The organism is Dendrosporobacter quercicolus (genome assembly GCF_900104455.1).
GTDB classification, from domain to species: domain Bacteria; phylum Bacillota; class Negativicutes; order DSM-1736; family Dendrosporobacteraceae; genus Dendrosporobacter; species Dendrosporobacter quercicolus.
This window is the reverse complement of the sequence record NZ_FNHB01000006.1, coordinates 158,322-244,536: the sequence shown is the minus strand read 5'-3', so window position 1 is coordinate 244,536 and position 86,215 is coordinate 158,322. Positions and strand designations below refer to the sequence as shown.

General features: G+C 49.6%; 95 protein-coding genes and 7 tRNA genes. 7 read left to right on the top strand and 95 right to left on the bottom strand.

Features of this window, described 5'->3' with window-relative positions; translation table 11 throughout:
• The 5 genes from BLR06_RS13130 to BLR06_RS13110 form a co-directional block, all read right to left on the bottom strand.
• Positions 1-584, bottom strand: a 584-nt coding sequence (locus tag BLR06_RS13130) for a sodium ion-translocating decarboxylase subunit beta (RefSeq protein ID WP_139164493.1), incomplete at its 3' end; no start/stop codon positions are given.
• 116 nt (positions 585-700) lie between these two features.
• Positions 701-967: an OadG family protein gene (locus BLR06_RS13125; protein ID WP_092073930.1), complete on the bottom strand. Its 267-nt coding sequence runs from the start codon at positions 965-967 to the stop codon at positions 701-703.
• A 473-nt stretch (positions 968-1,440) separates the two neighbouring features.
• Complete coding sequence (locus BLR06_RS13120) at positions 1,441-2,133, bottom strand: RraA family protein (RefSeq protein WP_092073928.1); 693 nt, start codon at positions 2,131-2,133, stop codon at positions 1,441-1,443.
• An 82-nt stretch (positions 2,134-2,215) separates the two neighbouring features.
• Positions 2,216-3,097 (bottom strand): NAD(P)-dependent oxidoreductase, encoded by an 882-nt coding sequence (locus tag BLR06_RS13115; RefSeq protein WP_092073926.1) that lies wholly within the window; start codon positions 3,095-3,097, stop codon positions 2,216-2,218.
• Between the two features lie 21 nt (positions 3,098-3,118).
• A complete protein-coding gene (locus tag BLR06_RS13110; protein WP_092073924.1) occupies positions 3,119-4,477 on the bottom strand; it encodes a CitMHS family transporter in 1,359 nt (452 codons plus the stop codon).
• 353 nt (positions 4,478-4,830) lie between these two features.
• Between BLR06_RS13110 and BLR06_RS13105 the strand changes: the two genes are divergently transcribed.
• On the top strand, positions 4,831-6,702 hold the full coding sequence (locus BLR06_RS13105) for a sigma 54-interacting transcriptional regulator (RefSeq protein WP_173812726.1): 1,872 nt from the start codon (positions 4,831-4,833) through the stop codon (positions 6,700-6,702).
• A 44-nt stretch (positions 6,703-6,746) separates the two neighbouring features.
• On the opposite strand, the gene BLR06_RS13100 is transcribed toward BLR06_RS13105, so the two are convergent.
• From BLR06_RS13100 to BLR06_RS13090, 3 genes are all read right to left on the bottom strand, one after another.
• Positions 6,747-7,454: a response regulator gene (locus BLR06_RS13100; protein ID WP_092073920.1), complete on the bottom strand. Its 708-nt coding sequence runs from the start codon at positions 7,452-7,454 to the stop codon at positions 6,747-6,749.
• The gene (dcuS, locus tag BLR06_RS13095; protein ID WP_092073918.1) at positions 7,451-9,064 is read right to left on the bottom strand and encodes a DcuS/MalK family sensor histidine kinase; all 1,614 of its coding nucleotides are present in this window, start codon (positions 9,062-9,064) and stop codon (positions 7,451-7,453) included. Before dcuS ends, BLR06_RS13100 begins: the two co-directional genes overlap by 4 nt.
• Positions 9,065-9,212: 148 nt before the next feature.
• Positions 9,213-9,542 (bottom strand): MGMT family protein, encoded by a 330-nt coding sequence (locus tag BLR06_RS13090; RefSeq protein WP_092073916.1) that lies wholly within the window; start codon positions 9,540-9,542, stop codon positions 9,213-9,215.
• A 205-nt stretch (positions 9,543-9,747) separates the two neighbouring features.
• Here BLR06_RS13090 and BLR06_RS13085 point away from each other — a divergent pair, with 205 nt between their 5' ends.
• Both BLR06_RS13085 and BLR06_RS13080 read left to right on the top strand, forming a co-directional pair.
• Complete coding sequence (locus tag BLR06_RS13085) at positions 9,748-10,347, top strand: collagen-like protein (protein WP_173812728.1); 600 nt, start codon at positions 9,748-9,750, stop codon at positions 10,345-10,347.
• A gap of 367 nt (positions 10,348-10,714) precedes the next feature.
• Positions 10,715-12,763 carry an OPT family oligopeptide transporter gene (locus tag BLR06_RS13080; RefSeq protein ID WP_092073914.1) on the top strand — a complete coding sequence of 683 codons (2,049 nt, stop codon included), beginning with the start codon at positions 10,715-10,717 and terminating at the stop codon, positions 12,761-12,763.
• Between the two features lie 125 nt (positions 12,764-12,888).
• Here BLR06_RS13080 and glmS read toward each other — a convergent pair whose 3' ends face one another.
• The 18 genes from glmS to BLR06_RS12985 form a co-directional block, all read right to left on the bottom strand.
• Positions 12,889-14,718, bottom strand: coding sequence for a glutamine--fructose-6-phosphate transaminase (isomerizing) (gene glmS / locus BLR06_RS13075; RefSeq protein WP_092073912.1), 1,830 nt, complete (start codon positions 14,716-14,718; stop codon positions 12,889-12,891).
• Between the two features lie 395 nt (positions 14,719-15,113).
• Positions 15,114-16,457, bottom strand: a complete 1,344-nt coding sequence (gene glmM, locus BLR06_RS13070; RefSeq protein ID WP_092073910.1) for a phosphoglucosamine mutase — start codon at positions 16,455-16,457, stop codon at positions 15,114-15,116.
• Between the two features lie 37 nt (positions 16,458-16,494).
• Positions 16,495-18,087 (bottom strand): NAD(P)/FAD-dependent oxidoreductase, encoded by a 1,593-nt coding sequence (locus tag BLR06_RS13065; RefSeq protein ID WP_092073908.1) that lies wholly within the window; start codon positions 18,085-18,087, stop codon positions 16,495-16,497.
• An 11-nt stretch (positions 18,088-18,098) separates the two neighbouring features.
• Positions 18,099-19,025 carry a CdaR family protein gene (locus tag BLR06_RS13060; protein WP_092073906.1) on the bottom strand — a complete coding sequence of 309 codons (927 nt, stop codon included), beginning with the start codon at positions 19,023-19,025 and terminating at the stop codon, positions 18,099-18,101.
• Positions 19,026-19,029: 4 nt separating this feature from the next.
• Positions 19,030-19,845 carry a diadenylate cyclase CdaA gene (gene cdaA / locus BLR06_RS13055; protein WP_092073904.1) on the bottom strand — a complete coding sequence of 272 codons (816 nt, stop codon included), beginning with the start codon at positions 19,843-19,845 and terminating at the stop codon, positions 19,030-19,032.
• A gap of 494 nt (positions 19,846-20,339) precedes the next feature.
• Positions 20,340-20,984 (bottom strand): energy transducer TonB, encoded by a 645-nt coding sequence (locus BLR06_RS13050; protein WP_173812730.1) that lies wholly within the window; start codon positions 20,982-20,984, stop codon positions 20,340-20,342.
• 159 nt (positions 20,985-21,143) lie between these two features.
• Positions 21,144-23,258, bottom strand: coding sequence for a TonB-dependent receptor (locus tag BLR06_RS13045; protein ID WP_092073900.1), 2,115 nt, complete (start codon positions 23,256-23,258; stop codon positions 21,144-21,146).
• Positions 23,259-23,405: 147 nt separating this feature from the next.
• Positions 23,406-24,497 carry an ABC transporter substrate-binding protein gene (locus tag BLR06_RS13040; RefSeq protein ID WP_092073898.1) on the bottom strand — a complete coding sequence of 364 codons (1,092 nt, stop codon included), beginning with the start codon at positions 24,495-24,497 and terminating at the stop codon, positions 23,406-23,408.
• A 313-nt stretch (positions 24,498-24,810) separates the two neighbouring features.
• Positions 24,811-25,884, bottom strand: a complete 1,074-nt coding sequence (locus BLR06_RS13030) for a branched-chain amino acid aminotransferase (protein ID WP_092073960.1) — start codon at positions 25,882-25,884, stop codon at positions 24,811-24,813.
• A 99-nt stretch (positions 25,885-25,983) separates the two neighbouring features.
• Positions 25,984-27,399, bottom strand: a complete 1,416-nt coding sequence (gene argH, locus BLR06_RS13025) for an argininosuccinate lyase (RefSeq protein ID WP_092073894.1) — start codon at positions 27,397-27,399, stop codon at positions 25,984-25,986.
• A complete protein-coding gene (locus BLR06_RS13020; RefSeq protein WP_092073892.1) occupies positions 27,392-28,615 on the bottom strand; it encodes an argininosuccinate synthase in 1,224 nt (407 codons plus the stop codon). Before BLR06_RS13020 ends, argH begins: the two co-directional genes overlap by 8 nt.
• On the bottom strand, positions 28,612-29,565 hold the full coding sequence (gene argF, locus BLR06_RS13015) for an ornithine carbamoyltransferase (RefSeq protein ID WP_092073890.1): 954 nt from the start codon (positions 29,563-29,565) through the stop codon (positions 28,612-28,614). Before argF ends, BLR06_RS13020 begins: the two co-directional genes overlap by 4 nt.
• A 114-nt stretch (positions 29,566-29,679) precedes the next feature.
• A complete protein-coding gene (locus tag BLR06_RS13010; protein WP_092073888.1) occupies positions 29,680-30,870 on the bottom strand; it encodes an acetylornithine transaminase in 1,191 nt (396 codons plus the stop codon).
• Positions 30,871-30,881: 11 nt separating this feature from the next.
• Positions 30,882-31,769, bottom strand: a complete 888-nt coding sequence (gene argB, locus BLR06_RS13005) for an acetylglutamate kinase (protein ID WP_422699858.1) — start codon at positions 31,767-31,769, stop codon at positions 30,882-30,884.
• A gap of 86 nt (positions 31,770-31,855) precedes the next feature.
• Positions 31,856-33,058 (bottom strand): bifunctional glutamate N-acetyltransferase/amino-acid acetyltransferase ArgJ, encoded by a 1,203-nt coding sequence (gene argJ / locus BLR06_RS13000; protein WP_092073886.1) that lies wholly within the window; start codon positions 33,056-33,058, stop codon positions 31,856-31,858.
• Between the two features lie 68 nt (positions 33,059-33,126).
• Entirely contained in the window at positions 33,127-34,161 is a 1,035-nt protein-coding gene (gene argC / locus BLR06_RS12995) for an N-acetyl-gamma-glutamyl-phosphate reductase (protein ID WP_092073884.1), read from the bottom strand.
• 199 nt (positions 34,162-34,360) lie between these two features.
• On the bottom strand, positions 34,361-35,179 hold the full coding sequence (locus BLR06_RS12990) for a class III extradiol dioxygenase subunit B-like domain-containing protein (RefSeq protein WP_245698141.1): 819 nt from the start codon (positions 35,177-35,179) through the stop codon (positions 34,361-34,363).
• 30 nt (positions 35,180-35,209) lie between these two features.
• On the bottom strand, positions 35,210-35,926 hold the full coding sequence (locus BLR06_RS12985) for an N-acetylmuramoyl-L-alanine amidase (RefSeq protein WP_092073882.1): 717 nt from the start codon (positions 35,924-35,926) through the stop codon (positions 35,210-35,212).
• A 150-nt stretch (positions 35,927-36,076) separates the two neighbouring features.
• Here BLR06_RS12985 and BLR06_RS12980 point away from each other — a divergent pair, with 150 nt between their 5' ends.
• Positions 36,077-36,850, top strand: coding sequence for a transglycosylase domain-containing protein (locus BLR06_RS12980; RefSeq protein ID WP_092073880.1), 774 nt, complete (start codon positions 36,077-36,079; stop codon positions 36,848-36,850).
• Between the two features lie 61 nt (positions 36,851-36,911).
• On the opposite strand, the gene BLR06_RS12975 is transcribed toward BLR06_RS12980, so the two are convergent.
• Together BLR06_RS12975 and BLR06_RS12970 are read right to left on the bottom strand one after the other, a co-directional pair.
• On the bottom strand, positions 36,912-37,556 hold the full coding sequence (locus BLR06_RS12975) for a hypothetical protein (RefSeq protein WP_092073954.1): 645 nt from the start codon (positions 37,554-37,556) through the stop codon (positions 36,912-36,914).
• A 136-nt stretch (positions 37,557-37,692) separates the two neighbouring features.
• Positions 37,693-38,094, bottom strand: coding sequence for a helix-turn-helix domain-containing protein (locus tag BLR06_RS12970; RefSeq protein ID WP_092073878.1), 402 nt, complete (start codon positions 38,092-38,094; stop codon positions 37,693-37,695).
• Positions 38,095-38,252: 158 nt separating this feature from the next.
• On the opposite strand from BLR06_RS12970, the gene BLR06_RS12965 reads away from it, so the two are divergent.
• A complete protein-coding gene (locus tag BLR06_RS12965; protein WP_092073876.1) occupies positions 38,253-38,537 on the top strand; it encodes a hypothetical protein in 285 nt (94 codons plus the stop codon).
• 93 nt (positions 38,538-38,630) lie between these two features.
• Positions 38,631-39,755 carry a DUF362 domain-containing protein gene (locus BLR06_RS12960; protein WP_092073874.1) on the top strand — a complete coding sequence of 375 codons (1,125 nt, stop codon included), beginning with the start codon at positions 38,631-38,633 and terminating at the stop codon, positions 39,753-39,755.
• A gap of 94 nt (positions 39,756-39,849) precedes the next feature.
• Here the strand turns inward: BLR06_RS12960 and BLR06_RS12955 are convergent, their stop codons facing one another.
• Positions 39,850-40,560 (bottom strand): glutamine amidotransferase, encoded by a 711-nt coding sequence (locus BLR06_RS12955; protein ID WP_092073952.1) that lies wholly within the window; start codon positions 40,558-40,560, stop codon positions 39,850-39,852.
• Between the two features lie 259 nt (positions 40,561-40,819).
• Complete coding sequence (locus BLR06_RS12950; RefSeq protein WP_092073872.1) at positions 40,820-41,314, bottom strand: hypothetical protein; 495 nt, start codon at positions 41,312-41,314, stop codon at positions 40,820-40,822.
• A gap of 242 nt (positions 41,315-41,556) precedes the next feature.
• Between BLR06_RS12950 and BLR06_RS20385 the strand changes: the two genes are divergently transcribed.
• The gene (locus BLR06_RS20385; protein ID WP_423069636.1) at positions 41,557-41,637 is read left to right on the top strand and encodes a putative holin-like toxin; all 81 of its coding nucleotides are present in this window, start codon (positions 41,557-41,559) and stop codon (positions 41,635-41,637) included.
• A gap of 449 nt (positions 41,638-42,086) precedes the next feature.
• On the opposite strand, the gene rpsI is transcribed toward BLR06_RS20385, so the two are convergent.
• The 65 genes from rpsI to rlmB all read right to left on the bottom strand — a co-directional run bounded on the left by rpsI (position 42,087) and on the right by rlmB (position 85,972).
• Complete coding sequence (gene rpsI / locus BLR06_RS12945; protein WP_092073870.1) at positions 42,087-42,479, bottom strand: 30S ribosomal protein S9; 393 nt, start codon at positions 42,477-42,479, stop codon at positions 42,087-42,089.
• A 20-nt stretch (positions 42,480-42,499) separates the two neighbouring features.
• Positions 42,500-42,940 (bottom strand): 50S ribosomal protein L13, encoded by a 441-nt coding sequence (rplM, locus tag BLR06_RS12940; protein WP_092073868.1) that lies wholly within the window; start codon positions 42,938-42,940, stop codon positions 42,500-42,502.
• A 176-nt stretch (positions 42,941-43,116) separates the two neighbouring features.
• Positions 43,117-43,896 (bottom strand): tRNA pseudouridine(38-40) synthase TruA, encoded by a 780-nt coding sequence (gene truA, locus BLR06_RS12935; protein WP_245698147.1) that lies wholly within the window; start codon positions 43,894-43,896, stop codon positions 43,117-43,119.
• 8 nt (positions 43,897-43,904) lie between these two features.
• The gene (locus BLR06_RS12930; protein ID WP_092073866.1) at positions 43,905-44,711 is read right to left on the bottom strand and encodes an energy-coupling factor transporter transmembrane component T family protein; all 807 of its coding nucleotides are present in this window, start codon (positions 44,709-44,711) and stop codon (positions 43,905-43,907) included.
• A gap of 1 nt (position 44,712) precedes the next feature.
• Positions 44,713-45,567 (bottom strand): energy-coupling factor transporter ATPase, encoded by an 855-nt coding sequence (locus tag BLR06_RS12925; protein WP_092073864.1) that lies wholly within the window; start codon positions 45,565-45,567, stop codon positions 44,713-44,715.
• Complete coding sequence (locus tag BLR06_RS12920; RefSeq protein WP_092073862.1) at positions 45,558-46,391, bottom strand: energy-coupling factor transporter ATPase; 834 nt, start codon at positions 46,389-46,391, stop codon at positions 45,558-45,560. The genes BLR06_RS12925 and BLR06_RS12920 overlap by 10 nt, the downstream gene beginning before the upstream one ends.
• Positions 46,392-46,599: 208 nt before the next feature.
• Positions 46,600-46,938, bottom strand: a complete 339-nt coding sequence (gene rplQ, locus BLR06_RS12915) for a 50S ribosomal protein L17 (RefSeq protein ID WP_092073860.1) — start codon at positions 46,936-46,938, stop codon at positions 46,600-46,602.
• A gap of 14 nt (positions 46,939-46,952) precedes the next feature.
• Positions 46,953-47,912, bottom strand: a complete 960-nt coding sequence (locus BLR06_RS12910; RefSeq protein ID WP_092073858.1) for a DNA-directed RNA polymerase subunit alpha — start codon at positions 47,910-47,912, stop codon at positions 46,953-46,955.
• Positions 47,913-47,976: 64 nt separating this feature from the next.
• Complete coding sequence (gene rpsD, locus BLR06_RS12905; RefSeq protein WP_092073856.1) at positions 47,977-48,609, bottom strand: 30S ribosomal protein S4; 633 nt, start codon at positions 48,607-48,609, stop codon at positions 47,977-47,979.
• A gap of 25 nt (positions 48,610-48,634) precedes the next feature.
• Positions 48,635-49,027: a 30S ribosomal protein S11 gene (gene rpsK / locus BLR06_RS12900; protein WP_092073854.1), complete on the bottom strand. Its 393-nt coding sequence runs from the start codon at positions 49,025-49,027 to the stop codon at positions 48,635-48,637.
• Between the two features lie 14 nt (positions 49,028-49,041).
• Entirely contained in the window at positions 49,042-49,413 is a 372-nt protein-coding gene (gene rpsM, locus BLR06_RS12895; RefSeq protein WP_092073852.1) for a 30S ribosomal protein S13, read from the bottom strand.
• A 14-nt stretch (positions 49,414-49,427) separates the two neighbouring features.
• Positions 49,428-49,541, bottom strand: a complete 114-nt coding sequence (gene rpmJ / locus BLR06_RS12890; protein WP_054259363.1) for a 50S ribosomal protein L36 — start codon at positions 49,539-49,541, stop codon at positions 49,428-49,430.
• 75 nt (positions 49,542-49,616) lie between these two features.
• A complete protein-coding gene (gene infA / locus BLR06_RS12885; RefSeq protein ID WP_092073850.1) occupies positions 49,617-49,835 on the bottom strand; it encodes a translation initiation factor IF-1 in 219 nt (72 codons plus the stop codon).
• Between the two features lie 32 nt (positions 49,836-49,867).
• Positions 49,868-50,140: a KOW domain-containing RNA-binding protein gene (locus BLR06_RS12880; protein ID WP_092073848.1), complete on the bottom strand. Its 273-nt coding sequence runs from the start codon at positions 50,138-50,140 to the stop codon at positions 49,868-49,870.
• Positions 50,141-50,153: 13 nt separating this feature from the next.
• Positions 50,154-50,900: a type I methionyl aminopeptidase gene (gene map / locus BLR06_RS12875; protein WP_092073846.1), complete on the bottom strand. Its 747-nt coding sequence runs from the start codon at positions 50,898-50,900 to the stop codon at positions 50,154-50,156.
• Between the two features lies 1 nt (position 50,901).
• Entirely contained in the window at positions 50,902-51,549 is a 648-nt protein-coding gene (locus BLR06_RS12870; protein WP_092073844.1) for an adenylate kinase, read from the bottom strand.
• Between the two features lie 14 nt (positions 51,550-51,563).
• A complete protein-coding gene (secY, locus tag BLR06_RS12865) occupies positions 51,564-52,820 on the bottom strand; it encodes a preprotein translocase subunit SecY (protein WP_092073842.1) in 1,257 nt (418 codons plus the stop codon).
• Position 52,821: 1 nt separating this feature from the next.
• The gene (gene rplO / locus BLR06_RS12860) at positions 52,822-53,262 is read right to left on the bottom strand and encodes a 50S ribosomal protein L15 (protein WP_092073840.1); all 441 of its coding nucleotides are present in this window, start codon (positions 53,260-53,262) and stop codon (positions 52,822-52,824) included.
• A gap of 18 nt (positions 53,263-53,280) precedes the next feature.
• Entirely contained in the window at positions 53,281-53,466 is a 186-nt protein-coding gene (gene rpmD, locus BLR06_RS12855; protein ID WP_092073838.1) for a 50S ribosomal protein L30, read from the bottom strand.
• Between the two features lie 12 nt (positions 53,467-53,478).
• Positions 53,479-53,979, bottom strand: coding sequence for a 30S ribosomal protein S5 (rpsE, locus tag BLR06_RS12850; protein WP_092073836.1), 501 nt, complete (start codon positions 53,977-53,979; stop codon positions 53,479-53,481).
• Positions 53,980-54,003: 24 nt separating this feature from the next.
• The gene (gene rplR / locus BLR06_RS12845) at positions 54,004-54,372 is read right to left on the bottom strand and encodes a 50S ribosomal protein L18 (RefSeq protein ID WP_092073834.1); all 369 of its coding nucleotides are present in this window, start codon (positions 54,370-54,372) and stop codon (positions 54,004-54,006) included.
• 26 nt (positions 54,373-54,398) lie between these two features.
• Positions 54,399-54,947 (bottom strand): 50S ribosomal protein L6, encoded by a 549-nt coding sequence (rplF, locus tag BLR06_RS12840; RefSeq protein WP_092073832.1) that lies wholly within the window; start codon positions 54,945-54,947, stop codon positions 54,399-54,401.
• 30 nt (positions 54,948-54,977) lie between these two features.
• The gene (gene rpsH, locus BLR06_RS12835; RefSeq protein WP_092073830.1) at positions 54,978-55,376 is read right to left on the bottom strand and encodes a 30S ribosomal protein S8; all 399 of its coding nucleotides are present in this window, start codon (positions 55,374-55,376) and stop codon (positions 54,978-54,980) included.
• 26 nt (positions 55,377-55,402) lie between these two features.
• The gene (locus BLR06_RS12830) at positions 55,403-55,588 is read right to left on the bottom strand and encodes a type Z 30S ribosomal protein S14 (RefSeq protein ID WP_092073828.1); all 186 of its coding nucleotides are present in this window, start codon (positions 55,586-55,588) and stop codon (positions 55,403-55,405) included.
• A 13-nt stretch (positions 55,589-55,601) separates the two neighbouring features.
• Positions 55,602-56,141, bottom strand: a complete 540-nt coding sequence (rplE, locus tag BLR06_RS12825) for a 50S ribosomal protein L5 (RefSeq protein ID WP_092073826.1) — start codon at positions 56,139-56,141, stop codon at positions 55,602-55,604.
• A 23-nt stretch (positions 56,142-56,164) separates the two neighbouring features.
• Positions 56,165-56,500, bottom strand: a complete 336-nt coding sequence (gene rplX, locus BLR06_RS12820; protein ID WP_092073823.1) for a 50S ribosomal protein L24 — start codon at positions 56,498-56,500, stop codon at positions 56,165-56,167.
• A gap of 17 nt (positions 56,501-56,517) precedes the next feature.
• On the bottom strand, positions 56,518-56,886 hold the full coding sequence (gene rplN / locus BLR06_RS12815) for a 50S ribosomal protein L14 (protein ID WP_092073821.1): 369 nt from the start codon (positions 56,884-56,886) through the stop codon (positions 56,518-56,520).
• A 63-nt stretch (positions 56,887-56,949) separates the two neighbouring features.
• Positions 56,950-57,207: a 30S ribosomal protein S17 gene (gene rpsQ, locus BLR06_RS12810; protein WP_092073819.1), complete on the bottom strand. Its 258-nt coding sequence runs from the start codon at positions 57,205-57,207 to the stop codon at positions 56,950-56,952.
• 56 nt (positions 57,208-57,263) lie between these two features.
• A complete protein-coding gene (rpmC, locus tag BLR06_RS12805; RefSeq protein ID WP_092073817.1) occupies positions 57,264-57,467 on the bottom strand; it encodes a 50S ribosomal protein L29 in 204 nt (67 codons plus the stop codon).
• Positions 57,457-57,924: a 50S ribosomal protein L16 gene (gene rplP, locus BLR06_RS12800; RefSeq protein ID WP_092073815.1), complete on the bottom strand. Its 468-nt coding sequence runs from the start codon at positions 57,922-57,924 to the stop codon at positions 57,457-57,459. Before rplP ends, rpmC begins: the two co-directional genes overlap by 11 nt.
• Positions 57,924-58,592 carry a 30S ribosomal protein S3 gene (gene rpsC, locus BLR06_RS12795; RefSeq protein WP_092073813.1) on the bottom strand — a complete coding sequence of 223 codons (669 nt, stop codon included), beginning with the start codon at positions 58,590-58,592 and terminating at the stop codon, positions 57,924-57,926. The genes rplP and rpsC overlap by 1 nt, the downstream gene beginning before the upstream one ends.
• Positions 58,593-58,612: 20 nt before the next feature.
• Positions 58,613-58,945, bottom strand: a complete 333-nt coding sequence (gene rplV / locus BLR06_RS12790) for a 50S ribosomal protein L22 (protein WP_092073811.1) — start codon at positions 58,943-58,945, stop codon at positions 58,613-58,615.
• A 22-nt stretch (positions 58,946-58,967) separates the two neighbouring features.
• The gene (gene rpsS, locus BLR06_RS12785; RefSeq protein ID WP_092073809.1) at positions 58,968-59,249 is read right to left on the bottom strand and encodes a 30S ribosomal protein S19; all 282 of its coding nucleotides are present in this window, start codon (positions 59,247-59,249) and stop codon (positions 58,968-58,970) included.
• Positions 59,250-59,329: 80 nt separating this feature from the next.
• The gene (gene rplB, locus BLR06_RS12780) at positions 59,330-60,157 is read right to left on the bottom strand and encodes a 50S ribosomal protein L2 (RefSeq protein ID WP_092073807.1); all 828 of its coding nucleotides are present in this window, start codon (positions 60,155-60,157) and stop codon (positions 59,330-59,332) included.
• Between the two features lie 27 nt (positions 60,158-60,184).
• Complete coding sequence (gene rplW, locus BLR06_RS12775) at positions 60,185-60,472, bottom strand: 50S ribosomal protein L23 (RefSeq protein WP_092073805.1); 288 nt, start codon at positions 60,470-60,472, stop codon at positions 60,185-60,187.
• Positions 60,472-61,098, bottom strand: a complete 627-nt coding sequence (rplD, locus tag BLR06_RS12770; protein WP_092073803.1) for a 50S ribosomal protein L4 — start codon at positions 61,096-61,098, stop codon at positions 60,472-60,474. The genes rplW and rplD overlap by 1 nt, the downstream gene beginning before the upstream one ends.
• A gap of 39 nt (positions 61,099-61,137) precedes the next feature.
• The gene (gene rplC / locus BLR06_RS12765; RefSeq protein ID WP_092073801.1) at positions 61,138-61,779 is read right to left on the bottom strand and encodes a 50S ribosomal protein L3; all 642 of its coding nucleotides are present in this window, start codon (positions 61,777-61,779) and stop codon (positions 61,138-61,140) included.
• A gap of 15 nt (positions 61,780-61,794) precedes the next feature.
• Entirely contained in the window at positions 61,795-62,106 is a 312-nt protein-coding gene (gene rpsJ / locus BLR06_RS12760) for a 30S ribosomal protein S10 (RefSeq protein ID WP_092073799.1), read from the bottom strand.
• A gap of 156 nt (positions 62,107-62,262) precedes the next feature.
• Positions 62,263-63,450 carry an elongation factor Tu gene (tuf, locus tag BLR06_RS12755; RefSeq protein WP_092073797.1) on the bottom strand — a complete coding sequence of 396 codons (1,188 nt, stop codon included), beginning with the start codon at positions 63,448-63,450 and terminating at the stop codon, positions 62,263-62,265.
• 29 nt (positions 63,451-63,479) lie between these two features.
• Positions 63,480-65,558, bottom strand: a complete 2,079-nt coding sequence (gene fusA, locus BLR06_RS12750) for an elongation factor G (protein ID WP_092073795.1) — start codon at positions 65,556-65,558, stop codon at positions 63,480-63,482.
• 45 nt (positions 65,559-65,603) lie between these two features.
• Positions 65,604-66,074, bottom strand: coding sequence for a 30S ribosomal protein S7 (gene rpsG, locus BLR06_RS12745; RefSeq protein ID WP_092073793.1), 471 nt, complete (start codon positions 66,072-66,074; stop codon positions 65,604-65,606).
• Between the two features lie 36 nt (positions 66,075-66,110).
• Positions 66,111-66,488, bottom strand: a complete 378-nt coding sequence (gene rpsL / locus BLR06_RS12740) for a 30S ribosomal protein S12 (RefSeq protein ID WP_092073791.1) — start codon at positions 66,486-66,488, stop codon at positions 66,111-66,113.
• An 82-nt stretch (positions 66,489-66,570) separates the two neighbouring features.
• Entirely contained in the window at positions 66,571-66,822 is a 252-nt protein-coding gene (locus tag BLR06_RS12735; RefSeq protein ID WP_092073789.1) for a L7Ae/L30e/S12e/Gadd45 family ribosomal protein, read from the bottom strand.
• Positions 66,823-67,193: 371 nt separating this feature from the next.
• Positions 67,194-71,144: a DNA-directed RNA polymerase subunit beta' gene (gene rpoC, locus BLR06_RS12730; protein WP_092073787.1), complete on the bottom strand. Its 3,951-nt coding sequence runs from the start codon at positions 71,142-71,144 to the stop codon at positions 67,194-67,196.
• Positions 71,145-71,162: 18 nt separating this feature from the next.
• Positions 71,163-74,984: a DNA-directed RNA polymerase subunit beta gene (gene rpoB, locus BLR06_RS12725; RefSeq protein ID WP_092073785.1), complete on the bottom strand. Its 3,822-nt coding sequence runs from the start codon at positions 74,982-74,984 to the stop codon at positions 71,163-71,165.
• A 667-nt stretch (positions 74,985-75,651) separates the two neighbouring features.
• Complete coding sequence (gene rplL, locus BLR06_RS12720; RefSeq protein ID WP_092073783.1) at positions 75,652-76,026, bottom strand: 50S ribosomal protein L7/L12; 375 nt, start codon at positions 76,024-76,026, stop codon at positions 75,652-75,654.
• A 46-nt stretch (positions 76,027-76,072) separates the two neighbouring features.
• The gene (gene rplJ / locus BLR06_RS12715; RefSeq protein ID WP_092073781.1) at positions 76,073-76,603 is read right to left on the bottom strand and encodes a 50S ribosomal protein L10; all 531 of its coding nucleotides are present in this window, start codon (positions 76,601-76,603) and stop codon (positions 76,073-76,075) included.
• A gap of 206 nt (positions 76,604-76,809) precedes the next feature.
• Positions 76,810-77,511, bottom strand: coding sequence for a 50S ribosomal protein L1 (rplA, locus tag BLR06_RS12710; protein ID WP_092073779.1), 702 nt, complete (start codon positions 77,509-77,511; stop codon positions 76,810-76,812).
• 64 nt (positions 77,512-77,575) lie between these two features.
• Positions 77,576-78,001 carry a 50S ribosomal protein L11 gene (gene rplK / locus BLR06_RS12705; RefSeq protein ID WP_092073777.1) on the bottom strand — a complete coding sequence of 142 codons (426 nt, stop codon included), beginning with the start codon at positions 77,999-78,001 and terminating at the stop codon, positions 77,576-77,578.
• A 30-nt stretch (positions 78,002-78,031) separates the two neighbouring features.
• Positions 78,032-78,562, bottom strand: a complete 531-nt coding sequence (nusG, locus tag BLR06_RS12700) for a transcription termination/antitermination protein NusG (protein WP_092073775.1) — start codon at positions 78,560-78,562, stop codon at positions 78,032-78,034.
• Positions 78,563-78,607: 45 nt separating this feature from the next.
• Complete coding sequence (gene secE / locus BLR06_RS12695; RefSeq protein WP_092073773.1) at positions 78,608-78,823, bottom strand: preprotein translocase subunit SecE; 216 nt, start codon at positions 78,821-78,823, stop codon at positions 78,608-78,610.
• Positions 78,824-78,876: 53 nt separating this feature from the next.
• Positions 78,877-78,952, bottom strand: a tRNA-Trp gene (locus BLR06_RS12690).
• Positions 78,953-78,980: 28 nt separating this feature from the next.
• Complete coding sequence (rpmG, locus tag BLR06_RS12685; protein ID WP_092073771.1) at positions 78,981-79,130, bottom strand: 50S ribosomal protein L33; 150 nt, start codon at positions 79,128-79,130, stop codon at positions 78,981-78,983.
• 361 nt (positions 79,131-79,491) lie between these two features.
• Positions 79,492-79,568, bottom strand: a tRNA-Met gene (locus tag BLR06_RS12680).
• A 7-nt stretch (positions 79,569-79,575) separates the two neighbouring features.
• Positions 79,576-79,651: transfer RNA gene (locus tag BLR06_RS12675), tRNA-Thr, on the bottom strand.
• Between the two features lie 9 nt (positions 79,652-79,660).
• Positions 79,661-79,736 (bottom strand) — tRNA-Met (locus tag BLR06_RS12670).
• A 12-nt stretch (positions 79,737-79,748) separates the two neighbouring features.
• A tRNA-Tyr gene (locus BLR06_RS12665) sits at positions 79,749-79,833 on the bottom strand.
• Between the two features lie 3 nt (positions 79,834-79,836).
• Positions 79,837-79,912 (bottom strand) — tRNA-Thr (locus BLR06_RS12660).
• 76 nt (positions 79,913-79,988) lie between these two features.
• A tRNA-Met gene (locus BLR06_RS12655) sits at positions 79,989-80,064 on the bottom strand.
• 131 nt (positions 80,065-80,195) lie between these two features.
• Entirely contained in the window at positions 80,196-80,996 is an 801-nt protein-coding gene (locus BLR06_RS12650; protein WP_092073769.1) for an undecaprenyl-diphosphate phosphatase, read from the bottom strand.
• 130 nt (positions 80,997-81,126) lie between these two features.
• Positions 81,127-82,215 carry a 6-phosphofructokinase gene (locus BLR06_RS12645; protein ID WP_092073767.1) on the bottom strand — a complete coding sequence of 363 codons (1,089 nt, stop codon included), beginning with the start codon at positions 82,213-82,215 and terminating at the stop codon, positions 81,127-81,129.
• 177 nt (positions 82,216-82,392) lie between these two features.
• Entirely contained in the window at positions 82,393-83,130 is a 738-nt protein-coding gene (gene sigH, locus BLR06_RS12640) for an RNA polymerase sporulation sigma factor SigH (RefSeq protein WP_092073765.1), read from the bottom strand.
• 199 nt (positions 83,131-83,329) lie between these two features.
• The gene (locus tag BLR06_RS12635) at positions 83,330-83,857 is read right to left on the bottom strand and encodes an NYN domain-containing protein (RefSeq protein ID WP_092073763.1); all 528 of its coding nucleotides are present in this window, start codon (positions 83,855-83,857) and stop codon (positions 83,330-83,332) included.
• Between the two features lie 16 nt (positions 83,858-83,873).
• Positions 83,874-85,223, bottom strand: a complete 1,350-nt coding sequence (locus BLR06_RS12630; RefSeq protein ID WP_092073761.1) for a VanW family protein — start codon at positions 85,221-85,223, stop codon at positions 83,874-83,876.
• Positions 85,220-85,972 carry a 23S rRNA (guanosine(2251)-2'-O)-methyltransferase RlmB gene (gene rlmB / locus BLR06_RS12625; protein WP_092073759.1) on the bottom strand — a complete coding sequence of 251 codons (753 nt, stop codon included), beginning with the start codon at positions 85,970-85,972 and terminating at the stop codon, positions 85,220-85,222. The genes BLR06_RS12630 and rlmB overlap by 4 nt, the downstream gene beginning before the upstream one ends.
• Positions 85,973-86,215 lie beyond the last annotated feature (243 nt).

Sequence of the window (86,215 nt, the reverse complement as noted above, 5' to 3'; positions counted from 1 at the left end):
TCGGTCGTCAGCGCCCTGATGACCGGCGGCTGGATGACCGGCACCAGCGACATATACGAATACGCCGCCACCGACAGCGGGCCTAACAGGTCTTTGGCGAAACGGCTGGCGACATAAATGGTTGTCGGGCCGTCCGCCGCACCAATAATCCCGATGGACGCCGCATGCTCAAAGGAAAAGCCCACCAGCGTCGCCCCGATGGCGGTCGCAAAGATGCCGAATTGCGCCGCCGCCGCAAACAGCATGACCGAAGGGCGGCGGATCAGCGGCGTAAAGTCGCACATCGCCCCGATCGCGATAAATATAAGTACCGGGAAAAGTTCATTGGCAATACCGGCATTATACAGTACAACCAGGAAGCCCTGCTCGCCCGGTATATTTGATACTGCGGAAGAATGGGGGATATTGGCCAGAATTGAGCCAAACCCGATCGGCAATAACAGCGCCGGCTCATAATCATGCTTTACGGCAAGATAGATGAGGATAGCCCCAATCGCCCACATTACGACATGCTTCCAGGAAAGTCCGATGAACCCCATGAGAAGTTCGTCTAGCCACGGATACTGATGAAATATTGCTTCCATATTTGTTTACCTCCTGATCTGGATTTATTCACGCTTCTCAACTGCCAACCGCAAAAAAAGTCGAATCACCTAGCAGTATGTATAATAGCATTCCCAAAATGCTGCGTTTCATCAGCCTATATGACCTGGCGCCCATCCATAAGCTTTTGCCGCCCAGCAGCGGCCCACTGATTACCCGGCCGGGTAATCCTGACACTCAATACCGAATCGGCGCCCATCATGGCATAAATGGCTGCCCCAATAGCGGCAACCACCTCCGGGCTGATCCCCTGCGCGTCAATATTCATGGCCGTATTGGAGTCGGCTGCGGTTACAGCGGCAATTTTCTCAGCCTTTTTTTCAACCTTTTGGGACTTGCCGAACAATGAATCAAAAAAACCCATACTCACACCCCCTTTCGATTTTGAACACGTTTACGCAACCAGCAGCAGGCTGTACGGAATAATGCCAGCCGGTTGCTGCTAACGCTATACAGCCGGCATGATTGCGGCAATCCTCCGGGCCTTTATTGGAGGCTCAACTACCTGCCCCGCCCCGTTCGGCCGCTTTATACAGGGCAATACCTTCCTCTATCTTTACCCTGCTTTAATAAAACAATACCTGCTTTTAGGCAAACCTTCTACATTGCGTAATTTTTCAAAATATTTAGTAATTAAAGTTCTCGGCAGATAAAAACGAGAATCCTTAACGCCAGGCTTGATGAAAAACGCCGGCCGCTGTTCATCCGGACCGCTAAATTCTCCTGAATGCTCACAAAAGCAGGGCTGAAAAATCAGCTCTGCTTTTGATTCTACAACTATTTTAATTTAAATAAACTGCTGACTTATTTGCTCCGCGCAGCTTACGGCAGTTCCTGTTACTCATAATAATCATCAATAATCTCGCAGCCGCGTTTGATAAAAGCCTCGTCTGAATAGGCCGAACGGTCCAGTGTACCTTCTTCAATTGCCTTAAAGGTAACCTGCTCTTTGGCAAACTTGCCTTGGGCTTTGGCAGCAGTACCCGCGGCGTCTTTGGGATGAATGACCACAATGCCATCGCCGTCGCCGACCAGAATATCACCCGGTTGAACAACGACGCCGCCAATGCAAACGGGAACATTAATTTCCCCCGGACCGTCTTTATAAGGACCTTGCGGGGTTATACCCGCAGCATAAATTGCCAGATCCAGCTCCCGTAAAGCATCCGCATCGCGTACAGCGCCATCGATTACAACACCGGCAAGGCCTTTTTTCATTGCCTGCCGCATCATGATTTCCCCGGTCAGGGAATTAACCACATCGCCCCGCCCGTCAACCACAATAATATCGCCAGGCTGAGCCATATCCAGCGCTTTATGAAACATTAAATTATCGCCGATCCGGGCGCGCACAGTAAACGCGGTGCCCAAGAGCGGCTTTTTGCTCACCGGCTTAATCCGGGCGTCAACGCAGTTCACCCGGTTCATTTCATCAGCAATATTTGCCACCGGCAGCCCTCTGAACAATTCGACAACGTTCTTATCCGGTCTCTTAATTTTGGTGAAAATTCTAAACCCTACATTTGACATAGTATAACCCCCTGAATTTAGCGATCAATAAATGACTTGCAAACGACTGGCAGGTGTTGCCTGTTTCAGAAATAACCGGGGCTTAATCCCGCCGGTCGGTCACAGCAAAGATTTCGTGAAAATCCTTCGGCGGTACGCCCTTAAAATATTCCTTGAAGTTTAATTCGGTGCACCATCTTAGCTTTTCTTTCGTTGCTAAGGACATGGTGCTGTCAACCTGCAGGTTATTTAAAGTCTTAATAACCTCATCCATTTCATGCTCGCGCCGTTCGGAATGGATGACGCCCCTGGTCAGCATGCCATTAATGATCGGCAGAAGCGGACCGGCGGTCAGGGTTTCCTCAATCGACGCCAGCACATCATCTTCAATGCCATATTTATGTCCTGCCACCACTGTCTCTAATAATAAGACAACAAACCCCTTCATAAATATGCTGCGGAACATTTTTGAGGCGGAGGACTTGCCGGCCGGACCTGCCAATAAAGTCAGGTTCATCCCGTAAGGTTGCATTTTTTCCACAAATAAGGCGGCGCCGCCGCCTGATGCCAGCATCGGAACCTTATGGCCGTTGCCCGGTACCGTGCCCATGACCGCAACATCCACAAACAGCGCTTTCGCCGACACAATATCATTTGCAGCCGCTTTTGTGTCAGGGCCGGCTGAGTTTAGATCAACATAGATCTGGCCAGCGGTCAGATACGGCAAGCACTCTTCCGCCAGAGCAACTGCCAGGTTAGCGCTTACCGAAGAAAATATAATGTCCGATCTTTCCGCCAATTCCTTTAAGCTGCCAGTCAGAACAACACCGGCATCACTGGCCCTTTGCCCGATCAATTCAGCCTGCGGCGCTACATTCCAGAATTTATCAAAGGCGCTGATATGAGCTGCGCCCGCCCCGGCCAGCCCCTTAGCAATGTGATAAGCTGCTTCGCCAAATCCAATAAAACCAATTTTTAATGTCATTTGAGCACCTCCAAAATTTTGTTATACAGGTAAAACGCCGGTAAGCACAGCAGTAACAATAAAGATAAAAAACATCGGAATCGAATATTTGAAAAACTCTTTTTGATACTCCCCAAAACTCATCTCCGTCCGGTCCATCAGCAAAAAGAGCCAGGCAACCGTCGGGCTGGCATACCTGATCGCCTGCCCCATAAAAGACGCCATTCCGATCTCTGTCGGTGAAATGCCGAACTTATAGGCAATCGGCGCTACCACAGGCAGGATGCCGAAGTAGTAAGCGTCCACCGGTAGAGCATAGCAGGCTATCGAACCGATGAAGGCAAAAATTAAAGCAGTATGGCTTCCTAAGGACTCCGGGATCAGGCTGGCCAGATGCTGTGCAATCGCCGCCGACATTCCGCTGCCGTTCAAGATGCCCAGGAAACAGCCGGCCGCAATAATGATCGAAGTTACGGCAATCGCATCACCGCCGTTGGCCGTTATTCTATCGCGCTGTTCCTTATCGTTATAATTGGCAGCCAGAGCGATCGCTGTACCGACCAGAAAAACAATGGCTCCGCTGACAAGACCCATAATCAGCAGGACCAGCATGCCAATCGTTAAAACCAGATTGAAAATAAACCGGTTGGGCCGTTTAAGCTCCTTGTCATGATTGCGGATAACAGCCACCATTTCTTCGATCTGCTCCGCCGAAATCACCTCACTATGTCCGGCGACATAGCCCAGCCGTTTTCTTTCGCTTATTCCCATAAAATAAGCCAGAATAAAAATATAAATCATCGCCACAGCCAGGATCGGCAGTATCTGCACAAACAACTCATTTACCTCTAAATTAAGCACTGCCGCCGCTCTTGCCAGCGGTCCCCCCCAGGGCAGGCAATTGCCAATAGAGGTGGGCAGGATAATCAACATCGCCAGATATGATAACTTGATCCCCATTTGTTTAAATAAAGGGACAAAGGCCGATGTAATAATCAGGATTGTGGTGGTGCCGTCCCCGTCCAAAGTAACCACTGATGCGGTAAATACCGTTACCATCAGCACCTTCAGGGGATCGCCCTTGGCTTTTCTAATTAAATAGACACAGAGCGGATCGAATAATCCGACATTCATCATAATACTGAAATACAAAATAGCAAACAAAATCATAATTGTGGGATTGATTGTTCCCAGACTTACCTTGCCTTTGTCGTTGACCGTATAGAATAAGCCTTCTTTTATCCAATCAAGGACTTTTTCCAGTGGAATGCCATAAAAAAAACAGGCTGCCATTCCGCAAATCACTGATACAACAACCAATCCGGTAAAGGCGGAAGTCTTCTTTTTAATCACCAGAGCTAAAAATGCAATGATCAGAATGTACCCTAAAACAGTTAGCATCAGTACCCTCCTTTATTCACCTGTAATATCCTGCTGCACTTTCCGGCTTGCACCGGCTTAACCGGAGATAAATGCTTATCTTTTCCGCCCCCTTCGCTGTAACATGATTTCGGACTGTGAGTTCCCGTACACCGCGCCTTGTGCGTGGCGCTCCCTTTCCTGCAAGCCATCGGTTTAACATATTGCACAAACTATGCCAACTTACAACAAAAAGCAATTTTTTCTTAAAATTCAATAAATCCGCTGGGTTACCCGGCCTTATTTCGGAATAATTTGAATAAAGCAGTAACCTTTGGTATAATCATTGCAGAATTAAGTTGCAATATATTGCAATTAGTTGCGAGGTGATGCTAATGAGTAAGATCCTGTTTATTTTACCTGATGAGGAACTGCTGCAATATGCCCGAGAAACCTTAACCACCGTCTTTCCGGATGTTGAAGTCGTCACTGCCATCGCCGGAGAAGGCGCCGCGATTGTCCGTAAGCATCTGCGCCGGGGGCTGGAGGTAGTTGCGGCGCGGACAGTCACCGCCGCCGCCATCCGTCAGGCCGGACTCGATGTGGCTGTTGTGGAAATTCCCCGGACCAGCTTTGATATTCTCCGGGCGATTGACAAAGCAAACCTTAAGGGCAAACGCCTGGCTTTTATCTCCTATTCCGAGAAGATTTGGGGAATTGAGCTGTTTTCCGAAGCGCTGGGCGTAACTATCCAGCAATATACCGTCAGCTATAAGACCGATTATGAGGCGGAAATTCTGGCAGCCTGCGCCGCCGGCGCCGAAGTTATCCTTGGCGGCTTCACTGTTGTAAAAACGGCCGAACGTCACAATATCCCCAACGCCTTGATCAGGGTCGGCAAAGAAAGCCTGCTGCAAGCAGCCAGCGAAGCAAAACATATCCAGGAGACACTGGAATTCGAAGCTGCCAAGCGGGATATTTTTAACACCATATTAGACTACTCCTATGAAGGGATCATTACCATTGACCAGAATTACCAGATTACCACCTTTAATCCCCTGGCCCAGAAATATACCGGTATAGATAAGGCGGCAGCCATAGGCAGGCCTGTAAGCGCAATATTGCCGCAGCTTAACCTGGAAAAAGTTGTGGAAACGGGAGCCGACGACCTGCACAGCATCATCGAAGTGGGCAAAGTTAAGATTATGTGTAATAAAGTTCCCATCATTGTCAATAAAAAACCGTACGGCGCTGTGGCTACTTTACAGGAGACGGGGAAAATACAGGAGATGGAAGCAAAAATCCGCCGGCAAATATATGCCCGCGGTCACATCGCTAAATTTTATTTTAAGGATATTATCGGCCAAAGCCCCGTCATAGTAAAGGCCATTGAAATAGCCAGGGACTTCGCCGCAACAGATTACAGCCTTTTGGTCTTAGGGGAGACTGGAACAGGCAAAGAAGTTTTCGCGCAAAGTATTCATAACGCCAGCAAACGGGCCCAAGGCCCTTTTGTTGCCATCAACTGCGCGGCCTTGCCCGCCCAGCTGCTTGAAAGCGAACTGTTCGGTTATGTTGGCGGAGCGTTCACCGGGGCCAATAAAGAAGGCAAGCCCGGGCTGTTTGAAGTCGCCCATGGCGGCACCATCCTGCTGGATGAAATTGCCGAAATGGATTATGTTAACCAAGGCCGCCTGCTGCGCGTGCTGCAGGAAAAAACGGTGGTAAGATTGGGCAGCCATAAGGTTATTCCTATTGATGTGCGTGTCATTGCGGCTACGAATAAAGACCTGGAACTATTGATCCGGGAAAACAAATTCCGGGACGACTTGTATTACCGCTTGAATGTATTGAATTTAGAGCTGCCTCCGCTTCGTTCCCGCAAACCGGATATCAGGCTCTATGCCGAAGCCTTTTGCCGGGAAACTGCCGTCCATTCAGGCGTAACGCCTAAATTTTCCTCAGACGCCCTGCGCATCCTTGAACGGCATTCCTGGCCGGGAAATATAAGGGAGCTTAAAAATATCGTTGAAAGAACAATTGCCACGGCAAAAACCGTCACCATCACCAGTGATTTGCTGCAAAAAATATTCCCGCAGCAAAAGACCGCTCCTTTAGGCTTTTCCCCCAAAGAACAGCGCATGATCAGCGAGATCCGGGAGACTCTTAAAACTGCCCGCGGCAATTATACCGCAGCAGCCCGGCTGCTGGGCGTCAACCGCAGCACGCTCTGGCGAAGAATAAAAAAATACCGGATTGAGGGCTAGTCCGACAAGTCTAATGGCCGCCCTTTTGGTCTCCTGTCGCAAGTTCAGCCTAAATAACGCTGCATTAAATTATTGGTCAGGCTTGTGCAGCGGTAGCGGTAAACCGGCCGGCCGATGGTACCATAAGTAATCTCCAAATCCAAAACGCCGATATTTTTTAGAAAATCAAGATACTTTCGCATGGAAACCCTGGATATGCCGACATAGCTGGCCATTTCCTCGGTAGAAAACGCCGTTCGTTTTAAGCCGTTTATTTTTTCCCAGGTTTTCGTTAACGTATTTCGGTCAATGCCCTTCGGTAACTTGGCCGCAGCCGGCTGCTCCTTGTACAGAATGCAATTATCCAATTCCAGCTGGTTAATCCGGTTCGGCTCCTGCATGAGTTTTACCAAATCCCGGTAGGCTGACAAAGCGGCCTCCAGGCGTTCAAATTCAAAAGGCTTAATAATGTAATCAGTTGCCCCGAATCGCAAGGCTGTTTTTATGCTGTTGCTGTCACAGGCAGCCGAAACGATAATAACATCCACCCCTTTGCCGCTGGTTCTAATCCGGGATAGTAATTCCAAACCATTCATTCCCGGCATGAAAATATCCAGCAGCACCAGATCGACTTCCTGCTTATTTAATATTTCAAGCGCCTTATCCGCCGAATAAGCCACCGCAATCAACTCAAAGCCTTCCACTAATTCGAGATACCGCCTGTTAAATTCCGCTACCATCGGATCATCTTCTACAATGACAACTCTGATCATGAATTATCTCCCCTTTTTTTGTAGGGTAATACTATACAAAATTCCGTACCCTTGCCAGGTTCGGAAATAATTTCAATCTCGCCATCCAGCCGGTCAACGCTGTGTCTGAGCAAATACAAGCCAAGACCGCGGTTCAGACCTTTCGTCGAATAGCCTTTTTCAAATATTTGGCGTTTTAACTGCTCATCCATACCCGGTCCGGAGTCGGACACCCTGATGGTCAATATTCCTTCATCATAGCTGAAATTGACGCAAACCTGCTTGGTAGCCGAATTGTCCAGCGCTTCCATGGCATTGTCGATTAAATTGCCGACAATGGTGATGAGCTCATGAACCACTCTGGCTTCATCGGTCTCAGGCAAAAAACAGTCCTCCGCAATTTTCATTTCAATGCCCGCTTCCCGTGCTTTGCTCAATTTCCCCAGCAAAAACCCGGCCATCACGGGATCTTTAATTTTTTTAACAATAAATCCGATCTCCGCCTGGTAGCGGTGGGCAATCTGATTTACATACTCATTCAGCCGGTCGTAGCAGCCCATACGAATCATGCCAAGAATAACGTGCAGCTTATTCATAAACTCGTGCGTCTGAGACCGCAAGGCATCGGCATAGGTTCGCACCCCGCTCAGCTGTTCAGCCATCCGGCTTATTTCGGTCTTATCCCGGAACGTGGCGATTGCCCCGACAATGGTTCCGTCAACATTCACCGGCACCCGGTTGGCCAAAAGAGTAACCCCGTTTATCTCCTGATCCTGATCCAGCTCCGGCTTGCCCAGCTGCAGCACATTCTGCAGCCTGGTATTGGGCAGGTATTCTTCGATTTTCCGGCCAATGGGCTCGCCTGCAATGCCGGCGCGGCGAAATACCCGGAGCGCTTCTTTATTGACAATCGTAATGTTGGACTCCTGATCAACCGCGATAACCCCCTCGCGGACGGAATTCAGCATTGCATTGCGTTCTTCAAATAACTTGGCAATGGTAAACGGCTCCATGCCAAACATAATTTGTTTAATATATCTGGCCAGCAGCAAAGAGCCGATAATACCGATCAGTAAACCAAGACAAATGCCAAAAATGATATTCAGGCGGCTTTCATAAACAGCCTGGCTGATATTGTCAATGGTCATGCCGACAAGCACTACGCCGACCTGTCTGCCCTCAGCCGAAACCACCGGGGAAAAGGCCCTCAGGGATTGCCCCATCGAGCCGGTTTCAAAAGAGATGACCTCTTGCCCTTTAAACGCCGGATCAACATCCGAATTTTCATACTGCTTGCCGATGATATCGGTATTGGGATGAGACTTGCGCTCGCGGTTCATGTCCATTACCGTAATAAACTGCACGCCGCTGACTATTCTAATTTTTTCGACATAGGCCTGTATTGCCGGATCATCATCAAGCTGCTGCGTGGCAAGCGCATCAATAACAACCGGCGTACTGGCAACAATCCGGGAAATTTCAATGATCTCCTTTTCCAAGCTCTTTTTGGTGCTTTCCGCCACCCTGTCACTGATTAATATGTCTGTAATCAACAATGAAAATGTCACAACCAGGCAGACCAAAACCGTTATCATTGTCTGTAAACTAACGATATATTTCTGCTTATACATAGATTGATCCTTCCCCTGCGGTTAAACCGATTGAACCTCAAGCCTTGCCCGGTCTTTTGGGAATCGGAGCGGATTTACGTTCCGATTATTGCAATTTTCTTAATTTATTTACCTTCTACTTATCAGGGCTGCACTCCTGCTTTTAGGGCTAAGTTATAAAAATCCCAATCTCCGCTGTCTGCCACCGGTACCTGCCCATATCGACACGGCCGTCGTCAGTAAATTCAACACCCTCGGCCTCAAGCAGCTGCCTTTGCAACGCTTTGCCGCCCAGGCCAAAACCGGCCGTAAGGCTCCCGTCTTTAAAAACCACTCTGTGGCAGGGCACTTTATACTGATAAGGATTACGATGCAGCGCATATCCCACCGCCCTGGACGCCCGCCGGCTGCCGGCCAACGCGGCAACCTGCCCGTAGGAAGCGACCTTTCCTGCCGGAATCTGACGGACAATTGCATAAACCGTATCATTAAAATTCATAAGCTCACCCTGCTTTATCTGCTTTTTCTTCCATTATACCGGATGATCGGTGCTTTGAGGAGCTGCTTTGCTAGGTTAGTCTAAATAACACATCACCGGCCACCAGCCCTGTGGTAAGCCTGGAAATTGACATCTTCTTATGTCACATTCCTGAAGCCCCGGCGTATAATATATTATCCTACAGGTTAATAGAGGAGCGATGATGATGTCTGAAAAAAAAGATTTACCGGCAAGCATCTCCGGCAGCAAAACCAAGTCCGCGCCTGCGCCCGGAACAGCGGCTTCCGAAACGGCCTCCCCGGCCCCGGAGCAGCGCCATACCTGCCATAAATGTCACAAGAGCCATCCGTCCTGCCTGCCGTTCTGCCCCACCTGCGCCACCGGGACGGTCGGGTTAACGGCCTATGCTTATATTTATAATGTCGTCGCCGAGGTTGTACCGGTCGAGGGCGACATTACCTTCAGCAACAACGGCGTCATTGTGGGCAGCATTGCCCATACGCCGGGAACGGCGGCAATCGTGCTTGGCAACGCCGGCTACTATGCCGTATGGTTTATCGCGGCAGGCGCAGAGGCAAACCAGTTTACCCTGTTCCAAAACGGCGTTCCTGTTGCCGGCGGCACCTATGGTTCCGGGGCCGTAACCCAGCCAAATCCCGGTATGGCAATCGTCGCAGCGGCAGCCGGTACCGTATTGACCGTACGCAATCATACCAGCGCAGCCGCGGTTACCTTACAGGCTCTGGCCGGCGGAACGCAGTTAAACGCCAATGCCGCTATCCTGATTCAGCGAATAAGCGGTTAAAGCATCGCTGACTGCAAACAAGCCACAGTAAAAAAGGTTGTTCGGTTTATCGGACAGCCTTTTTCCTATTGTTCCGGGATTTCTCCCCTTTTAAGGGCTGGCTTGGAGCAGTAAAACTGCCGCTGTCAGTCTTTCAAGAATAATTGCCAAAGCGATTTCATATTATTTGTACTGGGAACAGGAAGTCAATGTCCTGCCGGGGTACAAGTGATTTCAGCGACATCTTTGTATCCCCCACTGTCCCATTGCAACTTAGTTAATTACTGCAATACTGAATGAAGCTTATCCGGTAAGGAAGGGAGGCGATGCAGAGTTCTGTAAAGGCTGCGTGGAAACAGGTTGTCAAAAAATAATGAGGAGTAAACTTATGAAACAAGTAGATTTTAAGAGTCATGAATTGAGCGTACCTGAGCTTACGCTCCGGGGCATGTTGCTGGGAATGCTGATAACCGCCATTTTTACGGCCTCTAATGTTTATTTGGGATTAAAGGTAGGCCTGACATTTTCCTCGTCGATTCCTGCTGCTGTTATCTCTATGGCGATTTTGAAGGTATACAGGGATTCCAATATCTTAGAAAATAATATGGTTCAGACACAGGCATCGGCGGCAGGCACTCTTTCGGCAGTTATATTTATTATTCCCGGCCTGCTGATGATTGGCTATTGGCAGGGATTTGTCTTTTGGCAGACCCTGATGATTTGCGCCTGCGGCGGCGGCCTCGGCGTGTTGTTCACGATTCCGCTGCGCCGGGCGATGATCGTCAATAGCGACTTGCCCTATCCGGAAGGCCTGGCGGCGGCCGAAATTCTGAAGGTAGGCAGCGGCAATCCTGCCGGGGTTCAGGAAAGCGGCGTAAAAAGCATTATGTCCGGCGGTATTGTTGCGGCTGTCATCACCCTGTGTTCGGGTGGCCTGCACCTTCTTTCATCGGCAGTGCATTATTGGTTTACGTTTGGTAAAATCACCTCGCAGCTGCCGCTTGGTTTTTCTTCCGCTTTGCTGGGGGCGGGCTATTTGATTGGAATTGCCAGCGGTATGGCAATATTAGCAGGCACGATTCTGGCCTGGGGTGTATTTGTGCCATACCTTACCGCAGTGCTGTCACCGGCGGCCGGGCAGAGCGCCAGTGCGTTCGCCTCAGCCATATGGGCCCAGAAAGTTCGGCTTATCGGTGCAGGAACGATTGGGATTGCTGCCATTTGGACGTTGCTTACGTTGTTAAAGCCCATTGTTGACGGAATGCGCCTTTCGATTCAGGCTATGAGCCGTGCGGGAACGGGAAAAAGGCTGCACCGCATGGATACGGATTTGTCGCCGCAAACGACAGCAATCGTATTTGGTATAATTGTCATCGGTTTAGTGGGAACCTTCTACTCTTTTATCGCCGAGGCCAATCTCTCCGCAGCCAGCACGGGGATTTTTGTTGTTGCCGGCGTTGCCGTTTCTGTCTTTATGGGATTCTTTGTAGCCGCAGCGTGTGGCTACATGGCCGGATTAATCGGTACATCGGCTAGTCCGATTTCAGGGATTGGCATATTGGGCATTATTATATCTTCGCTTGTGATATTGGGAATAGGTTCGGCGGTGGGTCTGTTCGCTACCGAAGCAGGCGGTAAATTCGCGATTGCCTTAGCTATTTTTACGACCAGCGTAATTGTCAGCATTGCTGCTATTTCAAACGATAACCTGCAGGATTTGAAAACCGGTTACATCGTTGGCGCTACGCCCTGGAAGCAGCAGGCAGCTCTATTTTTAGGCTGTATTGTCGGCGCCTTTGCTATTGCCCCGGTACTGAATTTATTGTACGAAGCCTACGGCTTTGTCGGCGCTATGCCGCGGGGCGGCATGGATGAAAGTCAGGTTTTGTCCGCACCGCAGGCAACCTTGATGACTACGCTGGCCCAAGGCATCTTCAGCCATAATTTGGATTGGAATTATATTATTTTCGGTGCGGGCGTCGGCGTGGCCATTATCGCGATTGATTTGCTATTGAAAAAGAACTCGGCCAAATACTGTCTGCCGCCGCTTGCGGTAGGCATGGGCATTTATTTGCCGCCTACCCTGGAAATACCGCTTGTCATAGGTGCGGTCATGAGTTATCTGGTGGGCCGGTACATAAGAAAACGGGCCAAACAGCGGAGCCCGCAGCAGATCGAAGCGGATGTGGAAGTTTGCAATCGCCACGGTGTGTTATTTGCGTCCGGGCTGATTGTCGGTGAAAGTCTGATGGGCGTTATCCTGGCTATCATCATTGTATTTTCAGTATCAAGCGGCGGCAGTGATTCGCCGCTGGCAATCACGGGCGGGGATTTCGGCCCTGCGGCTGATTGGCTTGGCCTGGGTGTATTTGTTGCCTTGATTGCCTTATTTGTCTATCGGGTTGTCAGTGTAAAATTCGAAAACAACGGCGGATGAATCCGATAGCGGCAAGGCTTCAGGATTTCTAAATCTTGCCGGTTTGCCGGTATAGGAAAACGGGGAGTGAAAGCACTCCCCGTTTTGCGTTGGATACCTCAATTGTCGGCCAAAGCAAGGAGCACTTACTCCACGGTAACGCTTTTGGCCAGGTTGCGCGGCTTATCAACATCGCAGCCGCGGGTTACGGCGGCGTAATAGGCCAGCAATTGCAGCGGAATGACCGCCAGGATGGGTGCAAGCAGTTGATCGGTGTCCGGAATATAGATGGTATGATCCACATACTTTTCGATTTGCTTGTCGCCTTTAAGGGCAAGGCCGATCACTACCGCATCACGTGCTTTTACTTCCTTTATATTGCTGAGTGTTTTTTCATAAACATCGCTTTGCGTCGCCAGGGCGATTACCGGTACTCCTTCAATAATGAGCGCCAGCGTACCGTGCTTAAGTTCTCCCGCCGCATAGGCTTCGGCATGAATATAGGATATTTCCTTAAGTTTCAGCGAGCCTTCCAGCGCCACAGCATAGTCTAGTGAGCGGCCAATAAAAAATACATCCTCGTTAAAACCATATCTTTGGGCAAAGGTTTTAATCGGTTCAACGTCTTCCAGAATTTCATGAAGCTGGCCCGGCAGGTTGCGCAAGGCTTTGATCAGTTCTTTACTGCGCTCCGGGGAGACCGTTGCTTTTAAATCCGCCATATAGACAGCCAGCATAAACATGGTGACCAGCTGGGTGGTATAAGCCTTGGTGGAAGCAACGGCAATTTCCGGACCGGCCCAGGTGTAAATCACATTGTCGGCTTCGCGGGCAATGGATGAACCAACCACATTGGTTACAGCCAAGGTTCTGGAACCAAGCCGTTTGGCTTCTTTTAAAGCCGCCAGCGTATCACTGGTTTCGCCCGACTGGCTGATAACTATGGTCAGGTTATTTTCATCCAGCAGCGGCGAACGGTAGCGGAACTCTGAGGCAATATCGACCTCGACCGGAATGCGGGCCAGTTTTTCAATATAGTATTTACCGACAACCCCGGCGTGGTAGGCAGTACCGCAGGCCACAATAAAAATCTTTTTAAAGGCTTTAAGGTCATGTTTATTCCATTTAAGCTCATCCAGCAGCACGCTGCTGTCATCTTTCGCCAACCGGGAGGACATTGTTTCACGGACAGCTTTGGGCTGTTCGTAAATTTCTTTAATCATAAAATGCTCGTAGCCGCCTTTTTCAGCCGCTTCAGCATCCCAGTTAACTTCAAATACTTTTTTCGTTACCGGCACGCCCTGGCGGTTCATCACCCAGACCGAATCTTTAGTCACAATGGCCAGCTCGCCGTCACTCAAAATATAGGTTTTGCGGGTACGGCTGATAATTGCCGGAATATCAGAGGCAATAAAATTTTCCCCCTCGCCCAGACCAATCACCAATGGATTATCCTGCTTGGTGCAGATAATCTTATCCGGCTCATCTTCCGACATAAAGACCAGCGAATAAGAGCCTTCAATCAGAGTGAGTATCTTTTTTACCGTTGATTCCAAATTTCCGTCGTAATGCTCCTCAAGCAAGTGGGCCACAACCTCGGTATCTGTTTCCGATGCAAAGGTGTGACCCTTGGTCAGCAATTCCTCTTTCAGATGCAGATAGTTTTCGATGATCCCGTTATGCACAACGACAAATTTCCCTGAACAATCGGTATGGGGATGGGAGTTGCAGTCAGACGGACGCCCATGGGTAGCCCAGCGGGTATGCCCAATACCAATATGTCCTTTCGGCTGATGGGTTTCAATTTTTTTCTCTAAAATTCCCAGGCGGCCGACACTTTTTTCAATCTTTATTCTATTGCCATCAAACACTGCAATACCGGCTGAATCATAGCCGCGATATTCCAGTTTGGTCAAACCTTCGATAAGAAAGGGCGTGGCCTCATTTGGGCCAATATAACCAACAATACCACACATGAGGGAATCCTCCAAATGATAAAAATATTTACTTTCACTGTTTTAACCGTTTTGCGCCGTAAGTCACCTTACGGATTTGTCGGCATTATAACGACCACAGCAGCCGAGAGGCATCCGCTGACTACTCGATAAACCTCTTCCTCGTCTACTTGCCGCAGCAAGTACCAGCGCTCTTATTTAGTGTTTCTTAAAATCAACTCAGCTATCCATCAATCACCACCTTATCTGCTTTGGCGCACGCCTGCGGCGAAACGGCGGGCAAAACGCCGGGACCGGCCCTTTATTCGGCATTTGACGCTTAACGCAAGCCGGCGCTTTACTATTATATACGCAAAGGAGCACCGTAGTGCTCCTGTACTTTCTTATTTTAATATAATATTCGGACTTGGTCAACGTTAACCTTGTTCACGCCTGATCACGTCGGCGATGCCATGAACAATGTCTTCCAGCTGCGGCAAGTCCGGTCCTTCAGCCATTACCCTGATCAGCGGTTCTGTCCCTGACGGCCTGACTAAAATCCGGCCGCTTTCGCCCAGCCTGTCTTGACCAGCCTCGATAGCCGCACTGATGGCCGGATTGTTCTGCCAGCCATCTTTGCTTTTCACCCGCACATTCACTAAAATCTGGGGAAATCTGGTCATGAGCGAACCCAGCTCCGATAGTTTTTTACCGCTTTTGCGGACTGCCCAGATCAATTGGAGGGCTGTAATCAGGCCATCGCCGGTAGTACTGTAATCATTAAAAATAATGTGGCCTGACTGCTCTCCGCCCAGTGAGTAGCCATACTCCCGCATCGTCTCTAATACATAGCGGTCGCCAACCGGTGTTATCTCCAGCCTGCCGCCGGCTCTTTTAACGGCCTGGTGCAAACCGATATTGCTCATTACGGTCGTAACCAGGGTATTGGCCTTCAGCTTATTCCGTTTTAGCAGTTCCAGCGCGCAAATGACCATAATTTGATCGCCGTCCACCAATACGCCCGTTTCATCCACCGCCAGACAGCGATCAGCGTCCCCGTCATGGGCGATTCCGATGTCGGCCTGGTATTTTACAACAGCCTGCTGCAAGCCTTCCATGTGGGTTGAACCGCAGTTGTCATTGATATTAATGCCATTGGGCCGGTCGTTGATGACAATGACCTCTGCGCCCAGCCGTTTCAGCACAGCCGGAGCTACCTCAAACGCCGCGCCGTTTGAACAGTCGACAACAATTTTACAGCCGTTAAACTGCTCGCCAACCGTGCTGACAGCATAATCAATATATTCGTTGATTAAATCATGCCGGTATTCAATTCGCCCCACGCCCTGGGCAGTTGGCCGGGCCAGCATATCTTCAGCAGCCAGTACCATAGCCTCCAGCCTTTCCTCAACTGCGTCAGGCAGCTTATAGCCTGTGCCGGCAAAAAATTTGATGCCGTTGTCAGGATAAGGATTATGTGAGGCGGATATAACCACTCCGGCCTGGGCGTTAAGTTTGCGGGTCAGATAAGCAACCGCCGGCGTTGGTACAACTCCGGCCAGCACGGCGGTTCCTCCGGCTGAACATATTCCAGCCGCCAGGGCCGCTTCAAGCATGTGACCGGATATTCTGGTGTCCCGGCCGATGATGACTACGGGCTGAGCCGTAGACTCTTCACCAAAAAAAGCGGTAGCCGCCCGGCCTAATCGAAAGGCCAGCTCCGGTGTGAGCTCTTTGTTCGCCACACCCCGAACTCCGTCTGTCCCAAAAAGTTTTCCCATAGGTTAAGCTTGCTCCCTTCAAGGTAAAATTACGCAATTATACTTTATACTGCTGGATCACCGCCCGGGCGGCGTTAAGACCGTCCAGCGCGGCGCTCATAATTCCTCCGGCATAGCCAGCGCCTTCGCCAATAGGGTAAAAGCCGCCGGTATTGAGGGAAACGAAATCTCCGGTCCGGACAATTCTTACCGGAGCCGATGTCCTGGTTTCCACCCCGGTCATTACCGCGCCGTTATCGTCAAATCCCCGGATTTTGCGGCCAAACTCCGGCAAGGCCTCCCTTAGGGTTGCCGTTACAAAATCCGGCAGGCACTGCCCGAGATCAGCGGCAGTAAAGCCCGGTTGGTAAGTAGGCTGGGTCAAAAAGGCACTGCCGCCCTGTTTTCCGCCCAGGAAGTCGCCAACCGTTTGTACTGGAGCAGAATAGTTGCAGCCGCCTGACTGATAAGCCAGAGCCTCATACCGGCGCTGAAATTCAATGCCGCCCAGAATTCCGCCGCCAAAGTCCTCCGGTACGACATTGACTACCAGCGCACTGTTGGCAATTTTGCTGGAACGACCATAATTGCTCATGCCGTTGGTCACTACCTGACCCGGCGCTGAAGCAGCCGCTACGACCAGCCCGCCCGGACACATACAGAACGAATAGGCGGTGCGACCGGTTTGCCTGGCGTGATGGACCAGGGCATAATCGGCGGCCGGCAACCGGGGGTGACCGGCGGCCGACCCATATTGGGCCTGATCGATCATTTGCTGCGGATGCTCGATCCGGACGCCAATGGCGAACGGTTTGGCTTCCATTGCCACGCCGCATTGGTTCAGCATGGCATACGTATCTCTCGCGCTATGTCCAATGCCGAACAGTGCCACAGTACAGGGAATGCGGCGGCCGTTGACGACCAGTTCTTGCAGTTGACGCTCTTTAATTACTAAACCCGTAACCTGGGCTTCAAATTCCACCTGTCCGCCCAAAGCAATAATCTGCTTACGAATATTCTTTACCACCTGCCGCAAATTATCGGTGCCAATATGCGGTTTATACGAATATTTTATTTCCGGCGGGGCTCCGGCCGCAACCAGTAAGTCCAGCACTTCGCCCATGCCGGGATGATTTACCCGGGTAGTCAGTTTACCGTCGGAGAAGGTTCCGGCTCCGCCTTCGCCAAATTGGACATTGGAAACCTCGTCCAGGCTGCCGGTCTGCCAAAAGCGGGCAATATCCCGAATCCGCCGGTCAACATCGCGGCCCCGTTCCAGCACCAGCGGCCGGTAACCATGCCGGGCCAGGGTAAACGCGGCCAAGAGGCCGGCCGGTCCAAGCCCGACAATGACGGGCTGATCTTCAAGCACCCGATTGCCCGGCGAAAGCGGCGGCGGAATATAGCCCTCGGTCCGGGCTACATCTTTATCCCCGCGCAGACGCGACAGTACCTGCCCCTCAGCCGCAGCTACCCTTACATCAAGAGTATAAACAAAATTTATGTTGGTCTTCCGTCTGGCATCAAGCGCTTTACGTACAAGGACCACCTCAAGCACAGCCTGAGGTGGCAGTTTTAGACGTTTAGCCGCTAACTTCGCCAATGCCGTATCGTTGTCCAGCGACACCCGTAGGTTAGCTATTCTTAACAAACAGTTCTCTCCTATTCCTGTGGTTTGTTTTCCACGCTGATATGCGCGGTTACCGTGTTCTGCGCGGCCGTAATGCCTGGCTGCAGCTGTAATTTTACATCCTTTTTTCCGTCTTTGCTAAACCCGTCCAGGCTGATAGGCTCGGTATAGACAAATTCCAGCTGCTCCAGCGTTTTAGGCTCACCATAGATCTCAATTTGATCCGGCTCGGTAATAATGCTTTTCAACGCCGTACCAGCCGGCAGTTCACCAGTCACCAGCGTCCTGATATCAACCAGCTTCCGGTTCGGTCCATTCAGCAGGGAAGTGGTTATTCCCACCTTCGCCGGCTTAATGGTGACGCCTTCAACGGTTTTTCCGGCCCGGTCTAGCGGCGTTACCTCTATCTCCGCGCTGAAATCACCGGATTTCCCCGTTAAGTCAATGGTGGCGACAATCCGCGCAACGGTATCGGTGATGGTTCGCGGTCCTTCGATGGTCACCTGACTGATCGCGGGAAAGGCTTTGCCGACATTGGCCCCATCGGCCGAAGTGCCGGAAAATGCCAGTTCAATTGGAATTTGCCGGGAAACAATTTTATCAATATACAACGTCACTTTATCCGGAAATATCTCCAGTACATCCAGGCCATTGGGCGCAACCGCATGAACTTTTACCGTCTGGCGGCCTTCAGCGACTCCGCCCAGATCGAGATAAGACTTGACGTCCTGGACGGTCGAACCGGCAATTACGCTGCGCGGTCCCCGTACTTTGATCCGGACAGTTTCGGCCACTTCCTGCACCACATAGCCGTCAGCGGCATTCCTTACTTCCAGTGGAATCTGAAAATTGGCATCAATGGGCGGGTTTTGTTCATTCATTACATACACCCATAAAGTTACGGCAAAGACAATCGCCAGCACCTTGGCAGTAAGATTTTTGCGCGGGAAATTATCCATAGTATTACGACTTCCTCCACTTAAAAAAGTCACTTAACGGCGAGGGCCTGTTGGTAAACAACGGCCGTAAAGTTTGAATCAGTTCATCGGTATCCAGATACCGGACCAGCCTGCCGCTCCGGGCGACCGATATGATTCCGGTCTCTTCACTCACCACCACCACTATAGCATCGGTTTGTTCCGTCAGGCCAATGGCGGCGCGATGCCTGGTTCCCAGCTCTTTATTTAAATTGCGGTCATCGGTAAGCGGCAGCAAACAGCCCGCCGCCAATACCCTGTTGCCCCGGATAATGGCAGCGCCGTCATGCAGGGGAGTATTGGGAATAAACATGTTGATGAGAAACTGCGAGGATACCAGGCCGTCAATCTGAATGCCCGAATCACTGTAATCGTTCAGACCGGTTTCACGTTCCAGCACAATCAGAGCGCCGATTTTATTTTTAGCCAGCGCCGCCGCTGCTGTGGCTATGTTGGTTAACAGGGATTCCGTTTCCTCCTGATTTAAAAACACACTTTTCCCAAACAGGGTGCCTCGCCCCAGATGTTCCAAAGCTCGCCGCAGTTCAGGCTGGAAAACCACCGGCAAGGCAACCAGCACTACCGTCATGGCCTTCTGCATCAGCCAGTAAATGACATTAAGTCCCAGCCATTTACTGACCCCGGTGATGACCAATAAAACGATAAGCCCTTTCAAGAGCGCCAAAGCCCTGGTATCCTTAATCATAAAATATAGCTTGTATAACACCAGAGCGACAATCACGATATCGGCAAAATCCAATAAATTGATGGTTGAAATTATTCCTCGAATCTGTGCCTGCATTAAAAAAACTCCTCAACTAGTCTTCATTATTTTATTCTCCCCAATATTAGGAAAAACCTTTATGTTTTTTGCAAATTTTTATAACTAAGTCTTAAGTCCTAGTACTGCGCCAATCTTGCAACTGCAAGTGAATGACGAGACGAATTTTCCTAAGACAATGCGGAGGAATGAGAAGGCGACGATAAAGAAAATACGGTTTTGCACCGAGCGCCGCCAAGGCAGAAACCCTTGTTGCCCGTTACGGCCAACGAAGCAGGGCAGAAAAAAGACCGCAGGCTAAGCCAAATGTTGGATGACGCACGGTACTAGTATATACAGAAAGGGCAGACGCAATAAATATAATTAAGGCAGCTTCTTTTACTAATACCAAAAGACAGGTTCCGGGGAACCTGTCTTGGTGTTAAAGCTGCTATAAATTTACGCAGGACGAACTAAACAAAACCGCGTGCCTGGTTATCGCGTGATGAGCTGCCGGTGCGTCCAGGGCCTGAATCTCATTTAGGACTGAAATAGAAATCCTTGATAAAGGTACATTTGATATTGGCTCCATACAAATAAATAGGGGCAAACCGCCATTGCCTTAAAGCCTCTCTCGTAGCTTCCTTGAAGCCTAAATCAGGCGTATTGTTGATAATTTCTATCGCTTCAACCTCTCCGTCCAGTCCTACGACAAACCGGGCGCTCACCACTACAGTTTTGCCATAGCTGACAGAGCGTGCTTCCGCCGGATAAACCGGCTCAATTTGTCTCAGTATTGTGTAATGAATGCCATTGGCGTTTAACGCCGTATAGCTGCCATCCGCATTGCGGCTGAAATTTCCGCCGGCAAAAGGCGATTCTCCGCCTTCGCTGCTCCCGCTTTGGCCGGATTTGCCTGACAGACCATTTTCCGCTTTTGTCCCCGCCCCGTCTAAGGAAGCTGCCTGGGCAGGTTCGATTTGGGTAGAAGCCACTGGCACCGGAGCCGGGCCGCTCCTATTGGTTCGTTGGTTTTCCCGGGCAGGCATCGGTTGTTCTATCGCCTTTGCCGGCCCGCTGTGTTTATGCGCTTGCGCCATTACGTTTCCCGCCGCCCAAGCGCCGCTTCCGGCTGCCGTCTGTTGTTCGTCCCGCACCAGTTCAACACTGGTAAGGACCAACTGAGAATACTCCGGGGTCCGTATTGCAAAAAATCCCACCAGCAAAAAAACCAGGCAATGTATGAACAAAGAACTCAAAAAAGAAACCTGAAAATTCCCCATCCTTCACCAACTCACTAAAAATAATACGGTATTTCTGACCAACAAGGAAGGCGCCTGTTAAAATTTGTACGAAGTCATTACATAATACATCCGTTCGTCGCCAGGCAGCAAGCTGTAATAGCCGCCTGAATTCTCGGTAAGATATGACGCGTATTTTTCATTAAATGCGTTCTTGACCCCGGTATAAAGCGTAACTTGTGGCGTAATCTTATAGGTCACGTCAAAATCCACAATTTTATGAGATCCGATCTGATTGCCTGCTGCATTTTCATCCTCAGTAAAATTATTATACCTGCCCACATATTTGTACTGCGCCGCCAAACTCACTTTCTCATTGGGGTCGTATTGCGCCTTCAGCACAAATTTGTGTTTGGGAACGGCTTTAAGGGACTGCCTGGTCCAGTTGGTCAGGTTCTTCTGGGCTTCATTCATAAATTGACGGCCGAATTCATTGTAATCGCTTTTACCTTTCAAATAAGAATAGCCTTCCGTAAACGTCCACTTATTGACCTTCTGGCGAATACTCAAATCAGCGCCATGCCGTTTGGTATCATACAGGTTCAGCGACCGGCGGATGAGACCGCCTCCTGGCGGCAAATGCAAAAAGCGGTCAATTTGGTTGTCCGTTTCGGAATAGAACACGGCGAGATTGACCGTGGAAATACCGATTTTATCACGCAGCCCGATTTCATATAGGTCGAATTTTTCATCAGTAACACTGGATGGCTTTATCTCGTCGCCAAAATCGTCCGCCATTTGAATACCGTCAGGATGCGTAAACCCTTTTTCATAACGGGCGTATACACTGCCAATATCGTTATATTGATAAGCAGCGGCCAGCTCAACCGCTGCGTCTTTGGTTTTGCGCGTGTCCTGGCCGGAACTGCTGGCGGCTTCTTTATCATACCCCCAGTCGGTAAATTCACGGCGTACTCCCTGTACAAAAGACCATTTTCCGTAGGTTAGTTTATTGGAGGTATAGAAAGCCCGGACTTTTTTATCATAAAAAAAGTGCAATGGATGTATGGTCAGCGGCTTTCCCCCATAACCGCCGGTATAATCGTCATAGGCAAGCTCGGCTTCTTGCGTGTAATAATCCAGGCCGAATAAGACAGAATGCTGCCTGTCCGGACCATAAGCATGATCCAGTTTTAATTTTACGCCCCGGGTAGAGTGATCCATGGTTTTATCACCCTGGCTGTTATTCTTAAAATAGCCGTCATTATAGAATACATCAGCTGACAAACGGGTATCCCGGGAGAAATTTCTGGCATAATTCAAACTGTACATGTCCATTTCCCGCTCGGCGTCTAAATAACCCGAAACCCACCGTCTGACCTTTTCGCCATTTTCTATTCCCACAGTTATCCACTTGCCTGACGGTACATAATCCTTGCCATACTTGTCAAAGTTTCTTTTTTGCAGGCTGGCGATAAACTGGCCTTCATCCTGTACGTGACTGTAGCGGAAAGACAGTCGCTGCGCCGGATCAATCTGATAAGCCAGCGCCCCGGCCCAGTATTCGCTGTTACGGTAGGTGTCAACGAAATACAAATCCTTGTCCGATTTTGTATACGACAATTGATAGCTTAATTTCTCGTTGACTTTGTCGCCCAAATTCAACGCGCCATTCTTTTCATTTTGCCCCCACATAAAGCTCGCTGAGTTTTCAGTCTTGTTTAACCGTTTCAGATTGGTTGTAATATTGATGATGCCTCCGGCAGCCCCGGAACCATACATCACGGAACCGCCGCCGGGAATAATTTCAATCTTTTCGATATTATCCACCGGGATATAGTTGTAATCGTTCATAAACGGATGGCTGGTCAACGTTGTAATCGGCGCGCCGTCCAACATCACCTGAATATTGCGCTGCGCTTGTTCCGAGCCCTGCCCCCGAATATCGATGTCGCCCCAGCCGGTTAACCCGACGGAGATGCCGGGAACGTCGTTCAGTATCTCGCCCATGTTCTTATATCCTTTGCCGGTAATCGTCTCCTTGGTTATCACGATAACTTCCTTGGTAGACTTTAAACGTTCCACCTCTACATAATCCGGCTGGATATGAGAGTCCTGCAGACGAATATCAGCAGCCGCCGCTGATGCTCCCATGCCTGTAATTAAGGATACAACCAGCAGCCGCAACATGCCGGGATAAGTTTTCTTATACATTGCTTACCTCCTGAAATGCTCAATACTTAGCAAAATAAAATTGTGGTCATGCGTTCTTATGTACTGCCGTAATTCACCTCCATCAGCAAGTTTCCCGGAAAAGCGGCTCCAGCACCAGGCCGAGTACACCGCCCGCACACTCTGCCCTCACATTCCGCCGGTTCCGTAAAGCAGTCCGTCCAGCACTGCCAGCGCTTCTCCTAGCTGTGGTCCCGGATTGACGGCAAATAAACGGTACGGCAATATATACACCCTGCCGGAACACATCTCTTCCAGCTGCCGCAGGACGGCACTCTCGGATACCGGTTTGTCGCCGCTTAAAATTGAGGTAACGAACTCCAACCGGTGCCGGATGACCAGAACGAGATCCGGCTGGAAATCCTCAACCGCCGCCAATCGAAACGGGGTATAGTTTGCCAGGTCTTCAATGGGCGCCGCCATATCGGCTACATTGACGCCGCCCAGACGTTTGACCAAATCACCGATAAAACTATTGGAACAAGCCGTATAAAGCCGTTCGTCGGCTTCCCACAAAATCAGTACTTTCGGTGAGGAGCTCCGCCAATGCCGCCGTACAAGCCCGCGCCGTTTCTCCTCAATGCTTTCAATTTCCCGACCAGCTTGTTCCGGATTGCCGCTCAATTCGCCATACAGCCTAAAGGTCTTTAATACATCGTCATAGCGTTCCAGAACCTGCAGCAGCACAGCAATACCGGCTTTCTCCAGGGAAATAACCAGCGAATGGTGCATCGGCGCATGGATCCCCAGCACTAAATCAGGCCTCATATCAATGATTTTTTCTCTATCCGGGCAGAAAGGAAAACCGACTGTGGGAATATTGCAGACTTGTTCAGCAATGTCAGGATCCAGCATGTTCGTGGCTACCCGGCCGACCACATGTCCCCCGGCGGCATAATAGAGGCTGATATTAGACGCATTCAGGGCAATCACCCGCTGCGGACGCTCCGGTATAGCCACCACCCGGCCGGCGCCGTCGGTGACCACCCGCACGGGCGCATTGCCGCCCGCCTTTTTCGGCAGACAAACGGAATCCGCCGCAATGTTCCCGCCGGGTTTTATCGACCGGCAGCCTTTAATGGACTGGACAGCCGCGCATTTTGGACATTTGATCTCAATGGCCTGGACAACCCCCCGGTACAGAAGGCGATTGCAATAATTGCAACGGATTGACGGCAGCGTTCCCTTCAATTCCTTTACATTCTCATAACCAGCCATCATGGTTTAACTCCTCCCCCTTTTCGAATTAGATCTTCAAACAACGTCCTGCAAAAAAAATAAACTCCGTGCATAGCTATGCAACGGAGTTCTGGACTCTCTTTCAATATGATATTCTATCCCAAAGTATAATGATAATGTTTATCATTGTCAACCTTTTTGTGTCTTTTTATGGTTTTTTTATGGTTTTCTCCTGTGATTTGTCTGCGCCGGCCGATGCTGTCCGCCTTCCCGTCCAGCAAAATGTAATTTTTAATGAAAAAAGTTGCCGCTGCAAGGTTGGAAAAACCTCTCAGCGGCAACTTGTCACAGTTGATCAGCTTTTGGCAACCTCTTCGACCCAGCCGAACTTATCGGCTACTGCCCCATATTGCAAACCAGTGACGTAATCATATAATTTTTGCGCTAATTCGCCGGTTTTATTATCGTTGATGATGATTTTATTGTTCTGCCACGATAACTCGCCTACCGGCGAAATAACTGCGGCCGTTCCCGAACCAAAGACCTCTTCCAGCTGGCCCTGGCTGTGAGCGGCGTATACCTCATCAATCGTTATCCGGCGTTCAGTGGCCTTTAAGCCCCAGTCGCGGGCAATTTCCAGCACGCTTTTGCGGGTGATGCCGCTCAGGATACTGCCGGTAAGGGCCGGTGTAATCAGTTCGCCGTTAATTTTGAAAAAGATATTCATGGCGCCCACTTCTTCAATATATTTCCGTTCAACGCCGTCCAGCCACAACGTCTGGGCATAACCAACCTTTTTGGCATCAACCGCAGCCCGGAGGCTTGCGGCATAATTAGCCAGCGTTTTCGCTTCGCCCAGTCCCCCCGGCACAGCCCGGACATATTTATCTTCCACTCTGATTTTCACAGGAGTAAAGCCGGTGGCGTAATAAGCGCCCACCGGGGACAGAATAATCGCCAGTTTATAATTTTCGGCCACTCTAAGCCCCAGGTAGGGATCGGTGGCAAAGATAAACGGCCGGATATAAAGGCTGGTACCCTGCTTGGCCGGCACCCACTTTTGGTCAAGCGCAATCAGCTTGTGCAGGGCATTGTGCACCACATCGACATCAAACTGCGGAATACACAAAATATCAGCCGACCTATTTAGTCGGCGGAGATGCTCCAGCGGCCGGAACAGGACAATGCGATCATCTTTCGTCCGGAAAGCTTTCATGCCCTCGAAGACCCCCTGGCCATAATGCAAAGTGGTATTGGCCGGATTTACACTAAAGTCATGATAAGGCACAATCCGGGGATTATGCCAGCCTGCCTGCGGATTGTAGTCCATTTCAAACATATGATCGGTAAAATGGGTGCCAAAGCCAAGTACATTTTCATCAGGCAAAGCACCCGGAGTTCCAGTTTTCGCAATCGTTACTTCTGACATCATTAATCTACTCCCCGCCCTTAAAAGTATTGTTTCCAAAACCCGCCGGCTTACCGCCCGGCAGGTTTTGGAAATACAGCCCGAACTCAATTAGATTCATTATAGCTTGGATTTTGTATACGTGTCAAGCACAGCTTGCTGTTTGCCCATAGTTTGCCGGGCAGTTTCCAGTGCCTGTCCAACCTGAGAGTACGATGTTCCGCCAAACGAATTACGGTTGGCTACACAGGTTTCCACTTGAATCGCTTCGAGAATATCATCCTCAAACAGCGGTGAAAACTGTTTGAACTCCGCCAGCGACAAATCCATCAGCCATTTATCCTGTTCAATGCAATAACGGACGCTTTTGCCCACAACCTCATGGGCCTGACGGAAAGGCAGCCCTTTTTTGACAAGATAATCGGCCATATCGGTGGCATTGGAAAAATCATTGCGCACTACCGACAACATACGCTCAGCATTGACCCGCATGGCCCGGATCATGGATGCGTACACGGTAAGGCTGAATTTGACCGTGTCAATGGTATCAAACAACCCTTCCTTGTCTTCCTGCAGATCTTTGTTATAAGCCAGAGGCAGGCCTTTGGCCACCGTAAGCATAGCCATCAAATGACCAAATACCCGGCCGGTTTTCCCTCTGACCAGCTCGGCGACATCAGGATTTTTCTTCTGCGGCATAATGCTGGACCCGGTGCAGTGGGCATCATCAAGTTCAATAAAAGCAAATTCCGACGAGCACCATAAGATAATTTCCTCGCTGATCCGGCTTAAATGCATCATCAAAATCGATGCAAAAGACAGAAACTCCAAAATGTAGTCGCGGTCGCTGACTGCATCCAGACTGTTGTGGTAAAGCTGACTGAAATTCAGTTGCTCCGCCACATAGTGCCGGTCAATAGGAAAGGTGGTGCCGGCCAGAGCGCCGGCGCCCAGCGGCAACAGGTCGGTACGTTCGTAAACGCCCTGCAGGCGGGAAAAATCCCGGGCCAGCATGAAAAAATAGGCCAGCAGATGATGGGAGAATAAAATGGGCTGAGCCCGCTGCAAATGCGTATAACCCGGCATAATGACCCCGGCGTTTTTTTGGGCGGTTTCCACAAAGGCCTGTTCAAGTTCAATAAGCAGCCGGGCAATTTCGGCCAGTTCTTTGCGCACATACAAATGGGTATCCAGCGCCACCTGGTCATTGCGGCTGCGGGCGGTATGCAGCTTGCCGCCCACCGGGCCGATCCGCTCGGTCAGCCGCTTTTCGATATTCATATGAATATCCTCCAGCCCGATTTCAAAACTAAAATCGCCGGCTTCAATATCGGCCAGTATCTCCTGCAGTCCGCCGATGATCGCCTCTGCTTCCCCGGATTCAATAATGCCGCATTTCGCCAGCATCCGGGCATGAGCAATACTGCCGGCAATATCTTCCCGGTACATCCGGCTGTCAAAGGCAATGGAGGAGGTAAACTCCTCCACCATAACATCGGTATTTTTGGCAAATCTGCCGCCCCACAGCTTACTCATTGGACTTCTTCGCCTCTTTCTGCATTAATGCTCTGACCTGCAGCGGCAGTCCGAACAAATTAATAAAGCCTTCGGCGTCAGCCTGATTATATACTTCGTCCTCGCCGAATGTTACAAAGCCTTCATGATAAAGTGAGTATGGCGATTTTGAACCGGCGCTCACAATATTGCCCTTATATAATTTTAACCGTACCAGGCCGGTTACGTTTTGCTGCGTGGCATCAACAAAAGCGTCCAGCGCTTCCCGCAGCGGCGAAAACCACATGCCGTCGTAAACCAGCTCAGCATAACGGATGGCCACTTGTTCTTTATAATGCAGCGTTGCGCGGTCCAGCGTCAAATATTCCAGTTCCCGGTGCGCATAATACAGGATTGACCCGCCCGGATTTTCATAAACGCCGCGGGATTTCATCCCCACCAGCCGGTTTTCCACAATATCGGCAATTCCGATACCATTGGCGGCGCCAAGCTGGTTTAATTTGGTCAGCAGGGCCACTGAATCCAGCTGCTGGCCGTCAACAGCCACCGGCACGCCCTGGGCAAATTCAATTTCCACATAGGTGGCTTGATCAGGCGCTTTTTCCGGTGTGGTGGTAACCATATACACATCATCCTGCGGCGCGTTCCAAGGGCTTTCCAGATCCGCGCCTTCATGGCTTAAATGCCAGATATTCCGGTCCATGCTGTAGGGGCGTTTTTTGGTGACAGGCACCGGAATGTCATGTTTTTCAGCATAATCAATCGCATCTTCGCGGGATCTGATATCCCATTGACGCCAGGGCGCAATAATTTTCAGGTGTGGCGCCAGCGCCTTGACCGTTAATTCAAATCTTACCTGGTCATTGCCTTTGCCGGTGGCGCCGTGCGCAATGGCATCAGCGCCTTCTTTTTCGGCGATTTCCACTAAAGCCTTCGCAATAATCGGCCGGGCAAAGGAGGTCCCCAGCAGGTATTTTCCTTCATATACAGCGCCGGCCTTTAACGTCGGCCAGATATACTCTTCAATAAACGGTTTCGTGAGATCTTCCACATAAATTTTGCTGGCTCCGGATTTAATGGCTTTTTCCCGGACGGTTTCCAGTTCATCGCCCTGGCCGAGATCGGCGCACATGGCAATGACTTCGCAGTTTTTATAGTTCTCTTTCAGCCAGGGAATGATCACGGAAGTATCAAGACCTCCGGAGTATGCCAACACTACTTTTTTAATATCGCTCATTTTTTCACAGCTCCTTTTTCATTGCCCATCACTAAAGCCATAATCGCTTTTTGTACATGCAGGCGGTTTTCAGCTTCTTCAAATATGACCGACTGAGCACTTTCCATTACCTCATCGGTAATTTCCTCACCCCGGTGGGCCGGCAGGCAGTGCAAAACAATGGCATCGCGCTTGGCGGCGTCCATCAGTGCGCGGTTCACCTGAAAGTCCTGAAAAATTTTCGCTCTGGCCGCCTGTTCCTGTTCCTGGCCCATACTGGCCCAGACATCCGTATAAATGACATCAGCGTCAGCTGCGGCCGCCAGCGGGTCATGACCCAATACAATCTTACTGCCGGAAATCCCGGCATCCGCCTGGGCCTCTGCAACAGCCCCGGCATGAGGACCATAGCCGGCCGGAGTTGCCACGGCAATGTCCATCCCCACTTTGGCGCAGGCATGCAGCAGTGCGTTTACCATATTGTTGCCGTCGCCAATATACGCCATTTTGAGCCCCTTAAGCCGGCCCTTGCATTCCAGCACGGTAAAAATATCGGTAAGAGCCTGGCAGGGATGCAGCAAATCGGTCAAACCATTGATCACCGGAATGTCGGCATACTTGGCCAGTTCTATCACTTCATCATGGGAAAACGTCCTGATCATAATGCCATCCACATAACGCGACAAAACCCTGGCCGTATCCTTAACCGGCTCGCCGCGGCCAATCTGCAGGTCGTTGGCTGACAAAAACAAGGCCATCCCGCCCAGTTGCCACATCCCGGCCTCAAAGGATACTCTGGTTCTGGTTGACGACTTTTGAAAAATCATCCCCAGCGTTTTGCCCTTTAGCAAATGATGCTCTTCACCGCGCTTCTGCTTGGCTTTAAGTTCCCGGGCCAAATGTAAAATCTGCTCAACTTCAGCCAGCGACAGATCATGAACCGATAGTAAATCCTTCCCCTTCATGCTCATTGCCTAAAACCCCCACATAAAAATAATTATAACATGAAAATTCCTCTCATTTTAAGGAAATTGTTATTTTCTATTCCCGGCAGTACCCCTGAACCCTGCAGGATGCAGGAGGTTCTAATCCCGCGCCAGGACTTTATCTAAAATAGCGATGACTTCGTCTACATGCGCCCCGGTAACATTCAGCGGCGGAACAAAGCGCAGCACATCCCCTGCTGTACAGTTGATAATAGCGCCGTGTTCCAGGCATTGATTGACAATATCCCGGCCCGGCCTGGTCAGCTTTACTCCCAGCATCAGACCCTGCCCCCGCACAGCGCTGATCAGGCGGGGATATTTTTGCCGAAGGCCTTCCAGCCCGGCCAGCATATACTGACCGATCCTCCCGGCATTGCCAACCAGATCTTCGGCGGCGATAATTTCCAGCACAGCGTTGGCGGCGGCGCAAGCCAGCGGATTGCCGCCAAAGGTAGAGCCGTGGTCGCCCGCTGCAAAAGCGGCCGCCACTTTATTGCTGGCGATAAAAGCACCGGCAGGCACTCCGCCGGCCAGTCCTTTGGCCAAAGTGACGATATCCGGTTTGATACCGGAGTGCTCGTAGGCGAACATTTTTCCCGTCCGTCCCATACCGGTTTGAATTTCATCAAAGATCAGCACAGCGCCGTATTGGTCACAAAGCTGCCGCACCCCGGCCAAATAACCGGCATCCGGAATATTAACGCCGCCTTCGCCCTGGATGGGTTCAAGCACGACTGCGCAAGTCTTGGCGGAAACCAGGGCCTTCAAGGCCGGCAAATCATTGTAAGGCGCATAGTGAAAGCCGCCGGGCAGAGGTTCGTACCCTTGCTGGTATTTAGGCTGGGCTGTGGCCGTCAAAGTCAGCAGCGTCCGGCCGTGAAAGCCGTCCCTGGCGGTAATGATATCCACTTTGTCCGCACCAAGAGTTTTCCCGTATTTGCGCGCCAGCTTAATGGCCCCTTCATTTGCTTCCGCACCGCTGTTGGCCAAAAATACTTTGTCCAGCCCGCTTAAGGCCGCCAGGGACTTGACCAGCTTAGCCTGAACCTCGGTATAATATAAATTGGAGCAATGGATAAGCGAACCGGCCTGACCGGCAATGGCCCTGACCAGCTTAGGATGGGCGTGCCCCAGAACATTCACGGCAATGCCGGCTAAAAAGTCAATATATTTTTTTCCGTCTATATCATAGACATAAGGCCCTTCACCCCGGGTGAGCACCAAAGGATAGCGGGAAAATACCGGCATATAGTGCTCTTGATCAATTTTAAAAATCTCTTCTTTTTCCATGAACAGCCCTCCTATTTTACCACTTCGGTACCAATTCCTTCGGCCGTAAATACTTCCAGCAGCAGCGAATGCGACTGACGGCCATCGATGATGTGCGTTTTATTGGCTCCGCCGGTTAAGGCCCGCACACAGGCCTCCACCTTGGGAATCATTCCGCCGTCGATATTGCCGGCCAAAATCATTTCGCGGGCCTCAGCCAGCGTCAGGGTGGAAATAAAGCTGTCTTTATCCTGATAATCCCGGTAAATCCCTTCAACATCGGTCAGCAGCAGCAGTTTTTCCGCCTCCAGCGCCCCGGCAATTTCCCCGGCTACATAGTCGGCGTTGATATTATAGCTTTCGTTATGATCGCCGACGCCGATCGGCGCAATGACCGGAATATAATCCTGGGCCAGCAGTGTTGTTAAGATGGCCGTATTAATTTTGACCACGTCACCGACAAAACCGATATCCACTTTGCGGATTTCACCCTGCTCGTAAACCTCCGCCAGGTGCTTCCGGGCTTTAATGAGATCGGCGTCTTTGCCGCTTAACCCAACCGCCTTGGCGCCCCGTCGATTCAGAAGAGCGACTATTTCCGAATTGATTTTTCCCACCAGCACCATTTCGGCTACGGCCACCGTTTCAGCGTCAGTCACCCGCAGCCCGCTGACAAACTCCGACTGCTTGCCGATCTGTTTTAAAAAGCCGGTAATTTCCGGTCCGCCGCCATGTACGACCACCGGCCGCATACCCACATATTTCATTAAAATGATATCCTGAATCACTTTATGTTTTAATTGATCATTAATCATGGCATTGCCGCCATACTTAATGACAATGGTTTTGCCATAGAAACTTTGGATGTACGGCAAAGCCTCAATCAGCACCGCCGCCTTTTGTTCCGGCATAAAGGTCATGTAATCCACCCTTTTCAATGTTTTCAGTCTTCCCGCTAACGGATGAACACAGGGGACAAGCCCCTGTGTCCGAGTGCCGCCGGCGGTCAGGTATGATATTCCCCGTTGATTTTGACATATTCATAAGAAAAATCGCAGCTCCACACGGTTGCTTCGGCCGTCCCTGCTCCTAAGTCCACAGTTACCGTAATATCGTGCTCAGCCATTACTGCTTTCAATGCCTGTTCATCGTAGCTTATGCCCATGCCTTGCTCGACGATGGGGATATTGCCAATGGCCATTGCCGTTTTCTCCGGCGCAGCCTGTGCACCGGAATAGCCGATTGCGCAGATAATCCGGCCCCAATTGGGGTCCTGGCCGAAAAAGGCGGTTTTAACCAGCGGCGATTTGGCGACTGTCATCGCCGCCTGCTTGGCCTCGGCAAAACTTGCCGCGCCCCGGACCGTGATTTCCAGGAATTTTGTCGCCCCTTCACCGTCTCTGGCGACCAGTTTCGCCAGTTCGGTGCAAACCTGTCGCAGGGCGGCGGCAAAAATTTGGTAGTTGCCGTCAGCCTGCGAAATCAGCGGATTGCCCGCAACTCCGTTGGCCAGCACCGCCACCATATCGTTGGTGCTGGTATCCCCGTCAACCGAAACCATATTGAAAGAAACATCAACAGCAGCGGTCAGCGCTTGTTTTAACAACGACGCGTCAATTGCGGCGTCGGTGGTAATAAAGCTAAGCATCGTGGCCATATTGGGATGAATCATGCCCGATCCTTTGGCAATTCCGGCAATTCTCACCGGTACGCCGCCCAGCGCAAACTCATACGCGCAGGATTTGGCAAATGTATCGGTGGTCAAAATGGCCTGACTGGCCTTAACGCCGCCCGCCTCCGCCAATTCGGCGACTGCCTTTTTAATTCCGCCGGCCAGTTTATCCATTGGTAAATTTACTCCAATGATGCCGGTTGAAGCCACAAAGACTTCCTCCGCCTGGATGCCCAGCAATCCGGCGGCAACCGCCGCCATCTCCCGGGCGTCGGCCAGCCCCTGCTGACCGTTGCAGGCATTGGCGCAGCCGGAATTGACGACAATAGCCGCCGCCCGGCCCAGTTCGGCAACCTGACGCGATACAATAACCGGCGCCGCCGCCATGGTATTCAGGGTAAACACGCCGGCCGCCGCCGCCGGGCTGGTGCTATAAATAACTGCTACATCTTCTTTGCCGCTTTTCTTTATTCCGGCTTTTACCCCTGCCGCTTTGAATCCTTTAGGGGCGGTTATCGTACCATTGATTTTTTTCAACTTAAATTCCCTCCAACTCGATTTAGCGCAAACAATCCATTTTTATGTTATCTTTCAGAAACCTTGCTTTAAGGATACAGCGGCGCCTGCAGCAGTCCGGTCCGCTCATCCAGGCCAAACATTACATTGAAATTCTGAACAGCCTGGCCAGCCGCTCCTTTTACCAGATTGTCAATTGCCGACAGCACAATAACCCGGCCGGTCCGCTCATCAATATGCCAGCCCAGATCACAGAAATTTGATCCCCGGGTCTGCTTGGTCGCCGGATAAGCGCCGCGTCCCAACAGGCGGACAAAATATTCGCCGCCATATAGCGCCTGAAATGCTTCGTCAACCGCTTCCGGCGTTACTCCCGCTTTTAAGGAAGCATAGCAGGTGCTGAGAATGCCGCGGGCCATCGGGATTAAATGCGGTGTAAAGCTAATTGTCAGCGGCTGCCCGGCAAAGTCCGTCAACGCCTGCTCAATTTCCGGCGTATGGCGATGGCCGCCCACATTATAGGCTTTCAGGTTTTCAAACATTTCGGTGAAATGACTATTGAGGCTTAAGCCCCGGCCGGCCCCTGAAACCCCTGATTTAGCGTCAATAATCACACTGTTTAGCTCAATCAGCCCCCGCTTAACCAAGGGCGCTAACGCCAAAATACTGGCGGTGGTATAACAACCGGGATTACCCACAATTGCCGCTGCTTTGACCTGCTCACGGTAGAGTTCGGTCAAACCATACACCGCCCCGGCGTCAGCATGGACATGGGGAACCTTATACCACTGTTCATAAACCTTGCTGTCGCGAAAACGATAATCGGCGCCTAAGTCGATCACCTTGACGCCGGCTTCAGCTAAAATTTTTCCAGCCGCCATGGCGTGACCATGCGGCAGTCCAATAAACACGGCATCGCTGGCGGCTGCAATCTTATCCAGATCCTGCAAACTATCCAGTGTGTGCTGATAAAAACTGTTCAAATGAGGGTAAATACCGGCAATTGCCGCACCCGTCCGGCTTTCCGAAGTAATATGTATGATTTCCGCCTGCGGGTGTCCGGCAAGGATACGCAGCAATTCCTCTCCGGTATAACCCGTTGCGCCGACTATGCTGACTTTCAAATGACATGCCTCCTTATTTTCCTAACGCTTGGTCTTTAAGCCGGTATTCTGCCCCGAAAGTTTTGCTCCCGCCGGGAAAACAGGCCCGGAATTAAGCGCTGTGCTTATTAATAATTATACAATATATATGTATAAACTTGCAATAAATTTGTATACAAAATTTTATGGCAGCCTTGCATCATTTTACCGGCCGGACGAATTATTCACCGGCAGTGATTCCTTTAGGCAAAAACAACGCCACCGCATGGCCGGTTCCCCGCACTTCTTCATAGGATAATATTTCGGCGGTAACTTCGATCCCGCCCAGCAGGCCAAGTAAAAAACAGACCGGTCGTAGTCCGTCTCCTCCGGCTTCGGCGATCAGCTCACGGTCCATTGAAAAAACGGCCTTGACACTTACTGCCTTTAGCGCCGCCAGCAATTGCCGGTCAAACTCTTTTGCCCGCAGGCAGTCTGCCGTTGACAAATCTCCGGAAGCAATGACAGCCACCCGCTTGTCCACGAAATTGACAGCCGCCTGAACGGCTTTGCCAAAGGTATACATTTCCTCGTAAGGCAGCTCGCCCATCGATAAATGCACCAGCTGGCCCTTAAATCCGGCTTTATGCAAATAATACAGCGGTATAATAGCCCCGTAGTCCAAGGTCAGCGGTACCCGCCGGGTTTTGGCGACTTCATCCGTAAACTCAAGCAAATAAATGCCCAAACGGTTGGCCTGCTTTAAAATATGACGGACCAACAGCCCGTCGGTCTCAAAGCCCAGGGAGATTTCCGGCGCGCCAAAATCGCCCAGATTGCCTTTTAACCGCGGATGCACACTGATACAGGCGGCATCTTCAACGACCGGGCCATGCGGAGTTATGACAATGATCGTTTGTGGATTATATTCTTTCATTATTTTTGCTGCTTGCAGGGCGGCATCAACAGTTGCCTGAACTTTGCTCAGTTCAGCCTTGCCGATTTCCGGGATCATGATTGGCGGATGAGGCATCAAAGCACAGCCGATAAATTTTCTCACAAGATCACTCCTTGGCAAATCAATCTGACGTTATCGTCCCACAGCTTGGCTGAAATGATACGCGAGCGCTTTGGCAATCTGCTCCGCCAGCTGCTGCTGATAATCCGGGTCAGCCAGCAAAGCCGCTTCACGTGGATTGGTTAAGTAGCCTGTTTCAATCAGTACTCCGGGAATGTTTACTGAATTCAATATTAAAATTTGCAAGTCCTGCTTGGCTTGGCGTTTATTGCCGGGGGGATATTCTCTGAGTCCCAGCTGCATGGCTTCGGCCAGCGGCTTATTGCGGTCGTCCTTGGGATTGTAAAATACCTGCGACCCGAACCATTGCGCGCCTTTGACGGCATTGCAATGCACACTGATAAACAGTTCGGCCCCGGAGGTTTCGATAATTTCCACCCGCCGCAGCAGGTCGTTTCTTTTACCGCCCTTGCCCTTGGTATAATAATCGGTATCGCCATCCCGGGTAAAGCTTACTTTGGCGCCATGGCTTTCTAAAACGTTCCTCAGCTTGCCGGCCACCGAAAGCGTGATATCCTTTTCCGTCAGGCCATGATGCTCGGCGCCGCTGTCAATGCCGCCATGCCCCGGATCAATCACAATACTGCGGCCGTTAAGCCTGGCCATATCGACCTGATCAAGTTCGCTTACAGCAAAAAATTCCAAAGCCAGGACATTTACCGCCACAGCCGCTATACCCAAAAACGCCAGTTTACGGAGCAGCTTACCACGAATTGACATTACCCGCATACAATCCCCTCCAGCACCAAATCCAGTACCTGATAAAGTACTAGTATACTCTATGCCGGAGTTTGTTTGGCTATGTCGTCATTCACCGTACTGGTCAAACCCCGCCGCCTGGAGTAGAATAAGGTTAAGCGTTTTTGCGAGGAGGTCTAAATGAATATACGTCATTTTCTGCTGTCATTGCTTATTTTGTTTGCCGCCAGTTTTTTATGGGCCGGCGGCGGAAACCTGATTAGCAGCTATCTTCCTGCAGCGGCGAAATCACAGGAATTCGCCGGTGCAGCCAGCACCCTGCTGGACAGGTCTTACCGGATCATCGCCCTGAAAAAAGCCGTGCAGGCCAAGCTGACCACCAAAAACTACATACCGTTAAAAGATATTCCCCTTACCGTCCAGCAGGCCGTCATTGCCGTTGAGGACAACCGCTTTTATCAGCATGCCGGCTTTGATATTGAAGGAATCCTGCGAGCAACGCTGGTCAATCTCCAAACAGGCCGCATTCAGGAAGGCGGCAGCACAATCACCCAGCAACTGATAAAGAATTTATTTCTAAGCTCCGAGCGGTCACTCAGCCGCAAAATAGAAGAATTCATTTTGGCTGTTGATATGGAATTGCGCTATTCTAAGGAAGAAATACTGGAAATGTACTTAAATTCCATCTATTTTGGCTCAGGAATGTATGGCATTGGTGAAGCTGCCGCCGGCTATTTTGCTAAAACGCCGGCTGAATTATCCCTGGCTGAAGCGGCGCTGCTGGCCGGCCTGCCGAACGCCCCGTCCTTAAACTCGCCTTATGTAAATTTCACTGCCGCCAAACAACGCCAGGCAGTTGTACTCACTGCGATGGTCAAAAAAAGCTATATCAGGCCGGCGCAGGCTGAAGCAGCCAATGCCGAACCCATCATTTTAGCCCAGCATCAACCGTAAACCTTCGACTCGCGCTGCCGGCGGACGTTATACAGGAGGCCTGCCGGCCTCCCTGTTACTGTTAAAAAAAGTTTTTTAGCGGCTCCCATTCACCTGAATCAAAAGCATCGTTAACCGTTGTCCGGTACGTTCTTTCAATGGTAAATTCCCGTATTTCGGTATTTTCATCGATAAAACGGCTGTCTTTGACCAACCGGCCTTCATCCTGAATATTAAAGGCCAGCAGCGTATAGTAGGACCCTTTAGTTCCTACCGGCATTTCTTTAACAACAACGCCCATCGTCAGCGGCGACTGCCGCTCCTGGAACTGGCTGGTGACCTGCTCATTGCTGACAAAAGCTTCAGCTTTCGCCGAGGTGATGAGACGGTAAACTTCAGGATAGTAAAGCTTAAAATCCTTTATTTTGACGGCGGCGTCAGGCGTAAACCGCTGCGCCTGCACCAAACCGTTATTGGCGAAACGGACTTCCATTTGCGTTCTTAAGCCTTCCCGCGCAAAGGAGTACATATAAGAGGCGGCTTTAGCCCGCTCTTTTCCCCGTGTCTCCCATTCGGCTGCGGCCCACAGCTGGTTATCGGTATCAATCACCAGCCGGTAATCGCCATAACTGGCCGCGATTGATTCTTTATCATCATCGAGGCCGGCAAACGCTGCCCCGCTGCTTAACAGCAGTACTGCCAGCGTTCCTGCAATTATTTTTTTCACTGTATAACCTCCATTATTTTTACTGTATTTAATTACACCAGCCCGGCAGTTTTCCTGCCGGCAGTTCCAAAATACTTTATGAAACGGCAGCAACCAGCCGCTTGAAACCGGCTGGTTGCTTTAGTTGTTGATCCTTCTATTCGGGCTTCTGCTCCTGACCATTGGCAGGCTTGAGCGATTGCGCAAGTTTTATATTTAACTCCAGCAGCTGGTAGACTGTATCGGGAGCCACGCCGTACCGATCGGCGGTTGCAATGATCTTCTGCCAGGTCTGCTCTGCTTTAATCTGATAATTGTCCGGATGCTCCTGAAACGTACTGTCGGTTTTTGCTCCTGATTGCGCTGGTTGATAGCCCACAAGCCAGTCAATGCTTACTTTAAAATGATCAGCAAGCCGCAGCAGCGTTGCAATATCCGGCTCACGACGGTTTACTTCCCATGAAGCCAGTGTCGAACGGTCAACCTGCAGGATCAGGGCTAATTCTTCCTGCGTTAATTGCCGGCGTAATTGTTTTAATTTATCTCCTAATGTTTCCATGCGCACACTCCTTACTATTACGATAGCGCGCCTGGAAAAACAGTGCAATTATTATGTCCATAAGACACTCACGTGGCAGGAATTTACAATATAACCGCCGAATAGTGTCATACAGACACACTTTAAATAACTGAATGCAAATTGTAAGGAGGATCTCAATGCGTATCATAATCCTTGCCCGGAGGATCGCAACTATGCCCAAAAACAACCAGGTATATCCATTTACCATGGAGCCGGCTATAAAGCCGGAGCCGTTAGACTGCGAAAATGATGATGCGCGTGAAATGCTAAGCTCAATTAGCGATCCGCTGACTGTCATTAAAGGGTATCTGCAGTTTTATAAAAAAAGCTCCGCCCAGCACGATCAGGCCTGGCTGGATGAAGTATTCCGGGAAATAGAAACACTGGAAGTTATGTTGAAAAATCACACACGCCACGGATAATAAACCGCAGCCCGCAATAAAACTTGACTTCGGCTTTACCTTTCGGTGTAAAATAGAAGAAGCAGGCTATTTTATGTGAAAGGCAGGAATCCTATGACTAAAGCAAAAGTCTATTTTACCAGCATGCGGGCAACCCCTAAGATGAATCTATTGCAAAAACTGGAACGGCTTGTACGAAAAGCCGGTATTGAACAAATTAATTTTAAAGCCCAGTACGCGGCCATCAAAATCCATTTTGGCGAACCGGGCAATTTGGCCTACCTGCGGCCCAATTATGCCAAAGTGATCGCCGACACCGTTAAAAATCTTGGCGGCAAAGTTTTTCTTACCGATTGCAATACGCTCTATGTCGGCCGTCGTAAAGATGCGCTTGAACATTTGGACGCCGCTTACGAAAACGGCTACAATCCTTTTACCACCGGCTGTCAGATCATTATCGGCGACGGCCTGAAAGGAACTGACGAACAGGTGGTTTCCGTCCCCTGCGGTCAACATGTAAAAGAGGCTAAAATTGGCCGGGCAATTATGGACGCCGATATCTTTATTAGTCTCAGTCATTTTAAAGGCCATGAGCTTACCGGCTTTGGCGGAGCCCTGAAAAATATTGGCATGGGCTGCGGCTCCCGCGCGGGCAAAATGGAAATGCACAGTGACGGAAAACCCCGGGTGCGCACCAAAGCCTGCGTTGGCTGCGGCGCCTGTGTAAAAATCTGCGCGCACGGCGCTCCGGTCATTACCGAAAAAAAAGCAACGATTGACCATGAAAAATGCGTCGGCTGCGGGCGCTGTATCAGCGCCTGCCATTTCAATGCAATTGCCGCGGCCTGGGACGAGTCCAACGATGTGCTCAATAAAAAAATAGCTGAGTATTCCTGGGCTGTATTACATGGCAGACCGCATTTTCATATCAGCCTGGTCATTGATGTTGCTCCGTTCTGCGACTGCCATGCCGAAAATGATGTGCCAATCATCCCTGATATCGGCATGTTTGCTTCCTTTGATCCGGTAGCGCTGGATATGGCCTGCGCCGATATGGCGAACAAGGCTGTCGCCCTGCCGGACAGCTATTTGGCGGAACAGCTTGAAAAACGCCATCATACCGCCGGTGAGCAGGATCATTTTCATATTACCCATCCGGAAACCAATTGGCTGTCCTGTGTTGAACATGCGGAAAAGCTTGGTCTGGGCAGCAGGCAATATGAACTGATTGAAATTTAACGCCATAGGCAACGAACAGAAAAGTCAGCCGGTTATACGGGCTGACTTTTCTGTTCGCCTTATGTCTATGAAACACCTGCACATCCCCACTGGCTCAACCAGCCGCCAGCCGCCAAAATTGCCGTAACAGATGTTTACCGTCAGCATGCTCTTGCACGGCGGACATCAGTTCATCAACATTTTTTCCGGCCTGCTGCAAGGTGTCGCGGTCATCTTCAAGATACATCCGGACAATTCCCGCATTAAATTCAGGATGAAATTGCACGCCCCAGATATGGTTGTCAATCACATAGGCATGATGGGGTTCAAAATTGTTTTTCGCCAGCAATTCCGCCCCGGGCGGTAACTTTACCACTGTCTGTGAATGACTGACATACCCCCGAAACACGGTTGGCAGTATGCCCAGCAATGCGTCCTGCCGCCCGGCGGGCGTCAACGAAATTTGCACAGTGCCTATTTCCTCGCCGCCGGGGTGATAATCAACTTTACCGCCAAAGGCCTCCGCCAGCAGCTGATGTCCATAACAAATGCCCAGCACTGGCATTGCCGACCCTCTCAACCGCCGCAGCCAGCCGGTAAGAGCCACACTCCAGTCCGGATAGTCGGTAACCATGGCATGGGAGCCGGTAATGATGATCCCGGCAATAGCTGTTAGATCATCCGGCAAAGCCAGGCCTGCGTCAGCCTGGACAACCGTCGCGGCCGCCAACGGCAGCAGGTTTATGATTTGCTCCTCAAAATCGCCATACCGTTGTTTAATCGCCGGCAAGGTACTGCCGGTTTTAATAATTAACAGCTTTTTCACATCTGCGGCCTCCTGGTTTTTAATGCTTAAATTATCATAAATAAGACCAAATTTCAAGGGGGGGTTAAAGCCCCCTGAAATGAAATTGCCCCTTGGCAGCTCTTAACCCCGGTTGCAGAGGAGGCGTCTTAATGCAGGTTGGGGAGTGAAAAGCGCCGGGATATAAAAAATTCCGGCCGGCAGTTTACACCGCCAACCGGAAATTTACAGCCTTGTGGTCACCCTTTAGCCAACCCCAGTCCGCAGCCGGACCGGCAGGCTAAAACTTAAAGGTTGCGCCGACTGCCAGTTCATCCTTATCCCTGCCGCGATCAGGCATAAAATTAGTATATGTAACATTGAGATCAACATTAGCGGCTAATCGATAACCGGCGCCCAGCTGCAATTCATTAAAATCATCGCCGGCGATAAAAGAAGCAAAACCATCAAGCTGCGGCGCTAACGGGGCCTGCAGGCCCAGGCCCAGATACAGGGCTGAATCGGTATAATCAAAATCACGATTGCCAATGATACCTCTGAGAGTGTTGGAAAACTGATACTGTCCGTAAATGTCCTTCATATCACCGTAGTAATCACGGTCAATGGACTGATACCCGAGCGTAAAGCGGTCGCCGAATTTATGCTCGATGTAAAACGCGTCACCGCTTAGGCCCACCGCCGTTTGTTCTTCCGCCAGGTTGTTGAGCGGAGCGGCAAAACTTGTACTTGTGCTCAACACAAGCAAAGCTCCCAACATAAGCAAACTTTTTTTCATTGTGAAACCTCCCTCACATGATCATAATTCACAAAAGTATCATGATGAAGCTTTTGCGTAAGGATGCACCTTCAGACTATAGCATGCAATTTTTAGATTTCCTTTAGAAATACCATTCCTTCTGTCCCCGGCAAGAAAATGCGAAGCAAAAGTAATCCCGGCAATATTGTTGGCACTGGCATTTACTGGTATAATAACCTTGGGTTGTTCAGGACGGTTAGCACTCCCGTTGACAGGGGGTGATGCTTATGACTACATATGAGGCGTTGTCTTTTGCTATCGCATTTGCCACGTTAATCGTACTGCTCATAAAGCAGAAATAGCCGCCCCTGACCAAGGTTTCGGCTATTTCGGAATAGTTTTCCTTCGGCTAACCGTTCGGTTAGGCAACCCGGGACTGGCATGTTTGCGCATGTCAGTCTCTTTATTTATATTATACCCGCTTTTAGAAAATATTCAAATGCTTTCATCTAATTTAAGACCATACCCTTGATTATCTGATTGTCCCGCTGCCGTTTATTTCAGCCACGCTGCGCCAATCCGGGCTGCCGCCCGCCGGCAAGCCTCCCCTGCCGGCATGTTGATGCCGCTCGTAAGCCTTGGGCACTCTTTACGATCAAGACTTTAGTGATTTGAACTTAATTGCTGAAAATTGATCTTTTAGCGAGTAACAACTGCTGCTTCTGTCAGTTTTGAAATATTGCTTTAATAACAAAATAACAACAAAAACCCTTGCGAACACAAACTTCGCAAGGGTTCCATTTTTGCAATACTAGCGTTTGGAGAACTGTGAGGCTTTGCGGGCTTTTTTGAGGCCGTATTTACGACGCTCTTTCTCGCGTGGATCACGAGTCAGAAAGCCTGCTTTTTTCAGGGCCGGACGGTATTCCAGGTCTACTCTCAAAAGAGCGCGGGCAATACCATGACGGATGGCGCCGGCCTGTCCGGAAGGACCGCCTCCCTCAACTTTTGCCAGCACATCATACTTACCAAGAGTTTCCGTCAGGTTAAGCGGCTGCTTAACAATCAGCTCAAGGGTTTTAAGACCGAAATAATCGTTGAGCGGACGATTATTAACGATGATATTTCCTTCACCCGGAACCAGACGAACTCTGGCAACCGAAGTTTTTCTGCGGCCTGTGCCGTAGTGGTTAACTAATGCCATGTAATGTTCCTCCTTTCCGGTTAGCGTACGTCAATTTCTAATACTTCAGGGGTCTGCGCAGCATGTGGATGCGCAGCGCCGCTGTAAACTTTTAGCTTGCGGTACATTTGGCGGCCGAGCGTATTCTTCGGCAGCATACCTTTAACAGCTAACTCAAGCACTCTCTCCGGCCTTGTTGACAACATTTTGCCAGCGGTGGTAAAGGTTGTTCCACCAGGATAACCTGAATGACGGAAATATGTTTTTTGAGTTAGTTTTTTACCAGTAAAGACAACTTTATCTGCATTGATGACAATCACATGGTCACCAGTATCAACATGCGGAGTGAAAGTCGGTTTATGTTTGCCGCGAAGAACTTTTGCCACTTCGGCGGCTAATCTACCTACAGTTTTACCTTCGGCATCTACTACGAACCATTTGCGTTCAACATTGGCCGCATTTGCCATGAAAGTTGTTTTCATTCAATATCCCTCCTTGTCCAAGCAATTCCAACATTGATTTAAATCCTGAATTCCGGGGCTAATGGAAGTCGTGACAAAATCTCATAAAATCATTGTAATAAATAGGCAACCTAATGTCAAGGACTTTACCTTGTTATTGACAAATTTTATTTTCTGATTTTCACTTTCGTTGCTTTTTAGCGCGAATAACGCACTTCTTTTAAATATAACCCCTGCGGCGGCGCTGTTATACCGGCTTGGGTACGGTCACGGCTAAGCAAAATACCGGCAAATTGTTCGGCAGTCAGGCGGCCCTGGCCCACCTGAATCAGCGTACCTACCAGATTGCGAACCATATGATACAGAAAGCCGTTGCCCCCAAAAGAAAACTCAATCAACTGCCCGAGGCTGCTGCAGGAGGCTTCAAAAATCGTTCTAACCGGCTTAACGGAGGACCCGCCGGCGGCCCGGAAAGCGGAAAAGTCGTGTGTGCCGATTATGTACTGCGCAGCTTGGTTCATTCCGGCGACATTGAGCGGTTGACTGATATGCCAGCTGTAATTGCGTCTAAAGGGGTCGGCCAGCGGTGACTGCAGCACGCGATAAATATATATTTTGCTTTGTGCCGACCGGCGGGCATGAAAAGCAAGGGGAACCTCCTCCCCGGCGGTGACGACTATATCAGGCGGCAGGAGTCCGCGTGCTGCCTTGGGAATATTGCCGGCAGGTATTGTGCTGCCGGAAGTAAGAAAATTTACCGTCTGCCCATAGGCGTGTACACCGGCGTCAGTACGCCCGGCGCCGGTAATCTTAAGCGGATGACCGAACAGCACGCTAAGTCTGGTTTCTAATATTTCCTGAATTGCCAAAGCATTGCTCTGGCGTTGAAAACCGTGATAGCAGGTTCCGTCATAGGCTATCGTCAGCTTGATATTGCGGTTAAAATCAGGCGTCTTATTGTTCATCGTTTTAACCATTGTCATACCTATTGGCCTGTGGTAACCCGCAAATAGATTAAACTGCCGACAAGTACCGCCATGATCCCATAAGCCGCCCAATCTCTGCCGCCATGCTGCAGTTCTTTCATGCGGGTCCTGTTTTCACCGCCGCGATAACACCGGGCCTCCATGGCTACCGCCAGCTCGTCGGCCCGGCGAAAGGCGCTGATAAACAGCGGTACCAGCAGCGGCACCATACTTCTTACCCGCCGGACCAGATTGCCTGAGGCAAAATCAGCGCCACGCGCCATTTGCGCTTTCATAATTTTATCCGTCTCTTCCAGCAGGGTGGGAATGAACCGGAGGGCAATGGTCATCATCATCGCCAGTTCATGGGCCGGCAGGCCTGCTTTGGCAAAGGGTTTCAGCAGCCTTTCAATTGCGTCGGTCAAAGCAATGGGAGAAGTGGTATAGGTCAGCAGCGAGGACATTACAATTAACAGCATCAGCCGGACCGCCATCAAAACGCCCTGCCGCACTCCCTCAAGGGTGATATCCAGCGGACCCCAGGAATAGATGACCTGGCCGGGCGTGGTTAGAATATGAATCGCCAGGGTAAGCGTAATGATGATCCAAAGCGGTTTAAGCGATTTTAAAATCATCACCGGCGGAATTGCCGAAACCATCAGAATGAATAAAACAAAACACAGCATTAAGGCATATGCGGTATAACTCTGGCCAATAAAAATACTGGAGATAAACAACAGGACGCAAATGATTTTCGTCCGGGGATCAAGCTGGTGGATAAAGGAACTTCCAGGAAAGTACTGGCCTAATGTGATATCGGTAAGCATGTTATCTTTCCCCCAGCGCCTGAATAATATTTGCAACCGCTTCGTCAACGGTCAGCAGCTGATCATTAATATTAAGACCGCGTGTTTTCAACTTGCCCAGAAGCGCAGTAACCGGCGGCACATCCACTCCGGCCGCCTTTAATTTGTCCGGTTCTCCGAAGACCGCCTGCGGCGTGCCGTCCAAACTGATCTGGCCGTCATTCATGACAATCAGCCGTGTTGCCAGCTTAGCCACATCCTCCATGTTATGGGATACTAAAATAACCGCGATCCCGGAGCGCTGATATAGCTTTGCTATTTCTTGAAATATTTCGTCACGCCCCCGCGGGTCCAGCCCGGCGGAAGGTTCATCCAAAATCAGATATTCCGGCTCAAGCGCAATCACTCCGGCTATGGCAACCCGGCGCATCTGACCGCCGCTTAGCTGAAAAGGCGACCGCTCGGCATAGGCGGAAAAGTCCAGGCCGGCAAAAGCCATTGCCCGCCGCACTCTGGCATCGACCTCTTCCGTTGATAAGCCCAGATTTTTCGGGCCAAAGGCAATATCGGCATAAATGGTCTCTTCAAATAATTGGTGTTCGGGATACTGAAATACCATGCCCACTTTACTGCGGACAGTTTTGGCCGCATCCTTTTTGCCGTGCAAATCAATTCCATCAATGGATACAGAGCCGGAAGTCGGCTTTAATATCCCGTTTAGATGCTGCACTAACGTTGATTTCCCCGACCCGGTATGGCCAATGATCGCTACAAATTCCCCTTTACAAATCTTAAGATTGATTTGCTTAATGGCGGTACGTTCGAACGGGGTTTTCGGCATATACGTATATGTGACATTTTTTAATTCTATGGACATAAGGCCACCGCCAAATCCTCATCGGTGATGATATGCGCAGGCAGTTGAATTTTCTCGCCCCGCAGGCGCTCGGCGACTTCCGCCGCCAGTGGAACATCCAGCCCCAGACTTTTCAGCAGCCTGACCTGACTGAAAACTTCCACAGGAGTGCCGCTGTACACAATACGCCCCTCACCCATAACGATAATTCTGTCAGCAGCCGCCGCCTCCTCCATAAAATGGGTTATATAGATAACGGTAATACCGGCGGCGCTATGCAGCTCCTTCACGGTTTCCAGCACTTCGCGCCGGCCCAGCGGGTCCAGCATGGCGGTAGGCTCGTCCAAAACCAGGCACTTCGACTGCATCGCCAGCACTCCGGCAATCGCCACCCGCTGCTTCTGCCCGCCTGATAAAAGATGCGGCCCATGCAGACGGTAATCGTTCATTCCTACCAACTGTAAGGCGCGGTCAACCCGCCGGGCAATCTCGGCCGGCGGCAGACCCAGATTTTCAGGACCAAAAGCGACATCCTCCTCAACCACAGTGGCGACAAGCTGATTATCAGGATTTTGAAATACCATACCAACCGCCTGCCTGATCTTCCAGAGCTCTGCCGGTTCGGCGGTAGACAGGCCGTCAATCAGGCAGCTGCCGCTGGTCGGCAGCAGCAAGGCGTTAAAATGTTTGGCCAGCGTTGACTTGCCTGAACCATTGGTTCCGATCACAGCGACAAACTCGCCCGCGTTAATTGTTAAATTTATATGATCAAGCGCCAGCCGCTGTTCATCATTCCCCGCAGCATAAGCATGGCACAAATGTTCAACTTTAATAAACTCTCCCATAATCTAGCTCCTTATATAAAAGCTAATCTTAAACATATGAATTGAACCACAGAGGACACGGAGTACACGGAGGATTTACGGGAGGGAAATATAGCCGGAGCGATAACTATCGCTCCCGTTACCCTCTGTGACCTCTGTGCCCTCTGTGGTTCAATATCGTATCTTGTCTATAACGAATAAGGCGACCCTGATGGTCGCCTTTCGATCATTACACCAATTCCAGTATTGCCATCGGCGCAGCATCGCCGCGACGGGGTCCAAGCTTAATTACCCGCGTGTAACCGCCTTGACGATTATTATATTTAGGGGCAATGGTATCAAACAGTTTTTTTGCCACTTCTTCGTCCATGAGCTGTGCCAAAACCTGACGGCGGGCGTGTAAATCGCCGCGCTTGGCTAAAGTAATCAATTGTTCAGCAAGTCCGCTGATTTCTTTGGCTTTAGCTTCCGTTGTTTCAATACGCTCGTACGAAAAGAAGGAAGTCAAAATGCTGCGAAACAGCGCTTTACGTGCGCTACTGTCACGTCCTAACTTTCTGTAGGCCATAATCTTCCCTCCTCCTACTCTTCAAATTCAGTCAGTGCCAACCCTAGTTCATCCAGCTTCTTTTTCACTTCTTCCAGTGATTTACGGCCAAGATTACGCACTTTCATCATATCTTCTTCACTTTTTTGGGCCAATTCGGCTACCGTATTGATGCCGGCCCGTTTTAAGCAGTTATAGGATCGAACTGAAAGATCCAAATCTTCAATCGTCATTTCCAATGTTTTGGAAACTCCCGATTCCGGCACCTCAGTAAACGTTCCTTCAGTTCCCTCGTCTTCCGGGGGAGCGCCAGCCATGTTCTGAAACAGCCTGAGGTGGGCAATCATGATACTGGACGATTTGCTGATCGCTTCTTCAGGTCTCATGCTGCCGTCAGTCCATAACTCCAGCGTAAGTTTGTCGTAATCTGTGACGTTACCGACACGAGTATCAGTTACACTATAATTCACTCTCTGGATAGGCGAAAAAATGGAGTCAATCGGAATAATACCGATCACATGATCAGCCTTTTTGTTCTTATCTGCAGGAACATAGCCTCGGCCGCGCTCAACGGTAATTTCCATTTTCAGCGAACCGCTGGCGTCTACAGTTGCCAAATGCAATTCCGGGTTAAGTATTTCGACATCAGGGTCAGTGAATATATCACCCGCTGCGACTGCTTTTTCGCCTTGAACATCAACCCGTAAAATTTTTGGCTCATCACAATGCATTTTGAGACACAGTGATTTCAAATTCAAAATAATGTCAGTAACGTCTTCCCGAACGCCGGGAATGGTAGAAAACTCGTGAAGTACTCCTTCAATTTTAATTGAAGTTACTGCAGCGCCCTGCAATGAAGATAGTAGTATCCGCCGCAAGCTGTTGCCCAGCGTAGTGCCATAGCCCCGCTCCAGCGGTTCACAAACAAATTTTCCATAACGACTATCTTCACTTATTTCTACTATCTCGATTTTCGGTTTTTCGATTTCGATCATCTGGAATAACCCTCCTCATTTGTGCGCACTACTAAGTCACGCCATACCCGCGGCTGAGGGCGTATTATCTGGAGTACAATTCAACAATCAGATGCTCTTGGATAGGCGTATCAATCTCATCCCGGCTCGGATAGCGAACTACTTTTCCGCTCATATCTTGAGCTGAAGTTTCTAACCACATTGGAGCTGTCTTGTGGCCAATGGCTTCAAATATTTGTTTGAGCAGCGGCGATTCCTTGCTGCTTTCATGTACTTGAATAACATCGCCTGGTTTAATCAGGTAGGACGGAATATTCACCCTGCGGCCATTGACGGTAAAATGTCCGTGACGCACAAGTTGTCTGCCCTGGTTACGGCTGGCGGCAAAGCCCAAACGGTATACCACGTTATCCAGTCTTCTTTCCAGCATGACCAGCAGATTTTCACCGGTAACGCCTTTTTGGCGCTCGGCTTTTTCAAAATAGGCATGGAATTGTCCTTCCAGCATACCATAGGCGCGCCGGGCTTTCTGCTTTTCTCTCAGCTGAATTCCATACTCGGATACCTTCTTGCGGGCTTGCGTTTGGCCATGCTGGCCAGGAGCATAGCTGCGTTTGGTAAACGCGCATTTATCACTATAGCATTTATCGCCCTTCAGATATAATTTCGCACCTTCCCGGCGGCAAAGTCTGCAAACAGGACCTATATATCTTGCCATTCTTGTTAAACACCTCCCAAATTTTTTATACTCTTCTCCGCTTCGGCGGACGGCAGCCATTATGAGGAATTGGCGTTACATCTTTAATCAGATTAACTTCCAGACCAGCCGCCTGCAGTGACCTGATCGCCGCTTCGCGTCCGGCGCCGGGACCTTTAACAAAGACTTCCACTTGTTTCAGTCCATGCTCCATTGCCGCTTTGGCGGCAGTCTCAGCAGCAATTTGCGCAGCAAACGGAGTACTTTTACGGGAACCGCGGAATCCGAGGCCGCCTGCGCTAGCCCAGGACAAGGCATTGCCTCTGGTATCGGTCAGCGTAACAATCGTATTATTGAAAGTCGAGCGGATATGGGCGATGCCGTGCTCGATGTTTTTACGTTCTTTTCTTTTCGGTCTAGCAACTTTTTTAGCTACCACAGCTTCTCACTCCCTTACTTTTTCTTTTTCGCGCCAACAGTTCTTTTCGGACCTTTACGGGTACGGGCGTTGGTCTTGGTTCTTTGGCCCCTGACCGGAAGCCCCATGCGATGTCTCTTGCCGCGATAGGAACCAATTTCAATCAAGCGTTTGATATTTAATGATTCTTCCCGCCGCAAATCGCCTTCAACCCGATAGTTCTTATCAATGATTTCACGAAGCTTGGAAACTTCTTCCTCAGTCAAGTCACGGGTACGGGTATCAGGATTAATCCCTGTGGCCGCCAAAATTTCCTTCGAAATCGTCAGGCCAATACCAAATATATAGGTTAAAGCAATCTCAATTCGTTTATCACGTGGTAAATCTACGCCGGCAATACGTGCCATGTATCGTCCACCCCCTAACCTTGTTTTTGTTTATGTTTGGGATTTTCACAAATCACCATTACGTTACCATGACGCTTAATTACTTTGCATTTCTCACAAATGGGCTTGACCGATGGTCTTACTTTCATTTGCTCCGTCCTCCTTTTCATTCATTGCCTGTTTCACGCTTGCTGCTATCCGTCCGCCAGCAAGCATCAAAAGCGCTATTTGAAACGGTAGGTAATCCGGCCGCGTTTTAAATCATATGGCGTTAACTCAACAGTAACTTTATCGCCAGGCAATATCCGAATAAAATTCATCCTGATTTTACCGGAGACATGCGCCAATACGACATGCCCATTTTCCAGTTCTACCTGGAACATAGCATTAGGCAGGGCTTCGATAACCGTACCTTCTACCTCAATTACATCTTGTTTGGACACGAGATGTTCCCTCCTCGTCCGCTTCTCACAGATTATCCGGTATACAAATTTGCGATAGCCTGACGGATATCTTCATCCGAAGTTTTACTCCCGCTGTGAAGTTTTTCCGCCACCGCCAGAGCAATTGCTTGGTAAGCTTTGACATGCCGAATATTTTTCTTCTTCGGATTTGTGACTCTGCGCTCCCGGCCGTCAGCCAACAAAACATACTTGCCGGTGAGCCCTATCACCAGATAGGGCTGGCCTGTATCGCGACCGGCCAGGCTGGTAACAAGCTGGCCAATTGAAATATGGTGGGCTGACACAGCGTCTCGCCTCCTACCGCTTGGTCAAAATTTCCGGCTTGTCATCAGTTATGGCAATGGTATGTTCGAAATGCGCGGAAGGCTTGCCATCCTTAGTCACAACCGTCCATCCGTCATCCAGCGTCTTTACCTCATGTGTCCCCAGATTAATCATTGGCTCAATCGCCAAAGTCATACCGGATTTTAATCGTGGGCCTCGACCGGGCTGGCCGTAATTCGGTACCTGAGGGTCTTCATGCATTTTCCTGCCAATGCCATGCCCGACATAGTCTCGCACAACGCCATAGCCATACGCTTCGGCATGGGCCTGGACGGCGTGGGAAATGTCGCCAAGACGGTTGCCTGCCATTGCTTTTTCAATACCTTTGTATAAAGATTGTTCGGTAACTTCAAGCAGTTTCTGCACTGAGGCGTCTACATCACCAACAGCGACGGTAACCGCAGCATCGCCATTATAGCCATTAATTACCGCTCCAATGTCAATACTGACATTATCTCCATTTTTTAACTTCTTTAAACCTGGAATGCCGTGAACGACTTGTTCGTTTATAGAAGCGCAAATATTGCCTGGAAAACCGTTATAGCCCTTAAAGGTGGGAATAGCGCCACGGCCTTTTATATATTCTTCGGCGATCCTATCCAGTTCAAGCGTACTTACTCCCGGCTTAGCGGCTTTTTCCACCTCAGTCAGTGTTTCAGCCACTATTTTGCCGGCATCGCGCATATAAGCAAGCTCCCGGTCTGATTTTAGGATGATCATCCTATTCGCCCCTCAGGCTGGCAACAATATCACTTAAAACTTTATCTATCGGCTGCCGACCGTCAATTTCCGTATACAAGCCTTTATCCTGGTAATACTCAACCAGCGGTTTGGTTTGCGCGCTGTACACGGCTAAGCGCTTGGTGATTGTCTCTTCACGGTCATCATCGCGCTGGTATAAGTCACCGGTGCATTTATCGCACTTGTCGGTAAGCGTTGCCGGCTTGAAGATAATGTGATAAGTTGCGCCACAGCTTTTGCAGATCCGTCGGCCCGTGGCCCGGCTGACTAAGTCGGCAGCCGGAACACTGATATTTATCACGCGATTAAGTCTTATTCCCAGTTCGGCCAGCGTACGATCAAGGGCATCAGCCTGCTCAATCGTCCGGGGAAATCCATCCAGGATAAAACCTTGCTTGCAGTCCGGTTTAGCCAGACGCTCTTTTACGATCCCGATTGTTACACTGTCAGGAACCAGTTGGCCGGCATCCATGCAGGCTTTGGCCTGTTTACCAAGCTCGGTGCCTTCTTTTACTGCCGCCCTGAACATATCTCCGGTTGAGATATGCGGGATTTCAAATTTCTCGACTAGTTTCTCCGCCTGCGTACCTTTACCGGCGCCAGGCGGTCCCATCAAAAGGATATACATCGCGAGCCTACCTCCTACTTCATGAAGCCTTGATAGTGGCGCATTAAGACCATAGCCTCGATTTGCTTCATCGTGTCAAGAGCTACGCCAACCACAATCAAGAGGGCGGTGCCGCCAAAATACACCCCTGGGATATTTGTCACAGCCCCCACAAAGTTGGGCAAAATGGCAATCAGTGCAAGAAATATTGCCCCTGCAAGTGTAATTCTGGTCATAACGCGGTCCAAATAGTCTGCAGTTGGTTTACCCGGGCGTAGTCCTGGAATAAAACCACCGTATTTTTTCATGTTCTCTGCCATATCCGATATATTCATAGTAACCGCAGTATAGAAGTACGTGAAGAAAATAATCAGGATCGCATACAGAGCTGTCTGTAGCGGTGTACCCCACGCAAACCATTCCGCTAACGTTTTTACCCAGGAAACATTAATAAACTGGGCAATGGTTACCGGGAACATCAGCACGGATGACGCAAAGATTACTGGAATAACACCCGCTTGATTTACTTTAAGCGGAATGTGTGTGGACTGACCGCCGTACATCTTGCGGCCGACCACTCTTTTGGCATATTGTACGGGAATCCTTCGTTGCCCCTGTTGGATTGAAATAACAAAAACCATCATGGCCAGCGCAATAATAACATACAACAGCACATTAAAGTAATTGATCGTACCTGCCTGCAGGTACTTATAAATGGTAACAAGACTGCTTGGCAGCTGGGAAACGATACCCGCAAAGATAATCAGCGAAATCCCGTTGCCAATGCCCTTTTCCGTAATCTGCTCGCCCACCCACATTAAGAATGTGGTGCCGGCGGTCAGTGTTATCGCGATCAGCAAAATCGGGCCGATCCCCGGGCTGACGATAGCTGCTTTCAAACCGAAAGCCATTCCAATGGCCTGAATAAACCCCAGCAGCACTGTGCCATAGCGAGTAATCTGGGTGATTTTCTTTCGCCCTTCTTCGCCTTCCTTCGCCCACTGCTCAAACTTCGGTACAACAACTGTTAACAGCTGCATAATAATCGAAGCGTTGATATAAGGCGTAATACTCATTGCAAACACTGAGAACTTACTTAATGCGCCGCCGGAGAACATGTCCAGCAGGCCAAACAGGTTGCCGCTGGTAAACAGCTGTTCAATAACGGCGGGATTGACGCCCGGAACGGGTATATGTGTGCCGGCGCGAAACACTAAGAACATTGCCAGCGTAAATACAATTTTTTGTCTGAGCTCAGTAATCTTGAGTATATTGGACAGGCCTGAAAGCACCTTAGATCACCTCGACTTTTCCGCCAGCCGCTGCAATTTTTTCGGCTGCTGACTTGGTAAAGCCGTTGGCGATTACAGTAAGTGATTTTTCCAGTTCGCCGTTGCCTAAAATGCGAACACCGTCACGGACATTTTTCAAAATGCCAATTTCGATTAAAGCGACCGGATCTACGACAGCGCCGTTGTCAAAGCGGTTGAGATCGGAAACGTTGACTTCAGCAAATTCTTTGGCGAATTTATTATAGAAACCACGTTTCGGCAGTCTGCGGTAAATCGGCATTTGGCCGCCTTCAAAGCCGGTACGAACACCGCCGCCGGCACGGGCTTTCTGCCCTTTATGACCTTTTCCGGATGTCTTGCCAAGACCGGAACCAAGACCACGGCCAACACGGGTACGAACCTTCTTCGATCCAGGGGCCGGAGCTAATTCGTGTAATTTCATGCGTAGCACCTCCTTGAACTAGTCTTGCACTTCTTCAACACTGACAAGATGTTCCACTTTGCGGATCATCCCTCTGATAACCGCATTGTCATCCTGTACTTTCACACTGTTGGTTTTACCTAAACCCAAAGCCCGGACAGTAGCACGTTGATCTTCAGGTCTGCCAATCAGGCTTCTGGTAAGAGTAATTTTGAGCTTTGCCATTGAATACCCTCCTTAACCCAAAAGTTCCTGAACCGTTTTACCGCGAAGTTCAGCCACTTGTTCAGCCCGCTTCAGCTGTTCCAGACCTTTTAATGTAGCTTGCACCATATTATTCGGATTGGATGAACCAAGCGATTTTGTTAATATATCCCGTACACCGGAAAGTTCAAGTACGGCGCGAGCCGGACCGCCGGCGATAACCCCGGTACCTTCGGAAGCAGGCTTCATCAGCACGCGTCCTGCACCAAATTCACCAATTATTTGATGTGGAATTGTCGTTCCTACCAAGGGAACTGCAATGAGATTCTTCTTGGCGTCTTCAATTCCTTTTCTGATTGCTTCAGGAACTTCGCCTGCTTTACCCAGACCGGCGCCGACATGCCCGTTTTCATCGCCGACAACTACCAGCGCGCTGAAGGAAAAACGACGTCCGCCCTTAACAACCTTGGCGACTCTGTTGATAAACACAACTTTCTCTTTTAGTTCAAGAGTAGTGTGGTCAATTCTGGCCATTGATGTACCTCCTTTTGCAAAATTCTAGAATTCAAGCCCTGCTTCACGCGCTGCTGCTGCTAAAGCCGCCACTCTACCGTGATAGAGGTAACCGCCGCGGTCAAACACCACTTGTTTAATGCCCTGATCCAGCGCGCGTTTGGCAATTGCCTCACCCACTGCTTTAGCGGCCTCAATGTTGCCGCCATAATTCAGCGCCTGACTTACTTCTTTATCCATAGTGCTTGCTGACACCAGCGTAGCACCGGTATGATCATTGATGATTTGAGCATAAATATGGCTCAAACTGCGAAAAACATTTAAGCGGGGTCTTTCGGCAGTACCAATTATATTCTTACGAACTCTAAGATGCCGCTTTTGACGAGCTGCATTTTTGTTCTGTTTACGAAGCAAGGTGTTCACTCCTTTCACTTAGCAATCTACTTCTTGCCTTTACCGCCTGCTTTACCAACTTTGCGGCGGACAACTTCGCCTTCATACCTGATTCCCTTGCCTTTATAAGGTTCTGGTTCGCGATAGCCGCGAATCTTGGCGGCCATAGCGCCAACATGCTCTTTATTAATGCCTGACACTACAATTCTGTTTGGTGCAGGTACATCAAGCGTAATGCCTGCAGGCGGCTCTACTTCCAGCGGATGTGACAATCCAAGGGATAAGGCTACCTTACTGCCGGCCTTGGCTGCTCTGTAGCCAACACCGTGAATTTCCAATGTTCTGCTGAAGCCTTGCGTCACGCCGTTTACCATATTGGCAATCAAGGTGCGGCTCAGACCGTGCAGCGATCTATGGGCTTTCTCATCGGAAGGCCGTTTTACCAACAGGGTATTGCCTTCAATTTCCAAAATCATATCTTTATGAATTTGACGGGTAAGCTCGCCTTTGGGGCCTTTTACTGAAACCAAATTGTGATCGACCGTAACTGTTACGTTAGCAGGGATTTCAATTGGCGCTCTTCCTATTCTCGACATCTGGACACCTCCTAGCTACAAAAAATCTCATTACCAAACGTAAGCGACCACTTCACCGCCAAGACCATTGCGACGAGCCTGCTTATCGCTCATCAGACCTTTGGAAGTGGAAACAATTGCAATACCAAGACCGCCTAACACACGCGGCAGTTGATCTTTCTTTGCATATACACGTAAACCGGGTTTTGATATACGTTTAATACCGGTGATTACTTTTTCGCGGTTCGGACCATATTTCAAGCTGACGCGCAAAACACCCTGCTTGCTGTCTTGAACCAGTTCGAAGTCCTTAATAAAACCTTCTTCTTTTAAAATACCGGCAATAGCCTGCTTAATTTTCGAGCCTGGTATTTCTACTTTATCATGATATACCGAATTCGCATTGCGCAAACGGGTCAGCATATCAGCGATTGGATCGGTCATTACCATAGGGACATACCTCCTTCCGTTAATGTCTACCAGCTAGCTTTGGTTACCCCGGGAATGGCGCCTTTGTAGCTTTGTTCTCTGAAACAAATACGGCACATCTCGAATTTACGCAGATAGCCGTGCGGGCGGCCGCAAATTTTACATCTGTTATATTTACGTACGCTGAATTTAGGTTCGCGTTTCCATTTTTCAATTAATGCCTTTTTGGCCACAAATGTCCCTCCTTTACGCGCTGAATGGCATGCCCATCAGTTTTAGAAGCTCTCTTGCCTCTTCATCTGATTTGGCAGTGGTAACAATAATGATATCCATGCCGCGGATCTTATCCACTTTATCATACTCGATTTCCGGAAATATCAGTTGTTCCTTCACACCCATGGTATAATTTCCGCGACCGTCAAACGATTTGGGATTAACGCCACGGAAATCACGAACCCGGGGCAGTGCAACATTAAGCAATTTATCTAAAAACTCAAACATGCGCTGACCGCGCAGGGTAACTTTTGCCCCGATCGGCATTCCCTCGCGAATCTTGAACGCCGCCAGGGATTTTTTAGCACGGGTTACGACCGGCCGCTGACCGGCGATCTGCATCATATCATTGACTGCTGCATCGAGTACTTTAGGATTGCCGACAGCCTCACCCACGCCCATGTTGAGCACAACCTTTTCAACTTTGGGAATTTCCATGATATTTTTATAGCCAAACTTCTCCATCATTGCCGGAGCGACTTCATTCAGGTATTTTTCTTTCAGTCTGAGCACTGATCGTTACCTCCTTTCTTCGCTTACTTATCTTTATCAACAATTTCGCCGCACTTTTTGCAAGCACGTACGGATGAGCCATTTGCTAAAGCGCTTTTTTTAATTCTGGTAGGTTGAGCGCAAGCCGGGCATACCAGCATCACCTTAGCGGAATGCAGCGGAGCTTCCTTAACAACGATGCCGCCTTGCGGCGCGCTTTGGCTTGGTTTGGTGTGGCGCTTAACCGTATTAATGCCTTCGACGATAACTTTGCCTTTTTTGGGCAATGCGGCAACAATTTTTCCTTTTTTGCCTTTATCTTTACCAGACAATACCAGAACAGTATCGCCTTTTTTTACGTGCAGTTTAGCTTGTGACATTCCGGACACCTCCTAACTTAGATTACTTCCGGAGCCAGTGAGATAATTTTCATAAAATCTTTCTCACGCAGTTCTCTGGCGACTGGTCCGAATATACGGGTACCTCTTGGGCTTTTATCATCTTTGATGACGACTGCGGCGTTTTCATCGAAACGGATATAGGAACCGTCAGGACGGCGTAAGCCTTTTTTGGATCTTACCACTACAGCCTTAACTACATCACCTTTTTTTACCACACCGCCGGGAGACGCAGCTTTAACTGCAGCGACAATTACATCGCCGATGCTGGCATATCTGCGGAAAGAACCGCCCAATACCCGGATGCACATAATCTCTTTGGCGCCGGTATTGTCTGCAACACTCAGGATTGTCTGCTGTTGAATCATTGTTATCCCTCCTTCTCGAAATGTCTGGTGCAATCAGCGAACAATATGACTCTTCGAGATCAACTACTTCGCTCTTTCAAGCACTTCTATTACTCTCCAGCGCTTATCCTTGGAAAGCGGACGTGTTTCCATGATTTCAACAGTATCGCCGATATGGCTGTCATTGTTTTCATCATGAGCCTTAAACTTAACCGTCTTTTTCATGGACTTTTTATACAGTGGATGCTGTACCAAACGCTCTATTGCTACCACAACTGTTTTATCCATTTTATCGCTAACCACTTTGCCAATCCTGGTTTTACGCTCATTTCTTTCAGTCATGTATTATATAGCCTCCTTCCGTTCATGCCTCTTTCAAACTCCGGTAAGAACGTCCACTACGCCTGCCGGGCTTTATGCTCCTGTGCACGCTGGACGGTCTTAACGCGGGCGATGGTTTTCTTAACCTCTTTAATCCGCATTGGATTTTCAAGTTGCCCGGTAGCCAGTTGAAATCTGAGGTTAAACAACTCATCCTTGAGGGAAGCAAGTTTTTGGTTAAGTTCACTTGCATCCATTTCACGAATCTCATTAACCTTCATTTACTTCACCGCCCTCTGCTTCTGGAACTTCAGCTTCTGGAACTTCAGCTTCAGCCCGTTTAACAAATTTTGTTTTGATCGGCAGTTTATGGGCGGCCAGACGCATGGCCTCTTTGGCCAGTTCTTCACTAACGCCGTCCATTTCAAACATAATCCGGCCGGGCTTTACTACTGCAACCCAGTACTCCGGCGAGCCTTTTCCGCTTCCCATGCGGGTTTCGGCCGGTTTTGCGGTAATTGGTTTATCCGGGAATATTTTAATCCATACTTTACCGCCGCGCTTAATGTAACGGGTCATTGCAATACGCGCCGCTTCTATCTGTCGGTTGGTGATCCAGGCCGGCTCCAGCGCCTGCAGACCAAATTCGCCGTGGCTGACGGTATTGCCCTTGTTGGCTTTACCTTTCATCCGGCCGCGAAACTGTTTGCGGTGCTTTACTCTTTTTGGTATTAACATTATGCTTCGCTCCCTTCAACAACGGCAGCGGGCTTTTTGGCCTCCGGCAGAACTTCGCCCTTATAGATCCACACTTTTACGCCTATCCGGCCGTAAGTTGTGTGGGCCTCGGCAGTTCCGTAGTCGATATCGGCTCTTAGGGTGTGGAGCGGGATACTCCCTTCACGATAGCCTTCGCTACGGGCAATCTCAGCGCCGCCGAGACGACCGCCAACCATTACTTTAATTCCTTTTGCTCCCATCCGCATTGTACGGCTGACCGACTGTTTCATTGCCCGGCGGAAAGCGATGCGGCGTTCTAATTGTGAGGCAATATTCTCGGCAACTAAAGTTGCATTAAGATCAGCCTGTTTTACTTCAGCGATATTTACATCAACATTCTTCTCGGTCATACCTCTGAGACCGCGTTTGATTTCCTCAATGCCTGACCCGCCGCGGCCAATAACCATGCCGGGTTTAGCCGTATGAATGGTTATTTTCAGACGATTGGCGGCCCGCTCGGTTTCAATTTTCGAGATGCCGGCGTTGAACAGCCTGGCTTTTAAAAATTTACGAATTCTTATATCTTCATGCAAATTTTTTGCATAATCCTTATCGGCATACCACTTTGCATCCCAGGTTTTAATTACGCCAAGGCGCAAGCCATGTGGATTGACTTTCTGACCCAATTGATTTCCCTCCTTCGCTTTTATCTTTCTTTAACAACTACCGTTACGTGACTGCTGCGCTTTAAAATTTTAAACGCCTGGCCACGGGACCGCGGATGAATGCGCTTGAGCGTGGGCCCTTGATCGACATACGCCGCAGATACATAGAGATTATCAACATTCATGTCATTATTGTGCTCAGCATTGGCTACCGCCGACTTCAGCACTTTTTCAATCACTTCAGCTCCGACTTTCGGAGTGTATTTCAGAATCGCAAACGCTTCGCCAATATTTTTACCGCGAATCAGGTCCATGACAATACGAACCTTCCGAGGCGCAATGCGAACATATTTTGCAACTGCCTTAGCTTCCACAGCTTAGCCTCCTTTCGGCAAACTATCTCAATGATGTACGTCTTTCTTCACCGGAATGACCCTTGAACGTACGGGTCGGCGCAAATTCGCCAAGTTTATGGCCTACCATATCTTCAGTTACATAGACAGGCACATGCTTGCGTCCATCATGCACCGCAATGGTGTGTCCAACAAAGCTGGGCAGAATAGTGGAACTGCGCGACCAGGTCTTAATGACTTTTTTTTCATTTTTATCGTTCATGGCATCAATTTTTTTCATTACGCTTTCATGCACATAAGGTCCTTTTTTAATTGATCTGGACACTGGTTCATCCTCCCTTCACAATTCGTGTTAGTGGCTAAGCCGCATTCTTCAGCGGCTTAGCTATTTAAACGGTCAAAGCCTTATTTCGTACGGCGTTTGACAATCAGCTTATCTGAAGATTTGGCCCGGCGGGTTTTGGCGCCATTCGCATGTTTACCCCAAGGAGTAACCGGATGCTTACGGCCAACCGGCGAGCGGCCTTCACCACCGCCGTGCGGATGGTCAATCGGGTTCATTGCCACGCCGCGGTTTGCCGGACGAATGCCCAGCCAGCGCGACCGGCCGGCTTTACCAATACTGATGTTTTCGTGCTCTAAGTTGCCAACCTGACCAATGGTGGCTTTACAGTTGACATGAACTTTTCTGAGTTCACCGGAAGGCAAGCGCAAGAGGGCGTAGTCGCCTTCCTTGGCCATTAACTGAGCGCCGGTGCCGGCTGAACGGACCAGCTGGCCGCCTTTGCCGATTTTAAGTTCAATATTGTGCAGCATAGTGCCGACTGGAATATTCTTAAGCGCCAGAGCATTCCCGGGCTTGATATCGGCTTCCGGGCCGCTCATAATAGTATCGCCGGCTTTTAGGCCGTTCGGCGCTAAAATATAGCGTTTTTCGCCATCGGCGTAGTTCAGCAGTGCAATCCGGGCCGAACGGTTGGGATCGTACTCAATTGTAGCAATTTTCGCCGGAACTCCGTCCTTATTGCGTTTGAAATCAATCAGTCTGTACAGGCGTTTATGTCCGCCGCCCTGATGTCTTACGGTTAAACGGCCCTGGTTATTACGGCCGCCGTGTTTTTGCAGACGTTCAACCAATGATCTTTCAGGCTTGTCGGTAGTAATTTCATCGAAACTGGCTACCGTCATAAATCTTCTGCCTGCAGAATAAGGTTTAAAACTTTTTACTGCCATTGGTACCCCTCCTTTTCACAATAGTGGTTATACGCCTTCGAAGAATTCAATCCGCTCACCGGGAGCGAGTTTAACGATGGCTTTTTTATAATCCGAACGTTTGCCCTGAGTACGTCCCATCCGTTTGGTTTTACCCAAAACCCGGATGGTATTGACGGCAAGAACTTTTACTTTAAACAGTTCTTCAACAGCTCTGCGAATTTCAATTTTGTTGGCTGAAGGAGCAACAACAAAAGTATATTTATTATCCTGCATCAAGCTGGTTGTTTTTTCGGTAACCATTGGGCGAAGTAACACATCACGTGCGTTTGCCATTACGCAAGCACCTCCTCAATGCGGGTGACTGCATCTTTAGTAATAAACACTTTACCATGGTAAAGTATGTCGTAAACATTAAGACCAGTGGAAGCAATTGCCTTAACGCCGGGAATGTTGCGGGAAGATTTCTCCACAGTTTCGATTGTTTCTGCGGTAATAATCAGCGCTTTATCCTCAGCGGCTTTAAAATCGTTCAGCATTTTTACCACATGTTTGGTTTTAGGCTGTTCAAAGTTAATATTGTCAACAACCACCAATTCGCCTTCCAGCACTTTGGCCGATAAGGCGGACTTCAGGGCCAGCCGGCGTTGTTTGCGCGGCATTCTGAACGCATAAGAGCGGGGTTGAGGACCGAAAACAGTACCGCCGCCTACCCAGATTGGGGAACGGGTGCTGCCGGCGCGGGCCCGGCCGGTACCTTTTTGTTTCCAAGGCTTGCGTCCGCCACCGCGGACAAAACCTCTGGTTTTGGTGGCATGAGTGCCAAGACGCTGGCTGGCAAGCTGCATGACAACCGCCTGATGAAGCACAGCCTCGTTTACTTCTATTCCAAAAACATGCTCATTTAATTCAATATCGCCGGTCTGATTACCGGCAATATCATATACTGCTACTTTCGGCATATAGAACATCCTCCTTTCGATGTCCGGGAACCCCCGAACTTATTTGTTGGGCTTTACCGTGTTTTTGATCACAACAAAGCTTCCTTTAGGACCAGGGATAGCGCCTTTAATCAAAATTAAATTGCGCTCGGCATCCACTCTGACGACACTCAGACGTTGTATTGTAACCTGCTGACCACCCATGTGCCCAGGCAGTTTTTTCCCTTTGAATACTTTACCGCCGCCGCCGCTCATCCGGGGACCGATAGAACCCGGTTCACGATGCGATTTAGAACCGTGCGCCATTGGGCCGCGTCTAAAGTTGTGGCGTTTGATACCGCCGGCAAAGCCTTTTCCTTTGGCGGTACCGGTCACATCAATCAACTCGCCGGCGCTGAACACATCTACGCTTATAACATCGCCTTGATTATATTCAGAAGCGCTGGGCAGACGCATTTCGCGAATGAATTTTACCGGCTCGGCGCCGGCTTTAGCAAAATGACCTTTCATCGGTTTGGTAACCTTTTTATCTTTAACAGTGCCGAAGCCCAATTGCACCGCATTATATCCATCGTTTTCAACAGTCTTGCTTTGAACTACAACGGTTTTGCCAGACTCAACGACTGTAACCGGAACTACTTTGCCTTCTTCAGTAAAGATTTGGGTCATGCCAAGTTTTCTACCTAAGATTCCTTTAGCCATTATTGCCACCTCCTCCTACAGCTTAATCTCGATATCCACACCAGCCGGCAGATCAAGACGCATCAGTGCATCAACGGTCTTTGAAGTCGGCTCAAGGATGTCAATCAGACGTTTATGGGTACGCATTTCAAATTGCTCCCGGGAGTCTTTATTGACATGTGGAGAACGAAGAATTGTAAAAATATTTTTTTCAGTAGGAAGTGGAATCGGCCCCGATACCAAAGCACCCGTTCTTTTTGCTGTTTCCACAATTTTCACCGCGCTTTGATCCAGCGCCTTGTGGTCGTATGCTTTGAGGCGGATTCTGATTTTTTGTTGTTTAGCCATTTTATTTCCTCCTTATCGCCCGGTTTCTTGTGAACGGACATTCTCCGCGGAAATTCCCCCCGCTGCCACGCGGGCAACCTTCCACGTCATCGCATTGGGTAACATCCAGGACCTTACTTTAGATAAGGGCGACCTGCGGCCGCCCCTACAGTAAATTTAAGCTTCAATTGCAGTTACAACGCCTGCGCCGACCGTACGTCCGCCTTCGCGAATTGCAAAGCGCAAACCTTCTTCAATTGCAATCGGAGTAATCAGCTCGATCGCCATTTGAATGTTGTCGCCAGGCATAACCATTTCCACGCCTTCAGGAAGGTTTACCACACCGGTAACGTCAGTTGTCCGGAAATAGAACTGGGGACGATAATTGGTGAAAAACGGCGTATGACGCCCGCCTTCTTCTTTGGACAGTACATAAACTTCGGCTTTGAATTTGGTGTGCGGTTTAATGGAACCAGGCTTGGCCAATACCTGACCGCGCTCGATTTCCTTACGCTCAACACCACGCAGCAGAGCGCCGATATTGTCGCCGGCCACTGCCGAGTCCAGCAGCTTGCGGAACATTTCCACACCAGTTACAACAGTGGATTTCGGTTTTTCAGTCATACCAACGATTTCAATGGTATCGCCGACTTTGATTTCACCGCGTTCCACACGACCGGTGGCAACAGTGCCGCGGCCGGTAATCGTAAACACATCCTCGACAGGCATCAGGAAGGATTTGTCAGTATCGCGGACAGGAGTCGGGATGTATTCATCAACAGCATCCATCAATTCCATGATTTTTGCTTCATAAGCGGCATCGCCTTCCAGCGCTTTCAGCGCGGAACCTGCGATCACAGGGATGTCATCGCCGGGGAACTCATAGCTGGACAGAAGCTCGCGAACTTCCATTTCCACCAGTTCCATTAATTCGGCGTCATCAACCATATCGGCTTTATTCAGGAACACAACCATTGCCGGCACGCCTACCTGACGGGACAGCAGAATGTGCTCGCGGGTTTGCGGCATCGGACCGTCAGCTGCGCTACAAACCAGAATCGCACCATCCATTTGCGCAGCGCCGGTGATCATGTTTTTGACATAGTCGGCATGGCCGGGGCAGTCAACGTGCGCATAATGGCGTTTTGCCGTTTCATACTCAACGTGGGCGGTATTGATGGTAATACCGCGTTCTCTTTCTTCCGGTGCTTTATCAATCATATCATAAGCCAAAAATTCCGCACCGCCGGCTTTCGCCAATACTTTGGTAATCGCTGCAGTCAAAGTGGTCTTGCCATGGTCAACGTGACCGATTGTGCCGATGTTTACATGCGGTTTGTTTCTTTCAAATTTTTTCTTTGCCATTGTTTTTTTCCTCCTTTAATTTTCCTGCTTTACGCGCCTTTTACTTTTGCGATAATAGCCTCAGAAATATTTTTAGGAACCTCATCATAGTGAGAAATTTCCATGGAATAGGTACCGCGGCCCTGAGTTTTTGAACGCAGGTCTGTTGCATAACCAAACATTTCGGCGAGCGGTACAAATGCGTTGATCACCTGTGCACCGGCCCGGGCTTCCATGCCTTCAATGCGGCCGCGTCTTGAGTTCAAGTCGCCGATAACATCGCCCATGTACTCTTCCGGAACAGTTACTTCAACCTTCATGTAGGGTTCAAGGAGTGTCGGGCTGGCCTTGGCCGCACCGGCTTTAAAGCCCATCGAACCGGCAATTTTGAACGCCATCTCCGAAGAGTCGACATCATGGTAGGAGCCGTCAAACACAGTTACTTTGATATCAACCATTGGATAGCCGGCGATAACGCCATTTTCCATTGCTTCTTTAATCCCGGCTTCAATCGGATTAATGTATTCGCGCGGAATTGCCCCGCCGACAACTTTATTGACAAACTCAAAGCCTTTGCCGACTTCCTGCGGTTCAATTTCCAGCCAGCAATGACCATATTGGCCGCGACCGCCGGACTGACGGACAAACTTGCCTTCAGCCTTAACTGCTTTGCGAATGGTTTCGCGGTAGGCAACCTGCGGCTTGCCGACATTGCAATCCACTTTAAATTCCCGGAGCATGCGATCCACAATAATCTCAAGGTGAAGCTCACCCATTCCGGAAATGATGGTCTGACCGGTTTCCTGATCAGTCTCAACGCGGAAAGTAGGATCTTCTTCAGCCAGACGAGCCAGCGCAACACCCATTTTTTCCTGGTCGGCCTTGGTTTTGGGTTCAACCGCCACCTGAATAACAGGTTCGGGGAATACCATGGATTCCAGAATGATGGGGCGTTTGTCATCGCACAGCGTATCGCCGGTTGTGGTATCCTTCAAGCCAACTGCCGCCGCGATGTCGCCGCTGTAAACCTCTTCGATTTCTTCACGGCGATTGGCATGCATTTGCAGGATACGGCCAATCCGTTCTTTTTTGCCCTTGGTGGAATTAAACACATAGGAGCCGGAAGCAAGCTTGCCGGAATATACCCGGAAGAAAGCCAGCTTACCGACATAAGGGTCGGCCATAATCTTGAACGCCAGCGCCGAAAACGGCAGGCTGTCGTCCGATTCACGCTTATCTTCCTCGCCGGAATCAGGGTCAACCCCTTTGATTGCCGGTATATCCAAAGGCGACGGCATGTAAGCGACCACGGCATCCAGCATGGGCTGAACGCCTTTATTTTTGTAGGATGAGCCGCAAAGCACCGGAGTCATCGTGCAAGCAATGGTGGCCTTGCGGATCCCTGCTTTCACTTCTTCAACAGTGAGTTCTTCGCCCTCAAGATACTTCATCATCAGTTCGTCATCGCTTTCAGCCACGGCATCCAGCAAATTTTGACGGTAAAGTTCAGCCTGTTCTTTCAAATCTTCCGGAATTTCAGTTGACTCGCTGACTTTGCCAAGATCATCGGTATAAATCAGCGCTTTCATTTCCACCAGGTCGACAATGCCTTTAAAGACATCTTCCGACCCGATTGGCAGCTGAATCGGCACCGGGTTTGCGCCCAGCCGGGTTTTCATCATATCGACAACCCGGTAGAAGTCGGCGCCTAAAATATCCATTTTATTCACATAGGCCATCCGTGGTACGCCATATTTGTCGGCTTGACGCCAGACAGTTTCCGACTGTGGCTCCACACCGCCTTTTGCACAAAACACAGCGACCGAGCCATCAAGCACCCTGAGTGACCGTTCTACCTCAACAGTAAAGTCCACGTGTCCTGGTGTGTCAATGATGTTTATGCGATGTCCCAACCACTCACAAGTAGTAGCAGCAGAAGTGATAGTTATACCTCTCTCTTGTTCCTGCACCATCCAGTCCATAGTTGCAGCGCCATCATGTACTTCACCGATTTTGTGTACTCTACCGGTATAAAACAGTATACGTTCAGTTGTAGTGGTTTTTCCGGCGTCAATATGTGCCATGATGCCTATGTTCCGCGTCTTTAAGAGAGGAAACTTTCTAGCCACTATCATCACTCCTTACGGTTTACGTTTAAACACCAGTTATTTTTATTACCAACGATAGTGAGCAAAGGCCTTATTGGCTTCTGCCATTTTATGCGTATCGTCTTTTTTCTTGATGGCGGCGCCAGTATTGTTCGCAGCATCAAGCAATTCATTCGCCAGTCTTTCTTTCATGGTTTTTTCGCCGCGCAGCCTGGCGTAATTGACCATCCAGCGAATACCCAAAGTCAAACGGCGTTCCGGACGCACTTCCACCGGAACCTGGTAGTTTGCGCCGCCCACCCGGCGGGCGCGGACTTCCAATACCGGCATAACATTTTTCATTGCAGTTTCAAACACTTCCAATGGATCTTTGCCGGTTTTCGCTCTTATATTGTCAAAAGCATCATATACTACTCTTTCAGCAACGCCTTTTTTACCGGAAAGCATAACTTTATTGATAAATCTGGTAACTATTTTTGAGTTATACACCGGATCAGGCAGTACATCACGCTTAGGTACAGGTCCTTTTCTTGGCATATTATCCCTCCTTCATCCAAACTTCAGCTTAATTTCTTACTTTTTCTTAGCGCGTTTCGTTCCATATTTCGATCTGCCCTGATTACGGTTTTGAACCCCGGCAGTATCCAGCGCGCCGCGGATGATGTGATAACGGACGCCAGGTAAATCCTTTACCCTGCCACCTCTGATCAGTACCACGGAATGCTCCTGCAAATTATGGCCAATGCCAGGAATATAAGCAGTCACTTCAATGCCATTGGTCAGCCTTACCCTCGCCACTTTCCGGAGCGCCGAATTCGGCTTCTTCGGAGTGGTTGTATATACTCTTGTGCACACACCGCGCTTTTGAGGACACTCTTTCAACGCAGGCGCAGTAGATTTTCTCAGTATATCTTCTCTACTTTTACGTACCAATTGATTAATTGTAGGCATACATACACCTCCTTCCCTAAACTTGAATTTATTATTTAATAATTTCAGTTCTTAAGTATAAGTAACTGAACTATTTAACGCATTACTCCGGCTTTACGGTCGCCGCCGCTGCGGCCCCTACCTCAATCAAACAGGCCTGGCCCAGTTCGGTCATTGTCGCCACTTCCTGTACGGCAACGGCTTTACGGCCACACAGCTCCACCAGCGGCTGAATTACCCGCCTGTCAGCATCCACTGCCACAAAAACCCTGTCCGCAATTCCTTTGGATACCGCCTTGGTAACTTGCTTGACGCCAATCACTTTTTTCGCATTTTTCAGTGCTTCAAGCGGCATTTCATTCACTCCTAATTAACAAACAAATCCAATTGATCTAACAGACACTCTAATATATTAACACTACGCCCGGTCAATGTCAATCAAAATCAAGCCTAAAAATACAGGTTTTCTCTAGTTTTAGCCGCATTTTTTAAGTACACGGGTCGGTGTGTGTCATTGTCTATTAGAATACACCGCTAATCCTGGAATATGCAGCAATGAACCGCCCGAAAAACGGTGAACCGGAAAGTGTACTCGCAGGACATAAAGCGGGAACGCGGTGGGGGGATGCCTACAGTACCGGCAGGCAAAAAACGGTGAAGCTCCATGAGCTTCACCGTTGGCTGTGAAAAAACTTCGCCGGGCATTGCCCGTTTGGAAGATCTCTTTTATTCCGTCGTCACAATATCGGCTGCCGGTTTAACAATTTTGATATTGCGGTAGCGGCTCATACCGGTACCGGCCGGCACCAGTTTGCCGATGATTACATTTTCTTTCAGGCCCAGCAAAGGATCAACTTTGCCTTTAATGGCGGCATCCGTCAGAACACGCGTGGTTTCCTGGAACGAAGCGGCCGACAGGAAAGAATCCGTTGCCAGCGAAGCTTTGGTAATCCCCAGCAGGATGGGCCGGGCTACCGACGGTTCGCCGCCGGCTTCAATCGCTTTGGCATTTTCTTCCTCAAACGTATTGACATCAATGTATTCACCAGGCAGTAAATCGGTGTCGCCCGATTCTTCCACTTTGACTTTGTGCAGCATTTGCCGCACCATAACCTCAATGTGCTTATCATTGATTTCAACGCCCTGGGACTTATAAACCTTTTGCACTTCATAGACCAGATAACGCTGGGTATCTTTCAGGCCGCGCACGCGCAAAATGTCATGCGGATTGACCGAGCCCTCAGTCAGGCGGTCGCCGGCTTCCACCATTTGCCCGTCGCTGACAATCATCCGCGCGCCGTACGGTATCTGATAGACCCGTTCTTCACCGGTTTCCGGGAAGATGGTAATTTTACGCATACCCTTAATTTCCTTGAGTTCAACCTTGCCTTCGATTTCGGTAATGATTGCCTGCCGCTTAGGCTTGCGGGCTTCAAACAACTCTTCGACCCTTGGCAGACCCTGAGTAATATCGTCACCGGCAATACCGCCGGTATGGAAAGTACGCATCGTAAGCTGTGTACCCGGCTCGCCGATGGACTGGGCGGCGATAATACCAACCGCCTCACCGACATCAACCGAATGGCCGGTCGCCAGATTGCGGCCGTAGCATTTAATGCAAACGCCATAGAGCGATTTGCAGGTAAGCACCGAACGGATAGAAACCTTTTTCCGGACTTTAACCACCCTTTCGGCCAGCTCTTCATCCAGTTCCTGGTTTAAGCGGACAATGATTTCGCCTGTTTCGGGATCAACGATATCTTCGGCGGCGACCCGGCCGATAATCCGGTCCTTCAAATGCTCAATGACCGCTGAACCCTCGGTAATGGCTTCGACTTCAATCCCCTTAATGTTATTGTTGCGAACCTTCACCTCACGGACATCGCTGCCCAGGATGGCCTCAATGTGTTCTTCCTCCAGTTTGGTATCCGCCGGAACAATTTCCTCGCCAAGACTGTTTTTAATGGCGGCGATTGTGTTCTTGCCCAGCATTTCACGAATCATGGACTGCTTGAGCGCCTGGCGGACATGTTCTTCCGGCGCACCCAGCACGATGGTCTCGCTTGAAGCGGCATTGCTGACATCCTCTTCGATCTGGGCCGAAGTCCCCTTAAGGGTAATCTCCGGCACTCCCGCCTCGCCAATCAGCCGCAGGTTCTCATCATCCAGCACGGTATCCTGCGGGACAATCAAATCAGCTGTTTTTGGATCAAATACATCCTGAGCCAGCAGACGTCCCAGCAGAGTATCACGTAAAAAGCCGATGGCGCTGGTGCTGGATTTGGCCAGCTTCGCCCGTTCACGAATCAGATTAATGCCGACAACATCGCAGTCATCTTCCCGGACTATGACGTCCTGGGCCACATCCACCAGACGACGGGTCAGATAACCGGAGTCGGCCGTTCTAAGCGCCGTATCGGCCAAACCTTTTCTCGCGCCATGAGTGGAAATAAAATATTCCAAAACCGTTAAGCCTTCCCGGAAATTGGCCTTGATCGGCAAGTCGATGATCCGCCCGGACGGGTCGGCCATCAGGCCGCGCATTCCGGCCAGCTGGCGAATCTGCTGAATGTTGCCGCGGGCGCCGGAGTTAGCCATCATATACACCGGGTTAAACCGGTCAAGATTGTTCATCATCGCCCCGGTAATATCATCCGTGGCTTTGGTCCAGAGATCAATGACTTTCTTATAACGTTCGTCATCGGTAATCAAACCGCGGCGGAACTGTTTATCAATCGTGTCAACCTGCGTTTCGGTTCGGGCGAGAATATCCTTTTTCTCCGGCGGCACCATAATATCGGCAATGGCAACCGTTACACCAGCCCGGCAGGCAAACGAATAACCCAATGATTTGACTTTATCAAGTACAACCGCCGTTTTGGCGTTGCCAAATTTCCGGTAACAGTTATCTACCAGCTTGCCCAGTTGTTTTTTATCCATCATGATGCCCAGGCACCATTCGCCATTTTCCTGATAGTAATAGCGAATTTCTTCCGGCAGGCTTTCATTGAAAATCAGCCGGCCCAGGGTTGTATTGACCAGACCGTAGCCGGGAATACGAATTTTAATTCTGGCCTGGAGGGACAGTTCTTTATGCTGGTAAGCCAGCAGTGCTTCATTGATATCAACTACAATTTTGCCTTCACCCTGCGCACCCGGTTTTTCTATTGTCAGATAGTAGGTGCCTAAAACCATATCCTGGGTCGGCACAGCCACCGGCTTGCCATCCTTGGTTGAAAGGATATTATGGGCCGACAGCATAAGAAGCCGGGCCTCCGCCTGAGCTTCCGCCGAAAGCGGCACATGAATGGCCATTTGGTCGCCGTCAAAGTCGGCGTTATAGGCAGTACATACCAGCGGATGAATTTTCAGGGCCCGGCCTTCCGTCAGCACCGGTTCAAACGCCTGAATGCCCAGTCTGTGCAGAGTGGGAGCACGGTTAAGTAATACAGGATGTTCTTTTATTACCTCTTCCAGCACATCCCATACTTCCGGTCTTACCCGTTCCACCATCCGCTTGGCGCTCTTAATATTATGGGCGTGGCCGGCATTGACCAGTTTTTTCATGACAAACGGCTTGAATAATTCCAGCGCCATTTCCTTCGGCAGACCGCATTGGTGCAGTTTAAGCTCCGGACCAACCACGATAACCGAACGGCCGGAATAATCCACCCGCTTGCCCAGCAGGTTTTGACGGAAACGGCCCTGCTTGCCTTTGAGCATATCGCTTAACGATTTTAGCGGACGATTGCCGGGGCCGGTAACCGGCCGGCCGCGCCGGCCATTATCAATCAGAGCGTCAACCGCTTCCTGCAGCATTCGTTTTTCATTGCGCACGATAATATCGGGCGCACCAAGATCCAATAAGCGTTTTAAGCGGTTGTTGCGGTTGATCACCCGCCGGTACAAATCATTCAGATCAGAAGTGGCAAACCGGCCGCCGTCCAGCTGCACCATCGGGCGCAGTTCCGGCGGAATGACCGGAACAACGTCTAATATCATCCACGACGGCATATTGCCTGATTTGCGGAACGCCTCGACCACTTCCAGGCGGCGAATGGCCCTGATTTTTCGCTGACCGCTTACTTCCTTCAGTTCCTGGCGCAGCTCACGGCCAAGCTTGTCAAGATCAAGCTCTTCCAGTAATTTTTTGATTGCTTCGGCGCCCATGCCGACTTTAAAGGAGTTGCCGTATTTATCGCGATAATCGCGATATTCATTTTCGCTAAGCAGCTGCTTTTTCATCAACGGCGTATCACCGGGATCAAGCACGATATAGGAAGCAAAGTACAGAACCTTTTCCAGCGACCGTGGGGAAATATCCAGAATTAGCCCCATCCGGCTGGGAATACCTTTAAAATACCAGATATGCGAGACCGGCGCCGCCAGCTCAATATGCCCCATCCGGTCGCGGCGAACCTTCGAACGGGTCACTTCAACGCCGCAGCGGTCACAAATGATCCCTTTATAGCGGATCCGTTTATATTTACCGCAGTGACACTCCCAGTCGCGCTGCGGTCCAAAAATTTTCTCGCAGAATAAGCCCTCACGCTCCGGTTTTAGTGTCCGGTAGTTAATTGTTTCAGGTTTCTTAACTTCGCCGTGCGACCACTTGTGAATCTGTTCCGGTGAAGCTAAGCCAATGCGCATAGAATCAAAATTGTTTACATCCAACAAGGGGTTATCACTCCCTTCTTATTCTTGGGTATCATCCTCAAACTCATCCAGGAAATCACGGGAATTCAGCCGTTTGGCCTTGTCTTGCACCTTTTTGGCGCCCGGCTTGCCTGCGGCGGATTCCTCGTCGTCATTGTCCCCCCGGGACGGTGCTTCAAAGTTCTCATCGCCCATATCGCCAAGCTCGGCTATGATATCCAGCTCTTCTTCCAAGGGCTCAATTTCATCGCCGGCTTCGATGGCATCAACGACATCAGGCTCAAAATCCGATTTTTTCCGTTCATGAGGACCTGCCGCCACCTCGGCGCTGCCAATACTTAAATCAAGCTCTTTGGCTGTTTCATGAATGTCCTCCTCCGTATCACGGATGAGTATCTCCTGGGCGTCCTCAGTCAGGATTTTCACATCAAGGCCAATGCTTTGCAGTTCCTTGATTAAAACCTTGAAAGATTCAGGCACGCCCGGTTCAGGAACGTTCTCGCCTTTGACGATAGCCTCATAAGTTTTCACACGGCCGACAACATCATCGGATTTTACGGTTAATAATTCCTGCAGGGTATAAGCTGCGCCGTATGCTTCCAGCGCCCATACTTCCATTTCGCCAAACCGCTGGCCGCCGAACTGGGCCTTGCCGCCTAACGGCTGCTGCGTTACCAGCGAATACGGGCCGGTCGAACGGGCGTGAATTTTATCATCAACCAAATGCGCCAGCTTCAGCATGTAAACATAGCCGACGGTTACCGGGTTATCGAACGCTTCTCCGGTCCGGCCGTCATACAATACCGTTTTGCCGTCGGGAGACAAGCCGGCTGCCTTGAGCGCACTGAATACTTCGGTTTCCCTGGCGCCGTCAAATACCGGCGTAGCCAGATGAATGCCGGCGATATCCGGCTTCGGCAAACCATGCCGGTCAAGGTCATAGCCAACGGCTCTGAGCTTATCGTTAACCGCAGGATCGCCTTGTTTAATCTGCATCCCGAGAAAAGCCGCCGCCATTCCCAAATGGGTTTCCAATACCTGTCCGATGTTCATACGCGATGGTACGCCAAGCGGATTGAGTACAATTTGCACCGGGGTGCCGTCCGGCAGGAACGGCATATCCTCTTCCCGCATAATCCGGGACACGACCCCTTTGTTGCCATGACGGCCAGCCATTTTATCGCCTTCAGAAATTTTACGTTTCTGGGCAATATACACCCGGACTAAATGATTGACGCCAGGCGGCAGTTCATCGCCATTCTCACGGCTGAATACCTTAACGTCAACAATCTTGCCGGCTTCACCATGCGGCACCCGCAGGGAAGTGTCCCGGACTTCCCGGGCTTTTTCGCCAAAGATGGCTCTCAGCAGGCGCTCTTCGGCGGTAAGCTCGGTTTCCCCTTTGGGGGTAACCTTGCCGACAAGAATATCGCCCGGTCTTACCTCAGCGCCAATTCTGATGATACCGCGGTCATCAAGGTCACGCAGCGCTTCTTCCGCTACATTGGGGATATCCCGGGTAATTTCTTCCGGGCCCAGCTTGGTATCGCGGGCGTCGCATTCATATTCCTCAATATGGATGGAAGTAAATACATCCTCTTTTACCAGTTTCTCACTAAGCAGAATGGCATCCTCGTAATTATAGCCTTCCCAGGGCATAAATGCCACCAGAACATTAAAGCCTAAGGCCAGCTCGCCATTATCGGTCGCCGGGCCGTCAGCCAGCACCTGACCTTTTTCCACCCGTTCGCCTCTAAATACAATCGGCTTTTGGTTGATGCAGGTTCCCTGATTGGAGCGCAAATATTTTAACAGCTTATAGCTGTCCAAAGTACCTCTATCGGTGCGGATTTTTATTTCCAGGGCGGTAACCTTTTCCACCACCCCGGCGTTTTTGGCCAGAATGACAACGCCGGAATCACGGGCGGCCTTGTATTCCATTCCTGTTCCAACAATCGGCGCCTGCGTCCTTAACAGCGGAACAGCCTGACGCTGCATGTTGGCGCCCATCAGCGCCCGATTCGCATCGTCATTCTCCAGGAAGGGGATCATTGCCGTCGCAATTGACACCACCTGCTTGGGCGATACGTCCATATAATCGACGCGCTCGGCCGGGACAACAATCGTTTCATCCTTATAACGGACGGTAACGCGGGCTTCTTTAAACCAGCCTTCGTCCGTCAGCTCCTCATTGGCCTGGGCAATAACCACTTCATCCTCTTCATCAGCCGTTAAATACCGGACATCTTCGGTAACGATATGACGGTAACGGTCGACTTTGCGGTAGGGCGTTTCCATGAAGCCAAATTCATTAATCCGTCCATAAGTGGAAAGTGAGCCAATCAGCCCGATATTGGGGCCTTCCGGCGTTTCAATCGGACACATCCGGCCATAATGGGAATGATGGACGTCACGCACTTCCATGCCGGCCCGTTCACGGCTTAATCCCCCCGGCCCCAGTGCGCTTAAGCGCCGTTTATGCGTAAGCTCGGCCAGCGGATTGGTCTGATCCATAAACTGAGACAACTGACTGGAGCCAAAAAATTCTTTAATCGCGGCGACCACCGGGCGAATATTAATCAGCGCCTGCGGCGTAATCACATCGACATCCTGGATGGTCATCCGTTCCTTAACCACCCGCTCCATCCGGGACAGTCCAATCCGGAACTGGTTTTGCAGCAATTCACCAACCGAACGCAGGCGGCGATTGCCCAGGTGATCGATGTCATCGGTGTTGCCAAAGCCGTCCATCAGATTAAGCAGGTAATTAATTGACGCAATGATATCATTGCGGGTGATTGTACGGTGCGTATAAGGCAGTTTCGGCGTACAAATCATTTTCACCGGGGCGCCGTCTTTTGTTTTAACTTTCACTTCAATTAAGCTGTCGCCGTCAAAAATACCGTTCTCAGCCAGTTTTTCGAGAACCGGTTCTTCCAATACTGTCCCTTCAGGCACAATAATCTCGCCGGTTTCCTGGTCAACAATCGGCTGATAAAGCGTTTTTCCCATCAGGCGCCGCCGCCAGCCCAGCTTTTTGGTTAATTTATAACGTCCCACCGTCGCCAGGTCATAGCGCTTGGAATCAAAGAATAATGACTCCAGGAGCTGAGTGGCATTGTCAACTGTCGGCGGTTCTCCGGGACGCAGTCTTTTATATATTTCGACCAGAGCCTCTTCCCGGGACGCCGTGTTGTCGCGTTCCAGAGTAGATCTGATGCGGGTATCATCATGAAACAGTTCGGCAATTGCGCCATTGGTGCCATAGCCAAGCGCCCGGATAAGCACAGTGGCCGGCAGTTTACGGGTTCTGTCCACCCGGACTGAAACGACATCATTGGCATCGGTCTCCAGTTCCAGCCAGGCGCCCCGGTTAGGTATTACCGTAGCGTTAAATAGTTTTTTGCCGCTGGTATCAATCGTTTCGCCATAATAAGCGCCGGGAGAACGTACCAATTGGCTGACAATCACCCGTTCAGCGCCGTTAATGATGAACGTTCCATTGTCAGTCATCAGTGGGAAATCACCCATAAAAACTTCTTGCTCTTTGATTTCACCAGTCTCACGATTAATCAGCCGGACATTCACCCGGAGCGGCGCCGAATAAGTAACATCACGTTCCTTGCACTCTTCCACCTCGTATTTGGGCTCACCCAAATTGAAGTTCTCGAAGGATAACACCAAATTACCGGTAAAATCCTGGATAGGCGAAATATCGTGGAAGATCTCCTGCAGCCCTTCCTTCAAGAACCAAGTGTAGGAATTTTTCTGAATTTCAATGAGATTAGGCATGTCCAGTACTTCTTTAGTTTTTGCAAAGCTGTACCTAACTCTTTTGCCCACCGGAACAGGATTGAACATTAAATCCTTCACCCCTTAGCCCAAATTGACTAAAACTTACACATAACATCATGGCAGTCAGTAAATAATAAATGTAAGGCCATACTGCCAAAAGCGGCTGCAGCTTAGCCCAAGCCACACTAGTACCTTGTCAGTTCTAAAACGGCGGGATAATGGCGAGGCTATCTTTCGCAGCACAAGGCGGAGGACGGAGGCATACAGGAGTATGCCGACCGACAACAACGAAGGGTTGCTGACAATAGACCGTCAATATTCACAGGATTAGGGCTGATAAAGTACTAGTACCTTAGCCGCTCCTGTCCGCCGCCATTAAAGAGGCTTGGAACTTGGAGCGGCTTAATCAGCGGATAAAACGAAAAAGGCAAGGCTCCTCATTTAAAATCAAACCTTGCTTTTTTAGTCTGAATGAAAGAATCCGTTTCATCCTCCATTATATTACTATTTCCTGCCAATCGTTAAGTTATACCTTAATCAAAAAATTTTCGAATTCTTAATGCAACTTTTATTCTAAAACAAATGCTGGTTGCAGATTGTCAAACATGTCGCATTTAAGAATATTATCACATTAGACTTATTTTGTCAAGAAAATAAAACCAAAATTACCAAAAAATAAAGGGTACCACTGCGGCACCCTTTATTTTTGCAATAACCTGCATTAAGTATTAAATTACTTAATTTCGGCAGTCGCGCCAGCTTCTTCAAGCTTTGCTTTTAAAGCATCGGCATCTGCTTTGGAAACTTTTTCTTTAATTGCTTTTGGAGCACCGTCAACAAGCTCTTTCGCTTCCTTAAGACCAAGACCGGTAATCTCGCGAACAACTTTAATTACATTGATTTTGCTGCCGCCAGCACTGGCAAGCACAACATCAAACTCAGTTTTTTCTTCCGCGGCAGGAGCAGCGCCGGCGGCGGGAGCAGCAGCCAAAGCTACAGGAGCGGCAGCGGATACGCCGAATTTTTCTTCCAGAGCTTTCACCAGTTCGGATAATTCGAGAACAGTCATGCTCTCAATTGCCTGCATAATTTCTTCTTTATTAGCCATTTTACATGTACCTCCAATATATTCGATAAAAATTTATTTTGCTTAATTAAGCAGATTCTTTTTGTTGGCGTACTGCGTCAAGCGCATACACCAGATTGCGGATAGAGCCTTGCAGAACATTGACCAGACCGGCAATCGGCGATTGCATGCCAGCCAGCACCTGGGCAATCAGTACTTCGCGCGGCGGCAGGGCAGCCAGGGCTTTCACGCCTTGGGCATCGATCACCGAACCTTCAACAATACCGGCTTTAACTTCCAGCACTTCAAGCTTATTTTCTTTCACAAAGTCAGAAATAATCTTAGCCGGAGCAACCGGGTCGGTAAACGATATGGCAAGGGCGGTCGGCCCTTCCAAATGAGCATCCAAACCTTCAAGACCGGCTTCTTTTGCCGCAATCCTGGTCATTGTGTTTTTTACCACACGGTATTCGACGCCCGCTTCACGCAGTTTCCGGCGTAAATTGGTATCCTGAGCTACGGTAAGGCCACGATAATTGGTAAGTACGGCCCCTTTGGCATTAACAAATCTTTCTTTCAGTTCAGCAACAATTGCTTGTTTTTCTGAGGTTACAGCCATGAGAATCCACCTCCTTTCAACCTATAGTTAGGAATTGCGCAAAACAAGCGGTCATACATGAAAAAGACCTCCCGGCAGTATTCACCGGAGGTCGTTATGGCAAAACCATGATTATCCCCGGCCTCGGCAGGCGGACAATGTCCTTTAAACAATACCTGCTGTCTACAGCCTTAAAAGCGTTATTCATTTGTTTGCAAAAATCAGCGTTAATTGGTCTTGCCGGAGGCTTTTAACGGATTTACCTTGATGCCGGGGCCCATTGTAGTACTCATGGTGATTGAACGCATATACTGACCTTTGGCCGCGGCAGGTTTTACTTTAATCAATGTATCGATCAGGGTGTGGAAGTTTGCTAAAAGCTTCTCACTATCAAAGGACACTTTACCAATAGGCGCATGGATATTACCAGCTTTATCGGTACGGTATTCAATTTTCCCTGCTTTAATTTCATTTATTGCCCGGGTGACATCCAGCGTTACGGTTCCCACTTTGGGATTTGGCATTAAGCCTTTTGGACCAAGAATTTTCCCCAGGCGGCCCACTGTACCCATCATATCCGGGGTGGCAACAGCCACATCAAAATCCGCCCAGCCGCCCTGAATCTTTTGCACAAGATCATCAGCGCCGACAAAATCAGCGCCGGCGGCTTCCGCTTCCTTAACCTTTTCGCCTTTGGCAAACACCAATACACGCTTGGTTTTACCAGTACCATGCGGGAGCACTACCGCCCCGCGGACCTGCTGGTCGGCATGTTTAGGATCGACCCCCAGTTTGACGGCCACCTCGACGGTTTCATCAAATTTAGCGGTAGCTGTTTTCTTAACCAAATCTACTGCTTCTTCGGCTTCATATACTTTATCTTCAAGAAGTTTAGCGGCTTCCTGATACTTTTTCCCAAATTTCGGCATTACAAATTCCTCCTGTTGTGGTATTAGCGGAACTTCCTCCCACCAGGCATGCATTATAGACAGCTTAGTCGATAATGTCAATACCCATACTGCGGGCAGTGCCTTCAATCATCCGCATAGCGGCATCGACACTGGCAGCATTCAAATCCTGCATTTTACTTTCGGCGATTTCACGCACTTTGGCGCGCTGAAGTTTGGCAACCTTCTTTTTGTTAGGTTCACCTGATGCGGTTTCAAGTCCGGCGGCTTTTTTAAGCAAAACAGCCGCTGGCGGGGTTTTGGTGATAAAAGTAAAAGAGCGATCCTCAAATACTGTAATCTCGACAGGGATGATCAGCCCAGCCTGAGCGGCTGTTCTTTCATTGAAGTCCTTAACAAAAGCCATAATATTAACACCAGCTTGACCGAGCGCAGGACCGACCGGAGGCGCTGGAGTAGCTTTACCTGCAGGAACTTGCAACTTAACAAGTTTAACAACTTTCTTAGCCATTTATTTATTACACCTCCTTATATTAATCACTTATATCTTCTCTACTTGCGTAAAATCCAATTCAACTGGAGTCTCGCGTCCGAACATGTTGACAAGAACCTTAAGCTTGCTGCGGTCAGGATATAACTCGGTAACAGTAGCTGTCCAATTCTCAAAAGCACCTGAATTAATGCGCACATGTTGAGAAACCTTAATATCAATCTTTGGTTTTAGCTCTTCCATGCCCATTGCTTTAAGAATACGTTTCACTTCAGCTTCAGTGAGCGGGATAGGTTTCGTGCCGGAACCAACAAAACCAGTTACCCCTGGCGTATTGCGAACCACATACCAGGACCGGTCGTTGACAATCATCTCAACCAATACATAACCGGGAAAAACCTTTTTCTTGGCAATCTTTTTCTTGCCGTCTTTAATTTCAACTTCATCTTCCATCGGCACAAGCACCCGAAAGATTTCGTTTTCCATTGCCATCGAATGAACTTTACGCTCCAGGTTGGCTTTTACCTTATTCTCATAACCGGAATATGTATGGATTACATACCAATTTTTTTCGGATTCCATCGCCTTAAGGGACGCCTGCTTACGTCCCCCACCCCCTTAGCCGGCTTATCGTAAAATCAAATGCAATAATTCATTAAACAGGGAATCAACTAGCCAAATCAATATGGAAACTGTTATGACAGAAACAAATACTATTCCTGAATACGAAATAAGTTCCTGTCTAGTCGGCCATGATACTTTTTTCAGTTCGGCTTTTACTTCCCGGAAAAATTTTTTCCAACGCGAAGTAGTCCCTTGCACAGCTGTTTCTTGAGCAGCCATTCTTCTTCACATCCCCGTAGCGTACTGCTATTGAGCTTAAACACAAAGTATACTGGCAGGGGCAGTAGGACTTGAACCCACAACCAACGGTTTTGGAGACCGCTACTCTACCAATTGAGCTATACCCCTACTTATATTAATGCAAGTAACAAATCATTTATTTTGTTTCTTTGTGTAAAGTATGTTTTTTACAAAATTTGCAGTACTTATTGAATTCCAATCTATCCGGGTCGTTCTTTTTGTTTTTATTGGACTGATAATTGCGTTGCTTGCAATCCACACAGGCCAATGTTACTGCATTGCGCATCTTTTGCACCTCTCTTACCTGTAAATATGACAAGTCTTCAAAATGTCACTAATATAATCTAGCATACTTATATCGCCCTGTCAATAGCCCACGGGGCCGGGCATGTTATTTTTCCAGCTTAACCCTGTTGGGTAAAATCAGGATAACAGGCAGTTGCATTGCCGCGCTCAGCAGGACAAGTCACTTTATAAATATTTCCATTTGCAGGCCGTTTTATTCATGCCGCGCCTTCCCCGGGTAAGGTCGGCCGCGCCCGGCCCGCCGCGGCTTCTCCCGGCAAATACAGAACGTCCGGCGCGATACTGCCGCCAAGCTTCAATACAGCAAAAAAACCCCGAAGCACGAGGTTTCATCAACGATGTGGTGGCGGCGCAGGGATTTGAACCCCGGACACTGCGGGTATGAACCGCATGCTCTAGCCAACTGAGCTACGCCGCCAAATATGTGGAGCTAGTGACCGGGATTGAACCGGTGACCTTATCCTTACCAAGGATACGCTCTACCGACTGAGCTACACCAGCATATAAGCTTGGTTGCGGGGGCAGGACTTGAACCTGCGGCCTTCGGGTTATGAGCCCGACGAGCTACCAACTGCTCCACCCCGCGATAAATGGTGTATGGTGGATGGGGTTGGATTCGAACCAACGAAGGCAGAGCCGGCAGATTTACAGTCTGCTCCCTTTAGCCACTCGGGAACCCATCCGTATGGAGCTGGCGAGAGGAATTGAACCCCCAACCTGCTGATTACAAGTCAGCTGCTCTACCAATTGAGCTACACCAGCATGTCGCTTAACACAAGATATATTGTATATCACCTGATACATTATGTCAATATAAATTTTACTAAATCAAGAAATTTGGTTGCGGGGGCAGGACTTGAACCTGCGGCCTTCGGGTTATGAGCCCGACGAGCTACCAACTGCTCCACCCCGCGATAAACAGCATTACCTGGTGACAAGATATAATATTACCACAACTTATTATAAATGTAAAGCCTTTTTAAAAAGTAATTTTATCCAGCAACAACAGACACGTCCTAGCCGGCAGCGACAGAACAAACAGCGATTATCTGACAAAAAAATAATAATACGAAAATGCCGCCAAAACAAAGCGGTAATAAGCAAATGCCGCCAATGAGGAATTGTTTAGAAACCGGAGAAACCAAACCACCGATATGTAGGCCACGACAAAAGCCACGACAAAACCAATGGCAAACATATTAAGTTCGTTGATACTCAGTTTATCCCAAACTTTTAGTAAATCATACAAACAGGCGACCATCATTAAGGGAGCCGCGATAATAAAGGAAAAATCGGCGGCGGCTTTGCGGCTGAGACCAAAAAAAAGGCCGCCCGCAATTGTTGAGCCGGACCGGGAAAAACCCGGCCAAAGGGATAAAATCTGAAACAAACCAACCCAGAAAGCCTGTTTAACACTGATCGAATCAACATCCCGGGTCAGCACCCGGCTGGAGGTTTTCTCCGCTGCCAGCATGAATGCCCCACCCGCTACCAGGCCAATAATGACAGTATAAGGTGAAAATAGATAGGTTTTGATCACTCCATGCAGCAAAAAACCGACCCCCATCACCGGAACAATTCCGGCGATTACGTGCTGGGCCGTCAGGCCGCGTCTATAAACGTTCAAGCGCTGTGGTCTCAGCATGCTTACATATTTATCACGATAGATAAACAATACCGATAATATCGCCCCTAACTGGATGAACACTTCAAATACACTGGCAATTTCACCTTCAAAATTTAGCATTGAGCCCACAATAATCATATGTCCGGTTGAAGAAACCGGCAAAAATTCAGTAAGACCTTCCACAATACCGATGATTACGGCAATCACATTATCACTCATCAGGTCACATCCTTTTTAACAAAATCCCCGCAAAACGTTTGTTTAAACCCGCAACCGAACAGTCCGGGCGCTAGGCCGGCAGCATCAGCAGAGAATCAACTTCCGCGCTTGCAGGCCACTATTCATATCGCTAATCGCCAAAACAAATATTGATTGCCCGGGCGTCAGCAACCAAATCTCCTTCAACCGGCACATTCCCCGGTTTTCCGGCAATGTCCGCCAAGGCCAGCGTAACAATTCGGTTAGCCTGCAAAGCTACCATACAGCCGGTCTGACCAGTCAGCAGGCACTCAACCGCGGCTACGCCGTAGCGGGTAGCCAGAACCCGGTCAAAGGGCGTCGGGCTGCCGCCCCGCTGCAAATGCCCTAAAACAGTGCATCTGGACTCCACGCCGGTCAACCGTTCAATGTCGCGGGCCAATTTTTCGCCAATGCCGCCTAAGCGAATGCTCTCACTACTGCCCTCAGCCGCCTTAACACCAACCATTTTTCCCTGCAGCGGCCGGGCGCCCTCTGCAACCACAATAATGCTGAATAGTTTTCCATTCGCCCGGCGTTCGGTTATTTTTGCATTCACAGCGGCCAGATTATAGGGGATTTCCGGAATTAAAATGCAGTCCGCTCCGCCCGCCAAGCCGGAATGCAAGGCAATCCAGCCGGCATACCGGCCCATAACCTCCAGTACCATTACCCGGTGATGCGACTCGGCAGTAGTGTGCAGGCGATCCAGCGCATCTGTGGCTACACTTACCGCCGTATCAAAACCAAACGTACGCTCGGTGCCGGGAATATCATTATCAATTGTCTTAGGCACGCCGATCACCGGCAGGCCCAATTGGCCAAACTCAGCGCCAATCCGCAGCGTTCCGTCCCCGCCAATGACGACCAGCGCTTCAATTCCCTTGGCCGCCAGATTGGCCAGAGCCTGGCCTGATAAATCGGCATAGACAACTTCATCTTCTTTATGTAAGCGATAGTTGAAGGGATTATCACGGTTGGTAGTACCCAAAATCGTCCCGCCGCGCGGCAAAATGCCGGAAACAGAACTCACAGCCAATGCCTCCAGCTGGTTTTCCACCAGCCCGCCAAAGCCGTTTCGCATGCCCCAGACTTCTATTCCATTACCGGCTGCGGTCTTCACCACAGCCCGGATAACGGCATTGAGTCCCGGACAGTCCCCGCCCCCGGTCAAAACGCCAATACGTTTAAATTCAGCCATAACTGCCTCCCGCCTGCTATTTCAGCCTAATTCTAAATCTTTACTAATTCTTTATACGCCAAAATATGGTGATTATCCTTTGTGGATAGAAAATGCATTTAACCGCAAAGTACGCGAAGGACACAAAGGGAACGCAAAAAAACAAATAAAAAAAGATGGCACCCCTTAGGATGTCATCTAATCGTCATCACCGTCAATACAATCACACAGTTCGTGCAATTCCCGGTTTAATCCGGTCAAGCCCCTGTACATGCCGCGAATCTCCGTATCATCACCGCGATTGTCAAGATACCGCTCCAATTTACGCTTAACCCGCTGCAGGGCATTATCAATTGATTTAACATGACGTTCCAGTTCAACAGCAATCTCCTGATAAGATTTGCCATCAAGGTAAGACATAAGTACTTTCCATTCCAAATCACTCAGAATCTGGCTCATCTTGGCCTCAATATCAATAAATTCCTCACGGCTGATCACGAGCTCTTCAGGGTCAGATATCTTGGAACCGGATAACACATCCAGCAGAGTCCGGTCAGAATCCTCATCATAAATAGGTTTATTCAACGACACATAGGAGTTCAGGGGAATGTGTTTCTGCCTGGTAGCTGTCTTAATGGCAGTAATGATCTGCCTGGTCACACAGAGTTCGGCAAAAGCCCGAAAGGAAGACAGTTTATCATTGCGAAAATCCCTGATGGCTTTATACAAACCAATCATACCTTCCTGAATGATATCCTCCCGGTCTGCGCCAATCAAAAAATATGATCTGGCCTTAGCCCGAACGAAGTTGCGGTATTTGTTAATCAAATAATCCAGCGCGACTGTGTTGTCGTTTTCTTTGGCATCTGCCACAATTTCTTCATCAGTCATATTCTCAAATCCACCGTATGACTCGTATTGAGTGTTTAGCCGCATTGCACCGCCTCCTCATTCCTCAATCTGGCTGTATATCGAACCTGCAGTTAAAAACAACTACAAAAAGAAAATGCGCTAAAGCGCTTGTTTTACAACACATATGCCATGTTTCTTCAAAGCAAATTATACCCTAGGGCGTTAAAGTAGTCAAGCTTAACTTGTCCGCATCCTATTGTTACCACTTGCGGCCCGCCGCGTTTTAGCGGCCGCGCCTTAATTCGTTTAAGCGTCTGGCCACATCGCCATCCAGCCGATTTTCCAGTTCATGCCGGCGGCGATGATGTGCCGAGTCGGCGAAACGGTCCCGTATGACTTTATTCACCCGTTTAACATCTTTTAGCAATTCCCGGGCCGAAATGCGATAGGCCCCCACCCCCAACACCAGCATTTGCTCAGCGCCGTCCGAAGTGGCGACATAAACCGCTTCGCCCCGCCTTACCAGATCATAGGCCAGTTTCTCAATACAGCTGTCGGCTGTCGAGCCTTCTTCTGTAAAAATCACGGTAATCCCCTGAGCGATCTGCCGGTGCATTTGGCCGCCTGCGACAAAATGAGCGTCAAACACCACGACTACCTGATAATCCATAAATGCTCCGTAATGGGCCAGAATATCCACCAATCTGTCGCGGGCGTGTTCAAGATTATCTTGAAGGGCGGCTAACTCCGGCCAGGCATTCATAACGTTATAACCATCGACCAAAAGATGATCTTTTCCAGCTGATTTCATTTATTTACTTCTCCCATTAGTGTTCCGCCACAAAAGAGGGAATCTGCGTGCCAAATTTTACAATCGTGTGGTCAGGCAGGTACTGATCCTTGGACAATATCTCTCTCTTTAGCTCGCGTCCCGCCGAACGCACCACCCTGACTGTCGTAATTTCATAACCCGGTTTTCCCTGTTTGTCTACTTTGGTTTCTCCCAGATACATCGTTGCGTCCTGCTTTTTTACTACCTCCGGCGGGATAATCCGCTGCTCCAGCGAGATCACCTCAACTGCCGCCGCCGGCCGCTCCCTGCCGAATAAACCGACAACCAATTGATCGCCGTTAACCTCAGCGATAATCATCACCGGCGACTTGGCCGTATTGGTAAATTTAAAATCCAATACGCCGAAAACCACTGTCGCATCCCGGCCGAGCGGCACATAGCCAAGCGGCTTGGAATGATTATAACGTTCGGTAATCGCTAAATCAGCCAGCAAAACCGCATTATACAAAGTGGAGGAAACCTGACAGATTCCACCGCCAATCCCCGGCACCAATTCACCGTCCACCAATTCCATTGCTTCTTTAAAGCCATAGTTTTTTTCTCTCGGCCCGACAACCTCGTTAAAAGAAAAGGCCTGGCCGGGGTACACAATATGACCATTGATTTTATTTGCAGCCAATTTAATATTCGTACTGCGATTTACATCCTGGGAATTAAACCGGGTGGAATAATTGCTTAACATTTCACGAATACCGGTACGTTGGATATCGCTTACCGTAATTGCCGGATACAGCGGAGTAACCGGCAGAGCCACACCGCTGACATCCGGTTTTTTCAAGGCCTGCACTACCAGAGGCCGGAGTACTTCAACCTCAAGCTTGCGCCCCTGCTCCTGGGGCACAACGCCGCCGGTAAGCAGGCTCAAGGCCGCATTGCGCGGCGGACGCTCAATCGATTCCCGCCAGACCTCAACCAGTTGTTCCAGCTTACTCTCATTATACTTCACCTTTACCGGAATGCGATAGCCTTGATGACCGGCTATGTAGATATTTTTCAATTTTTCCCACAGTGAACCGCGGCGCCCGTAATTCCAGGCCTCATCCACAGTGGCCTCAATGTCAAAATCAAAATCAATGCTTTGGGCATCAATTTTAAATACCGTATCGCCATAATAAATATCAATTGCTTTTGCCAGCTGCTCTTGCCGCCATACTTGAATAAGCTGGGCGACCTCAGCCCTGCTGCGCCCTCCGACCTCTACGCCTTCGACCGCAATACCGGCATATACGCTACTGCCGTATAGCGGCTTTACGAGATTCCAGCCCGCCAAGCTGACGGCGATCATCAATAAACCTGCCAAACACAGCAGTATTTTTCCTCTCATTCAGCCTTCAACTCCCGTTGTTTTAACGCTTCATACAATAATAGCGAGCATGCCACCGACGCATTCAGCGAGTTTATTTTCCCCCGCATCGGAATGCGCACCAGAAAATCGCAGTGTTCTCTGGTCAGCCTACTTAGGCCCTTGCCTTCACTGCCGATGACAATGACCAGCGGACCGGTCAGATCAGCCTGATAGTAAGCCTTATCCCCGGCCATGTCTGCGCCCGCTACCCACAGACCGGCCTGTTTTAAATCTTTTAACGTTTGGGCGACATTGCCAATGCGCGCTACCGGAACATACTCGACCGCCCCGGCCGAAGTTTTGGCGACGGTTGCCGATAAGGGACAGCTCCGCCGCTTGGGAATAAGCACGCCATGTACACCGGCCGCATCAGCAGTACGCAGAATCGCTCCCAGATTATGCGGATCCTCCAGTTCATCCAGCAATACCAAAAACGGCGCCTCTCCCACTTCGGCGGCTTTCGCCAAAATGTCCTCAACTTCCACATAATCCACCGGCGCAGCCAGGGCGGCAATACCCTGATGCCGCATCCCGCCGGACAGCTCATTGAGTTTGCCGATTTCCACTTCCTGTACAATCAGGCCGCTATCGCGGGCTATGCCGATGATTTCTTTGATCGAGCCTTGCCGCTGCCCCTTGGCAATCAGCACCTTATTCACTGAACGGCCGCTTTTTAAAGCCTCCAGCACACTGTTGCGGCCAACGATAACGTCTGCAGTAGTATCCATGTTAAAATCCTCCCAGCCATTTCAGGCAGTTTTTTTATTTTTTCCAGCAATGTACCAATTATGTATGGAGTAAAAACAAGGGAACGGTGTTAACCGCAAAGTACTCGAAGGACGCAAAGGGAACGCGGGGGACGGGTTTTTTTTAAACCACAGAGGGCACGGAGGGCTCAGAGGGGTCGGGGATTGGTGTTTAAAGCTAAGGCTTGATAGACTGGCTGGCGGCGGATTTCTCTGCGGCCGGCT

Coding starts and splice junctions, on each gene's coding strand:
- BLR06_RS12960 (WP_092073874.1), top strand. CDS start 38,631: ATGACTAAAGCAAAAGTCTATTTTACCAGCATGCGGGCAACCCCTAAG.
- rlmB (WP_092073759.1), bottom strand. CDS start 85,972: ATGGATACTACTGCAGACGTTATCGTTGGCCGCAACAGTGTGCTGGAG.
- rpsQ (WP_092073819.1), bottom strand. CDS start 57,207: ATGACTGAAAGAAATGAGCGTAAAACCAGGATTGGCAAAGTGGTTAGC.
- rplB (WP_092073807.1), bottom strand. CDS start 60,157: ATGGCAGTAAAAAGTTTTAAACCTTATTCTGCAGGCAGAAGATTTATG.
- rplP (WP_092073815.1), bottom strand. CDS start 57,924: ATGTTAATACCAAAAAGAGTAAAGCACCGCAAACAGTTTCGCGGCCGG.
- rplC (WP_092073801.1), bottom strand. CDS start 61,779: ATGGCTAAAGGAATCTTAGGTAGAAAACTTGGCATGACCCAAATCTTT.
- BLR06_RS12950 (WP_092073872.1), bottom strand. CDS start 41,314: ATGAAAAAAAGTTTGCTTATGTTGGGAGCTTTGCTTGTGTTGAGCACA.
- rplL (WP_092073783.1), bottom strand. CDS start 76,026: ATGGCTAATAAAGAAGAAATTATGCAGGCAATTGAGAGCATGACTGTT.
- argB (WP_422699858.1), bottom strand. CDS start 31,769: ATGACCTTTATGCCGGAACAAAAGGCGGCGGTGCTGATTGAGGCTTTG.
- rplA (WP_092073779.1), bottom strand. CDS start 77,511: ATGCCGAAATTTGGGAAAAAGTATCAGGAAGCCGCTAAACTTCTTGAA.
- rplM (WP_092073868.1), bottom strand. CDS start 42,940: ATGAAAACAACTTTCATGGCAAATGCGGCCAATGTTGAACGCAAATGG.
- rpsL (WP_092073791.1), bottom strand. CDS start 66,488: ATGCCTACAATTAATCAATTGGTACGTAAAAGTAGAGAAGATATACTG.
- rplQ (WP_092073860.1), bottom strand. CDS start 46,938: ATGGCCTACAGAAAGTTAGGACGTGACAGTAGCGCACGTAAAGCGCTG.
- rplW (WP_092073805.1), bottom strand. CDS start 60,472: ATGGCAAACGCACGTGATGTGTTACTTCGCCCAATGGTTACCGAAAAA.
- rplK (WP_092073777.1), bottom strand. CDS start 78,001: ATGGCTAAGAAAGTTGTTAAACTTGTTAAGTTGCAAGTTCCTGCAGGT.
- BLR06_RS12910 (WP_092073858.1), bottom strand. CDS start 47,912: ATGATCGAAATCGAAAAACCGAAAATCGAGATAGTAGAAATAAGTGAA.
- rpmD (WP_092073838.1), bottom strand. CDS start 53,466: ATGGCAAAGCTCAAAATTACTCTTACCAGAAGCCTGATTGGCAGACCT.
- BLR06_RS12650 (WP_092073769.1), bottom strand. CDS start 80,996: ATGAGTGATAATGTGATTGCCGTAATCATCGGTATTGTGGAAGGTCTT.
- BLR06_RS13120 (WP_092073928.1), bottom strand. CDS start 2,133: ATGTCAAATGTAGGGTTTAGAATTTTCACCAAAATTAAGAGACCGGAT.
- rpmC (WP_092073817.1), bottom strand. CDS start 57,467: ATGAAGGTTAATGAGATTCGTGAAATGGATGCAAGTGAACTTAACCAA.
- rplO (WP_092073840.1), bottom strand. CDS start 53,262: ATGAAATTACACGAATTAGCTCCGGCCCCTGGATCGAAGAAGGTTCGT.
- glmM (WP_092073910.1), bottom strand. CDS start 16,457: ATGGGAAAACTTTTTGGGACAGACGGAGTTCGGGGTGTGGCGAACAAA.
- rpsH (WP_092073830.1), bottom strand. CDS start 55,376: ATGGTAATGACCGATCCAATCGCTGATATGCTGACCCGTTTGCGCAAT.
- BLR06_RS12925 (WP_092073864.1), bottom strand. CDS start 45,567: ATGTCCATAGAATTAAAAAATGTCACATATACGTATATGCCGAAAACC.
- BLR06_RS13090 (WP_092073916.1), bottom strand. CDS start 9,542: ATGAATTTTAATGATACGGTTTATGCAATTGTCCGTCAGATTCCGGCA.
- BLR06_RS12980 (WP_092073880.1), top strand. CDS start 36,077: ATGAATATACGTCATTTTCTGCTGTCATTGCTTATTTTGTTTGCCGCC.
- nusG (WP_092073775.1), bottom strand. CDS start 78,562: ATGGAATCCGAAAAAAATTGGTATGTAATCCATACATATTCCGGTTAT.
- secE (WP_092073773.1), bottom strand. CDS start 78,823: ATGGCTGCTCAAGAAACAGCTGTGCAAGGGACTACTTCGCGTTGGAAA.
- BLR06_RS13040 (WP_092073898.1), bottom strand. CDS start 24,497: ATGATGGCTGGTTATGAGAATGTAAAGGAATTGAAGGGAACGCTGCCG.
- rplD (WP_092073803.1), bottom strand. CDS start 61,098: ATGCCGAAAGTAGCAGTATATGATATTGCCGGTAATCAGACCGGCGAT.
- BLR06_RS13045 (WP_092073900.1), bottom strand. CDS start 23,258: ATGTATAAGAAAACTTATCCCGGCATGTTGCGGCTGCTGGTTGTATCC.
- BLR06_RS13115 (WP_092073926.1), bottom strand. CDS start 3,097: ATGACATTAAAAATTGGTTTTATTGGATTTGGCGAAGCAGCTTATCAC.
- BLR06_RS13125 (WP_092073930.1), bottom strand. CDS start 967: ATGGGTTTTTTTGATTCATTGTTCGGCAAGTCCCAAAAGGTTGAAAAA.
- BLR06_RS13030 (WP_092073960.1), bottom strand. CDS start 25,884: ATGTCAGAAGTAACGATTGCGAAAACTGGAACTCCGGGTGCTTTGCCT.
- rplX (WP_092073823.1), bottom strand. CDS start 56,500: ATGTCACAAGCTAAACTGCACGTAAAAAAAGGCGATACTGTTCTGGTA.
- BLR06_RS13085 (WP_173812728.1), top strand. CDS start 9,748: ATGTCTGAAAAAAAAGATTTACCGGCAAGCATCTCCGGCAGCAAAACC.
- rplF (WP_092073832.1), bottom strand. CDS start 54,947: ATGTCGAGAATAGGAAGAGCGCCAATTGAAATCCCTGCTAACGTAACA.
- rpmJ (WP_054259363.1), bottom strand. CDS start 49,541: ATGAAAGTAAGACCATCGGTCAAGCCCATTTGTGAGAAATGCAAAGTA.
- tuf (WP_092073797.1), bottom strand. CDS start 63,450: ATGGCAAAGAAAAAATTTGAAAGAAACAAACCGCATGTAAACATCGGC.
- BLR06_RS12870 (WP_092073844.1), bottom strand. CDS start 51,549: ATGTATATCCTTTTGATGGGACCGCCTGGCGCCGGTAAAGGTACGCAG.
- argF (WP_092073890.1), bottom strand. CDS start 29,565: ATGAGCATGAAGGGGAAGGATTTACTATCGGTTCATGATCTGTCGCTG.
- rpsM (WP_092073852.1), bottom strand. CDS start 49,413: ATGGCACGTATTGCCGGCGTAGATTTACCACGTGATAAACGAATTGAG.
- glmS (WP_092073912.1), bottom strand. CDS start 14,718: ATGTGTGGTATTGTTGGTTATATTGGCCCAAATGAGGCCACGCCCTTT.
- BLR06_RS12985 (WP_092073882.1), bottom strand. CDS start 35,926: ATGCGGGTAATGTCAATTCGTGGTAAGCTGCTCCGTAAACTGGCGTTT.
- cdaA (WP_092073904.1), bottom strand. CDS start 19,845: ATGCAGGCACAGATTCGAGGAATAATTTCAACCATCAATTTATTGGAT.
- BLR06_RS12930 (WP_092073866.1), bottom strand. CDS start 44,711: ATGCTTACCGATATCACATTAGGCCAGTACTTTCCTGGAAGTTCCTTT.
- rpsE (WP_092073836.1), bottom strand. CDS start 53,979: ATGGCCAGAATTGACCACACTACTCTTGAACTAAAAGAGAAAGTTGTG.
- BLR06_RS12630 (WP_092073761.1), bottom strand. CDS start 85,223: ATGAGAGGAAAAATACTGCTGTGTTTGGCAGGTTTATTGATGATCGCC.
- dcuS (WP_092073918.1), bottom strand. CDS start 9,064: ATGTATAAGCAGAAATATATCGTTAGTTTACAGACAATGATAACGGTT.
- BLR06_RS12970 (WP_092073878.1), bottom strand. CDS start 38,094: ATGGAAACATTAGGAGATAAATTAAAACAATTACGCCGGCAATTAACG.
- BLR06_RS12735 (WP_092073789.1), bottom strand. CDS start 66,822: ATGCCGCTTGAAGCACTGAAAAATGCGAAAAAAGTGATTGGCGTCAAG.
- BLR06_RS13100 (WP_092073920.1), bottom strand. CDS start 7,454: ATGATCAGAGTTGTCATTGTAGAAGATGATCCGATGGTAGCGGAATTT.
- BLR06_RS12920 (WP_092073862.1), bottom strand. CDS start 46,391: ATGGGAGAGTTTATTAAAGTTGAACATTTGTGCCATGCTTATGCTGCG.
- truA (WP_245698147.1), bottom strand. CDS start 43,896: ATGGTTAAAACGATGAACAATAAGACGCCTGATTTTAACCGCAATATC.
- rpsD (WP_092073856.1), bottom strand. CDS start 48,609: ATGGCAAGATATATAGGTCCTGTTTGCAGACTTTGCCGCCGGGAAGGT.
- rpoB (WP_092073785.1), bottom strand. CDS start 74,984: ATGTTCAATCCTGTTCCGGTGGGCAAAAGAGTTAGGTACAGCTTTGCA.
- rpsG (WP_092073793.1), bottom strand. CDS start 66,074: ATGCCAAGAAAAGGACCTGTACCTAAGCGTGATGTACTGCCTGATCCG.
- rpsJ (WP_092073799.1), bottom strand. CDS start 62,106: ATGGCTAAACAACAAAAAATCAGAATCCGCCTCAAAGCATACGACCAC.
- BLR06_RS12645 (WP_092073767.1), bottom strand. CDS start 82,215: ATGGCTGAATTTAAACGTATTGGCGTTTTGACCGGGGGCGGGGACTGT.
- BLR06_RS13010 (WP_092073888.1), bottom strand. CDS start 30,870: ATGGAAAAAGAAGAGATTTTTAAAATTGATCAAGAGCACTATATGCCG.
- rplN (WP_092073821.1), bottom strand. CDS start 56,886: ATGATTCAACAGCAGACAATCCTGAGTGTTGCAGACAATACCGGCGCC.
- BLR06_RS13020 (WP_092073892.1), bottom strand. CDS start 28,615: ATGAGCGATATTAAAAAAGTAGTGTTGGCATACTCCGGAGGTCTTGAT.
- BLR06_RS12635 (WP_092073763.1), bottom strand. CDS start 83,857: ATGAAATCAGCTGGAAAAGATCATCTTTTGGTCGATGGTTATAACGTT.
- rpsI (WP_092073870.1), bottom strand. CDS start 42,479: ATGGCATTAGTTAACCACTACGGCACAGGCCGCAGAAAAACTTCGGTT.
- BLR06_RS13080 (WP_092073914.1), top strand. CDS start 10,715: ATGAAACAAGTAGATTTTAAGAGTCATGAATTGAGCGTACCTGAGCTT.
- BLR06_RS13060 (WP_092073906.1), bottom strand. CDS start 19,025: ATGGATAATTTCCCGCGCAAAAATCTTACTGCCAAGGTGCTGGCGATT.
- rplJ (WP_092073781.1), bottom strand. CDS start 76,603: ATGGCTGTAACCTCAGAAAAACAAGCAATTGTTGCTGAACTGAAAGAA.
- argH (WP_092073894.1), bottom strand. CDS start 27,399: ATGAGTAAGCTGTGGGGCGGCAGATTTGCCAAAAATACCGATGTTATG.
- sigH (WP_092073765.1), bottom strand. CDS start 83,130: ATGCGGCTAAACACTCAATACGAGTCATACGGTGGATTTGAGAATATG.
- map (WP_092073846.1), bottom strand. CDS start 50,900: ATGATCATCCTAAAATCAGACCGGGAGCTTGCTTATATGCGCGATGCC.
- BLR06_RS13110 (WP_092073924.1), bottom strand. CDS start 4,477: ATGCTAACTGTTTTAGGGTACATTCTGATCATTGCATTTTTAGCTCTG.
- BLR06_RS13105 (WP_173812726.1), top strand. CDS start 4,831: ATGAGTAAGATCCTGTTTATTTTACCTGATGAGGAACTGCTGCAATAT.
- BLR06_RS12965 (WP_092073876.1), top strand. CDS start 38,253: ATGCGTATCATAATCCTTGCCCGGAGGATCGCAACTATGCCCAAAAAC.
- BLR06_RS20385 (WP_423069636.1), top strand. CDS start 41,557: ATGCTTATGACTACATATGAGGCGTTGTCTTTTGCTATCGCATTTGCC.
- rpmG (WP_092073771.1), bottom strand. CDS start 79,130: ATGCGCAATGCAGTAACATTGGCCTGTGTGGATTGCAAGCAACGCAAT.